The sequence below is a fragment of the Phenylobacterium sp. genome (assembly GCF_030651185.1).
Lineage (GTDB): Bacteria > Pseudomonadota > Alphaproteobacteria > Caulobacterales > Caulobacteraceae > Phenylobacterium.
Genome location: NZ_JAUSCJ010000018.1, coordinates 1 through 111003, shown reverse-complemented (window position 1 = coordinate 111003; position 111003 = coordinate 1). Strand labels below are relative to the sequence as shown.

At 69.1% G+C, this 111003-nt stretch carries 106 protein-coding genes, 2 tRNA genes, 1 pseudogene and 1 riboswitch (1 of these 110 only partly in view); of the genes and pseudogenes, 64 read left to right on the top strand and 45 right to left on the bottom strand.

Features of this window, described 5'->3' with window-relative positions; all coding sequences use genetic code 11:
• The 5 genes and pseudogenes from hemH to Q7J39_RS08015 all read left to right on the top strand — a co-directional run.
• Positions 1–629: the 3' portion of a ferrochelatase gene (gene hemH / locus Q7J39_RS08035; RefSeq protein WP_304822562.1), read on the top strand. Its footprint begins 406 nt before the window's first position; the window shows 629 of its 1035 coding nt (coding positions 407–1035); its start codon lies beyond the left edge, outside the window; it ends in the stop codon at positions 627–629.
• A 2-nt stretch (positions 630–631) separates the two neighbouring features.
• Positions 632–1084: a CopD family protein gene (locus tag Q7J39_RS08030; protein WP_304822559.1), complete on the top strand. Its 453-nt coding sequence runs from the start codon at positions 632–634 to the stop codon at positions 1082–1084.
• 10 nt (positions 1085–1094) lie between these two features.
• Positions 1095–1172, top strand: a pseudogene (locus tag Q7J39_RS08025) (hypothetical protein); the annotation flags it as partial.
• A gap of 278 nt (positions 1173–1450) precedes the next feature.
• Complete coding sequence (gene rho, locus Q7J39_RS08020; RefSeq protein WP_370690016.1) at positions 1451–2860, top strand: transcription termination factor Rho; 1410 nt, start codon at positions 1451–1453, stop codon at positions 2858–2860.
• A gap of 37 nt (positions 2861–2897) precedes the next feature.
• Positions 2898–3683, top strand: a complete 786-nt coding sequence (locus tag Q7J39_RS08015; protein WP_304822556.1) for a class I SAM-dependent methyltransferase — start codon at positions 2898–2900, stop codon at positions 3681–3683.
• Between the two features lie 177 nt (positions 3684–3860).
• On the opposite strand, the gene Q7J39_RS08010 is transcribed toward Q7J39_RS08015, so the two are convergent.
• Positions 3861–4832, bottom strand: a complete 972-nt coding sequence (locus Q7J39_RS08010; protein ID WP_304822812.1) for a quinone oxidoreductase — start codon at positions 4830–4832, stop codon at positions 3861–3863.
• 72 nt (positions 4833–4904) lie between these two features.
• The gene (locus Q7J39_RS08005; protein WP_304822553.1) at positions 4905–5603 is read right to left on the bottom strand and encodes a dienelactone hydrolase family protein; all 699 of its coding nucleotides are present in this window, start codon (positions 5601–5603) and stop codon (positions 4905–4907) included.
• Between the two features lie 91 nt (positions 5604–5694).
• Between Q7J39_RS08005 and Q7J39_RS08000 the strand changes: the two genes are divergently transcribed.
• The 6 genes from Q7J39_RS08000 (at position 5695) to Q7J39_RS07975 (ending at position 11761) form a co-directional block, all read left to right on the top strand.
• Complete coding sequence (locus Q7J39_RS08000) at positions 5695–5949, top strand: DUF6489 family protein (RefSeq protein WP_215337490.1); 255 nt, start codon at positions 5695–5697, stop codon at positions 5947–5949.
• Positions 5946–7280, top strand: a complete 1335-nt coding sequence (gene mnmE, locus Q7J39_RS07995) for a tRNA uridine-5-carboxymethylaminomethyl(34) synthesis GTPase MnmE (protein ID WP_304822546.1) — start codon at positions 5946–5948, stop codon at positions 7278–7280. Before Q7J39_RS08000 ends, mnmE begins: the two co-directional genes overlap by 4 nt.
• Before the next feature lie 285 nt (positions 7281–7565).
• A complete protein-coding gene (mnmG, locus tag Q7J39_RS07990) occupies positions 7566–9416 on the top strand; it encodes a tRNA uridine-5-carboxymethylaminomethyl(34) synthesis enzyme MnmG (protein WP_304822543.1) in 1851 nt (616 codons plus the stop codon).
• Complete coding sequence (rsmG, locus tag Q7J39_RS07985; protein WP_370690015.1) at positions 9416–10072, top strand: 16S rRNA (guanine(527)-N(7))-methyltransferase RsmG; 657 nt, start codon at positions 9416–9418, stop codon at positions 10070–10072. Before mnmG ends, rsmG begins: the two co-directional genes overlap by 1 nt.
• On the top strand, positions 10062–10880 hold the full coding sequence (locus tag Q7J39_RS07980; RefSeq protein ID WP_304822540.1) for a ParA family protein: 819 nt from the start codon (positions 10062–10064) through the stop codon (positions 10878–10880). Before rsmG ends, Q7J39_RS07980 begins: the two co-directional genes overlap by 11 nt.
• A gap of 8 nt (positions 10881–10888) precedes the next feature.
• A complete protein-coding gene (locus tag Q7J39_RS07975; RefSeq protein WP_304822538.1) occupies positions 10889–11761 on the top strand; it encodes a ParB/RepB/Spo0J family partition protein in 873 nt (290 codons plus the stop codon).
• A 139-nt stretch (positions 11762–11900) separates the two neighbouring features.
• On the opposite strand, the gene Q7J39_RS07970 is transcribed toward Q7J39_RS07975, so the two are convergent.
• From Q7J39_RS07970 to Q7J39_RS07950, 5 genes are all read right to left on the bottom strand, one after another.
• Positions 11901–12941, bottom strand: coding sequence for an alpha/beta fold hydrolase (locus Q7J39_RS07970; RefSeq protein ID WP_304822535.1), 1041 nt, complete (start codon positions 12939–12941; stop codon positions 11901–11903).
• On the bottom strand, positions 12941–13993 hold the full coding sequence (holA, locus tag Q7J39_RS07965; protein ID WP_304822532.1) for a DNA polymerase III subunit delta: 1053 nt from the start codon (positions 13991–13993) through the stop codon (positions 12941–12943). Before holA ends, Q7J39_RS07970 begins: the two co-directional genes overlap by 1 nt.
• A gap of 10 nt (positions 13994–14003) precedes the next feature.
• The gene (lptE, locus tag Q7J39_RS07960) at positions 14004–14495 is read right to left on the bottom strand and encodes an LPS assembly lipoprotein LptE (RefSeq protein ID WP_304822529.1); all 492 of its coding nucleotides are present in this window, start codon (positions 14493–14495) and stop codon (positions 14004–14006) included.
• 5 nt (positions 14496–14500) lie between these two features.
• On the bottom strand, positions 14501–17086 hold the full coding sequence (gene leuS / locus Q7J39_RS07955) for a leucine--tRNA ligase (RefSeq protein WP_304822526.1): 2586 nt from the start codon (positions 17084–17086) through the stop codon (positions 14501–14503).
• A 119-nt stretch (positions 17087–17205) separates the two neighbouring features.
• Positions 17206–17688, bottom strand: coding sequence for a DUF3576 domain-containing protein (locus tag Q7J39_RS07950; protein ID WP_370690014.1), 483 nt, complete (start codon positions 17686–17688; stop codon positions 17206–17208).
• A gap of 298 nt (positions 17689–17986) precedes the next feature.
• Between Q7J39_RS07950 and Q7J39_RS07945 the strand changes: the two genes are divergently transcribed.
• On the top strand, positions 17987–18352 hold the full coding sequence (locus Q7J39_RS07945; protein WP_304822521.1) for an NtrZ family periplasmic regulatory protein: 366 nt from the start codon (positions 17987–17989) through the stop codon (positions 18350–18352).
• Here the strand turns inward: Q7J39_RS07945 and Q7J39_RS07940 are convergent.
• Positions 18342–19016, bottom strand: coding sequence for a thiamine phosphate synthase (locus tag Q7J39_RS07940; protein WP_304822519.1), 675 nt, complete (start codon positions 19014–19016; stop codon positions 18342–18344). The genes Q7J39_RS07945 and Q7J39_RS07940 overlap by 11 nt on opposite strands.
• A gap of 16 nt (positions 19017–19032) precedes the next feature.
• On the opposite strand from Q7J39_RS07940, the gene Q7J39_RS07935 reads away from it, so the two are divergent.
• Positions 19033–19698 (top strand): YggS family pyridoxal phosphate-dependent enzyme, encoded by a 666-nt coding sequence (locus tag Q7J39_RS07935; RefSeq protein WP_304822516.1) that lies wholly within the window; start codon positions 19033–19035, stop codon positions 19696–19698.
• Here Q7J39_RS07935 and Q7J39_RS07930 read toward each other — a convergent pair.
• Positions 19678–20277 (bottom strand): L,D-transpeptidase, encoded by a 600-nt coding sequence (locus tag Q7J39_RS07930; RefSeq protein ID WP_370690013.1) that lies wholly within the window; start codon positions 20275–20277, stop codon positions 19678–19680. The two genes, Q7J39_RS07935 and Q7J39_RS07930, sit on opposite strands and share 21 nt — an antisense overlap.
• A 57-nt stretch (positions 20278–20334) precedes the next feature.
• Between Q7J39_RS07930 and Q7J39_RS07925 the strand changes: the two genes are divergently transcribed.
• The 4 genes from Q7J39_RS07925 to Q7J39_RS07910 all read left to right on the top strand — a co-directional run bounded on the left by Q7J39_RS07925 (position 20335) and on the right by Q7J39_RS07910 (position 22165).
• Positions 20335–21021, top strand: coding sequence for a response regulator transcription factor (locus Q7J39_RS07925; protein WP_304822806.1), 687 nt, complete (start codon positions 20335–20337; stop codon positions 21019–21021).
• A gap of 95 nt (positions 21022–21116) precedes the next feature.
• On the top strand, positions 21117–21302 hold the full coding sequence (locus Q7J39_RS07920) for a hypothetical protein (protein WP_304822513.1): 186 nt from the start codon (positions 21117–21119) through the stop codon (positions 21300–21302).
• Between the two features lie 66 nt (positions 21303–21368).
• A complete protein-coding gene (locus Q7J39_RS07915; RefSeq protein WP_304822510.1) occupies positions 21369–21752 on the top strand; it encodes a hypothetical protein in 384 nt (127 codons plus the stop codon).
• Complete coding sequence (locus Q7J39_RS07910) at positions 21731–22165, top strand: type II toxin-antitoxin system VapC family toxin (RefSeq protein WP_304822506.1); 435 nt, start codon at positions 21731–21733, stop codon at positions 22163–22165. The genes Q7J39_RS07915 and Q7J39_RS07910 overlap by 22 nt, the downstream gene beginning before the upstream one ends.
• On the opposite strand, the gene xth is transcribed toward Q7J39_RS07910, so the two are convergent.
• From xth to Q7J39_RS07895, 3 genes are all read right to left on the bottom strand, one after another.
• Positions 22162–22968 carry an exodeoxyribonuclease III gene (xth, locus tag Q7J39_RS07905; RefSeq protein WP_304822503.1) on the bottom strand — a complete coding sequence of 269 codons (807 nt, stop codon included), beginning with the start codon at positions 22966–22968 and terminating at the stop codon, positions 22162–22164. The genes Q7J39_RS07910 and xth overlap by 4 nt on opposite strands.
• Positions 22969–23179: 211 nt before the next feature.
• Positions 23180–23824 (bottom strand): outer-membrane lipoprotein carrier protein LolA, encoded by a 645-nt coding sequence (locus Q7J39_RS07900; protein WP_304822500.1) that lies wholly within the window; start codon positions 23822–23824, stop codon positions 23180–23182.
• 241 nt (positions 23825–24065) lie between these two features.
• Positions 24066–26180, bottom strand: a complete 2115-nt coding sequence (locus Q7J39_RS07895) for a PAS domain-containing hybrid sensor histidine kinase/response regulator (RefSeq protein ID WP_304822497.1) — start codon at positions 26178–26180, stop codon at positions 24066–24068.
• A gap of 117 nt (positions 26181–26297) precedes the next feature.
• Between Q7J39_RS07895 and lpxA the strand changes: the two genes are divergently transcribed.
• Entirely contained in the window at positions 26298–27089 is a 792-nt protein-coding gene (gene lpxA / locus Q7J39_RS07890) for an acyl-ACP--UDP-N-acetylglucosamine O-acyltransferase (protein ID WP_304822494.1), read from the top strand.
• A 128-nt stretch (positions 27090–27217) separates the two neighbouring features.
• Here lpxA and fabV read toward each other — a convergent pair whose 3' ends face one another.
• A complete protein-coding gene (gene fabV, locus Q7J39_RS07885; RefSeq protein ID WP_304822491.1) occupies positions 27218–28396 on the bottom strand; it encodes an enoyl-ACP reductase FabV in 1179 nt (392 codons plus the stop codon).
• Between the two features lie 125 nt (positions 28397–28521).
• Between fabV and Q7J39_RS07880 the strand changes: the two genes are divergently transcribed.
• On the top strand, positions 28522–29187 hold the full coding sequence (locus Q7J39_RS07880) for a TonB family protein (RefSeq protein WP_304822803.1): 666 nt from the start codon (positions 28522–28524) through the stop codon (positions 29185–29187).
• Here the strand turns inward: Q7J39_RS07880 and Q7J39_RS07875 are convergent.
• Positions 29184–31571, bottom strand: coding sequence for a DNA translocase FtsK 4TM domain-containing protein (locus Q7J39_RS07875; RefSeq protein WP_304822488.1), 2388 nt, complete (start codon positions 31569–31571; stop codon positions 29184–29186). The two genes, Q7J39_RS07880 and Q7J39_RS07875, sit on opposite strands and share 4 nt — an antisense overlap.
• A 150-nt stretch (positions 31572–31721) precedes the next feature.
• Between Q7J39_RS07875 and Q7J39_RS07870 the strand changes: the two genes are divergently transcribed.
• Positions 31722–32144 (top strand): hypothetical protein, encoded by a 423-nt coding sequence (locus Q7J39_RS07870; protein ID WP_304822485.1) that lies wholly within the window; start codon positions 31722–31724, stop codon positions 32142–32144.
• 33 nt (positions 32145–32177) lie between these two features.
• Here the strand turns inward: Q7J39_RS07870 and Q7J39_RS07865 are convergent, their stop codons facing one another.
• Positions 32178–33086, bottom strand: coding sequence for a dienelactone hydrolase family protein (locus Q7J39_RS07865; protein WP_304822482.1), 909 nt, complete (start codon positions 33084–33086; stop codon positions 32178–32180).
• A 346-nt stretch (positions 33087–33432) separates the two neighbouring features.
• On the opposite strand from Q7J39_RS07865, the gene Q7J39_RS07860 reads away from it, so the two are divergent.
• Positions 33433–33966, top strand: coding sequence for a HAMP domain-containing protein (locus tag Q7J39_RS07860; RefSeq protein ID WP_304822479.1), 534 nt, complete (start codon positions 33433–33435; stop codon positions 33964–33966).
• Here the strand turns inward: Q7J39_RS07860 and Q7J39_RS07855 are convergent.
• Positions 33963–34568 (bottom strand): alpha-ketoglutarate-dependent dioxygenase AlkB, encoded by a 606-nt coding sequence (locus tag Q7J39_RS07855; protein ID WP_304822476.1) that lies wholly within the window; start codon positions 34566–34568, stop codon positions 33963–33965. The genes Q7J39_RS07860 and Q7J39_RS07855 overlap by 4 nt on opposite strands.
• Between Q7J39_RS07855 and Q7J39_RS07850 the strand changes: the two genes are divergently transcribed.
• The 4 genes from Q7J39_RS07850 (at position 34549) to Q7J39_RS07835 (ending at position 40507) form a co-directional block, all read left to right on the top strand.
• The gene (locus Q7J39_RS07850) at positions 34549–35088 is read left to right on the top strand and encodes a hypothetical protein (RefSeq protein ID WP_304822474.1); all 540 of its coding nucleotides are present in this window, start codon (positions 34549–34551) and stop codon (positions 35086–35088) included. The genes Q7J39_RS07855 and Q7J39_RS07850 overlap by 20 nt on opposite strands.
• A 182-nt stretch (positions 35089–35270) precedes the next feature.
• Positions 35271–37178, top strand: coding sequence for a molecular chaperone DnaK (gene dnaK, locus Q7J39_RS07845; RefSeq protein WP_304822471.1), 1908 nt, complete (start codon positions 35271–35273; stop codon positions 37176–37178).
• Positions 37179–37347: 169 nt separating this feature from the next.
• On the top strand, positions 37348–38499 hold the full coding sequence (gene dnaJ, locus Q7J39_RS07840) for a molecular chaperone DnaJ (protein WP_304822468.1): 1152 nt from the start codon (positions 37348–37350) through the stop codon (positions 38497–38499).
• 106 nt (positions 38500–38605) lie between these two features.
• Positions 38606–40507, top strand: a complete 1902-nt coding sequence (locus Q7J39_RS07835) for an alpha/beta fold hydrolase (protein WP_304822465.1) — start codon at positions 38606–38608, stop codon at positions 40505–40507.
• 16 nt (positions 40508–40523) lie between these two features.
• Here the strand turns inward: Q7J39_RS07835 and Q7J39_RS07830 are convergent, their stop codons facing one another.
• Entirely contained in the window at positions 40524–41045 is a 522-nt protein-coding gene (locus Q7J39_RS07830) for a GNAT family N-acetyltransferase (RefSeq protein WP_304822462.1), read from the bottom strand.
• Positions 41046–41150: 105 nt separating this feature from the next.
• Between Q7J39_RS07830 and mutS the strand changes: the two genes are divergently transcribed.
• From mutS to Q7J39_RS07795, 7 genes are all read left to right on the top strand, one after another.
• Positions 41151–43841, top strand: coding sequence for a DNA mismatch repair protein MutS (mutS, locus tag Q7J39_RS07825; RefSeq protein WP_304822459.1), 2691 nt, complete (start codon positions 41151–41153; stop codon positions 43839–43841).
• Between the two features lie 154 nt (positions 43842–43995).
• A complete protein-coding gene (locus Q7J39_RS07820) occupies positions 43996–44235 on the top strand; it encodes a hypothetical protein (RefSeq protein ID WP_304822456.1) in 240 nt (79 codons plus the stop codon).
• A gap of 139 nt (positions 44236–44374) precedes the next feature.
• A complete protein-coding gene (locus Q7J39_RS07815) occupies positions 44375–47203 on the top strand; it encodes a [protein-PII] uridylyltransferase (protein WP_304822453.1) in 2829 nt (942 codons plus the stop codon).
• A 39-nt stretch (positions 47204–47242) separates the two neighbouring features.
• Positions 47243–48874: a murein biosynthesis integral membrane protein MurJ gene (gene murJ, locus Q7J39_RS07810; RefSeq protein ID WP_370690012.1), complete on the top strand. Its 1632-nt coding sequence runs from the start codon at positions 47243–47245 to the stop codon at positions 48872–48874.
• A gap of 147 nt (positions 48875–49021) precedes the next feature.
• On the top strand, positions 49022–50059 hold the full coding sequence (trpS, locus tag Q7J39_RS07805) for a tryptophan--tRNA ligase (RefSeq protein ID WP_304822451.1): 1038 nt from the start codon (positions 49022–49024) through the stop codon (positions 50057–50059).
• 176 nt (positions 50060–50235) lie between these two features.
• Positions 50236–50709 carry a universal stress protein gene (locus Q7J39_RS07800; protein WP_304822448.1) on the top strand — a complete coding sequence of 158 codons (474 nt, stop codon included), beginning with the start codon at positions 50236–50238 and terminating at the stop codon, positions 50707–50709.
• A gap of 30 nt (positions 50710–50739) precedes the next feature.
• Positions 50740–51540, top strand: a complete 801-nt coding sequence (locus tag Q7J39_RS07795; RefSeq protein WP_304822445.1) for an SDR family oxidoreductase — start codon at positions 50740–50742, stop codon at positions 51538–51540.
• Here Q7J39_RS07795 and Q7J39_RS07790 read toward each other — a convergent pair.
• Positions 51537–52223: a MarC family protein gene (locus Q7J39_RS07790; protein ID WP_304822442.1), complete on the bottom strand. Its 687-nt coding sequence runs from the start codon at positions 52221–52223 to the stop codon at positions 51537–51539. The genes Q7J39_RS07795 and Q7J39_RS07790 overlap by 4 nt on opposite strands.
• A 75-nt stretch (positions 52224–52298) precedes the next feature.
• Between Q7J39_RS07790 and pyrF the strand changes: the two genes are divergently transcribed.
• Positions 52299–53009 carry an orotidine-5'-phosphate decarboxylase gene (gene pyrF / locus Q7J39_RS07785; protein WP_304822439.1) on the top strand — a complete coding sequence of 237 codons (711 nt, stop codon included), beginning with the start codon at positions 52299–52301 and terminating at the stop codon, positions 53007–53009.
• 49 nt (positions 53010–53058) lie between these two features.
• Here pyrF and Q7J39_RS07780 read toward each other — a convergent pair whose 3' ends face one another.
• Together Q7J39_RS07780 and Q7J39_RS07775 are read right to left on the bottom strand one after the other, a co-directional pair.
• Entirely contained in the window at positions 53059–53634 is a 576-nt protein-coding gene (locus Q7J39_RS07780) for a hypothetical protein (RefSeq protein ID WP_304822435.1), read from the bottom strand.
• Between the two features lie 127 nt (positions 53635–53761).
• Entirely contained in the window at positions 53762–53959 is a 198-nt protein-coding gene (locus tag Q7J39_RS07775; protein ID WP_304822432.1) for a DUF1674 domain-containing protein, read from the bottom strand.
• Between the two features lie 139 nt (positions 53960–54098).
• Between Q7J39_RS07775 and Q7J39_RS07770 the strand changes: the two genes are divergently transcribed.
• From Q7J39_RS07770 to arsB, 8 genes are all read left to right on the top strand, one after another.
• Entirely contained in the window at positions 54099–54485 is a 387-nt protein-coding gene (locus Q7J39_RS07770) for a hypothetical protein (RefSeq protein ID WP_304822429.1), read from the top strand.
• Positions 54486–54542: 57 nt separating this feature from the next.
• Complete coding sequence (locus tag Q7J39_RS07765) at positions 54543–55829, top strand: RsmB/NOP family class I SAM-dependent RNA methyltransferase (RefSeq protein WP_304822426.1); 1287 nt, start codon at positions 54543–54545, stop codon at positions 55827–55829.
• A gap of 43 nt (positions 55830–55872) precedes the next feature.
• On the top strand, positions 55873–56538 hold the full coding sequence (gene rpe, locus Q7J39_RS07760) for a ribulose-phosphate 3-epimerase (protein WP_304822423.1): 666 nt from the start codon (positions 55873–55875) through the stop codon (positions 56536–56538).
• Positions 56539–56545: 7 nt separating this feature from the next.
• Entirely contained in the window at positions 56546–58273 is a 1728-nt protein-coding gene (locus tag Q7J39_RS07755; RefSeq protein ID WP_304822420.1) for a heparinase II/III family protein, read from the top strand.
• Positions 58274–58301: 28 nt separating this feature from the next.
• Positions 58302–58384: riboswitch (ZMP/ZTP riboswitch) on the top strand.
• Between the two features lie 22 nt (positions 58385–58406).
• On the top strand, positions 58407–59999 hold the full coding sequence (gene purH / locus Q7J39_RS07750) for a bifunctional phosphoribosylaminoimidazolecarboxamide formyltransferase/IMP cyclohydrolase (RefSeq protein WP_304822417.1): 1593 nt from the start codon (positions 58407–58409) through the stop codon (positions 59997–59999).
• A 90-nt stretch (positions 60000–60089) separates the two neighbouring features.
• The gene (locus Q7J39_RS07745; protein WP_304822413.1) at positions 60090–60449 is read left to right on the top strand and encodes a helix-turn-helix transcriptional regulator; all 360 of its coding nucleotides are present in this window, start codon (positions 60090–60092) and stop codon (positions 60447–60449) included.
• 12 nt (positions 60450–60461) lie between these two features.
• The gene (locus Q7J39_RS07740) at positions 60462–60983 is read left to right on the top strand and encodes an arsenate reductase ArsC (protein ID WP_304822407.1); all 522 of its coding nucleotides are present in this window, start codon (positions 60462–60464) and stop codon (positions 60981–60983) included.
• A gap of 38 nt (positions 60984–61021) precedes the next feature.
• Positions 61022–62083, top strand: a complete 1062-nt coding sequence (gene arsB, locus Q7J39_RS07735) for an ACR3 family arsenite efflux transporter (RefSeq protein ID WP_304822797.1) — start codon at positions 61022–61024, stop codon at positions 62081–62083.
• A gap of 11 nt (positions 62084–62094) precedes the next feature.
• On the opposite strand, the gene Q7J39_RS07730 is transcribed toward arsB, so the two are convergent.
• The 6 genes from Q7J39_RS07730 to Q7J39_RS07705 form a co-directional block, all read right to left on the bottom strand.
• Positions 62095–62334, bottom strand: coding sequence for a hypothetical protein (locus tag Q7J39_RS07730; RefSeq protein WP_304822401.1), 240 nt, complete (start codon positions 62332–62334; stop codon positions 62095–62097).
• Entirely contained in the window at positions 62334–65156 is a 2823-nt protein-coding gene (locus Q7J39_RS07725; protein ID WP_304822395.1) for a pitrilysin family protein, read from the bottom strand. The genes Q7J39_RS07730 and Q7J39_RS07725 overlap by 1 nt, the downstream gene beginning before the upstream one ends.
• A gap of 124 nt (positions 65157–65280) precedes the next feature.
• On the bottom strand, positions 65281–66264 hold the full coding sequence (locus tag Q7J39_RS07720) for an NADP-dependent oxidoreductase (RefSeq protein WP_304822389.1): 984 nt from the start codon (positions 66262–66264) through the stop codon (positions 65281–65283).
• A 98-nt stretch (positions 66265–66362) separates the two neighbouring features.
• Entirely contained in the window at positions 66363–67343 is a 981-nt protein-coding gene (locus Q7J39_RS07715; protein ID WP_304822386.1) for a small ribosomal subunit Rsm22 family protein, read from the bottom strand.
• 10 nt (positions 67344–67353) lie between these two features.
• Positions 67354–69240: an acetate--CoA ligase gene (gene acs / locus Q7J39_RS07710; RefSeq protein WP_370690019.1), complete on the bottom strand. Its 1887-nt coding sequence runs from the start codon at positions 69238–69240 to the stop codon at positions 67354–67356.
• Between the two features lie 131 nt (positions 69241–69371).
• Positions 69372–70046 (bottom strand): TetR/AcrR family transcriptional regulator, encoded by a 675-nt coding sequence (locus tag Q7J39_RS07705; protein WP_304822378.1) that lies wholly within the window; start codon positions 70044–70046, stop codon positions 69372–69374.
• A gap of 74 nt (positions 70047–70120) precedes the next feature.
• Here Q7J39_RS07705 and Q7J39_RS07700 point away from each other — a divergent pair, with 74 nt between their 5' ends.
• Together Q7J39_RS07700 and Q7J39_RS07695 are read left to right on the top strand one after the other, a co-directional pair.
• Positions 70121–71497 carry a cytochrome P450 gene (locus tag Q7J39_RS07700; protein WP_304822375.1) on the top strand — a complete coding sequence of 459 codons (1377 nt, stop codon included), beginning with the start codon at positions 70121–70123 and terminating at the stop codon, positions 71495–71497.
• Positions 71498–71572: 75 nt separating this feature from the next.
• Entirely contained in the window at positions 71573–72322 is a 750-nt protein-coding gene (locus Q7J39_RS07695) for a creatininase family protein (protein WP_304822372.1), read from the top strand.
• 24 nt (positions 72323–72346) lie between these two features.
• Here Q7J39_RS07695 and Q7J39_RS07690 read toward each other — a convergent pair whose 3' ends face one another.
• The 6 genes from Q7J39_RS07690 to tsaD form a co-directional block, all read right to left on the bottom strand.
• Positions 72347–73567, bottom strand: a complete 1221-nt coding sequence (locus Q7J39_RS07690) for a cell wall hydrolase (protein WP_304822368.1) — start codon at positions 73565–73567, stop codon at positions 72347–72349.
• A gap of 196 nt (positions 73568–73763) precedes the next feature.
• The gene (locus Q7J39_RS07685) at positions 73764–74480 is read right to left on the bottom strand and encodes a class I SAM-dependent methyltransferase (protein WP_304822365.1); all 717 of its coding nucleotides are present in this window, start codon (positions 74478–74480) and stop codon (positions 73764–73766) included.
• 59 nt (positions 74481–74539) lie between these two features.
• The gene (locus tag Q7J39_RS07680; RefSeq protein WP_304822362.1) at positions 74540–74908 is read right to left on the bottom strand and encodes a Rieske (2Fe-2S) protein; all 369 of its coding nucleotides are present in this window, start codon (positions 74906–74908) and stop codon (positions 74540–74542) included.
• A complete protein-coding gene (locus tag Q7J39_RS07675; RefSeq protein WP_304822360.1) occupies positions 74905–75189 on the bottom strand; it encodes a YciI family protein in 285 nt (94 codons plus the stop codon). Before Q7J39_RS07675 ends, Q7J39_RS07680 begins: the two co-directional genes overlap by 4 nt.
• An 11-nt stretch (positions 75190–75200) precedes the next feature.
• Positions 75201–76199 carry an NAD(P)H-dependent glycerol-3-phosphate dehydrogenase gene (locus Q7J39_RS07670; protein ID WP_304822356.1) on the bottom strand — a complete coding sequence of 333 codons (999 nt, stop codon included), beginning with the start codon at positions 76197–76199 and terminating at the stop codon, positions 75201–75203.
• On the bottom strand, positions 76196–77284 hold the full coding sequence (gene tsaD, locus Q7J39_RS07665; protein WP_304822353.1) for a tRNA (adenosine(37)-N6)-threonylcarbamoyltransferase complex transferase subunit TsaD: 1089 nt from the start codon (positions 77282–77284) through the stop codon (positions 76196–76198). Before tsaD ends, Q7J39_RS07670 begins: the two co-directional genes overlap by 4 nt.
• 69 nt (positions 77285–77353) lie before the next feature.
• Between tsaD and hemC the strand changes: the two genes are divergently transcribed.
• From hemC to Q7J39_RS07630, 7 genes are all read left to right on the top strand, one after another.
• The gene (gene hemC / locus Q7J39_RS07660; protein ID WP_304822351.1) at positions 77354–78307 is read left to right on the top strand and encodes a hydroxymethylbilane synthase; all 954 of its coding nucleotides are present in this window, start codon (positions 77354–77356) and stop codon (positions 78305–78307) included.
• Positions 78308–78359: 52 nt separating this feature from the next.
• On the top strand, positions 78360–79052 hold the full coding sequence (locus tag Q7J39_RS07655; protein WP_304822347.1) for a uroporphyrinogen-III synthase: 693 nt from the start codon (positions 78360–78362) through the stop codon (positions 79050–79052).
• A gap of 3 nt (positions 79053–79055) precedes the next feature.
• Positions 79056–79913 (top strand): COG4223 family protein, encoded by an 858-nt coding sequence (locus Q7J39_RS07650; RefSeq protein WP_304822344.1) that lies wholly within the window; start codon positions 79056–79058, stop codon positions 79911–79913.
• On the top strand, positions 79910–81436 hold the full coding sequence (locus Q7J39_RS07645) for a heme biosynthesis protein HemY (RefSeq protein ID WP_304822341.1): 1527 nt from the start codon (positions 79910–79912) through the stop codon (positions 81434–81436). The genes Q7J39_RS07650 and Q7J39_RS07645 overlap by 4 nt, the downstream gene beginning before the upstream one ends.
• Positions 81437–81475: 39 nt before the next feature.
• Positions 81476–81551 (top strand) — tRNA-Thr (locus Q7J39_RS07640).
• 87 nt (positions 81552–81638) lie between these two features.
• Entirely contained in the window at positions 81639–82085 is a 447-nt protein-coding gene (locus Q7J39_RS07635; protein WP_304822334.1) for a hypothetical protein, read from the top strand.
• A 247-nt stretch (positions 82086–82332) separates the two neighbouring features.
• Positions 82333–82860, top strand: a complete 528-nt coding sequence (locus tag Q7J39_RS07630) for an AAA family ATPase (protein ID WP_304822331.1) — start codon at positions 82333–82335, stop codon at positions 82858–82860.
• On the opposite strand, the gene Q7J39_RS07625 is transcribed toward Q7J39_RS07630, so the two are convergent.
• Positions 82830–83621 (bottom strand): SDR family oxidoreductase, encoded by a 792-nt coding sequence (locus Q7J39_RS07625; RefSeq protein WP_304822328.1) that lies wholly within the window; start codon positions 83619–83621, stop codon positions 82830–82832. The genes Q7J39_RS07630 and Q7J39_RS07625 overlap by 31 nt on opposite strands.
• A gap of 56 nt (positions 83622–83677) precedes the next feature.
• The gene (locus tag Q7J39_RS07620; RefSeq protein WP_304822325.1) at positions 83678–83905 is read right to left on the bottom strand and encodes a helix-turn-helix domain-containing protein; all 228 of its coding nucleotides are present in this window, start codon (positions 83903–83905) and stop codon (positions 83678–83680) included.
• Positions 83906–84069: 164 nt separating this feature from the next.
• Here Q7J39_RS07620 and Q7J39_RS07615 point away from each other — a divergent pair, with 164 nt between their 5' ends.
• A complete protein-coding gene (locus Q7J39_RS07615) occupies positions 84070–84369 on the top strand; it encodes a hypothetical protein (protein WP_304822321.1) in 300 nt (99 codons plus the stop codon).
• Here the strand turns inward: Q7J39_RS07615 and Q7J39_RS07610 are convergent.
• Positions 84359–85111, bottom strand: a complete 753-nt coding sequence (locus Q7J39_RS07610) for a Sir2 family NAD-dependent protein deacetylase (protein ID WP_304822318.1) — start codon at positions 85109–85111, stop codon at positions 84359–84361. The two genes, Q7J39_RS07615 and Q7J39_RS07610, sit on opposite strands and share 11 nt — an antisense overlap.
• A gap of 5 nt (positions 85112–85116) precedes the next feature.
• Positions 85117–85614, bottom strand: coding sequence for a YbjN domain-containing protein (locus Q7J39_RS07605; protein WP_304822315.1), 498 nt, complete (start codon positions 85612–85614; stop codon positions 85117–85119).
• 162 nt (positions 85615–85776) lie between these two features.
• Between Q7J39_RS07605 and Q7J39_RS07600 the strand changes: the two genes are divergently transcribed.
• Positions 85777–86241, top strand: coding sequence for a chemotaxis protein CheW (locus Q7J39_RS07600; protein ID WP_304822312.1), 465 nt, complete (start codon positions 85777–85779; stop codon positions 86239–86241).
• 101 nt (positions 86242–86342) lie between these two features.
• Positions 86343–87641: an ammonium transporter gene (locus tag Q7J39_RS07595; RefSeq protein WP_304822309.1), complete on the top strand. Its 1299-nt coding sequence runs from the start codon at positions 86343–86345 to the stop codon at positions 87639–87641.
• A gap of 110 nt (positions 87642–87751) precedes the next feature.
• On the opposite strand, the gene Q7J39_RS07590 is transcribed toward Q7J39_RS07595, so the two are convergent.
• Both Q7J39_RS07590 and Q7J39_RS07585 read right to left on the bottom strand, forming a co-directional pair.
• Positions 87752–88030 carry a DUF167 family protein gene (locus tag Q7J39_RS07590; protein ID WP_304822306.1) on the bottom strand — a complete coding sequence of 93 codons (279 nt, stop codon included), beginning with the start codon at positions 88028–88030 and terminating at the stop codon, positions 87752–87754.
• Complete coding sequence (locus tag Q7J39_RS07585) at positions 88030–88335, bottom strand: YggT family protein (RefSeq protein ID WP_304822303.1); 306 nt, start codon at positions 88333–88335, stop codon at positions 88030–88032. The genes Q7J39_RS07590 and Q7J39_RS07585 overlap by 1 nt, the downstream gene beginning before the upstream one ends.
• Positions 88336–88443: 108 nt before the next feature.
• Here Q7J39_RS07585 and Q7J39_RS07580 point away from each other — a divergent pair.
• The 4 genes from Q7J39_RS07580 (at position 88444) to Q7J39_RS07565 (ending at position 92596) form a co-directional block, all read left to right on the top strand.
• A tRNA-Ala gene (locus Q7J39_RS07580) sits at positions 88444–88519 on the top strand.
• An 86-nt stretch (positions 88520–88605) separates the two neighbouring features.
• Entirely contained in the window at positions 88606–90048 is a 1443-nt protein-coding gene (locus tag Q7J39_RS07575; protein ID WP_304822300.1) for an MBOAT family protein, read from the top strand.
• 7 nt (positions 90049–90055) lie between these two features.
• Complete coding sequence (locus tag Q7J39_RS07570; protein WP_304822297.1) at positions 90056–91648, top strand: hypothetical protein; 1593 nt, start codon at positions 90056–90058, stop codon at positions 91646–91648.
• A gap of 165 nt (positions 91649–91813) precedes the next feature.
• Positions 91814–92596 (top strand): metallophosphoesterase family protein, encoded by a 783-nt coding sequence (locus Q7J39_RS07565; protein ID WP_304822294.1) that lies wholly within the window; start codon positions 91814–91816, stop codon positions 92594–92596.
• Here the strand turns inward: Q7J39_RS07565 and Q7J39_RS07560 are convergent.
• The 3 genes from Q7J39_RS07560 to polA form a co-directional block, all read right to left on the bottom strand.
• Positions 92585–93463: a DUF1206 domain-containing protein gene (locus Q7J39_RS07560; RefSeq protein ID WP_304822291.1), complete on the bottom strand. Its 879-nt coding sequence runs from the start codon at positions 93461–93463 to the stop codon at positions 92585–92587. The two genes, Q7J39_RS07565 and Q7J39_RS07560, sit on opposite strands and share 12 nt — an antisense overlap.
• 61 nt (positions 93464–93524) lie before the next feature.
• Positions 93525–95198: a CocE/NonD family hydrolase gene (locus Q7J39_RS07555; protein WP_304822287.1), complete on the bottom strand. Its 1674-nt coding sequence runs from the start codon at positions 95196–95198 to the stop codon at positions 93525–93527.
• A 217-nt stretch (positions 95199–95415) separates the two neighbouring features.
• The gene (gene polA, locus Q7J39_RS07550; RefSeq protein ID WP_304822284.1) at positions 95416–98280 is read right to left on the bottom strand and encodes a DNA polymerase I; all 2865 of its coding nucleotides are present in this window, start codon (positions 98278–98280) and stop codon (positions 95416–95418) included.
• 204 nt (positions 98281–98484) lie between these two features.
• Here polA and dnaN point away from each other — a divergent pair, with 204 nt between their 5' ends.
• From dnaN to Q7J39_RS07530, 4 genes are all read left to right on the top strand, one after another.
• Positions 98485–99603, top strand: coding sequence for a DNA polymerase III subunit beta (gene dnaN / locus Q7J39_RS07545; RefSeq protein ID WP_304822281.1), 1119 nt, complete (start codon positions 98485–98487; stop codon positions 99601–99603).
• A gap of 52 nt (positions 99604–99655) precedes the next feature.
• Positions 99656–100801 carry a DNA replication/repair protein RecF gene (recF, locus tag Q7J39_RS07540; protein WP_304822278.1) on the top strand — a complete coding sequence of 382 codons (1146 nt, stop codon included), beginning with the start codon at positions 99656–99658 and terminating at the stop codon, positions 100799–100801.
• The gene (gene gyrB, locus Q7J39_RS07535) at positions 100798–103236 is read left to right on the top strand and encodes a DNA topoisomerase (ATP-hydrolyzing) subunit B (protein ID WP_304822275.1); all 2439 of its coding nucleotides are present in this window, start codon (positions 100798–100800) and stop codon (positions 103234–103236) included. Before recF ends, gyrB begins: the two co-directional genes overlap by 4 nt.
• A 243-nt stretch (positions 103237–103479) precedes the next feature.
• Positions 103480–104349 (top strand): class I SAM-dependent methyltransferase, encoded by an 870-nt coding sequence (locus Q7J39_RS07530; RefSeq protein ID WP_304822272.1) that lies wholly within the window; start codon positions 103480–103482, stop codon positions 104347–104349.
• A gap of 54 nt (positions 104350–104403) precedes the next feature.
• On the opposite strand, the gene recQ is transcribed toward Q7J39_RS07530, so the two are convergent.
• Genes recQ through Q7J39_RS07515 form a run of 3 tightly spaced genes read right to left on the bottom strand, consistent with a single transcriptional unit; the run spans position 104404 to position 108529 of the window.
• Complete coding sequence (gene recQ / locus Q7J39_RS07525; protein WP_304822269.1) at positions 104404–106236, bottom strand: DNA helicase RecQ; 1833 nt, start codon at positions 106234–106236, stop codon at positions 104404–104406.
• Between the two features lie 31 nt (positions 106237–106267).
• On the bottom strand, positions 106268–106732 hold the full coding sequence (locus tag Q7J39_RS07520) for a BLUF domain-containing protein (RefSeq protein WP_304822265.1): 465 nt from the start codon (positions 106730–106732) through the stop codon (positions 106268–106270).
• A 57-nt stretch (positions 106733–106789) separates the two neighbouring features.
• Entirely contained in the window at positions 106790–108529 is a 1740-nt protein-coding gene (locus Q7J39_RS07515; protein WP_304822262.1) for an amidohydrolase family protein, read from the bottom strand.
• Positions 108530–108722: 193 nt separating this feature from the next.
• Between Q7J39_RS07515 and Q7J39_RS07510 the strand changes: the two genes are divergently transcribed.
• The gene (locus tag Q7J39_RS07510) at positions 108723–108854 is read left to right on the top strand and encodes a hypothetical protein (RefSeq protein ID WP_304822258.1); all 132 of its coding nucleotides are present in this window, start codon (positions 108723–108725) and stop codon (positions 108852–108854) included.
• Here the strand turns inward: Q7J39_RS07510 and Q7J39_RS07505 are convergent.
• Positions 108851–109303, bottom strand: a complete 453-nt coding sequence (locus Q7J39_RS07505; RefSeq protein ID WP_304822256.1) for a COG3650 family protein — start codon at positions 109301–109303, stop codon at positions 108851–108853. The genes Q7J39_RS07510 and Q7J39_RS07505 overlap by 4 nt on opposite strands.
• Before the next feature lie 47 nt (positions 109304–109350).
• Between Q7J39_RS07505 and Q7J39_RS07500 the strand changes: the two genes are divergently transcribed.
• Both Q7J39_RS07500 and Q7J39_RS07495 read left to right on the top strand, forming a co-directional pair.
• A complete protein-coding gene (locus tag Q7J39_RS07500; RefSeq protein WP_304822253.1) occupies positions 109351–110481 on the top strand; it encodes a DNA cytosine methyltransferase in 1131 nt (376 codons plus the stop codon).
• Between the two features lie 279 nt (positions 110482–110760).
• Positions 110761–111003, top strand: a 243-nt coding sequence (locus Q7J39_RS07495; RefSeq protein WP_304822250.1) for a pyridoxal-phosphate dependent enzyme, incomplete at its 3' end; no start/stop codon positions are given.

Here is a 111003-nt window from a genome sequence, read left to right as displayed (position 1 = left end):
CCTCGTCCCTGGCCGACTGGGCCAAGGCCTATAAGGGCCCAGGCCGCACCCGCACCGTCTGCTGCTATCCCACCGCCCAGGGCTTGATCGCGGCCCACGCCGAGAAGATCCGCGAGACCTGGATCGCCGCCGGCCGGCCGGCCAAGGTCCGGCTGCTGTTCTCCGCCCATGGCCTGCCGGAAAAGGTGATCTCCGGCGGCGACCCCTACCAGGCCCAGATCGAGGCCACGGCGGCGGCGGTGGCCGCCCTGGTGCCTGAGCTCACCGACTGGCGCGTCTGCTACCAGAGCCGGGTCGGCCCGATGAAGTGGATCGGCCCCTCGACGGTCGATGAGATCCACGTGGCCGGCGAACAGGGGGTCGGCCTGCTGATCACCCCCATCGCCTTCGTCTCCGAGCACATCGAGACCCTGGTGGAGCTGGACCACGAATATGCCGAGTTGGCGGTGCAGCAGGGGGTCGCCCCCTATCTGCGGGCCCCGGCTCTGGGGGTCGAGCAGGGCTTCATCGACACCTTGGCCGCCACGGTCATCAGTTCGCTGGCCCGCGACAGCGGCGCGGCGCCGGAGGGGGCATGGCTTTGCCCGTCCGGCTATGGCAAATGCGGCCGCAGCACCAAAGGAGCTTGAGCGTGGACTACAACCTGCTGCGCGCCCTGCACATCATCTCGATGATCGCCTGGATGGCCGGGATCATGTACCTGCCCCGGCTGTTCGCCTACCACGCCGACGCCGTGCCTGGCGGGGAGATGGACAAGCTCTTCCAGACCATGGAGCTCAAGCTCTACCGGATCATCATGGGTCCGGCGATGGTGGCGACCTGGGTGTTCGGCCTGGCCCTGATCTATGTGAACGCCACGGTGATCCGCGGCGGCTGGGAGTACCTGCACCAGCCCTGGATGATCACCAAGCTGGCGGGGATTGTCTTCCTGACCGGCTGGCACCATTTCCTGGGCGCCGCCCGCAAGAAGTACGTGGCCGGGACCAACACCCGCACCGCCCGCTTCTGGAAGATGACCAACGAACTGCCCTTCATCGCCGCCATCATCATGGTCATCGCGGTGACGACGGAATTCGGCAGCTGATCCAGACCGTCATCCCGGGCGGAGCGTAGCGGAGACCCGGGACCCAGGGGCGACCGCACTGAACCGGCCACTGGGTCCCGGCTCTGCGGCCCTCACGGGCCTTGGCCGGGATGACGGTGAAAAAGCACAATCCTTGACCCGAACCGCGCGATGTGGTTCCGCTGACCCCACATGGCGTCGCGCAACGCGAAGTCATGCCCCGCCCTACCTCCGGCGACGCGCGCTCCCCAAGATCCAGAGCTGCGGCGTCCCGGCCCCTGAACACCCCGGCGAGTCCTTGAGGCCCGCCCTAGACGTTTCAAGTTTGCTCGACGCCCGAGGACCCACCGTCCGAAGGCGCGCCGAGCCGTATCAAGGCGATACCCCATGTCCGAAGACAACATCTCCGACACCCTCGACGCCGAAGACTCCGCCCTCGACCAGGCTATGGACGCCCAGGTCGAAGCCCCGCAGGAAGCCGGCGACGACGATGACGACAACGAACTCTCCGCGGCCATCGCCGCCCTGGGCATCACCCGGATGTCCCTCCAGGAGCTGAAGGACAAGTCGCCCGTCGACCTGCTGGCCTTCGCCGAGAAGCTGGAGATCGAGAACGCCAACTCCATGCGCAAGCAGGACATGATGTTCGCGATCCTCAAGACCCTGGCCGAGGAAGGCATCGAGATCTCCGGCTCCGGCACCCTGGAAGTGGTGTCCGACGGCTTCGGCTTCCTGCGCAGCCCCGAGGCCAACTACCTTCCCGGCCCCGACGACATCTATGTCAGCCCCTCGCAGATCCGGAAGTTCGGCCTGCGCACCGGCGACACCGTCGACGGCGCCATCCGCGCCCCCCGCGAGGGCGAGCGCTACTTCGCCCTCATCAAGGTGGATCTCACCAACTTCGAGAACCCCGAGAACGTCCGCCACAAGGTGCTGTTCGACAACCTGACCCCGCTCTATCCCGACGAGCGGCTGAAGATGGAGATCGAGGACCCCACCCTGAAGGACCGCTCAGGCCGGCTGATCGATATCGTCGCCCCGCTCGGCAAGGGCCAGCGCTGCCTGATCGTCGCCCCGCCGCGGGTGGGTAAGACGGTCATGCTGCAGAACATCGCCAAGTCGATCGCGGTGAACCACCCCGAGTGCTACCTGATCGTGCTGCTGATCGATGAGCGGCCCGAAGAAGTCACCGACATGCAGCGCACCGTGGTGGGTGAGGTGATCTCCTCGACCTTCGACGAACCCGCCACCCGCCACGTCCAGGTCGCCGAGATGGTGATCGAGAAGGCCAAGCGCCTGGTGGAGCACAAGCGCGACGTCATCATCCTGCTGGACTCGGTCACCCGCCTGGGCCGCGCCTACAACACCGTGGTGCCATCCTCCGGCAAGGTGCTGACCGGCGGTGTGGACGCCAACGCCCTGCAGCGCCCCAAGCGCTTCTTCGGCGCGGCGCGGAACATCGAGGAAGGCGGCTCGCTGACCATCATCTCCACGGCCCTGATCGATACGGGCAGCCGGATGGACGAAGTCATCTTCGAAGAGTTCAAGGGCACCGGTAACTCGGAAATCATCCTGGACCGCAAGGTCGCCGACAAGCGTATCTTCCCGGCCATCGACGTGCTGAAGTCCGGCACCCGCAAGGAAGAGCTGATCACCCCGAAGGACCAGCTGCAGAAGACCTACGTCCTGCGCCGCATCCTCAACCCCATGGGGGCCCAGGACGCCATCGAGTTCCTGTTGGACAAGCTGCGCCAGAACAAGAACAACGACGAGTTCTTCCAGTCGATGAACACCTGATCCAGCGCATCCGCGCGACGAAGAAGGAGGCGGTGCTGTGGGCGAGAGCTACATCATCGCCGGCGGAACGGCCGGGGCCGCGAGGCTCTCGGTGCTTTCCGAGGCCATGGCCGAGGCGACGGGGAGCCTGCTCGATCGGGTGGGCATCCCGCAGGCCGCCCGCATTCTCGACGTCGGCTGCGGCGCCGGCGATGTGACCCGGGACCTGGCGCGGCGCACCTCGGGCCAGGTCATCGGCCTCGATCTCGACGACATCAAGGTCTCCATGGCCAGCCAGGACGCGCCGGTCAACGCCACGTTCCACGTGGGCGGCTATCAGCGCGCCAAAGAGCTCGGCCCCTTCGACGTCATCTATGCCCGCTTCCTGCTCTCCCACCTGACCGACCCGGCTGACGCCGTGGCGGTGTTCGAGGCCGCCCTGGTCCCCGACGGTCTGCTGGTGGTGGAGGACGTGGAATTCTCCGCCCACCTCTGCGAGCCCACCCGGACCAGTTTCCGCCACTTCGTGCAGTGGTATGTGGCCTGCGCCCACAAGCGCGGCGCCGACGCCGAGATTGGCCCCAAGCTGCCGGCCATCCTCGGCCGCGCCGGCTTCATCGGCATCGAGGCCCGGGTCGTGCAGCCGGCGGGCTTGACCGGCCCCGCCAAGGCCATGGCGGCCCTGACCTTGGCCGGAATCTCCGAAGCCGTTGAATCCATGGGTGTTTCACGTGAAACCCTGGTGGACTACATTTCCGACCTGGTGAAGGCGCGGGATGATCCGTCGGTGTTCATGAGCCTACCACGGGTCACCCAGGCCTGGGGCTGGAAGCGGGAGGTCTGACGGAGAGGGCCGAGCCCCCTCCGTCTCGGCTTCGCCGATCCACCTCCCCCGAACCGCGCTTCGCGCTGGGGGAGGAACTGGGGAATTCCTCCCCCAGGCCGCAGGCCGTTTCGGGGGAGGTGGCGCGCACCGCAGATGCGTGACGGAGGGGGCTCGGACCTCTCCGCCCCCACGGCCTCACGGAATCAGCAAACTCGCCCCGACCGTGTTGCGAGCCTCCATCGCCTCGTGCGCCTTGCGGGCGTCCTCCAGCTTAAACGTCTGGCCGATGTCGATCTTCACCTGACCGGACCTGATGACCGCGAACAGCGCCGCGGCGCTCGCGTCCAGCTCGGCAGTGGTGAGCAGGTAGTCGCCCATGGTGGGCCGGGTGAGGAAGACCGAGCCGGCCAGCATCAGGCGGGCGGGCGCCAGGGGCGGCGGCGGGCCGGACGCATTGCCGAAGCTGACGAACAGGCCGCGCTTGGCCAGGCTGGCGAGCGTCCCCTCGAAGGTGGCGGCGCCGACCGAGTCATAGGCCACCGGCACGCCCTTGCCGCCGGTGATGCGGCGCACCTCGGCGGCGACGTCGGCGTCGCGGTACAGGATGACATGGTCGGCCCCCAGGGACCGTGCGCGCGCCGCCTTCTCCTCAGACCCGGCGGTGGCGATCACCACGGCGCCCAGCGCCTTGCCCCACTGCACCAAAATGGAGCCCACACCGCCAGCGGCGGCATGAACGAGGATGTGGTCGCCAGCCTGAACCGGATAGCAGCGGCGCAGCAGGAACTCCGCGGTCATCCCCTTCAGCAGGGCGCCGGCCGCCACCGCCGCCTCGATTCCGGCCGGCGGCTTGACGGCCCGCTCGGCATTGACCGCGTGCAGCTCGGCATAGGCGCCGATGGGTCCCGAAGCATAGGCGGCCAGATCCCCGACGGAGAAGCGGGTGACCCCCTCCCCCACCGCCTCGACGATCCCGGCGCCCTCCATGCCCAACCCCGAGGGCAGCTTCAGGGGGTAGAGGCCGGACCGGTGATAGGTGTCGATGAAGTTCAGCCCGATAGCCTGGTTGCGGATCAGGATCTGGCCAGGCCCCGCCACCGGGGCGGGGATCTCCACCAGCTGCAGGACGTCGGGACCGCCGGTAGCGTCGATCTGGATGGCGCGCATGTCGTTGGAGCTTTCTTTCTTTGTCGCGGGACGGGCGCCGAAACCGGCGGCCACTTTCGGCTGTCCCGCTTCCTAGGCGAGATGTTGCTGGAAGAAGGCCAGGCTGCGGCCGTTGGCGAGCTTGGCGGCGGCCTCGTCATAGTGCTCGCCGCCATGGCGGGCGAAGGCGTGGTCGCAGCCCGCATAGCTATGGACGGTGACGTGCTGATGGTTCTTCAGGGTCTGGAGGATGATCGCCTGGGCCTCCTTGGGGACGAACTGGTCCTCCTCGGCGATGTGCAGCATCAAGGGCCGCTCCAGCTTCTCGGCCTCCCCCAGCCGGTTCTCGATGCCAACCCCGTAATAGCCGACGCTGGCGTCCGCATCGGTGTTGGTGGCGGTGAGGAAGGCCAGCAGGCCGCCGAGGCAGTAGCCGACGGCGCCGACCTTGCCCGAGCAGCCCGGATCGGCGCGGATGTGATCGATCACCGCGGCGATGTCCTTCACCCCGGCGTCAGGGTCGAAGGCGTTGAACAGTTCGAAGGCCTTCTTCCAATCGGCTTCGGACTTGTCGGTGATGTCCACGCCGGGCTCAATCCGCCAGAACAGGTCCGGACAGATGGCGATATAGCCCTGATCGGCTAGGCCGTCGGCGATCTCGCGCATGACGGCGTTGACCCCGAAGATCTCCTGGATGACCACGACGGCGGGCGCCTTGGGCTTGGAGGGGCGGGCCACATAGGCGGTGAAGTCGCCGTCCTGCGTCGTGATCGTGATGGTTTCGCCGGCCATGCGGAAGCTCCGTTTGTCTTGCTAAGTGTTCGCTACTAGCGCGCAGTGGCCGCAACCGGCCATAACTATTGCTTGAAGGAAGGGCCACGCCATGAAGATGACCATCGAGATCGACTGCACCCCCGTCGAAGCCCGCAGCTTCATGGGCCTGCCCGACGTCACCGCCTTGAACGACAAGCTGGTGGAAGAGATGCAGAAGCGCATGGAGAGCAACATCAACATGCTCTCCCCCGATGAGCTGATGAAGAACTGGACCGCCTTCGGGGTGGGCGCCCAGGAACAGTTCCGCAAGCTGATGTCCACCGCTGTCGACATGGGCATGGGCGGCGCTAACCGCCCGAAATGACCGACACCATCTATGCCGCCGCCACCGCCGCCGGCCGCGCGGCCGTGGCGGTCGTCCGTGTGTCCGGGCCCCAGGCGCGCGCCGCCGTGGCCGGCGTGGCCGGCAAGGTCCCCCGCCCCCGCCTGGCGGCCCTGCGCACCCTGAGGTCCGACAGCGGCCCCATCGACCAGGCCCTGGTGCTGTGGTTCCCCGGCCCGGCCAGCTATACCGGCGAGGACAGCGCCGAGTTTCACGTGCACGGCGGCCCCGCCGTGGTCTCCGCCCTGCTCGAGGCGCTGGCTGTCCAGGGCCTCCGCCTGGCCGAGCCGGGCGAGTTCACCCGCCGCGCCTTCGAGAACGGCAAGCTGGACCTGGCCCAGGCCGAGGGGGTCGCCGACCTGATCGAGGCCGAGACCGAGGCGCAACGCCGGCAGGCCCTGGCCCAGGTGGAGGGCGCGCTTGGCCGCGCCCACCAGCGCTGGCGCGGCGACCTCATCGAGGCCCTGGCCAATTTTGAGGCCGCCGTCGACTTTCCCGACGAAGAGGTCCCCGCCGAGGTGGCCGACCGGGCCCGGCCGCACCTGGAGCGACTGATCGCCGACCTGCGCCTGGCCGTGGCCGATGTGGATCGCGGCGAGCGGATCCGCGAGGGCTTCCGCATCGCCCTGGTGGGCGCCCCCAACGCCGGCAAGTCTACCCTGCTGAATGCGCTGGCCGGTCGGGAGGCGGCCATCGTAACGGCCACGCCGGGGACGACCCGGGACGTTATCGAGGTCCCGATGCGGCTGGCCGGCTACAAGGTGCTGCTGGCCGACACCGCGGGCCTGCGCGACACTCCCGACGAGATCGAGGCCGAGGGCGTGCGCCGGGCCCGGGCCTGGGCGGCGTCCGCCGACCTGCGGATCTGGGTGGTGGACGGAGCCTCCTCCGCCATCGACCCGCCGCCGGAGGAGCTGACCGCGGGCGATCTCTGCGTGATCAACAAATCCGATCAGCCCCCCGGCGACGACACCAGCCGCGCCTTGGTGGAGTCCCGCGCCCTTGAGCTGGAGATGCACCGGATCAGCGCGCGCGAGCCCACCCACGTGGGTGCGATCCTTGCGGCCCTGACGGACCAGGTGCTGCAACGGCTCTCGGGCCACGAGCTCCCCACCGCCACCCGCCTGCGTCACAAAGACTTGCTCGCCGAGGCCCTGGTGCGACTGGAGCACGCCCTGGCCGTGGACGGCGCCCCCGAACTGGCCGCCGAGGATGTGCGCCTGGCCGGCCGCGCCCTGGACCGCATCACAGGGCGCATCGACCCCGAGGACGTGCTGGACCGCGTGTTCGCCACCTTCTGCATTGGAAAATAAGGTGTTTCACGTGGAACAGGCGGCGAGGTCCTAGCCCCCTCCGTCTCCTCGCTGCGCTCGGATCCACCTCCCCCGACTCGCGCTCCGCGCTTGGGGGAGGAACTGGCGCTTCTAATTCCTCCCCCAGGCCGCAGGCATATCGGGGGAGGTGGCGCGCGCAATATGCCCGTGACCGAAGGGGCTGGGGCCTCTCCCCCTTCCCAGTAAGACTCTTTCACGTGAAACCCCCCCGGCCTTCCGCTATAGGAACCCCCCGCCCATGTGGGGTGGAAGCGGAGCCTGCGCGTGACCTCCTGGGACGTGATCATCATCGGCGGCGGCCATGCGGGCTGTGAGGCCGCGGCGGCGTCTGCGCGGTTCGGCGCCCGGACCCTGCTGCTGACTCACAAGCTTGAGACCATCGGCGAAATGTCCTGCAATCCGGCCATCGGCGGCCTGGGCAAGGGCCACTTGGTGCGCGAGATCGACGCCCTGGATGGGGTGATGGGTCGGCTGGCCGACGTGGCCGGCATCCAGTTCCGGCTGCTGAACCGCTCCAAGGGCGCCGCAGTGCGTGGCCCCCGGGCCCAGATCGACCGCCGGCTCTATCGCGAGGCCATGCAGGCCGAGATGGCCGCCACGCCGAACCTCACCGTCAAGGCCGAGGCCGTCGAGGACCTGCTGGTAGTGGACGGCCAAGTGACCGGCGTCGTCGGCGCAAGCGGTGAAATCTATTCCGCCGGCCGTGTGGTCCTGACCACCGGCACCTTCCTGAAGGGCGTGATCCACCAGGGCGAACAGCGCATTCCTGCCGGCCGGGTCGGCGAGGCGCCGGCCATCGGGCTGTCGGACCGGCTCTACGCGCTGGGCCTCGACATGGGGCGCCTCAAGACCGGCACCCCGGCGCGGCTGGTGGCCTCCACCATCGCCTGGGACAGGCTGGAGATGCAGGGCGCCGACGAGGTCGCCTCCCCCTTCTCGTTCCTGACCGACAAGATCACCACGCCGCAGATCGCCTGCGGGGTCACCTACACCAATGCCCAGACCCACCAGATCATCGCCGAGCGACTGAGCGAGTCGGCGGTCTATGGCGGGCGGATCAACGGCCGCGGCCCCCGCTACTGCCCCTCCATCGAGGACAAGGTGGTCCGCTTCGCCGACAAGACCGCCCATCAGATCTTCCTGGAGCCCGAGGGCCTGGACGACGACACCGTCTATCCCAACGGCATCTCCACCTCGGTGTCGCCGGACACTCAGGACCTGTTCCTGCGCACGATCGTCGGGCTGGAAAACGTCCAGGTCCGCCGCCACGGCTATGCGATCGAGTACGACTATGTCGATCCGCGCGAACTGTCGGCGACCCTGGAGGTCAAGCGCCTGCCGGGGCTTTACCTGGCCGGCCAGATCAACGGCACCACGGGCTATGAGGAGGCCGCGGCCCAAGGCCTGGTGGCCGGGCTGAACGCCGCCCGCGCCGCCTCGGGCGCCGAGCCCGCCATCTTCGGCCGCGACGAGGCCTATATCGGGGTGATGATCGACGACCTGGTGACCCGGGGCGTCACCGAGCCCTATCGGATGTTCACCAGCCGCGCCGAGTTCCGCCTGACCCTGCGCTCCGACAACGCCGACCAGCGGCTGACGGCAAAGGGCATGGCCCTAGGTTGCGTTGGTGTTTCACGTGAAACGGCTTTCAATTCAAAGTCCGCCGCCCTGGCCGCCGCCCGCGGCCGCGCCGCCGAGCTGACCCTGACCCCCGACAAGGCCGCCAAGGCGGGCCTGCCGGTGAAGGCCGACGGCCAGCGTCGCGACCTGACCCAGCTGCTGGCCTACCCCACGATCTCCTTCGAGGACCTGACGACCATCTGGCCCGAGATCGCCGCCTGGGACCCCCAGGTGCGCGAGCAGGTGGAGATCGACGCCGCCTATTCCGGCTATCTGGGCCGCCAGGAGGCTGACGTCGCCGCCTTCCGCCGCGACGAAAACCTGCGGCTGCCGGCCGAGCTGGACTATTCCAGGGTCGGCGGGCTGTCCAACGAGGTCCGCGACAAGCTCACCGCCATCCGGCCCCTGACATTGGGCCAGGCCGCGCGGATCGAGGGCGTGACCCCCGGAGCGCTCACCGCCCTGCTGGCCCATGTCCGCCGGCGGGCCGCCTGATGTCCGACGCCCTTCCGACCGAGGTCGTGCCCATCGAGGTCGAGACCGCCGCCGATTTCGCCATGGCCACCGGCGCCGACGAAAGCGTCATCGCCGACCTCCAGCAATACCGGTCATACCTGGAGGACTGGAACCAGAAGATGAACCTGGTGGGCCCCTCCACCCTCGACATCTTCTGGTCGCGGCACGCCTGGGATTCGGCCCAGATCCTGCCCCTGGAGCCGCAGGCCCTGACCTGGGCGGATCTCGGCGCGGGCGCAGGTTTGCCGGGTATTGTGCTGGCGATCCTTCAGAAAAACCGCCCCGGCTTCCACATCCATCTCGTGGAAAGTATGGCCAAGCGCTGCCGCTTCCTGACCGAGGTGGTGACCGCCCTGAACCTTCCGGCGACGATTCACAATTCACGTGCGGAGGACTTGTCCCTGACTGTGGATATCGTCACCGCCCGGGCTTGCGCGCCGATGACCCGGTTGCTTGGGTATGCCCAGCCCTACCTGAAGCGCGGCGCCACCGCCCTGTTCCTCAAGGGGCAAGATGTGGCGGCTGAGATGGAAGAGGCCTCTAAATCCTGGACCTTCGAGGCCGAAGTGCTCCCCAGTTTCAGTGATGCGCGCGGGCGCATCGTACGGGTTAGGAAGTTGCGCCGTGGCCGCTGATCAGACACCGCATCGGGCGCTCCGCGTCCTGGTGGTCGCCAACCAGAAGGGGGGCGTGGGCAAGACCACGACCGCCATCAACCTGGGCACAGCGCTGGCCGCGGTCGGCGAGCGGGTGCTGCTGATCGATTCCGATCCGCAGGGCAACGCCTCGACCGGCCTCGGCATTCCGCACGCCAAGCGCAAGGTCACCCTCTATGACGTGCTGATGGGGGACGCCCCCATCACCGACGCCATCGTCGCCACCGCCCTGCCCGGCCTGGACATCGTCCCGGCCCACGCTGACCTCTCCGGCGTCGAGCTGGAGCTGGGCCAGCAGGCCCGCCGCTCGTTCAAGCTGCGCGACGCCATCGATCCGATCCGCCAGGCGGGCTCTTACACCTATGTGCTGATCGACTGCCCGCCGTCCCTGAACCTGCTGACCGTCAACGCCATGGCGGCGTCGGATGCGGTGCTGGTGCCCCTGCAGTGCGAGTTCTTCGCGCTGGAAGGCCTCAGCCAGCTGATGCGCACCGTCGAGCTGGTGCGGGGCAGCCTCAATCCGAACCTGGAGATCCAGGGGGTGGTGCTGACCATGTATGACCGGCGCAACAGCCTGTCGGAACAGGTGGCCAAGGACGTGCGCCACCACTTCGGCGGCACGGTCTACGCCACGGTGATCCCCAGGAACGTCCGGGTGTCCGAGGCGCCCAGCTTCGGCAAGCCGGTGCTGGTCTATGACCTGAAATGCGCCGGCAGCCAGGCCTATCTGAAGCTGGCCCGCGAAGTGGTGCTGCGTGAGCGCGATCGCCGCGCCAAGGCCGCCTGAGGAAAACGATGATGGTCGAGAAACGCGGACTGGGCCGGGGGCTGTCGGCCCTGCTGGGCGAGGTTGAGGAAACCCCGGTGGATGCGGGGGCCGCTGGCGGCCTGCGCGACATTCCCATCGAGCTGATCCATCGCAACGAGAAGCAGCCCCGTTGGGTGTTCTCGGAGGACGAGATCGAGGAACTGGCCGCCTCGATCCGTGAGAAGGGCGTGCTGCAGCCGATCCTGGTGCGGCCCGCGCCGGACATGGACGGCCACTATGAGATCGTCGCCGGCGAGCGCCGCTGGCGCGCCAGCCAGAAGGCGGGCCTGCACGTCCTGCCGGCCCTGGTCCGTGAGCTGGGCGACGCCCAGGTCCTGGAGATCGGGGTCATCGAGAACGTCCAGCGTTCGGCCCTCAACCCCATCGAAGAGGCCAGCGCCTATCAGCAGCTGGTGGAGATCCACGGCCGCAGCGCCGCCGAGGTGGCCGACGCGGTCGGCAAGAGCCGCAGCCACGTCGCCAACCTGGTCCGCCTGCTGGCCCTACCTGATCCGGTCCGGCACTACCTGATGGGGGGCCAGATCACCGCGGGTCACGCGCGCGCCCTGCTCGGCGCCGATGACCCCCTGGCCCTGGCCGACCTGGTGATCGCCAGGGGTCTGTCGGTGCGCGACACCGAATCACTGGTCCGCAAGTCGGCGAACGGTGGCGCGGCGCCCAAGGTCTCGGCGCCGAAGCCCCCCAAGGATACCGACACCCAGGCCCTGGAAGTCGACCTGTCGGAAGCGCTCGGCCTGACCGTCGAGGTGATCGACAAGGGCGGGGTCGGTGAGCTGCGGGTGAAGTATGCCAGCCTCGAACAGCTCGACGAGGTCTGCAGGCGCCTGACCCGCGCCTAGGTCCGAAAACCGCCAAACAAAAATCGGCTCTGTGGCGCACAGCGGGCGGCGATGCGTATGCCAGCACGGGCCTTGCGCGAAGGCCTGTGGATAGATCGGCCACGTGAAGGCGTAACTAGCTGATTTACCAGCGATAATCCTAGTTATTCAGGAGGGGCGCAATCGGCGGTTTTTCGCCCGTTTTCGGCAAGGCCTTGGACCGAGCCTTCACGATCACCTCGGAGATCGCCCCGATGACCACGTCGGGCTTCTCGCTGTGAATATTGTGGCCGCTGCCCAGCACCAGGCGATTAGATCCGCCGGCCGACAGGGCGGCGGCCTCGTCATGCATCCATGACCATAGCCGGGCCACGGCGGCCTGGTCGGCGACCGGGATCGAGGGATCCTTGGACGTGCCCTCGGCGGTCAGCACGATGAGGGGGATATCCCCCAGGCTGGTCTTGGCGGACTCGACCTGGGTGGAGTCCGGTTCGGCCACGCTCTCGATCTCCGAGAGACGCTGTTCCGCCGCGGCGGGATCGGCGCGCTGGGCGATGACGCGGGCGCGCAGGTCGTCGGGCCACTCGGCGGGGGGATCGCCGCCGCAGGCCGCCCACCCCGCCCCGCCCGGCTTCAGGGTTCCCGCCTTGGCGAGGTCGGCGCAGCGGCGGGTGGTGGTGATTTCGCCCTGGGTGACGGCGGCCACGGTCGGAGACACCGCGGCGAACCGCTTGTCCTGATGCGGATTGGCCGGGTCCACCAGCACCATGCCCGCCACCTGCTCGGGATAGCGCGACGCGTAGAGCCGCATGTCCATCCCGCCCAGGGAATGGCCCACCAGGATGTAGGGACCGGGGAAGTCCGGCGTCTGCAACGCGGCGCGCAGGTCATCGACGATGGAGGCGGTGTCGCGCGGCAGGGGGCCTGGGCTGCTGAAGCCCATCCCCGCCCGGTCCATGGCGCAGACCCGGGTCATGGTGGCCACCTGAGGCTGCACGCTGCGCCAGCTGAGCGCCGAGGCGCCCCAGCCGCCGTCGAGGATCACCAGCGGGCCGCCGAGGCCGGAGCAGTGGAAGTGCAGCTTCCGGCCGTCCGGCAGGGTGACCAGGGTCTGGGGGGTGGCATAGGCGGCCAGCAGGTCGGTCTGCGCGACCGCCGGGGTGGCCAGCAGGACGGCGGCGGCGAAGAGAAGGCGTCGCATCAGAGGCCCAGCCGCTTGGCCCGTCCGGCGATCTGCAGGGCCAGCCGCTCGGCGATCAGGGCGTCGGGTGAGCCCGCCGTCTTGCACGCCTTGTCGGCGGCCAGCACCTCGGGCTGGATGCGGTCGAGTTCCGGCAGGGTCCAGGTGCGGGCCTGGCGCAGGAATTCCCGCTCGCTCTTCCAGAACACGCCAGAGGCCTTGGCGGCCTCCTGCAGGCCCGCGCCGGACTTGGCCAGGGTAAGGGTGCGGCGCATGCGGCCCAGATACATGCCGAGCGCCCGGACGGCGGCGGGACCGCCCTCCCCTTCGGCGGCGGCGCGGCGCAGGCCGGCCTGGGCTTCGGCCAGGCGACCGCCGAAGGCGTCGGCGGCGGCGTCGGAGAGCGAGGCCTCCGGCTCGACGCCGAGGAAGTCCTCGAGGTCCTTGGGCGTGGCGGTCATGCCGCTGCCGGGGCCGAGGAACAGGGCCAGGCGCTCGATCTCCTGGCGGGCCACGCCGCGCTCCTTGGGCATGCGGCCGACGAAGACCTGCAGGGCCTCGCTGGTCAGGCCCACCCCGTCCTTGGCCAGGTTCTCGCGCACCAGGCGCGCGACATCGCCGGGCTCGTCCTCATAGCAGGGGATGGTCGCCGCGCCGGCGGCCTTCTCGGCGGCCTTGCGCAGGGCCGAGTTGCGGTCGAGATTCCCGGCCTCGATCAGCAGGAAGGCGTCGGGGTTGAGTTCGCCGGCGGCGTGACGGGTCAGGGCCTCGGCGGTCATCTTGTCCAGCGCCGCCTTCTCGGTGGCGAACTTCAGCCGCACTAGGCGTCGGCCGCCCATCAGCGATTGGGCCGCCAGCTCGCCTTCCAGCCGCGCCCCGTCGCTGTCGAGGTCGCCGTCGGTGAGCAGGGCCACATCGAAGGGGTCGTCAGGCCGGTCGCAGACCTTTTTCGACAGCTGGTTGGCGCGGTCGCGCACCACCCCCATGTCGCGGCCATAGATCAGAGCCGCGCGGATGGTCTTATCCGGCGACCCCAGGAAACGCTCGATGTCCGGCCGCTTGGCGAGGATCATCGGGCGATTCCTAAGACTTGCCGGCCAGCCAGGTGGCGAGCTCGAGCTCGATCTTGCGGGCGGCCTCGCCGGCGGCGCGGTCCTGGGCGTCCTGCTGGGCGGCGATCGAGGCATAGGGCTGGTCGGCGGAGTCGTAGGTCACCTCGACCCGCACGCGGCCCACCTTGGCCGTGCCCCCGGTGGCGGTGGAGACCAGGGTATAGGCGGCGGTCAGCACGTATTCGTAGCGGGTGGCGACGTTGTCGACCCGGATCCCGCGGGGATAGCGCTGCTCGGAGATCTGCAGGTCCATCCGGTATTGCGGCTTGAGGTTGGAGTCGCGGGAGAGCGCGTCGTCCAGGTGCTCGCGCATCAACTGGCCGGCCCTGCCCGTGGGGGCCGAGACCTGCACCGAGGAAAGGGCCGCGCCGACCCCGGGGCGTCCGTACAGCGGCGTGAAGCCGCAACCCGCCAGGGCGAGGGCGGCGAGCGCCAGGGCGCCGATGCTTGCGATGCGAGCCATGTGCCTCAGCTTGCCACGATGTTGACGATGCGATCCTTGACCACGATCACCTTGCGGATCGTGAGGCCCTCAAGGCGCCGTGCGATCTCGGGATCGTCAAGCACCATCTTCTCGACATCGGCCGGTTCGGCCCCGGCCGGCGCGGAAATCTCGCCCCGGCGCTTGCCGTTGACCTGAACCGGCAGGATGCGGATGGCGTCCTGCGTCAGGGCCGGATCGAAGTCGGGCCACGGCGCGGAGACCACCATGCCTTCGCCGCCGATGCGGGCCCAGGCCTCCTCGGCCAGGTGGGGGGTGAAGGGCGACACCAGGCGGGCGAAGGCCGACAGGGCCTCGGACCGCGCCGCCAGCAGGGCGGGGCTCGCGCCCTCGGCCGGAGCGGCCTTCAGGGCGTTCAGGAACTCGTACAGGCGGGCGATGCCAGAATTGAACCGGAAGCCCTCCACGGCCTCGGTGACCGCCTTGACGGTGCGATGGGTGGCGACCCGCAGGGCCATGGCCTTGGGGTCGGACGCGATATCAGCGGCGGCGACGGCCTCCGGCTGGGCGTCGAACTCGGCCCAGACCCGGTTGACGAAGCGCCAGGCCCCTTCAACCCCAGAGGTCGACCAGATGGAATCCCGCTCGGGCGGTGAGTCCGACAGCACGAACAGTCGCGCGGCATCGACGCCGTAGACCTCGAAAATGTCGCCCGGCGCCACGGTGTTGCGCTTGGACTTCGACATCTTCTCGATGTCGCCGATGATCACTGGCTGGCCGTCGGAGACGCGGACGGCGCGGCGGGTATTGCCCTCCGCCGTGATCTCCAGCTCCTTGGGCTCGACCCAGTCGCCGTTCTGCAGGCGGTAGGTCTCGTGGGTGACCATCCCTTGGGTGAACAGGCCGGCGAAGGGCTCGCGGGCCTCCAGCATCCCGGCGTCGGCCAGGGCGCGGTTTACGAAGCGGGCATAGAGCAGGTGCAGGACCGCGTGCTCGATACCCCCCACATATTGGTCCACCGGCATCCAGTAGTCGGCGGCGGCCTTGTCGATCGGGTCGGCGGCGGTGGGGTCGGTGAAGCGGGCGAAGTACCAGGACGAGTCCACGAAGGTGTCCAGGGTGTCGGTCTCACGCGTCGCCGGGCCACCGCAGTCGGGGCAGGTGGTTTCTTTCCAGGTGGGGTGGCGGGCCAGGGCGTTGCCGGGCTTGGAGAAGTCCAGATCCTGCGGCAGGGCGACGGGCAGCTGGCTCTTCGGCACGGCGACCACGCCGCATTTTTCGCAATGGACCACCGGCACCGGGCAGCCCCAGCCGCGCTGGCGGGCCACGCCCCAGTCGCGCAGGCGGAACACCGTCGCGCCCTGGCCCAGGCCCAGGGCTTCGATGCGGGCGATGGCGGCGGCCTTGGCGGGCTCGATCTCCAGGCCGTCCAGGTCGGCGGAGCGGAAGATGGTTCCGGGACCGGTATAGGCCTCAGCGCCCACGTCATAGGTGGCGGGGTCCTCGCCGGGGGGCAGGACCACCGGCTTGACCGGGAGTGCGTACTTGCGGGCAAAGTCCAGGTCGCGCTGGTCGTGGGCCGGGCAGGCGAAGATGGCGCCCGTGCCGTAGTCCATCAGGATGAAGTTGGCGATCCAGACCGGCAGCCGCCAGGTCGGGTCGAAGGGGTGGGCCACGGTCAGGCCGGTGTCGAAGCCGATCTTCTCGGCGGTTTCGATCTCGGCCTCCGAGGCGCCGCCCTTGCGGCAGGCCTCGATGAAGGCCTGGGCCTTGGGATCCTTGGCGGCGATCTGCTGGGCCAGGGGGTGATCGGGGGCCACGCCGACAAAGCTCGCGCCGTACAGGGTGTCGGGACGGGTGGTGTAGACCTCCAGGCCGGACTCAAAGCCTTCCGGGGCGGCGTCGGCCCACTTGAAGCTGAACTTCAGGCCCTTGGAGCGGCCAATCCAGTTCTCCTGCATCAGCCGGACCTTGTCGGGCCAGCGGTCCAGGGTCTTCAGGCCCTCCAGCAGGGCGTCGGCATAGTCGGTGATGCGCATGAACCACTGGTTCAGCTTGCGCTTCTCCACCACCGCGCCGGATCGCCAGCCGCGGCCGTCCACCACCTGTTCGTTGGCCAGGACGGTCTGGTCGACGGGGTCCCAGTTCACCACGCCCTCGCGGCGATAGACCATGCCGCGGGCCATCAGATCGATGAACCAGGCCTGCTGCTGGCCATAGTAGGCCGGATCGCAGGTGGCGAATTCGCGGGACCAGTCGATGGACAGGCCCAGCTGCTTCAGCTCGGCCCGCATCTTGTCGATATTGGCGTAGGTCCAGGCGCGCGGATCGACGCCGCGCTCCATGGCGGCGTTCTCTGCGGGCAGGCCGAAGCCGTCCCAGCCCATGGGGTGCAGGACGTTGAAGCCGCGGGCGCGCTTGAACCGGGCGTTGGCGTCGCCGAGCGTGTAGTTGCGCACATGGCCCATGTGCAGGCTCCCCGACGGATAAGGGAACATCTCCAGGGCATAGTATTTCGGGCGCGCGTGATCGATCTGCGCGCGGAACACGTCGGCGTCGGCCCAGGCCTTACGCCACTTGGGTTCGACTTCTTTGGGATTGTACCGGGCCATGGCGGGGGCTTAGCGCGCTTTCACTGAGGAAGGGAAGCGGCCGGACACGCCGAGAGCGCGCCGACCTGATGAGTTCGGCGCGCCCGGTATTTGTCAGATCCCCGAACGCGTCGGAGGCGTTAGCCCCGGATGTTCGAGAGCTTAAGCTGACGCGCCTTGGTCAGGATGGCGTTTTCGATGTCGGTCTCGGTTTGGCTGGCCGAAGGCGCGTCCACCCAGGTCCCCGCTGCGTCGCGGGTCTGCTTGAAGACCGCCACGTTCAGGCCATCGGCGCGAAGGCGCGCATCCAGGATATAGACCGTGCACTTGAAGCGCTCGTCGGCCTTTTCCGGATTGATGTACCAGTCGGTGATCACCACCCCGCCATAGGGGTCGGCAGATGCGAGCGGCATGAAGGCCAGGGTGTCGAGGGTCGCCCGCCACAGATAGCCATTGACGCCGATGGTCGGCTGCTCGCTGGCCGGGGCGGACTTGCCGCGCCCGCCGAGGCCGAATCGGAAACCGCCCTCTTCCTGGCTCTGGAAGGTCTTGGGGCCGCCACTTGAGCAGGCCGCGAGCGCCGAAAGGCTGAGGGCCAAGACCCCCGTCGCCACGCCACGCATCCAAACTCCACGCACAAACGGCATATATCCGCTCCCAGTCGCTGTTTCGCGTCGGTATCTCGCCGCGTCGCCGCCCCCGCGCCGGATGCCTCTATAGCAACGCCCAAAGCGGCGCCAAACAGGAATCGCGTGGCTCCGCCGCCACAGGCGCCAACCATCTGCCTACAGAGGCAGCCTGCGGCGCCTTGGCGTGTTGACCTCACCGGCGGCGCGACTTTAATCGCATCAACGGTCTCGCTCCTCATGGCGGGGCCGGGGCTTAGGGGCCATATAGGTGGTTATGTTCAATCGGACGGTCATGGCGCTGGTCGGCGCGGCTCTCATCTCGAGCGCCGGATCGATGGCTCATGCCCAAACGACGAAGAAGACCACCGACTTTTCCGTGCGTAGCGAGACCTCGGCTCTGGCGCCGCCTCAGGCGGCCAAGGCGCTGAAGTTCGATGCGCGCAAGGGGCGCTGGGGGGTAACGCTCAACCTGCAGGAACCGGACGGCCGGGACAGGCAGTGGAACGACGTGCAGGCGGGCGCCTATTTCCGCGTGACGCCGTCGCTCCGGGTCGGCGGCGCTGTCGCCCTCGGGGAGAAGGAAACGCCCATGTACAAGAAGACCGAGCCGCAGGAAGGCGCCCCGCGCGTCCGCCTCGAGACCGCCTTCAAGTTCTAAGGGTCAAGATGGACCGATCAAACGAGCCGCCTTTGGGCGGCTTTTTTGATTCTATTTCCTCCCCCGTTCGCTTCTCGACAGGGGAGGCAAGGAACACCTCCACCCCGGCGATGCCGACCACCCCTGTGGCTAACAGCCGTGCAGCGGTGGTCTGGCTGACGCCCCCCAACGCGTAGACGGGACACCCGCTGATCCGGACGATCTGGGCCAGGCGCATGGGCCCCAGCGGCTTGCCGGCCGACGGGCTGTTCGACGGAAAGATCGCCGAGACCACCACGGCGTCGACCTGCGCCCGCGCGGCGCGAGGGGTGTGGGCCGCGGCCGTGATCAGCCACCCGGGGTGTCGCGCCCTCATCCGCGCTGCGTGGGAGGCCAGGCGCTCGGGCAGGTGGACGCCGTCCGCGCCGACCCGCGCGGCGAGGCTTTCGTCGGCGCCGATCAGCAGTGTCAGGCCGCGCCGGCGGGCTATCGCCTTCAGCCTCAGGGCCACGATGTCGGCGTCCGGCGACCCGAAGGCCCGGTAGACGATGGCTGAACCCTTCGGCAGGCGCGCCGCGATCGCCTCCGGATCGGGGGTCCGGACGGGATCGGTGAAATAGAGCAGATGGGGCAGGGGCTTTCGCGTAAGCGCGCGCCGCCGTAAGCAGGCCCCCGTCCGCGCCACTGTCCAGAACCCAGCTATGACCCGCTCCTTCGATCCCACCGCCGCCCGCGCCGACATCCTGGCCCGTATCGCCGTTGCGGCGAAGGCCTCCGGGCGCGAACCGGGGGATGTGACCCTGGTGGCGGTCTCCAAGCAACAGCCCTGGGAGCGGGTGGCGACGATCCAGGAGACCGGCCAGGCGGTGTTCGGCGAGAACCGGGTGCAGGACGCCATGGCGGCCTGGGAAAACCACCGCGACGGCGTCGAACTGCGCTTGATCGGGCCGTTGCAGACCAACAAGGTCAAGGAGGCGGTGGCCTTCTTCGACGTCATCGAGACCCTGGACCGCGAAAAGCTGGCGGTGGCGCTCGCCGCCGAGATGCAGAAGCAGGGCAAGGCGCCCAGGCTCTATGTGCAGGTCAATACCGGCGAGGAAGAGCAGAAGGCCGGGGTGATCCCCGCCGAGGCCGACGCCTTCATCGCCGCCTGCCGCGACACCCATGCCCTGACGATCGAGGGTCTGATGTGCATTCCGCCCGCGCAGGAGCCGCCGGGGCCGCACTTCGCCCTGCTTTCCAAGATCGCCGCCCGCAACGGGATCGAAAAGCTCTCCATGGGGATGAGCGACGACTTCGAGACCGCCGTGCGGTTCGGCGCCACCAGCGTGCGGGTGGGCTCGGCCCTATTTGGTCCGCGGGGGTAGGACGTTCAAGGTCGGCCGATGCGGCTTCCGCGCCTCGTCCATATGCTCCATGGCGTCCAGGAACGGGTGCGGGTTGACGTCGACGATGGAGATCGCCGAGCCTGGCTCGGCCTTGCCGATCAGTTCCAGAACGTCCCAGGCCTGCAGGGCCACGCAGCCCTCGGTGGGCTCCCAGTTGGGCCGCGCCACGTGCAGGAATATGGCCGAGCCCATCAGCGGCACGACCGGATCGTCGTTGTGGGCCAGGACCAGGACGAAATCGTAGACCTTGTCCTCTCGCCACATCTGCTCGGCGCTGGCCGGGTAGGGCAGGCTGACCGGCCGGTTGTAGTTGGGATCGCCTGGCGCATCGCACCAGCCGTCATTGGGGGCGAGGGCCTTCACCGGCAGGCGGCTCTGCGGCGCCGGGGTGCGGTCGGGGCGGTACAGGACATGACGGATCGGCCATACCCCAAGGGGCGAACAGCCGTCCCCCTCGCGCTTGTCGGCCGCCGGGATCACCCCGCCCTTGCCGAGCGCGCAACGGGTTTCGCGGCCCGCGAGATCGAACCGGCCGTCTGACATCGCCGTGAACAGCACGTCTCAATCCCCCTGAGCGGTTGGCGCAGGACGCCAACACGGTGCATGTTCGCGCCCATGGCCCAACGCAAGACTCTACTCGTCGTCGATGACAATGATGATCTGCGCGGCGAACTCGCCGAGCAACTGGAACTGCACGAAGAATTCGCCGCCATCCAGGCGGCTACCGCAGGAGACGGGGTGCGGCAGGCGGTTGAAGCCCGCCCCGACCTGATCCTGCTGGACGTCGACCTGCCCGACATGGACGGCCGGGAGGCGTGCAAGCTGATGCGCGCCAAGGGGGTGACCTCCCCGGTGATCATGCTGACCGCCGCCGATACCGACGACGACGCTATCCGCGGTCTCGATTCCGGGGCCAACGACTACGTCACCAAGCCCTTCAAGTTCGCCGTCCTGCTGGCCCGTATCCGTTCGCAGCTGCGCAGCCATGAGCAGTCGGAGGGGGCGGTGTTCCACCTGGGCGCCTATGAGTTCCGGCCCTCGGCCAAGATGCTGGTGGACGCCAATCAGAAGAAGATCCGGCTGACGGAAAAAGAGACCAACATCCTGAAGTACCTCTACCGGGCCGGCGAAAAGCCGGTGAGCCGCGAGGAGCTGCTGGCCGAGGTGTGGGGCTACAATGCCGGGGTCACCACCCACACCCTGGAAACCCACGTCTACCGCCTGCGCCAGAAGATCGAGCCCGATCCCGGCAATGCGCGCCTGCTGCTGACCGAGGCCGGCGGCTACCGCCTGGCGCCTTGAGCCCCGCGCCCGGATTGGGCGCCTGACCGGGTTCGTTTGAGATCGCCGGCGCCTATCCTGGGCTCCTGACACGGAGCGCGGCGATGGAACGGCTGGTGACCAAGGGACCCTGGCGCGAAGCCTGGGGCGCGGCCTTCCCCAGGCGCCGCCCGCGATCGCAACAGCAACTGGCCCTGCTCCACGGCTTCGGCGCGGGCCTGACGGCCGGCGGCGCGATGATGCTGATGGCGTTCAGCTTCGGCATCGCGGTGGGGATATTGCTGGACGGGACGCCGGTGTGAGGCATCTAAAAGGTATTTACAGCTTTAAAGTTGCTTCTACGGTGAGCCTGAAGAGGAGGCTTCGCCATGGGCAAGTACGATCCGCTTGAGACATTCCTGCAAGGCCAACACGGGGACCGTGTCTCTGTGAAGTTCTCTGAGGTCGAGCGAGTTCTTGGCTTCAAGCTGCCGGCGTCCAAGCAGTATCCGGCTTGGTGGAGCAACAATCCCTCCAACAATCCGATGACCAAGACATGGCTCCGCGCAGGCTACATGACCGAGCAGGTCGACACGGCTGCGGAACGGTTGGTCTTCCGCCGCACCCAGCCGCTGAAAGGGGGCTCTGCCGGCGCTACGCCGCGATCCGGCGGCTTTCCGGGCTACGGCGCCATGAAGGGGACGGTTCGCCTGACCAGGGGCGTCGACCTCTCCGCACCGGCCGATCCGGAATGGGCTTCGGTGTTCGAGTGACGGCAGCTCTCCTGCTGGATACCTGCGCGCTCATATGGATCTCCCAAGCCGAGCCCATCGAAGATAGAGCCAGGGTTGCGCTCGACGATCTGTGGAGGGCGGGGGCCGCGCCCCAGGTTTCGCCGATCAGCGCGTGGGAAATCGGCCTCCTTGTCGCTCGGGGACGGCTGTCTTTGACGATGTCACCGGCGCGTTGGTGGGATTTATCGGTGGAGCGGATCGGCTTGGAGGTCGCGACCATGCCGCCCAGCCTGTTGATCGCCTCGACCCAGCTTCCGGGCTTGCCACCGAACGATCCGGCCGATCGAATTATCGCTGCGACGGCTCGCGAAGCGGGTCTCCGGGTCATGACCCGGGACGGCAAGCTCCTGGCCTACGGGGAAGCCGGCAACCTCGACACGATCGTCTGCTAAAGCCCGAAGTCGGCGCTCACCGGGGCGTGGTCGCTGGGGCGTTCCCATTCACGGACGTCGTCGTGGACCCGGGCCGCGGCGGCCCCTTGCCGGAACGCGGCTTCGCGCAAGCCGGGCGAGATCAGCACATGGTCCAGGCGCAGGCCGCGGTTCGAGGCCCGGAAATCGGCGGCGCGGTAGCTCCACCAGGAGAACAGCTTCTGCGGATCGGGGATGGCCTCGCGCACCAGGTCGGTGAACTGGCCGGCGGCCATCAGCTTGGCGAAGGCCTCCAGCTCGATAGGCGTGTGGCTGACGATCTTCGACATCTGCTTGTGGCTCCAGACGTCAAACTCGCCGGGCGCGACGTTCAGATCGCCGACGATGGCCAGGGGCGCCTTGGGATCGCGGCGCGCCATCTCGACGGTGAGCTTCTCGTAGAAGTCCAGCTTGTGGTCGAACTTGGCGTTGACCGTGCGGTCGGGAACGTCGCCGCCGGCCGGGATGTAGAAGTTCTGAATCTCCACCCCGGCCACCTTGGCCGAGACGCAGCGGGCGTGGCCCTCGCGGCAGACATCCAGGGGCGCGACCTCCTCGAAGGGCAGGCGCGAGGCGATGGCGACGCCGTGCCAGCCCTTCTGGCCGGCGATCTTGATGTGGGGCAGGCCCATGTCGATGAAGGCCTGGCGGGGGAACTCCCCCTCCTGGCACTTGATTTCCTGCAGGGCCAGGACATCGGGCGCCTGCTCGTCGACGAAGCGGGCGACCTGCTCGGCGCGCAGGCGGACGGAGTTCACATTCCAGGTGCAGAGACGGAGGCGCATGCGCTGGCTTTAACCGGGCTTTGCGGGAAAAGAAAACGCCCGGGCACTGGAGAAAGCCCGGGCGTAGTGATGTCTCTCATGCCGCCGCCGGGAGGGGATAGGTTCCGGCACGGAACACGCCCGCTCGCACAGGCGCCATGCGTGTCATTAATGCAACGAAGAATAGAAATGTCAACCAGATTCATAAGCGAGGTTGCCTGTTGTCTGATTGTCACATTTTGGCGCGGCCCACTGATTTGGGGCGGGGGTCGTTGAGCACGAACAGGGTCGGCGCAAGGCCGGAGGCGCGCTGCAGGCCGCTAAGGCGGATGCGGGTCGCCTGGCCCTGGGCGTCGCTCACAGTCCAGCCGATCAGGGCCATGGGGCTGTTTGAGAAGGTCAGGGTGATCTGGCCCTCCGCCTGCTTCTTGCCGTCGCGGGCGGTGATCGTGAAGCCGTCGGCCAGGCGGGTGACGTCGCTGATCACCACGCCCCGGTCCAGCTTGATCTGACGGGCGAGGAAGATGGAGAGCGGCGTCGCCATCAGCGGATAGCGATCGAAGGTCTTCAGGCGCGAATCGGCCACCGAGACATTGGCCCCGTCGGCCACCACCAGCAGGCCCGAGGGCGCCTCATAGGCGAAGCGGGCCTTGCCGGGGCGCTTCAGATAGACGGTCCCCTGGGTGCTCACCCCCCGGGCGTCGGTCTGGACGAAGCGGCCCTTGGCCTCGGTCAGGCCCTGCAGATAGGCCGCGGCCTTGTCCACCAGGACGCGGTCGTCGGCCGTCAGCGGGGCGATCGCCGGGCGGGCGGCGAGCGCCGGCAGCGGCAGGGCGGCCAGGCCCAGAGCCAGGGCGCGGCGGGTCAGTCGGGTCATCAACCAGGCTCCATTTCGCGCAGAAACCTATAGAGGCGGCGCGGCGTCAATAGGGCGGGAGAACGGGTCAGGGCGCGTGGCGTTCCAAATTCCGCCCCCATCGGGGGAGGGGGACCGCCGTAGGCGGTGGAGGGGGCTAGGGCCTTGCCGCGTCCACGGGCCTAACCCCCTCCGCCTCGCGGCCCTTGGCCACGATCCACCTCCCCCGGAGCGCGCTACGCGCTGGGGGAGGAATTGGGAGCTAAGCCACCTCGTGCGCCCGGCCCGGCCATTCCGACAGCACGGCCAGCAGGCGGGCGGGCTCGATGGGCTTGCCCAGGTGGTCGTCCATGCCGGCGTCGAGGCACTTCTGGACCTGGTCGGGCAGGACATTGGCGGTCATGGCGATGATCGGCAGCCCCTTCAGGCGGGGCAGATTCAGGGCGCGGATGGCGCGGGTGGCGGTCAGGCCGTCCATCACCGGCATCTGCACGTCCATCAGCACCAGGTCAAAGGCCTGGTCCTGGACCTTGGCCAGGGCCTGTTCGCCATTCTCCGCGGTCTCGATGACGACATCGAAGGGGCGCAGCAGGGCGGCGATCAGCTCGCGATTCACCGCAACGTCCTCCACCACCAGCAGGCGCAGAGGTTCCTCCAGGTCGAGGGTCTCCGGCTCGGCTTCGGTCTCGTCCTCCAGGGCGTCGGTGCGCGGCAGGACAAGCTCGAACCAGAAGGTGGAGCCCTGGCCCGGGACCGAGGTGGCCCCGATGGTCCCGCCCATCAGCTCGACCGTGCGCTTGCAGATGGCCAGTCCAAGGCCGGTGCCGCCGTACTGGCGAGAGACCGAGGCGTCGGCCTGGGTGAAGCGCTCGAAAAGCAGTTCGATCTGCTGTGGCGTGACGCCAATCCCGGTGTCAGCCACCTCCACCCGCATCCGGCCGCAGTCGTTGTCGACCTCCTGCTGGATCAGGGTCAGGGTGACGCCGCCCTCCGACGTGAACTTGATGGCGTTGGAGACGAAGTTCAGCAGCACCTGGCGGATGCGCGAGGCGTCCCCCAGCAGGGGGGCGATCTCGCCGCGGGTCTCCACGGTCAGGGTCAGGCCCCTGGCCCGCGCCTGCTCGGTCATCAACTCGGCGATGGCCCTGACCGGGGTGTGGGGATCGAAGGGCCGGGCCTCCACCTCCACCGCGCCGGCCTCGAGGCGGGAGAAGTCGAGCACGCTGTTGACCAGTTCCAGCAGGGTGGTGCTGGCGTCGTGGATCAGGGCCGCGTGATGGGCGTCCTGCGCCTCCAGGCGCGGGGAGCGGCGCAGGATCCCGGAGAAACCGACGATGGCGTTGAGCGGCGTGCGCAGCTCATGGGTCATGTTGGCCAGGAAGTCGGACTTGGCCGCGGCGGCGTCCTCCGCCCGCTGACGGGCCTCCACCAGCTCGGTCTCCAGGGCCTTGCGGGCGTCGATCTGGCGCGACACCGAGATGATCTGAGTTGCGTCACCGGCCTGGACCAGTCCGAAATTGGTCTCCACCCACACCGGGCGCCCGGTCTTGTGGACGATCCGGTACTGCAGGGTCATCTCGCCGCCGCGTTCCACCATGGCGGCCAGTTCGCGGGGCACCCAGGTGGCGTCGTCAGGGTGCAGGTAGGTGTAGTTGTGGGTGGCGAACAACTCTTCCACCGAATAGCCCATGGCCCGTTCGATGGAGGGCGACAGGTAGCGTCGGACGCCGTCCAGGTCGTTCAGGGCGATGACGTCGGTAATGTTGTCGGCCAGCATCCGATACTGAAGCTCGGAGGTCCGCAGGCGGGCCTGGGCGTCCTCGAACTTGCGACGGGCCGCCAGGGTGCGGACCACCGCGTCACTGGCGAAGGCCAGGGACATGATCATCAGGCCGAACACGGGGAGCTTGGGCATGTTCAGGGGATTGGGGGCGAAGGCCAGGCACCAGATCAGGATGCCGGCGCCGGGCAGGGCGCCCCCCACCACGAAGCCCAGGGGCGACTGATAGGCGTGGGTCTGGGCGAAGAAGATCACCGACAGCCACAGCGTCATCCCGGTGACCGCGCCCGCCGCCGTGCCGCTGCTCCACAGCAGGGCGCCCAGGGTCATCCAGGAGATGCAGCCGAAGCCGACTGTGGAGAGTTGGATCAGCCGCCGACGGGGGCTGGCCTTGAAGCCCAGGAATTGCCGGCGCGAGGCCAGCAGGCAGATGCCCTCGGAAATCGATTGGGCCAGGAGGAAGAGCGCGCAGGACTGCCAGGGCAGCAGGTTTGAGGCCAGGGCCGCGACGATGGCGGTTGTGGCCATCCGCTGGGGAAACCCCTGGTAGGTCTTGGCGGCCAGTTCATCGAGGCCGTCATCGAGCAATGCGCGCATGTGAGCCTCGAATCCTCGCATATTCCTATACTTAGGTCCCTTTCAGCGGAATTACCGGTCGCAAACGGTCACGCAAGTTGAATTGTCGCGGGGCCTTCCCGGGGCCAAGGCTCGACCATGAGCCTAATCCATCCCACCGCCGTCATCGCCTCGGGCGCGCAGATCGCCGCTGATGTGGAGATCGGCGCCTATGCGGTGATCGGGCCGCAGGTGCGGCTGGCGCCCCGCAATGTGGTGGGGCCGCACGCGGTGATCGAGGGCCGCACCGAGATCGGCGAGGGCAATCGCTTCCTGCAGTTCTGCGCCATCGGGGCCGGTCCCCAGGTCGAGGGCTGGGCCGGTGAGGCCGGCGGTCTGGTGATCGGTTCGAACAACGTCTTCCGCGAATTCGTCACCGTCCACGCCTCGACAGGGCCGGAGCCCACGAAGATAGGGTCGCGCAACATGATCATGACGGGCGCTCACGTGGCGCATGACTGCGTGCTCGGCGACGACATCCGGCTGGCCAACGCCGCGACCCTGGGGGGCCACGTGGAGATCGCCGATTTCGCCCAGGTCAGCGGCCTGACCGCCATCCATCAGCACAGCCGCATCGGGACCCACGCCTTCGTCGCCGGCGGCGCCATCGTCACCCAGGACGTGCCGCCCTTCTGCCTGGTGCAGGGGGACCGCGCCCGGCTGGCGGGGCTGAACGCCGTGGGCCTGAAGCGGGCCGGGTTCAGCCCCGCCGAGATCGCCGAGCTGCGCCGGGCCTATCGGACGCTGTTCCTGGGGACCGGCCCCATGACCGATCGCCTGGCCACCGCGCGTCTGGGCGCCGGCGCCTGCACGACAGCCCTGGTGGCGTTCCTGGAACGCCCGGGGCGAGGCTGCATCTCCACCCAGAGAAGCCGCAGGCTCGCGGCCTAGAGCCTGATCCGTTGAGGAGGAACCGCTTTGCGGTTCCTCCTCAACGGATCAGGCTCCAGATATATGCGAGAGCATGATTCACGCTTCAACCGGGACCGCGACGCGGTTCCGTCTAAAACGACCACGCTCTAGCCGACCGCCGGGACCACCTGCGGATCCTGCTCGGCGGCGTAGTCGACGCCGGCCAGGCCGAAGCCGAAGATCTTCAGGAAATCGGCGCGGAAGCCCGCCAGATCGGCCAGGTCCGGCAGGGTCTCCGTCGAGATCTGCGCCCAACGGCGTTTGACCTCCGTCTGGACCGGTTCGGACAGCTCCCAGTCGTCCACCCGCACGCGACCGGCGTCGTCCAGATGTTCCGGGCCGGGCAGGACGGTGCGGAACATCCGGTCGATCTGTTCGATGCAGCCCTCGTGCAGGCCCATCTCCTTCATCACCTTGAACAGCACCACCCCGTAGAGCGGCACCACGGGGATGGCCGAGGAGGCCTGGGTCACCACCGCCTTGAGGGAGACGACGCGGGCGGCGTGGTCGCCGTGCTGGGTGCGAAGGGCGGCGGCGGCGCGGTCGAGGTCTTCCTTGGCCTTGCCGAGCGTCGCCTTCCAGTAGATGGGCCAGGTGAGTTCCGAGCCGATATAGGTGTAGCTCAGGGTCTTGAAGCCGGGGGCCAGGACGCCGGCCGCCGACAGCGCGGCGATCCACATCTCCCAGTCCTCGCCGCCCATGACGGCGACGGTGCCGGCGGTTTCCTCCGGCGTGGCGGGTTGCAGTTGCGTCTCGAACACCTCGCCCTTGTCGGTGTTCAGGGTCTTGACGGTGACCGGGGCGCCGAGCGGCTTGATGGCCGAGCGGAAGGTCTCGCCGGTCTTGGGGTGGGTCCGCACCGGGGCGGCCATGGAATAGATCACCAGGTCCACCTGGCCGAGATGCTCGGCGATGGCGGCGACGGTCTGGGCCTTCATCTCATCGGAGAAGGCGTCGCCGTCCAGGGTGACAGCCTTGCGGCCGGCCTTGGCGGCCTGCGCCTCGAAGGCGCGGTTGTTGTACCAGCCGGCCGAGGCGGTCTTGGTCTCGCTGGGCGCCTTTTCGAAGGAGACGCCGACGGTGTCGGCCCCGCCGCCGAAGGTGGCGACGATCCGCGAGGCCAGGCCGTAACCGGCCGAACAGCCCAGCACCAGCACTCGCTTGGCCAGGCCCGGGATCTCGCCCTTGCCGGCGACGTAGCCCACCTGCTGGTGGACGTTCATGGCGCAGCCCTCGGGATGGGCCGTGGTGCAGATGAAACCGCGGATACGGGGCTCGATGATCATGGGCGCCTCTTTTCGTGGAGGCGGAAGATATACGGGGTTCGCATCCTTGCGCCACCTCGCGCCGCGCGACCTTGGCGTGCGCGCAGGCTCACCCTAGACTTGCGGTGGGTTGGGGAGTGAGCGCGATGATCTTGAGCATGCTGGCCGCCGCATCGGTGGCGACTGCGCCTTTGCCCCTGTCGAGCGCCCTCTGGAAGAGCAAGCCGACGATCGTTCAGCTCATGCGCGCCTATCCCGAGGCGCCTCGTTTGCAGAGGATCGGTGGGCGGGTCGAATTCGAGTGCGAGGTAAAGGCGGATGGGGCCTTGGATGCCTGCCGTATGCTCAGCGAAACACCGACAGGCATGGGCTTCGGCGAGGCCGCGCTCGAGTTGAGCCGCACCATGGCGCTGCATCCCAAGGACCGTGATGGCGCTGACGTCGCGGGTCGGGTCATTCGCGTGCCCATCCGCTGGTCGCCGCCGCCAGCCCCGCCAGAAGGGCAGCTGGTTGACGCGAAGAATTTTACTTGGAGCCGACTGCCGACAGGCGTCGACATCGCCCGGGTCTATCCGGCCGAGGCGCAGGCCGAGAATGTCGAAGGTCGCGCCGTCGCCCACTGCAAGGTCGCCATGGATGGCCGTCTCACGGGTTGCGCTGTGGTGTCGGAAGAGCCCTACGGATATGGCTTCGGTGAGGCGGTTCTCATGCTGAGTACGGTGTTTCAGGTCGAGAGGAAGACCAAGGATGGCCCTTCGATCCCACCCGAAAGCGTGGTTCGGCTACCTATCCGCTTCGTCCTGCCCCATTAAGGCGGCGGACCCGCCAGGACTTCGCGTTTGCCGGCGTGGTTGGCGGGGCTGACGACGCCCTCGTTCTCCATCCGCTCGATCAGGGAGGCGGCGCGGTTGTAGCCGATCTGCAGCCGGCGCTGGACGTAGGAGGTCGAGGCCTTCTTGTCGCGGGTGACCACGGCCACGGCGCGGTCGTAGAGATCGTCGCCTGAACCGCCGCCCTCGTCGAAGCCGCTCTCGTCGCCATCCTCGTCATCGCCGCCGGCGGTGACCTCCTCGAGATATTGCGGTTGGCCCTGTTCTCGCAGGAACTTGGCCACCGCCTCCACCTCACCATCGGAGACGAAGGGTCCGTGCAGGCGGGTCACCCGGCCGCCGCCGGCCATGTAGAGCATGTCGCCCTGGCCCAGCAGCTGCTCGGCGCCCTGCTCACCCAGGATGGTGCGGCTGTCGATCTTGGAGGTGACCTGGAAGCTGATCCGGGTCGGGAAGTTGGCCTTGATGGTGCCGGTGATGACGTCCACCGACGGGCGCTGGGTTGCCATCACCAGGTGGATGCCGGCGGCCCGCGCCATCTGGGCCAGTCGCTGGACGGCGCCTTCCACGTCCTTGCCGGCCACCATCATCAGGTCGGCGACCTCGTCGATGATCACCACCAGATAGGGCATGGCCTCGGGGTTGATCTTCTCGCTCTCGTAAATCGGGCGGCCGGCGTCGTCGAAGCCGGTCTGCACGGTGCGCTCAAAGTGCTCGCCCTTGGCGGCGGCCTCGCGGGCGCGATCGTTGTAGGAGGCGACGTTGCGCACCCCGATCTTCGACATCCGCCGGTAGCGGTCCTCCATCTCGCGCACGGTCCACTTCAGCGCGACGATGGCCTTCTTGGGGTCGGTGACCACGGGCGCCAGCAGGTGCGGGATGCCGTCATAGACGCTGAGCTCCAGCATCTTGGGGTCGATCATGATGAACCGGCACTGCTCGGGGGGCAGGCGGTAGAGGATCGACAGGATCATCGCGTTGACGCCGACCGATTTGCCGGAGCCGGTGGTGCCGGCGATCAGCAGGTGGGGCATCTTCGACAGGTCGGCGATATAGGGCTCGCCGCCGATGGTCTCGCCCAGCGCCATGGGCAGGGTGGCGCTGGACTTCTCATATTCGCTGCTGCCCAGCAGGTCGCGCAGATAGACGGTCTCGCGCCGCGCATTGGGCAGCTCGATGCCGATGGCGTTGCGCCCCGGCACCACGCTGACGCGGCAGGCCGCGACCGACATCGAGCGGGCGATGTCGTCGGAGAGGGCCACGACCCGGGCCGACTTCACCCCGGCGGCGGGCACCAGCTCATAGAGGGTGACCACAGGGCCGGGACGGATCTGGTCGATGGCGCCCTTGACCCCGAATTCGGCCAGCACGCTCTCCAGCAGCTGGGCGTTCTGGCGCAGGGCGCCCTCGTCGAACTGGCTGGCCCGGGGCTTGGGCTTGGCCAGCATGGACAGCTCTGGCAAGGCGAAGCCGCCGGTCTTGACGAAGTCGAAGGCGCCCTGGGCCTCGCGCAGCTCGCGGCCGGACTCCTTGGGCCCGGCCTTGGGGATCTTCACCGCCACCGGGGCGGCGAAGGGTTCCGGGGTGGCGACCGGCATGGGCGCGGGGTCGGGCAGGGGGGCGACCTTCGGGGCGCCGGGCAGGGAAGCGGCGGGAATCCGCTCCTCCGGCGTCGCCTTGGCGTTGGCGCGGCGGGCCACGGAAGGGCGCACAGGCTTAGGCTCGGGCTGGGCCTTGGGCTGCAGGGCGGTGGCCAGCCAGTTGACGGTGGAGGTCAGGTCAAGGCGGCGCAGGCCCAGCGCGTAGCCGAGGCCCCCGACCGCGGCGGCGGCCAGCAGCAGGGCGGCGATCAGGGTCGCGGCGGGCAGACGGGCGAAGGCCAGGACCCCGGCGACGCCGTGCAGCAGACCGTCACCCCAGAACCCGCCGAGACCCTTGGCGAGGGGCCAGGCGGCCGGGGCTGGCGGGGCGGCCAGCAGGCCGGCCAGGGCGAGCAGGCCGAGGGTTCCGATGGCGGCGCGAAGTCGGACCTGTCCGCGGGTCTCGTCGGGACGGGCGGAGACGGCGCGATAGAGCCCGAACAGCACCATCAGCAGGGCGGCGACGCCGGCGGCCAGGCCCAGGGACTGGATGCCGATGTCGGCGGCGGTGGCGCCGGGGCCGCCGAGCGCATTGGCGGGGACGAAGGGGGAGGCGGCGTTGAGGCTGGGATCGGCGGCGTTATAGGTGGCCAGCGCCACGGCGAAGGCCGCGCCTGAGGCCGCGATCACGCCGCCTCGAAGGCGTGCGGTGGTCGGATGAGTCCAGGCGAGGCCCGCAATGTGCAGCCCCAGCTCCAAACCCGTCTTTCGCGCCACCCGCGCCATACACCACGCTCCCATTCTGGAAGTCTCAGTCTATGGGCGTCAGGTGGTTAAGAGGCGTTTACCTCGGCGGCCACTGATCGCGCTTTCTGTGGGCGACGCGCCTGCAATCGCAATTCCACTTTCGGGCGATCCGCATTAGGACTTTGCGGCATGTGGAGCATGCCGCGCAGCGTCTTGAGAGTTGTGGCCGTGATCATCGGCCTCTGCGCCGTCAGCGGCTTTGTGCTGGGCGTGCGCGGCGCGCCGGAAAAGGCGCGGCTGCCGGGCGAAGGGCCGCCGGGCGCGGCGGCCGGCGTGCAGCTGCAGGCCACCGATGCGAAGCCTCTGGGAAACGAGGCCCTGGCCCCGCCGCCCCCCGTCGTGGTGGAGAAGGCCGAGGACGAAAAGAAACCCGAGGAAAAGAAGCCGGCGGCCGATCCCCTCGACCTCGCCGCCGACCAGAGCCCGCCGGAGACCGTCGCCACCGTGACGCCGGCCAAGGCCGCACCGCCGAAGCCGACGACCCCGCCTGCCGAAGACCGCGTCGGCGACCTGCTGGACGGCATCACGCCCGCCGACGATCCGCCGCACTGAGCCTGCCCCTTCCCCGTAAACGGGGCAGGAAGACTAGGCCGTGGCTTTGAAGGCCTTCGGCTTGACCCCGTGGGCGGCGAAGTGGGCCAGCATGCGCGACCAGGCGTCGGCGGCGGCCTTGGGGTCATAGGAGGCGCGGTAGTCGGCGTGGAAGCCGTGCTGGCTGTCGGGATAGACGACGATCTCGCTGCCCTTCTTCCGCGCGGCCTGCAGCGCCGCGCGCATGGCCTCGACGTCGGCCAGGGGGATGCCCGCGTCCTTGCCGGCATAGAGGCCGATGACCGGGGCCTTCAGCTCGCCCGCCAGCTGGATCGGCCACTGGCGGCCGGGTTCGCCCAGGAAGTCGCCGGGCTTGGGCGCCGCGAGCCGGCCATACCAGGCCGCGCCGGCCTTGAAGTCCTTGCGTCGCTCACAGGCCAGCCAGGTGACCGCTCCCCCCCAGCAGAAGCCGGTGATGCCCATCTTGCCCTTGTCGGCGTACTTCTGGGCCTTGAGGAAGGCCACCGTGGCGTCGAGGTCGCCCATCACCTGTCCGTCGCTGGCGGCGGAGACGATGCGGCGGATCTCGGCGAAGTCGCTGATCGTCGAGGGGTCGCCCGCGCGGACGAAGAAGTCCGGGGCGATGGCCACGTAGCCCAGCCGAGCCAGCCGGCGGCAGGTGTCACGGATATACTCGTGCACCCCGAACACCTCGCAGACCACCACCACCACCGGGAAGCGGCCCTTGGCGGCGGGGCGGGCGACAAAGGCCGGGATGGCGCGGTCGCTGGCCGTCACCTGGACGGTCTCGGTGACCAGGCCCTCGGCCGGCGTGGTGATAGGCTCGGCGCTGGCCGAAAGCGCATAGACCGCATAGCCGCCGAACACGGCGCCGGCCAGGGCGCGGCGCGACAGGTTCAGGTCTTCGGGCTTGGTCCCCTCGGGACGGGTCAAGGTGATCATGGATGGTGCGTCTCCCAAGCCGCGGTTCGGCGTGATTAAGCGGGTCGCCGCGGATGGAGTCAAAGCGGCGGACTGTCCGGAAGAAAATCCATGCATCCCCCTGCATTGATTTAGATCAAATCGAGGTGTCGATATGCCACACTCAAATGGCCACGACACCTCCCTACTCGATTTGAGCATATAGGCTGCTCGATCCGAGTATAAGCGCTACTCGATTCGAGTATACAGGGTCTCCGAGCGCCAAAACGCCGTGGAAAATACGATAGATTAACCCGCGCCTCCGTATTCTGGCTCCACCGAGCGGGCCAACGGCTCGTGTGTCCAGCGCGCCGCCGAACAGAGTGTGGTGTTTAACCGGATCCTGTTGCTCAGTGTCGGCGGGTTGATCGGGGTCGCCGCCCTGCTGGCCCTGCGCATGCTGACCGGGCGGATCGTGACGCCGATCGAGGCGATCGCCGGCTATATGGAGAAGCTGGCGGCCGGCGAATATGAGGCCGAGGTTCCCTTCACCACGCGGCAGGATGAGATCGGCGACATGGCGCGCTCGGTGGAAATCTTCCGCCAGGCCGCTCTTGAACGCAGGACCCTACGCGAGGAGCAGGAGGCCAGCCGCCAGGCGTCGGAAACCGAACGCGGACGCAATGAGGACGAGCGCCGGCGCGCCGAGCAGCAGCGAGCCGAGGTCACCCAGCGCCTGGCCCACGCCATGCGCGGCAACGCCAGTGAGCTGACCGACCAGGTGCGCCGGTTCAGCACGAGCGTCTCGGTCGGCGCGACCCAGAGAGCCGCCGCAAAGCCGGTCCCCCAGCTACGCACGGTGGGCGGTCGCGGCGCGGCGACCGCCAAGTCCCCGACCCCGGAGGGCTGGGAGGAGTTCTAGGCGGCCCGCCTCAGAGTCAGGTTGATCCGCCCCCCGCCCGGGATCAACCGCGAGGAGCCGGCCAGGATACGGTCGACCCCGTGGTGGAAAAGCCGCGCCTCGCCCGCCAGGAGGCAGACGTCGCCGGAGGAGAGCCGCGTGGAGCTGGTGGGTTCGGTGCGCTTGAGGCCCCCCAGCCGGAAGACGGCGGTGTCGCCGAGCGAGACCGACAGCACCGGGAAGGAAAAGTCAGCCTCGTCCCTGTCCTGGTGCAGGCCCATGCGGGCGTCGCCCCGGTAGAGGTTGACCAGGCAGGCGTCGGGCGGCGTCCTGCGATCGGCCAGCTCCGCCCAAAGATCGAGCAGCACCTGGGGGATGGCGGGCCAGGGCTCGCCGGTCTGGGGATGGGTGGCCTGATAGCGATAGCCCGCCGCGTCGGTGAACCAGCCGAGCGGACCGAGATTGGTGGTCTGCACGCTCATGGCCTTACCGCCCGGCGTGATCGGTCTGTAGAAGGGCGCGGCCTGGCTGAGCTCCAGCACCTCGGCCACCAGGGCGGCCTGAGCCTCGGGGGCCAACCTGCCGGGCCAGAGCCGGAAGCCTGTGGTCGTCGAAACGGTCATGACCCGCCATATAGCGCTGATGGATGATCGCGCACCCATGGCGCCTGGCGCTTTCCGGACCTTGACCGCCGGCGAGCGAACCCTCGCTCGCGAGATGTTCGGCGAAACCCTGGATGCGGCCAGAGTCTGGATTTTCGCCATTCCCCTGTGGCCCCGCGCCTTCGTGCCCGGCGGACGGCTGATCGTCTGGCCCGCGGCGCAGGCCTGGCGCGATTTCAGCCTGGCCCCACTCGACCTCCAGAGCGTCTTCATCCACGAGCTGACCCACGTTTGGCAGGCCCAAAGCGGGGTCAATCTGGTGGCCGCCAAGCTGCGCGCCGGGGACGGGCCGAGGGCCTACGCCTACGATCTTTCAAAAACCTGCGATTTCTCAAGGTTCAATATCGAGCAGCAGGCCATGGTCGTGCAGCACGCATTCCTGACCGCGCGCGGCGGTTCCGCGCCCTATGACGGTGAAGCTTATGCAGAGATTTTAGGGACTTGGCTGACGGCAGGCGCCACAAGACCCCGCACACTTTAAGGGCATTCGCCCTTGCGGGCGCGCGCAGCCATCCCATATCGCGACTCGACGGCGGTTTCCTCACAGGTTAACCGCCCGAGACCCTGATCGAACCGGGGACGGTGACAAAAGAAGTCGGGCGCTTGGCAACGAGGCCCCTTAAGCACCGTCCGCCACTAGTGGAGCGAGCAAGAGACTCGAACATGAGCAAGATTATTGGCATCGACCTCGGCACGACGAATTCGTGCGTTGCGATCATGGACGGCAAGCTGCCGAAAGTAATCGAGAACGCCGAAGGCGCGCGGACCACGCCTTCCGTGGTGGCCTTCCTGGAAGACGGGGAGCGGCTTGTCGGCCAGCCCGCCAAGCGCCAGGCCGTCACCAACCCCACCAACACCGTCTTTGCGGTCAAGCGTCTGATCGGTCGTCACAACGACGATCCGCTGGTCGAAAAAGACAAGAAGATGGTGCCCTACGAGATCGTCAAGGGCCCCAATGGGGACGCCTGGATCCGGGCCCAGGACAAGGACTATTCGCCCCAGCAGATCTCCGCCTTCATCCTGGGCAAGATCAAGGAGGACGCCGAGCGTCACCTGGGCGAGAAGGTCGAAAAGGCGGTCATCACCGTCCCGGCCTATTTCAACGACGCCCAGCGCCAGGCCACCAAGGACGCCGGCCGCATCGCCGGCCTTGAAGTCCTGCGGATCATCAACGAACCCACCGCCGCGGCGCTCGCCTACGGGCTTGAGAAGAACGACGGCAAGAAGATCGTGGTCTACGACCTCGGCGGCGGCACCTTCGACGTGTCGATCCTCGAGATCGGCGACGGCGTCTTCGAGGTGAAGGCCACCAACGGGGACACCTTCCTCGGCGGTGAGGACTTCGACCTCCGGATCGTCGACTACCTGGCTGATGAGTTCAAGAAAGAGACCTCCGTCGACCTCCGCAAGGACAAGCTGGCCCTCCAGCGCCTGAAGGAAGAAGGCGAAAAGGCCAAGAAAGAGCTGTCGACCACCACGCAGTACGAGGTGAACCTGCCCTTCATCTCGATGAACGCCTCGGGTCCGCTGCACCTCAACATCAAGCTGTCGCGCGCCAAGCTTGAGGCCCTCGTCGAGGACCTGATCGCCAAGACGGTCGGCCCCTGCGAGATGGCCCTCAAGGACGCCGGCCTGAAGAAGTCCGACATCGACGAAGTGATCCTGGTGGGCGGCATGACCCGCATGCCCAAGGTCGTCGACACCGTGAAGGAGTTCTTCGGCCGTGAGCCCCACAAGGGCGTGAACCCCGACGAAGTCGTGGCGCTGGGCGCCGCGGTGCAGGCCGGGGTTCTGCAGGGCGACGTCAAGGATGTGCTGCTGCTGGACGTCACGCCCCTGACGCTGGGCATCGAGACCCTGGGCGGGGTGTTCACCCCGCTGATCGAGCGCAACACCACCATCCCCACCAAGCGCTCGCAGACCTTCTCGACCGCCGATGACAACCAGTCGGCCGTGACCATCCGGGTGTTCCAGGGCGAGCGGCCCATGGCGCACGACAACAAGATGCTGGGTCAGTTCGACCTGGTGGGGATCCCCCCGGCGCCGCGCGGCGTGCCGCAGGTCGAGGTGACCTTCGACATCGACGCCAACGGCATCGTCAACGTCTCGGCCCGCGACAAGGCGACCGCCAAGGAGCAGTCGATCCGCATCCAGGCCAATGGCGGTCTGTCGGACGCCGACATCGAAAAGATGGTCCGCGAGGCCGAGAGCAACAAGGCCGACGACGAGAAGCGCAAGGCCCTGGTGGAGTCCAAGAACCAGGCCGAGGCGGTGGTCCACTCCACCGAAAAGGCCATGGCCGAGCACGGCGACAAGATCACCGGGCCCGACAAGGACGCCATCGTGACGGCCCTGGCCGATCTGAAGTCCGCCCTGGAGGGTGACGACGCCGAAGGCATCGCCGCCAAGACCCAGACGCTGATCCAGGCGTCCATGAAGCTCGGCGAAGCCATGTACGCCGCCCAGCAGGGTGGTGAAGGTGATCAACCCGACGACGCCTCGGGCGGTGACGACGTTGTCGACGCCGAGTTCGAGGAAGTCAGCGACGACGACACCAAGAAGTCCGCTTGACGTCGCGCCCCATGGCGGTTTCTCGCAGCCTTTGCGAGGGATCGCCGTGGGGGTTTCGCACATCTGCGGGCGAACCCCCTCTCTGCCCGGCGCGACTGGCGCAAGCCTTGCAGCCGGGGCAGGGTGTTCCCACCTCAGTTTAAGATCAATTTGAACGCCTGATGATTTGATGCGGGACTATTACGAGATCCTGGGCGTGACGCGGGGCTGCGACGAAGCCGCGCTGAAATCGTCCTTCCGCAAGCTGGCCATGGAGCACCACCCCGACCGCAACGGCGGTTGCGAGGAGGCTGAGGGCCGCTTCAAGGAAATCAACGAAGCCTATTCGATCCTGTCGGATCCCCAGAAGCGCGCGCGCTACGACCAGTTCGGCCATGCCGGGGTCAATGGCGGTGGTGGCGGCGGACCCGGCGCCGGCCAGTTCCACGACGTGAACGACATCTTCAACGAGGTGTTCGGCGACGTCTTCGGCGACATGTTCGGCGGCCGACGCCAGCGCGGCGGCCCGGCCCGCGGCCAGGACCTGCGCTACGACCTCGAAATCAGCCTGGAGCAGGCCTATGCCGGCTCGGAGGTGGAGATCGTGGTCCCCGCCTCCATCCAGTGCGAGGCCTGCGACGGCTCGGGCGCCAAGCCCGGCACCAGCCCCACGGTCTGCGGGACCTGCGGCGGGGCCGGCCGGGTCCGCGCCAGCCAGGGCTTCTTCTCCGTCGAACGCGCTTGCCCCCGCTGCGGCGGCTCGGGCCAACTGATCCTCGACCCCTGCGTCGAATGCCGCGGTCACGGCCAGCTGCGCAAGGAACGCACCCTGCAGGTCCGTATTCCGGCGGGCGTCGACGATGGCGCCCGTATCCGGCTGGCCGGCGAAGGCGACGCCGGCGCCCGGGGCGGCCCGCGCGGCGACCTCTACATCTTCCTGTCGGTGAAGCCGCACGAGCTGTTCGACCGCGACGGCCTGGACCTGCTCTGCACCGTGCCGGTGCCGATGACGGTGGCGGCGCTGGGCGGCGACATCGAGGCGCCCTGCCTGATGGGCGGCGAGAACTGCGATGGGAATTGCAAGATCGAGGTCAAGGTGCCGGAAGGCTCCCAAACCGGCCGCACCGTGCGCCTCAAGGGCCGCGGCATGCCCTCCCTGCGCTCCCGCGAGCGCGGCGACCTGATCGTCGAACTGTTCGTCGAGACCCCCACCCGCCTCAGCGCCCGTCAAAAGGAGCTGATGCGCGAACTGTCGGATCTCTGCGGCGAGCAGCAGCACCCCAAGTCCGCCAGCTTCATCGGCAAGGCCAAACGCTTCTGGGAAGACGTGACTGGGGTCTAGGCTTGCGTCGTCATACCGAAGCGTTGAAAAATCCCGGACACAATCACCCGTCAAAAGGCTAAGCTCATAGCCAACCGCGCACCGGCGCGGACGACGGGAGGATACCATGAGCCTGAAGACCCTGATCCTGGGCGCGACCGCTATGGCCGCCCTGGCCCTGCCGGCCGCCGCGGCCGACAACGCCAAGAGCCTGGTCCCCGGCTATCCCGACGTGGTGGGCGAATATATCCAGATCCCGGGCTATCCGGCGGCGGGCACGCCCAAGGTCCTGAACACCGCCAGCTTCCTGCGCCTGCGCGCCGCCGCTGATGGGGAGAGCCCCCGGCCCGCCAATGCGGTGATCGTCGGCCTTCCGGGCTTCTCGTCGACTCCCGCCCACTGGCTCTACCTGGCCAGCCAACTGGTCCATAAGGCGCAGGGCCAGACCTGCGACGGGGCGCCCTGCCGGATCGAGGTCTGGGTTCTGCAGCGTCGGGGCGCCAACCTCGCCGACACCACCGGCCTGACCGCCGCGCGGGCCAAGAAGGACCCGAAGGTGGCGCTCGACTACTATCTGGGCGCGGCGGCCCTGCAGTCGTCGGACCTCCCCGGCGCGCCGCTGAAGGTGGACGTTCCCCCCTCGGGTTCGCCGCCCCCGGCGTGGAAGCCGCTCAGCCAGACCGACGTCGCCTTCATGGCCGACTGGGACTTCCAGGCCTATGCCGGGGACGTCGACGCCATGATCGGCCTGATCAAGCAGAAGACCGGGAACCGCAACATCTTCCTGGCGGGCCACAGCCAGGGCGGCGGCTTCGTCGCCAACTACGCCGCCCGCCTGCAGGCCGACGGCAAGCGCGGGGTCGACAAGCTGTCGGGCCTGATCTTCCTGGACGGCGGTCCTTCGGCCGGAACCGAGGCCGCCCCCACCGAGGCTCAGCTCATCGCCTATTTCGCCAAGGTCGCGGCCCTGCGCGCCGGCAAGGACCGGGTCTATACCGACGCCTCGGGCATGCTGGGCGCCATCGCCGGCCCTGAGGCCGCCGCCAGCCAGTCGGTGACGGGTATCTACTACGCCTTCGTCGATCCGAAGCAGGAGTCGATCTTCCCCCTGCGCACTGCGGCCATGACCGCCAATCCGGGCGACGCCTTCCTGCGGGCCATCCGCCTGACCTGGCTGGCTCGCGCCGGCGCCAGCTTCGACACCGATCCCGTCGCCGGCGGTGGGGTGCAGATGCCGGTGCTGCAGTTCCTGGGCGAGGGCCTGGGCTATCTGGACTTCAAGCCGCTGCCTGGGACCGAGGACCAGTGTGACAAGACCCCGGCTCCGCCGATGATGGGCCCACCGCGCCCGGGCATTGCGGCCGCCAAGTGCGTGCCGGCTCCGGCCCAGATCGATCCCGCCAAGGTCTATGGCTGGGTCGAGGGCGGCGGAAATGGCCAGGCGCCCCTGGACGCGGGCAAGGCCAGGCTCTGGATGGACAGCCAGGCCTATGCCCCGGCCCGCTCCAACATCAAGCCGGTCGCAGTGACCTTCGCCCAGGGCGGCGCGCGCACGATCGACGCCTCCGACATGATCGCCTCCAACTGGTATCCCTCAGAGCGTTGGGATTTCGATGCGGGCTTCGTAGGCCGCTACAAGACCCTCAAGCTCGATCGCGACGGGGTGAAGCTGGACATCGACAAGTCCGCCATCGCCGCCATCCCGGTCTATGTCGCCCGCCAGAGCCCGGCGGCGGCGGCCAACAATCCCTTCCCGGGGGTGACCGACTATACCGAGGTCAACAAGACGGGGACCTATCAGACCGAGGCCGCCAAGGCGGCGACCCCCTTCGACCCTGCGATCAACGCCAAGCTCTATTTCCACACCGACTTCGTCTCGGTGGACGACTCGACGCCGGACAAGGGCCGGCCGGGCGATCCGGGCAATTCGGCGGTGGCCAACACCCTGATTGATTGGGTGCTGAAGCGCTCCAAGGGCGCGGCTGCGACGCCCTCACCGAAGTCACTGGGTGTTGTCACTCGCTACTGACGCCGCTCGGGCCGGATCAGGCGATGAGCGTCCGGATATCGGCCCACCGGTAGCTGACTTCGTACATCAGGCCGCCGGGGCCGGGCTCCTTGCGGGGCGCCTCGGCCTCGCCGCCCAGGTGCTCGTAGAAGCCGCGCGCCGGGAGGTTGTCGCGCAGGACCGAGATCATCAGCGACTTGGCGCCCTGGTCGGCGAACACCCGCGCCGCCGCGGTCAGCAGGCGCCGGCCCAGGTCATAGCCCTGGTGCGGGCGCAGGACGTAGAGGGTGGTCACCTCCGCCTCGCCCGGCAGCCGGGTGCGCGACGGGCCCCCGGCGGCATAGCCGACGATGCCGGAGCGGTCGGCGGCGGCCAGCGTGATCTCGTGCTCGCCCGGGTCGATCAGCGACTTGGAAAAGCGCCGGGTGTTCACCGGCACGCTCATGCGATCGAGGAAATGGTCGGGCAGCAGGCCGCGATAGGTCTCGCGCCAGGAGGTCACATGGACCTCGGCCAGGGCGTGGGCATCCTGCGGACCGGCGGGAAAGATGACGTGCATGGGCAAACCTCCCGGACTTAACCACAGCTTGGGCGCCGCAGGGCTTTGTTCAAGAGGCGGCGGGGATGACGTGGCGTGCGGGCGCCGTTAACCTCCGCCCCAAGCATGAACGCCCAGACCCCCACCCCGCCTGATGCGGCCGCCGGCGCCACGCCGGTCATGGCCCAGTACTTCGAGGCCAAGGCCCGCCAGCCCGACGCGCTGGTGTTCTTCCGCATGGGCGACTTCTACGAGCTGTTCTTCGAGGACGCCGAGAAGGCCGCCGCGGCGCTCGGCATCACGCTGACGGCGCGGGGCAATCACGGCGGCGCGCCGATCCCCATGTGCGGGGTGCCGGTCCATGCCGCCGAGGCCTATCTCGCCAAGCTGATCCGCGCGGGGTTCAAGGTCGCCGTCTGCGAGCAGATGGAAGACCCCGCCGAGGCCCGCAAGCGCGGCTCGAAATCCATCGTCCGGCGCGACGTGGTCCGGGTGGTGACACCGGGCACCCTCACCGAAGACGGCCTGCTGGACGCCCGGGGCGCGAACCGCCTGGCCGCCGTGGCGGTGCGGGCCGGGGCCGCCGCCGTCGCCAGCGTGGAGCTCTCCACCGGCGAGGTGGAATGCTGGGCCGTGGCCCGTGAGAACCTGGCCTCGGCGCTCGCCGCCCTGGGTCCTTCCGAAATCCTGGTGCCTGACCGGCTGTTCGCCGACGAGGGGATGAACACCGCCCTGCGCAGCGCCGGCGGTGTGGTGCAGCCCATGCCCTCGGCCCTGGCCGAGCCGGCCGCCTCGGAGGCCCGGCTGAAGCGGCTATACGGGGTCGACACCCTGGACGGCTTCGGCACGCTCTCGGGCGCGGAAATCTCGGCCCTGGGCCTGATCGCCGCGCACCTGGAGACCACCCAGGCCGGTCGCCTGCCGGCCCTGACCGCGCCGCGAAGGGCCGGCGAGGCCGACGTCATGGCTATCGACCCGGCCACCCGAACCAGCCTGGAGATCGAGAAGAGCCTGTCGGGCTCCCGCGAAGGCTCGCTGCTTGGCGCCATCGACCGCACCATCACCGCGCCCGGCGCCCGGATGCTGGCCGCGCGGCTGGCCCGGCCGCTGCTGGACCCCGCCGCCATCGAACCCAGGCTCGACGCCGTCGGCTGGTTCGTCGAGCGCCGCCCCCTGCGCCAGAAGCTGCGCGAGGAGTTGAGGGGTCTGGGGGACATGGCGCGCGCCCTGTCGCGCTTGGCGCTCGGCCGGGGCGGGCCCCGTGACCTCGGCTGTCTGCGCGATGGTCTCAATCGTGGCGAGGCGATCACCGGCCTGTTCTCCGGGGCCCCCGCGCCGCTGGACCCGCCCCCGCCCGCCGAAGTGGAGAGCGCGCTGGCCGTGCTTCATGCCTTTGATCACTACGAGCTGGGCGCCTTCCGCCAGATGCTCGCCGAGGGTCTGGGGACCGAGCTTCCGGCCCAGGCCCGCGACGGCGGCTTCGTGGCCGCCGGGGTCCGTCCCGAACTGGACCAGGCCCGCGCCCTGCGCGACGACAGCCGCCGGGTGATCCTGCAGCTGGAGGCGCAGCTGCTGGCCGATAGCGGCGTGGCCCTGAAGATCCGCCACAACGCCGTGCTGGGCTATTTCGTCGAGACCACGGCCAAGGCCGCCGAGCCGCTGATGGCGCCGCCGCTGAACGCCACCTTCATCCACCGCCAGACCCTGGCCAACCAGGTCCGCTTCACCACCGTGGAGTTGGCTGAGCTGGACGCCAAGATCGCCCAGGCCGCCGAGCGGGCCCTGGCGATTGAAGTGGCCACCTTCGAAGCCTGGCGCGAGGCCGCCATCGGCGTGGCCGCCGCCATCCAGGCCGCCGCCGAGGGCGCCGCGCGCCTGGACGTGGCCGCAGGCCTGGCCGAATGGGCCGACGACGTGGGCGGGACCCGGCCGATCCTGGACCGCTCCACCGCCTTCGAGGCCGAGGCCGCCCGCCACCCGGTGGTGGAGGCCGCCGTCAAGCGGACCGGCCAGCCCTTCACCCCTAACGACTGCCGCCTGGACGGCGCCGGCGCCGTGGGGCCGCGCCTGGCCCTGGTGACCGGGCCGAACATGGCCGGCAAGTCCACCTTCCTGCGCCAGAACGCCCTGCTCGCCGTCCTGGCCCAGGCTGGATGTTATGTGCCCGCCAAGCGCCTGCGCCTGGGCGTCGTCGATCGGCTGTTCAGCCGGGTCGGGGCCGGCGACGACCTGGCTCGGGGCCGCTCGACCTTCATGGCCGAGATGGTGGAGACCGCCGCCATCTTGACCCAGGCGACGCCGCGCTCGCTGGTGATCCTCGACGAGATCGGCCGGGGCACGGCCACCTATGACGGCCTGGCCATCGCCTGGGCCTGCGCCGAGGCCCTGCACGAGACCAATCGCTGCCGGGGCCTGTTCGCCACCCACTATCACGAGCTCGCGGTGCTGGAGGGCCGGCTGGCCCACGTCGCCAACCTGTCGCTGAAGGCCAAGGAGTGGAACGGCGACCTGATCTTCCTGCACGAGGCCGGGCCCGGCCCTGCTGACCGATCCTATGGTGTGCAGGTGGCCAAGCTGGCCGGCGTGCCCGCCCCCGTGGTGATCCGCGCTCGCGAGGTGCTGGAGCGCCTGGAGCGCGAAACCGGTGCGCCGGCCCATCTCGACGACCTGCCGCTGTTCGCCGCCACGGCGCCGGGCGTGGCGGAGCGCTCCGGCCCTAGCGCGGTGGACGCCGCCGTCGCTGAGCTCGACCCCGACAGCATGAGCCCGCGCGAGGCCATGGCGGCGCTCTACAGGCTCAAGGGCCTTCTCGCCTAATCTGGACCTGCGGCGGCCTGCGGCAGACGAGAATGGTGCACTGCAAAATATAAACCATCGCGCTGCACAATATTTTAAGCTCGGGCGTACAAAAACAGCTCCGACGAGCGCGGACCTCTCCTCCCCATTTTCCCGCGCCGCTGGAGATTTGAACATGATCCGCATCGCCCTTATCGCCGCCATCGCCGCCTTCGCCGCTTCCTCGGCCAGCGCCACCGAAGTCCGCGTCTCGCTGGTGGGCAAGTCCGCCGACCAGATCAACGCCGACATCCTGGACGCCGCGCGCGCCGTCTGCGCCAAGGACGTCGCCGGCGAGACCATGATCCTCGGCGCCTACGGCCGTTGCGTGAAGGCCACCGTGCAGGTCACCCAGCAAAAGCTCGCCGCGCTCTAAGACGCGAGACGTTCGACCCCTCGACGAAAGGCCGGCGCCCCAGGCGCCGGCCTTTTTCTTTGCCCGCGCCAACCTGCGGGCTTCGCGCCCACGACGGCGCGGCCCTATATGGCGGGGACCGGTTTTCCTTAGGTTTCCCATGCCGCCACGTCTGCGCCCCACGCGCCTGGAATATGTCGTCGACGGCCTGCGGCTGCGCGCCCAGCTTTCGGCCGCGGCCCTGGATGCGGCGGGCGACGAGGCCGAGCAGCGCCGCCGGGCCCTGGATATCCTCAAACAGGCCCTGTTCCGTGGCCGGATGATCGCCAAGGAGCGGCTGGAGAACGGCGCCGGCGGCATCGAGACCGCGCGGCTCCTGTCTGGGGTGACCGACGAAGTCGTCACCGCGCTCTATGATTTCACCACCGTCCACGTGTTCCGCGCGCGCAACCCCACCGAGGGCGAGCGCCTGGCCCTGATGGCGGTCGGCGGCTATGGGCGCGGCACGCTCGCGCCCTTCTCCGATCTCGATCTGCTGTTCCTGCGGCCCTACAAGCAGACCGCCCACGCCGAGAGCGTCATCGAGTTCATGCTCTATGCCCTGTGGGACCTGGGCTTCAAGGTCGGCCACGCCTCGCGCACGATCGAGGAGTGCATCCGGCTCTCCAAGGAAGACTTCACCATCCGCACCTCGATCCTGGAGGCCAGGCGGCTGACGGGGGACGAGAAGCTGGCCGACGAGCTGACGCGGCGGTTCGCCGCCGAGGTGGTGAAGGGCTCGGGCGCCCAGTTCGTCGCCGCCAAGCTGAAGGAGCGCGACGAGCGCCACGCCCGGGCCGGCGCCAGCCGCTACCTGGTGGAGCCCAACGTCAAGGAGGGCAAGGGCGCCCTGCGCGACCTCAACACCCTGTTCTGGATCGCCCAGTACCTGAACCCCTCGGCCCAGGCGCGGACCGACGGCATCGTGCATCTGGAGATGTTCGAGCGGCAGGAGGTGGCGGCCTTCCTGCGCGCCTTCGACTTCCTGTGGGCGGTGCGCTGCCACCTGCATTTCGCCACCGGCCGCCCGGAAGAGCGCCTGACCTTCGATCTGCAGCCGGAGATCGCCCGGCGCATGGGTTATGGCGACCGCGGTGACGCGCCGGCCGTCGAGCGGTTCATGCGGCGCTACTTCCTGATCGCCAAGGAGGTTGGCGCGCTGACCCGTGTCTTCGCCGCCAAGCTGGAGTCCGAGCGGGTCAAGCAGCAGCCCAAGGGCATCTCCCGCCTGCTGCCGGGCCGGGGCAAGCCGCGCAAGACCATGCTCGAGGCCGGCTTCCACGAAGAGGGCGGGCGGCTCAACATCGACACGCCGGAAATCTTCCAGGCCGATCCGATCAACCTGCTGCGGCTGTTCCGTGCCGCCGACCGCCGCGATCTGGACCTGCACCCCGACGCCTTCACCGCGGCGACCCGTTCCCTGACCCTGATCACGTCGAAGACCCGGCGCGATCCGCGCGCCGCCAAGGTGTTCCTGGACATCCTGGCCCGTGGCCGCGACCCGCAGCGGACGCTGACCCTGATGAACGAGGCCGGGGTTCTGGGTCGCTTCCTGCCGGAGTTCGGCCGGGTCGTCGCCCAGATGCAGTTCAACATGTACCACTCGTACACGGTGGATGAGCACACCCTGCGGGCGGTGGGCGTGATCGCCGAGATCAAGGCCGGCCGCTTCGCCGAAGACCATCCGCTGTCGACGGCGATCATGCCGCTGATCGACGATCCAGAGGCCCTGTTCCTGGCCATGCTGCTGCATGACACCGGCAAGGGCGGAGCCGGCGGCCAGGAAAAGGCTGGCGCCCGGGCCGCGCGCCAGGCCTGCGAACGCCTGGGCCAGGATCGCAAGCGTATCGAATTGGTGGCTTGGCTGGTGGAGCATCACCTGGTGATGAGCGACTACGCCCAGAAGCGCGACGTGTCGGACCCGCGCACGGTGGTGGACTTCGCCCGCATCGTGGAGACGCCCGAACGCCTGCGCCTGCTGCTGGTGCTCACGGTCGCCGACATCCGCGCCGTGGGGCCTGGCGTCTGGAATGGCTGGAAGGGCCAGCTGCTGCGCGAGCTCTATGCCGCCACCGAGGCGGTGTTCCGCGGTGGCCGGGGCTCGGACGCGGCGGCCGCCGTGCGCCGTTACCACGAGAACGCCGCCTATGACGCCCGCATGCGGCTGGTGGCCGTCGACCCCGCGGCCACCGCCTGGGCCCAGGCCATGGAGGACGCCTACTTCACCTCCTTCGCCGAGAGCGAGGTCCACGGACACGCCGCCCTGGCCCGCCGCGCGGAAAAGAGCGGCGCCGCCGCCGAGGGGCACATTCGTCCCGGCCTCAACGCCTCGGAGGTTGTGGTCGCCGCCCCCGACCGCCCCCGCCTGTTCGTGGACCTGGCCCAGGCCGTGACCGCCGCCGGGGCCAATGTCATGGGCGCCCGGGTGTTCACCTCGCGCCAGGGCCAGGCGCTCGACGTCTTCTATGTGCAGGACGTCACCGGGGCGGCCTATGGCTCGGACAATCCCAAGGCCCTGACACGTCTGGCCGACGCCCTGGAGGCCGCCGCCCGCGGCGAGCCCCTGAAGACCGAAGCCAAGCGGTTGAGCGATCTCGGTCGCGCCGCGGCCTTCTCCATCATTCCCACGGTGATGCTGGACAACGACGCCTCGGAGGTCTCGACGGTGGTAGAGGCCTCGGGCCGCGACCGTCCGGGCCTGTTGGAGGCCCTGGCCCAATCCATCTCGGAAGCCGGTCTTTCCATCCTCTCGGCCCATATTGACGGCTATGGCGAGCGCGCCGTCGACGCCTTCTATGTGGTGGACGCCAAGGGCAAGAAGCTCACCGACCCCAAGGCCATGACAAGCCTGAAGGCGGACCTGATGCTGGCCCTGGACGAGGCCGAGGCTTCGGCCTCGTCGAAGTCGCGGTCCAACCTGCAACGGGCCCGCGCCAGCGTGGCGCGCTGATCGCTTGACGGCGCGCCTGGCCCTGCGCACAGAGCGGGCGTGAGCGAACCCACCCCGCCTTCGACGCCCGTCCCCGCCAAGTCCGGCGGGATGATCCGCTCGTCGATGATCTATTCGGCCCTGACCCTGGTCAGCCGGTTCATGGGCCTGGCCCGGGACCTGGTGATCACCGCGCGGCTGGGGGGCAGCAGCAACATCGCCGCCGACGCCTATTTCACGGCGCTGGCCTTCCCCAACCTGTTCCGCCGCATCTTCGCCGAGGGCGCCTTCGCCGCGGCCTTCGTGCCGGACTATTCACGGCGGCTGGCCAGCGACGGCAAGGAAGCCGCCGACGCCTTCGCCGCCGACAGCCTGGCCACCCTGGCCGCCGCCACCGTGGCGGTGACGGTGCTGTGCCAGCTGGCCATGCCCTGGCTGATGATGGCCTACAGTCCCGGCTATATGAGCGACCCGGCCAAGTTCAAACTTGCGGTGCTGCTGACCCAGATCACAATGCCCTACCTGGTGTGCATCTCGATCGCCTCGCTGTTCGCGGGCATCCTGACGGCGCGGGGGCGGTTCGTGATCTACGGGCTCTATCCCACCATCCTCAACCTGGTGATGCTGGTGGCGGTGCTGCCGCAGAAGGACCCGACCCAGGCGGCCTTCGCGGCTTCGGTGGCGGTGCTGGTGGCCGGGGTCGGCCAGGCCGCCATCTGCTGGTGGGGCGCGCATCGAACCGGCGCCCGGGTGCGCCTGCAAGCCCTGCGGTTCACGCCGGAGATCAAGGCGCTGGTCAAGCGCGCGGTGCCCGGCGTGATCGCGTCGAGCGCCGTGCAGATCAACCTCTTCATCTCCGCCATCCTGGCCTCCCAGGTGGCGGGCATGCGGGTCTGGCTCAACGTCGCCGAGCGGTTCTACCAGCTGCCGCTGAGCCTGGTGGGGGTCGCCATCGGGGTGGCCCTGCTGCCCCGGCTGTCCACCGCCTTCCAGCTGAAGGATCATGAGGACACGCAAGGGGCGATGGACCAGGCCATCGTCTTCGCCCTGGCGCTCAGCCTGCCGGCCGCCGCCGCCCTGATGGCCATGCCGGTCTATCTGACCGACGGCCTGTTCGCCCGGGGCGAGTTCACCTATGCCGACGCGGCCTCCTCAGCCGCGCTGCTGTTCCACTACGGCTGGGGGCTGCCGGCCTTCATCCTGATCAAGATCCTGCAGCCGGCCTTCTTCGCCCGCGGCGACACCAAGACCCCGATGCGGTTCTCGCTGATCTCGGTGGCCGTCAATATCGTGCTGGGCGTGGCGCTGTTCTACACCATCGGCTTCCCCGGGATCGCCATCTCCACGGCCATCGCCTCCTGGGGCACCGTGGCCCAGATGGCGATGTTGCTGTGGCGCGAGAAGATCTATCGCCCCTCGGCCCGGGCCACCGGCAAGATCCTCCGGGTGCTGGCCGCCAGCGCGGTGCTGGGCGTCATCCTGGCCTTCGCCACCCACTTCCGCGATGTGATCGAGGCGCCCCTGGCCGGCATCGGTGGGGCCAAGGAGATCGCCGTCCTGGCGATCTGCCTGCTGGGCGGCCTGCTCTACCCGGCCCTGCTGTTCGCCTTCGGCGGCGTCACGCCGTCGGAGGTGCGCGGAGCGTTCAAGCGGCGCAAGGGCGACGTGGCGGTCTCGGTCCCCGACCTCTGACGGACTTGCCCAATGACCCCGCGCGGACTATTCGCATCGGTCATGGCTTATCCGGACACAATCTCCTGGCGATGGCGCAGCGCCTGATCCCGCTCTCGCGGCGCGCCGATGTGCGCCACCACGTCCTCTGTTTCAAAGCCTGACCTCATGACCGAACAAGCTCCCGCCGCCTATGCCGGATCCAAACGCGTGCTCTCCGGCGTCCAGCCCTCCGGGGCCCTGCACCTGGGCAACTATCTCGGCGCCCTGGTGAAGTTCACCCGGCTGCAGAACGAGATGGAGACCTTCATCTTCGTGGCCGACATGCACGCCATCACGGTGTGGCAGGACCCGAAGCTCCTGACCTCCCAGGTCCGCGAGATCGCCGCGGCCTATCTGGCCTCGGGCCTGGACCCAGCCAAGGCCACCATCTTCCCGCAGTCGGCGGTGCCCGAGCACGCCCAGCTGGCCTGGGTGTTCAACTGCGTCGCCCGCCTCGGCTGGCTCGACCGGATGACCCAGTTCAAGGACAAGGCGGGCAAGCACAAAGAACGCGAGAGCGTCGGACTCTACACCTATCCGGTGCTCCAGGCCGCCGACATCCTGATCTACAAGGCCACCCACGTGCCCGTGGGGGAGGATCAGCGGCAGCACCTGGAACTGACCCGGGATATCGCGGCGAAGTTCAACCACGACTTCGACGCGCCGGGCTTCTTCCCGCTGCCGGAGGCCCTGACCGAGGGGCCGGGCGCGCGGATCATGTCCCTGCGCGACGGCTCGGCGAAGATGAGCAAGTCCGATCCGTCGGACAATTCCCGGCTCAACCTGATGGACGACGCCGACGCCATTTCGCAGAAGATCCGCAAGGCCCGCACCGATCCCGATCCCCTGCCCGAGACCCTGGAGGAGCTGAAGGATCGCCCCGAGGCCCTGAACCTGATTGGCATCTATGCGGCGCTCTCCGAACGCACCGCCGCCGATGTGTTGGCGGAGTTCACCGGCCAGGGCTTTGGCCAGTCCTTCAAGCCGATGCTGGCGGACCTGGCGGTGGCCAAGTTCGGCGCCATCAGCGGCGAGATGCGCCGCCTGATGAGCCAGCCCGATGAGATCGACCGCATCCTGGCGGCCGGCGCGGAGAAGGCCCGCGAGGCCGCGGCGCCCACCCTGGCCGAGGTGAAGAAGATCGTCGGCTTCTGGGGCAGCTGAACCTACTTCTTCCGTCATCCCGGACGGCCGCCAGGCCGATCTGGGACCCGTCCACCCCAACCGGGGCCCAGCGCACCGCCCCTGGCTCCCGGCTCTCCGCTTGGCTGCGGCCGGGATGACGTGATGGGTTGAGCGGGATGCTTGCGCTTCCCCTCGCCGCAAGCCACCGTCCGTCCATGAGCCAACGCAAGTTCCTGGTCATCGCCGACGACAGCCCGGAGTTCCACGCCGCGCTGAAGTTCGCCTGCCGCCGCGCGCGGTCCACCGGGGGCCATGTCGCCCTGCTGCGGGTGATCGAGCCGGCCGTCTTCGAGCACTGGTCAGGCGTCCGCGAGGAGATCGAGCGCCAGGCCCGCGAGGAGGCCGAGGCGGCCCTGCAGAAGATGGCCGAGTTCGTCATCGCCGAGACCGGCATGGCCCCGGAATTCATCATCGAGCATGCCGACAACACCCGGGTCGCCCTGCGCAAGGTGATCAGTGAGGATGCGGCGATCAAGATTCTGGTCCTCGCCGCCGCCGTGGAGGGGCGTGGCGCCGGACCCCTGGTCACCGCCATCGCCAAGGAGGGACTGAAGTGGGGCGATCGGAAGGTGCCGGTCACTATTGTCCCCGGCGACCTGACCGACGACGAGATCGCCGATCTGGCGTAAGGACGCCGCAGGACTCAGGACGGGGCACGCATGGACCGCAAACTGGCGCTGATCACCGGGGCGTCGGCCGGAATCGGGGCGGCCTTCGCCAAGATCTACGCCCGCCACGGCTATGACGTGGCGCTCACCGCCCGCCGCGCCGACCGCCTGGAGCGTCTTGCCGAGGACATCGGCCTGCGCCACGGGGTCGAGACCCTGACCTTCGCCGCCGACCTGGCCGATCCCGCCACCCCCGGCGCGATCCTCGATCACCTCACCGCCCACGGCCGGGTGGTGGACGCCCTGGTCAACAACGCCGGCTACGGCCAGCCCGGGACCTATGCCGACACCACCTGGGAGCAGCAGGCCGCCGCCCTGCAGGTGATGCTGACGGCGCCCAGCGAGCTGGCGCATCGGGTGTTGCCGGGCATGGTGGACCGCCGGTTCGGGCGCATCGTCAACGTCGCCTCACTGGCGGGCCTGATCCCCGGTTCGGCCGGTCATACCCTCTACGGCGCCACCAAGAGCTACCTGGTGAAGTTCTCCCAGAGCCTGCACCTGGAGAACCTGGCCACCGGGGTCCATGTCAGCGCGCTCTGCCCCGGCTTCACCTATTCCGAATTCCACGACGCCAACGGCACGCGGGAAAAGATCAGCGCCTCGACCCCGCCCTGGCTGTGGCTGGGCGCCGACGAGGTGGCCGCCGCGGGCTACGAGGCCGTGGAGGCCAACCGCGCCGTGGCGGTCCCGGGCGCGCCGAACAAGGCCATCGCGGGCCTGGTGAAATTGATCCCCGACGAATGGGCCCTGGCCCTGATGGCCGCCCAGGGGCCGCGCTTCCGCAAGATCTAGTGGGCGTAGGGCGCGGCCGCCTTCCGCAAGATCACGTCGTGGGTGCTATCGGCGATGCCGATCATCACGAACTGAACCGCCAGGGCGCAGAGGATCAGCCCCAGAACGCGGACCACGATGGTCAGGCCGATCTTGCCCAGCATCCGGGTGATCAGCGGGCTGGCCCAGAAGGCCAGCATGGTGGAGAGCGCGGTGGCCGCGATGACGCCGACCCCGACCGCGGCCCCCATCAACCCGAAGCGCTTGGCCTCGCTGGCATAGATGATCACGGTGGAGATGGCGCCGGGCCCGATCAGCAGGGGCATGGCGAAGGGGACGATCATCCGCTCGAAGCGCTTGCGGGCGTGGGCGCGGCCCTCGCCGGCCACGGCCTCTTCGTCGGCGTCGACGCTGCCGGCCATGTTGCCGCGCACCATGTCCAGGCCCAGCAGGAACAGGATAATGCCGCCGGCCATCCGGAAGGCCGGCAGGGAGATTCCGAAGAAGGCCAGCAGGGACAGGCCCGAGAAGTAGAAGAAGGTCAGGAAGAACAGGATGAAGAAGGCGATATAGACCGCGATCAGCCGCGAATCCTTGCTCTTCACCCCCACCGTGGCGGCGGCGAACAGCGGCACCGTGCCGATCGGGTCGATCAGGGCGAAAAGGGCGACGAAGAAGTTGACCGCGAAGTCTGCCGGGCTCATTGCAGCGTCTTAGCCCAATTCGTTTCCCGCGCCGACCTCTGTGAGAGGGTCTGAGCGCCTGCCCGGAGCTAAGCCATGTCCGAGACCCTGGTCAAAGCCGATCCCCGCCTGATCATCCCGCTGGACCTGCCCACCGTGGCCGAGGCCCGCGCCATCGTCGAGGCGCTCTCCGACACCGTCAGCTTCTACAAGGTGGGGCTGGAGCTGTTCGCCACCGGCGGCGGCATGACCCTGGCCGGCGAGTTGAAGGCCAAGGGCAAGCAGGTGTTCCTGGACTGGAAGCTGCACGACATCGGCACCACGGTGCAGCGCTCCACCGCGGTGCTGGCCGATAGCGGCTGCGATTTCCTCACCGTGCATGGCGAACCCCAGGTCATGGAGGCCGCCGTGCGCGGCAAGGGCCGGTCCAACCTCAAGATCCTGGCGGTGACCGTGCTCACCAGCCTGACCGACGCCGACCTGGTCGAGATGGGCTTCTCGGAGACCGCGCGCTCCCTGGTCGAGCGCCGCATCCACCAGGCGGTGGCCGCCGGCTGCGACGGGGTGGTGGCCAGCCCGCACGAGGCGGCCCTGGCGCGGTCCATCGGCGGCAAGGACTTCCTGGTGGTGACGCCGGGCGTGCGACCCGACTGGTCGGCCAAGAACGACCAGGCCCGCGCCGCCACCCCTGCCGACGCGCTCAAGGCCGGCGCCTCGCACCTGGTGGTGGGTCGCCCGATCACCGCCGCCAACGAACCCCGCGAAGCGGCGATCCGGGTCGCCGCGGAGATGGCGGGCGCCTACTGAATCTCGGAGATCATGGGTGGCCGGGACAAGCCCGGCCATGAGATCCAGATTACTTATGCCCGCCGTAGCCACCCTTGTGGCTGCCGCCGCAGGTGTTGCACCCGCCGCCGCCGCCCTTGTGGCCACCGCCACCCCGGCCGATATTGATGCTGACGTGGCTGCTGGAGCTGGCCGAGGCTGAGGCCCGCGCGCTGGCGCTGGCGCCAGCGCTGGAGCCCGAGCCCGCGCCGGCGAACCCGCCGCCGGCCACGTAACCACCGCCGCCACCGCCGTAGCCGCCCTCGGGATAGGGGCCGACGCCGCCGTCGTAGCTGAAGGCGTTGCTGAGGATCAGTTCGCCGCACTGGCGGCAGTCGCCGCAGCTCTCCGCCCGACAAGGCGGCGGGCCGCGATCCTCGTAGCGGTCTTCGTAGGCGCGCTCGTGCGCGAAGGCGGCGCATTGGCCGCAACTGGGGTAGCCGTAGTGCTGGGCCACGTCGCCATAGGTGCGCAGGCTGTAGCCGCCGCTGTAGCTGCTCTGGCCGCCACGATAGCTGTCGCCACGGCCGCTGCTGCAGGGGTTCGGGCATCCCGCCAGGGCGGCGCTCGCACTGAAGGCCAAGGCCAGACCCAACACGGTTCGCATTAACCAGGACATCACGCTCTCCGCCACACGTCTTCAGCGGAAACCTAGGCGGCATAAGCGGTTGCGGCGACTGTTCACGCCTCAGGCGCGAAAGCTCCGGCGCGAAGGGTTAACAGGCTGGGCCGTGTCAGAAGTCGACGGCGATGCCCTTGCGTTCCCAGTCGCCGAAGCGGGTGGGCTCGAGACCTGCGGGGCCGCCGTTCTCCGCCGCCAGCTGGGCGTCCTGTTCGGCGGCGTGACGGGCGGCGGCTTCTTCCAGCGCGCGGCGGGCGGCGGGGGTCAGCGGCTTGCCGGGGGCGGCGTTGGGGGGATCAGAGTCGGCCATGCGCTGAATTTACGCCCGCACGGCGTCCGGCGCCAGTTCGCGCCAAGCGTTGCCATGGCGAACAACCCATTTTAGGTAGTCAAACCGTGTTCGCCCAGGCCGCGCCTCGGCGACGACGCGCAACATTCGGGGGAGTGTCATGTCCAAGATTTCCGTCGCCTTCTTCGGCGCCGCCGTCCTCTACGCCCTGACCGGCATGTGCCTGGGCATCTTCATGGGCACGACCGGCGACCACAGCCTGTCGCCGGTCCACGCCCACATCAACCTGTTGGGCTGGGCGACGCTCGCCCTGATGGGGACCTTCTACGGCTTGGCTGGCGCCCAGACGCCCACCCGCCTGGCCTGGACCAATTTCGTGGTCTCCAACCTCGGCAACCTGATCAGCCTGCCGCTGCTGGCCCTGCTGCTGAAGGGCGACACCAGCGTGGCGCCGATCATGGGCGCGGGTGAGGTGCTTCTGGTCCTGGGCATGCTGATCTTTGGTGTGTCCATCCTCAGCGTCGCCCGCAAGCCGGCCTTGGCCTGAGGCGCTCCGGCGACGTCGGGGCTTGCCTAGGGGCCGATTTGCGGGCACGCCGCCCGCGTGACCGACCTTTCAGCCTCCGACGCCGCCGGCCTGCCCGCGCGCCGCGCCGCCCTCGACCTGCTCGCAGCGGCCCTCAACCGCCGTTCGGGCTTCGACGAGGCGGCCGCCACGCCCGCCTTCCGCAATCTTGAACCCCGTGACCGGGGGTTCGCCCGCGCCCTGGTGCTGGCGACCTTGCGCCATCTCGGCCCCATCGACCGGGCTCTCGACGGCCGCATCTCCCGAGAGCCGCCCGAGGTGGTGCGCAACATCCTGCGGCTGGGCGCCGCCCAGGCCTTCGTGCTGGGCACACCCGCCTTCGCCGCCGTCGGAACCAGCGTCGACCTGGTGGCCGAGCTGAAGGAGGGCCGGGCGTTCAAGGGCGTCGTCAACGCCATCCTGCGCGGCCTGACCCGCGAGCCGCCGGACATGACCGATCCGGAACTGCTGGCCCCGCCCTGGCTGTTCAGCCGCTGGGCCGCGGCCTTCGGCGAGGACGCCGCGCGCGCCATGGCCACCCTGATCGCCGCCGAGCCGGCCACCGATCTCAGCCTCAGGGCGCCGTCGCCGGACCTGGCGGCCGCCCTGGAAGCCGAGGAACTGCCCGGCGGCACGCTACGATCTGCCCTGCGCGGCGAGATCTCCACCTGGCCGGGCTTCGCCGACGGCGCCTGGTGGGTGCAGGACGCCAGCGCCGCCGTGCCCGCGCGGCTTCTGAACATGAAGCCCGGCGAGAGCGCCCTCGACCTCTGTGCGGCCCCCGGCGGCAAGACCCTGCAACTGGCCGCCGCCGGCGCCTCTGTCGTGGCCGTCGATCGTTCGGCCGCGCGCCTGGTCCGGGTGGCGGAGAATCTCGCCCGCATGGGCCTCACCGCCGAGACCGCCACCGACGACGCCGGAAGCTGGCCCGACACCCGCACCTTCGACGCGGTGCTGCTGGACGCGCCCTGCAGCGCCACGGGCACCTATCGCCGCAATCCCGACGTCCTCTGGGCCGCCAAGCCCGGCGATGTCGCCGCCCTGGCCGGGGTCCAGTCTCGACTGCTGGACTCGGCGGCCAGGCGCGTGAAGCCGGGCGGCCGCCTGGTCTATTGCGTCTGCTCCCTGGAGCCGGAGGAGGGCGAGGCCCAGACACCGGGCTTCCTGGCCCGCAATCCGGAGTTCGCCCTGGCGCCGATGACGCCCGGCGAAGGCGGGGCGCCGGAGGCCAGCCTGCGGTCGGACGGGACGCTTAGAATCCTGCCACATCATCGGGTGGGCGGGACCGACGGCTTCTTCGTCGCGCGCTATGTGCGAGCGAGCTGAGGTCGGCCTTGTCCCCGCCATCTGGCCCCGCTAAGTCGGGATCATGACCGCGCGCACCCCGATCATCGCCCCCTCCATCCTGGCGTCCGACTTCGCCAAGCTTGGGGAGGAATGCCGCGCGGTGGAAGCTGCCGGCGCCGACTGGCTGCATATCGACGTGATGGACGGCCACTTCGTGCCCAACATCACGCTCGGCCCCGACATTGTGAAGGCGCTGAAGCCCCACGTCTCGATCCCCTTCGACGTTCACCTGATGATCGCCCCGGTGGACAACTACCTGGAGGCCTTCGCCGAGGCCGGCGCCGACATCATCAGCGTCCATCCGGAGAGCGGCCCCCACCTGAACCGGACCCTCAAGCGCATCCGGGAACTGGGCTGCAAGGCGGGCGTGGTGTTCAACCCGTCCACCTCGCCCTCGGTGATCGAGTGGATGATGGACGAGATTGACCTGATCCTGGTGATGTCGATCAATCCCGGCTTCGGCGGCCAGAAGTTCATGCACTCCCAGCTCGCCAAGATCGCCAGGCTCCGCGAGATGATCGACGCCACCGGGCGAGACATCGATCTCGAGGTCGACGGCGGGGTCACGGTGGAAACCGCCCCGCTCTGCATGGCGGCCGGCGCGACGGCCCTGGTGGCGGGCACCGCGGTGTTCAAGGGCGGGCCCAGCGCCTACGCCGCCAACATCGCCGCCCTCAAGGGCGGGTAGGACGGGCATGGCGGGCGGCCTTCCGGCTTTGTCTCGCCTGCCCGGCCGAGTCTTCCTTCTTGCGCTGGCCCAGGGCCTGCAGCGCCAGGCGCGCCGGGAATGGGCGGGCAACCCCCTGCATCGCTGGCTGCTGGCCAGGCCGCGGCCTGAGGGTCTGGCCGCCAGTCCGCGCAACCCCCGTCCCGTCAATCCGGAGGCCGGCCGCCGCATCCTCGATGGTCGCTTCGTGTTCGGGGGCGCCACCCTGGAGACCGGGACGAGGGGCGACCCCTGGGATCGGCCCAGCCCGACGCGACGGTTCGCCGCGGTCCTGCATCGTTTCGACTGGATGCCCGACCTGCTCTCCACCGGGGAGGCCGGCGCGGCGGAGGGTCTGCGCCTGACCCTCGACTGGTCGCGGGTGTTCGGCCGCTGGAACGGGTTCTCCTGGGCGCCGGAGGTGCTTGAGCGGCGAACCTTCAACCTGGCCTGCGCCGCGACGACCCTGTGCGCCCGAGCCTCGGACGCCGAGGTCGCCCTGATCACCCTGGACCTCGCCCGCCAGGCCCGACATCTGCTCGACAGCATCGACGGTCCGGTCCGGGCCGCCGAACGCGCCGTGGCCGCGACCCTGGCCGGGACGGTCCTGTCCGGTGAAGCCGGCGAAAAAATCATCGATCGCGGGCTGCTACGCCTCGAACGCGCCCTGCCGGTGACCGTTCAGCCCGACGGCGGCCACGCCTCGCGCAGCCCGCGGGCGGCGCTGGAGCTGCTCCTGGACCTCCAGGCCCTGGACGAGGCCCTGGTCCAGCGCGGCATTGCGGCGCCCGATGAGATGATGCGGGCCATGGACCGGCTGACGGGCGCGGTGCGCTTCTTCACCCTGGCCGATGGCTGCCTGCCCGACCTGCAGGGGGGCGAGGCCGCCAGCCGGCACTATGTCGCCGCCGCCCGCGCCAGCGAGGAGCAGACCCAGCGCCCGCCCGTCGCCCGCAACGGTTATCAGCGGCTGGAGGCCCGCAGCCTGCAGATCCTGGCCGACTGCGCCCCGCCCGCCCAGGGGGCCTGGAGCGTCACGGCCTGCGCCCAGCCGCTCGCCATCGAGGTGCTGGCGGCGGGCCGCCGCATGATCGTGGCCTGCGCCTGGTCGCCGGAAGCCAACGGCCCCCAGGCCCTGCGCCTGGCCGACGCCAGCTCGACGGTGGGGGTGGGGGACGCGGCTTGTGGTGAACCTTTACGCGGCTTTCGGGCCAGCGCCCTGGGCCCGCGCCTGATCGACGCCTATGACGCCGTCGCCGCCCAGCGGCACGAGACGGGCCAGGCCCTGTGGCTGGAGATGTCGCACGAAGGCTGGGTCCCGCGCTTTGGCCTGCGCCACGAACGCCGCCTGTTCCTGGATATCGCCGCCGACGAACTGCGGGGCGAGGAGCGACTGACACCGGTGGCCGAGGCCTCCGGAGACCCGGAAGCCCGCCGCTTCGTGCCCTTCATGGTCCGCTTCCACGTCCACCCCGATGTCCGCGCCAGCCTGGCCCGCGATGGCAAGAGCGTGCTGCTGAGGGGCGAGGGGGACGAGACCGGCTGGTGGCTGCGCAACGACGCCCAGGAGGTGGCCGTGGAAACCTCGGTCTATTTCCAGGAGGGCCTGCCCAAGCGGACCCACCAGATCGTCCTGCGCGGCAACGTCCGCCTGGACGCCGGGGCCCGGGTGCGCTGGAAGCTCGCCGCGGCCGAGGCCTGGCCGCCGCCGCATTGACCCACGGCCCCGCTCGGCCTAAACGACCGGCGACCTGCGTGACTGGCGAAACTGAGGTGGGAGACCACCGGGGAGCGCGGGGTCCATATGCCGCTCGCCTGGGCAAAATTCCTTAAACGATGAAGGATTTGCCGTGCCCGCAGCCCCCGACTTCCCCAAGCCCGCCGACCGCGCCACAATCAAGCGCGCCCTGATCTCCGTCTCCGACAAGACCGGCCTGATCGACGCCGCCAAGGTCCTCGCCGAACTGGGCGTCGAGCTGGTCTCCACCGGCGGCACCCGGGCGGCCATCGCCGGCGCCGGCCTGGCGGTGAAGGATATCTCGGATCTCACCAACTTCCCCGAGATGATGGACGGCCGGGTCAAGACCCTGCACCCCATCGTCCACGGCGGCCTGCTGGCCGTGCGCGACGCCCCCGACCACGCCAAGGCCATGGCCGACCACGGCATCGGCGGCATCGACCTGGTCTATGTGAACCTCTACCCCTTCGAACAGACGGTGGCCGCGGGCGGTGACTTCGAGACCTGTGTCGAGAACATCGACATCGGCGGCCCGGCCATGATCCGCTCGGCGGCCAAGAACCACGGCTATGTCTGTGTCTGCACCGAGATCGCCGATCTGGAAGAGGTTCTGGCCGAGCTGAAGGCCACCGGGACCACCAGTCTGGCGCTGCGCAAATCGCTCGCCGCGCGGGCCTATGCCCGCACCGCCACCTATGATGCCGCCATCTCCACCTGGTTCGCGGCTGCGCTGGGAGAAACCGCGCCCAAGCGCCGGGCCATCGGCGGCGAGCTGGTCCAGACCATGCGCTATGGCGAGAACCCCCACCAGTCGGCCAGCTTCTACCGCTTCGCCGACCCGCGTCCGGGCGTCGCGACGGCCAAACAGCTGCAGGGCAAGGAACTCAGCTACAACAACATCAACGACACCGACGCGGCCTTCGAGCTGATCGCCGAGTTCGACCCCAAGGATGGTCCCGCCTGCGCCATCATCAAGCACGCCAACCCCTGCGGCCTGGCCACCGGCAAAACCATGGTGGAGGCCTATGAGCGGGCGCTGGCCTGCGACCCCACCAGTGCGTTTGGCGGCATCATCGCCCTGAACCAGAAGCTGGACGCCGCCACCGCCACCGAAATCCTCAAGCTGCTCACCGAGGTGGTGATCGCCCCCGACGCCGACGCCGACGCGGTCGCCCTGTTCGCCAAGAAGAAGAATGTGCGCCTGCTCACCACCGGTGGCCTGCCCGATCCCCTGGCGGCGGGGACCACCTTCAAGTCGGTCTCCGGCGGCTTCCTGGTGCAGAGCCGCGATGACGCCCGCCTGACGGCCGCCGATCTCACGGTGGTCACCAAGCGCGCGCCCACTGAGGCGGAGATCCGCGACATGCTGTTCGCCTTCACCGTCGCCAAGCACGTGAAGTCCAACGCCATCGTCTACGCCCGAGCTGGCCAGACCCTGGGAGTCGGCGCCGGCCAGATGAACCGCAAGGACAGCGCCCGCATCGCCGCCCTGCGGGCCGCCGACTTCGGCCTGGATCTCAAGGGCTCGGCCTGCGCTTCGGAGGCCTTCTTCCCGTTCCCGGACGGCCTGATCCAGGCCGCCGAGGCCGGCTGCACCGCCGTCATCCAACCGGGCGGCTCCATCGGCGATCAGAAGGTCATCGACGCCGCCGACGAGCGCGGCATCGCCATGGTCTTCACCGGCGTGCGGGTCTTCCGCCACTAGGGCATGTGGCGCCTGCGCCCGGTGGCTTAGGCCTGGGGTCACCGGACGCGGCGTCTTTCTATTGTCGTATATTTCCGCTACTTTTGAAGTATGGAAATAAAGGCCGCCATCGCCTGTCTGTCCGCCCTTGCGCACGAAAATCGCCTGGCGACCTTTCGCATGCTCGTTCAAGCCGGTCCGCAAGGCCTCGCGGCCGGCGAGATCGCCCGGCGGCTTGACGCGCCGCCCAACACCCTGAGCGCCAATCTCAAGGTTCTTACCCACGCGGGCCTGCTGGAATCGCGCCGGGACGGCCGATCGATCATCTACAGCGCGCGCTTCGATCAGATGAGCGAGCTGCTGGGCTACTTGATGGAGGACTGCTGCGCCGGTTCCCCGGAGATATGCGCGCCTCTGGTCGAGGTGCTCGCGCGAACCGCCTGCTGCGTTCCCGAACCGCTCCACGCCTAAGGATCCCCGACCATGGACACCTCAAAGCCGTTCAATGTCCTCTTTCTATGCACCGGCAACTCGGCGCGCTCGGTCATGGCCGAGGCCCTGATGAACAAGGAGGGGGCGGGACGCTTCAAGGCCTATTCGGCGGGTTCGATGCCGACGGGGCGGGTCAATCCCCATGTCCGCCCCATCGTCGAGATCTGCGGCTTCCAACTGACCGACTTCCGCTCGAAGTCCTGGGACGAGTTCGCCAAGCCCGAGGCCCCGCCGCTCGATTTCATCTTCACGGTCTGTGACAACGCCGCTGGCGAGGTCTGCCCGATCTGGCCCGGCCAGCCAATGACCGCCCATTGGGGCGTGCCCGATCCCGCCGCGGCGGAGGGTTCGGAAGCCCAGATCGGCGCCGCGTTTGCGCAGGCCGCGCGCCTGCTTGGCAACCGCATTCGGCTCTTCCTCAGCCTGCCGCTGGAGTCGCTCGACAGGATGTCGCTGCAGACCAAGCTGCGCGAGATCGGCGAGCGCGTCGATCAGGCCGGTTCCGTCCAATGACCATCCAACCGCTCGCCCCGGCCGAGGGCCCCAAGGCGATGTCCCGCTTCGAGCGCTTCCTCACCGTCTGGGTGGCGCTCTGCATTGTTGTTGGCGTGGCGCTCGGCCACCTCCTGCCGACCGTTTTCGAAGCCATCGGCTCTGCGGAGATCGCCAAGGTCAACCTGCCCGTTGCGGTGCTGATCTGGCTGATGATCATCCCCATGCTGATGAAGGTCGACTTCGGGGCCATGCGCCAGGTGGGCCGCCACTGGCGCGGCATCGGCGTCACCCTGTTCGTCAACTGGGCGGTGAAGCCGTTCTCGATGGCGGCGCTGGGCGCGCTGTTCATCGGCTACCTGTTTCGGCCCTACCTGCCGGCCGGAGAGATCAACAGCTACATCGCCGGCCTGATCATCCTCGCCGCCGCGCCCTGCACGGCGATGGTGTTTGTCTGGAGCAACCTGACCCGCGGCGAGCCGAACTTCACCCTGAGCCAGGTGGCGGTCAACGACGCCATCATGGTCGTGGCGTTCGCGCCGATCGTCGGGCTGCTGCTGGGGCTGTCGGCCATAACCGTGCCCTGGCAGACCCTGCTGCTCTCGGTGGGCCTCTACATCATCGTGCCGGTGATCGTGGCGCAGCTGCTCCGCGCCACTCTGATGAAGCGGGGTGGCGAGCCTCATCTGCAGAGGGTCCTGGACCGGATCGGGCCGGTCTCGCTCACGGCCCTGCTGGCCACCCTGGTCCTGCTGTTCGGCTTCCAGGGACAGCAGATCATTGCGCACCCCGCGATCATCGCCATGCTCGCCGTGCCGATCCTGATCCAGGTCTATTTCAACTCCGGCCTGGCCTACCTCCTCAACCGGATGACGGGAGAGGCCCACTGCGTGGCCGGTCCCTCCGCCCTGATCGGCGCCAGCAACTTCTTCGAGCTCGCTGTGGCCGCCGCCATCAGCCTGTTCGGCTTCACCTCTGGCGCGGCCCTCGCCACGGTGGTCGGCGTGCTGATCGAGGTGCCGGTCATGCTTTCCGTGGTCGCCATCGTGAACCGGTCCAAGGGCTGGTACGAGCGCGGCGGCGCGGTTCAACGCGTGGCGGCCCGGGCCGCCCCAAGCTAGGTCGACATGCTCTAGACGGGCGCGGGTCTCCGCGTCCCCAGCCATCGCCAGAGGGCCGCCGCGCCCCAGAAGATCTCGATGAGACCGAAGGGCCAGGCGCCCTGGGCGAAACCGTAGCCGGCGGCGGCCAGGTTGGCGAAGACGAAGCCCAGGGTCCACCAGGGGCTCCGCTTCTCCATCGTGTAGCAGATCAGGCTGGCGCTGACGGCGCTGAGGCCAAACAGCGACAGAGCGTCGAATTCAAATCCCATCAGGGGGCTTTAGCAGTTTTCCGCAGGGTGGGGCTGTCGAGATCCAGTTCCGCCGCCGGGATCACCTCCAGGTCAGGCCGGCGAGTCTTCAGGCCCTCGCTGAAGGCCTTGGCGTCGCCGGCGACGATGACGCTGACCCCGGCCGGATCCAGTCGGGTGGCCGCGAAGTCCTGCACCTGCCCGCCGGTGACCGCCTCGACCTTGCCGGTATAGGCGTTCATTTCCGACAGCGGCACGCCGTACAGGGCCAGATTGCCGAGAATGTCGGCCAGGCCGTCGGTGGTCTCCAGCTCACGGCCGAAGCCGCCAATCAGCACCGACTTGCGGGCCTTCAGCTCTTCTGCGCCCGGCGGGGTGGCGGTCAGGCCCTTCATCTCGGCCAGGATCAGGTCCAGCACCTGCGGCGCGGACTCGTTCTTGGTCTGGGCCGCGGCGCGGAACAGGCCGGTGGTCTGACGCGGCGTGAGGGAGGACGACGCGCCGTAGGACAGGCCGCGCTTGATGCGGATCTCCTGGTTCAGCCGGGCGGAGTAGCCGCCCCCCAGCACGGTGTTGGCGACGATCCCGGGATAGTAGGCCGGGTCGTTGCGGGCGATGCCGGGCTTCAGCACCGTAACCGCCGCCTGGCCGGTGCCGGGCAGGTCGATGGCGATGGCGCGCGGCTTGGCCGTGGGCGTGATGGTCGGCGCGACCGGTGTCGCTGTGGCGGGCTTCTTCCAGTCGCCGAAGGTCTTCTCGGCCAGGGCGAAGCCCTGGGCCGGGGTGATCTTGCCGGTCAGGACCAGGACGGCGTTGTCGGGGCGGTAATAGGCCGCGTGCAGCTTCACCAGGTCGCCGGTGGCGTACCTGGCCACCGAGGCCGGGGTCCCGCCGGCAACATGACCAAAGGCGGTGCCGGCGAACACTGTGGGGCCGGCCGCGAAGCCGGCCAGCTGGCCAGGCTCCTGATAGGCCACGGAAAGGCCGTCCAGGGCCTGGGCCCGCTGGCGTTCCAGTTCCTCGGCCGCGAAGGCGGGGTTCTTGGCCACGTCGGCCATGATCGCCATGGCGGCGTCCAGGTTGCTGGGCATGACGTTGAGGGTGACGGAACTGCTCTCCTGGCCACCCCCTGACGACAGGGTCGCCCCCAGGGCCTCGGTCTGCTGGGCGATCTCCGGGGCGCTGCGGGTCTTGGTGCCCTCGGTCAGCATGCCGGCGGTCATCCCCGCGACGCCGGCCAGACCGTCGGGATCGGCCCAGGCGCCGGTCTTCACGGTGAGGTCGGCGGTCACCAGGGGCAGGGTTGTGGACTGGGCGACGATCACCCGCAGGCCGTTGGCCAGGGTCTTCTCGGCGGGCTTGGGCAGGACCGGGCTCACCGGTTCGGCCAGGGGTGGCGGGGGCGTGCGCTGGCCCTCGGGGGCCAGTTCGCTGACCGGGCCGGCATACTTCACCGAGGCGACGGCGGGCGCGGCGGCGACCGTGACCGCCTCGCCCTTGGGCCGATCACTTTCAGGCAGATAGCGGATGGTCATGCGGCGGTCGTCGGCCAGGTACTTGGCGGCCACCCGCTGGACGTCGGCGGCGGTCACCGCCTGCAGTTCGGCCAGTTCCTTGTTGGCCTGGGCTGCGTCGCCCTCGGTGCGCAGGGCGTAGCCCAGGGCGAAGGCGCGGCCGTCGATGGTCTCGCGTTCGCGCAGCTTGCCGGCCACCAGTTCGTTCTTGGCCTCCGACAGCTCGGCGGCGGTGGGCGGGGCGTCGCGCAGGCGCTTCACCTGCGCCAGCAGGGCCTTCTCGCCCTCCTCGATGGTGTGGCCCGAGGCCATGATCGAGCCCACCGCGAACATGCCGGGCTGCTCGGGCAGGTCGGCGCTGGACAGCACCTGAGCGGAAATCTGCTGGTCGTAGACCAGGGCGTCATACAGGCGGGCCGACTTGCCTGACGAGAGGATGGCGTCCAGCACCTTCAGCGCCGAGGCGTCCGGATCAGCCGCCTTCGGACCCAGCCAGGTGATGGCCACGGCGGGCAGGGGCACATTGGGGCCATAGCCGGTGAAGACGCCCGGCCCGGTGCGGGGCGGTTCCACGGCGGTGACCCGCTTCAGCGGCTCGGCCGGCGCCTCCAGCGGGCCCATATACTTGTCGACCCAGGCGTCCAGCGCCTTCTGATCGAAGTTCCCCACCACGATCAGGGCGGCGTTGTCGGGGCGGTAATAGGCGGCGTGGAAGGCGCGCACGTCGTCGATGGTGGCGGCGTCCAGCTCCTCGATGGAGCCGATCCCCGGCCGCTTGTAGGGGTGGGTCGTGTAGCTGGCCTGGGGCAGGTAGAGGGCGAACAGCCGGCCATAGGGGCTGGCCAGGACCCGCTGGCGCAGCTCCTCCTTCACCACATCGCGTTCCGACTTGAAGGTGGCCTCATCGACGACGAGGGACCCCAGCCGTTGGCTCTCCACCCAGAGCAGCCGCTCCAGGTGATTGGCCGGCACCACCTCGTAGTAGTTGGTGAAGTCGTCATAGGTCGACGCGTTGTTCACCCCGCCGACATCCTCGGTGAAGCGGTCGATGCTCTCGGATGGCAGGTCCTTGGTGGCCTTGAACATCATGTGTTCGAACAGGTGGGCGAAGCCCGAACGGCCCTGGGGGTCGTCCTTCGACCCTACGCCGTACCAGACCTGCACCGTCACATTGGGGGTCGTCCGGTCGATGGACGAATAGACCTTCATCCCATTGGCCAGCACCCGCTCCTTGTAGACGATCGGCGGAACCTGGTCGGCGGCGAAGGCGGGGGCCGCGGTGGCGATCCCGAGGCTGAGGGCGGCGGCGCAGGCGAAGGTGCGGAACATGGGCGCGTCTCGAAGGGGCTGGGTTGCTGCGAACCTAGCATCCGCGACGCGCGAGGAAAGCTTACGGGATTGTCATGCGCCGTCGCTTTCCTCCCCCGCCGGGCAGGGGAGGAAAGTTGGGCGCCTAGTCGGCCAGCTTCACCAGCATCTTGCCGGCGTTGAGGCCATTCATCAGGCCGATGAGGGCCGCCGGCGCGTTGTTGATGCCGTCGAGGACGGTCTCCTGGTACTTCACCTGGCCGCTCTTCAACCAACCGGCCATGTCGCGCTGGAAGTCTGCGTACATGTGCATGAAGTCGGTGCCGACGAAGCCCCGCAGCATCACCCGCGAATAGATGATGTTGGACAGGTTCGAGACATTGGAGTGGCCGGAATTGTAGCCGGAGATGAAGCCGCAGACCGGGATGCGGCCCAGCGTGTTCATGCGGCGCAGGGCGGCCTCCAGGTGATCACCGCCGACATTGTCGAAATAGACGTCGATGCCCTTGGGCGTGGCGGCCTCGAGTTGGGTGCGGATCGGGGCGTCCTTGTAGTTGATCACCGCGTCGAGCCCGACCTCGTCCTTCAACCAGGCGGCCTTCTCGGCCGTGCCGGTGGAGCCGACCACGTAGCAGTTCTTGATCTTGGCGATCTGGGCGGCGATGGAGCCCACGGCCCCGCCGGCGGTGGAGACGAAGACCTGCTCGCCCTCCTTCAGCGCCCCGATATGGAGGATGCCGCCATAGGCGGTGAAGCCGGTCATGCCCATGGCGTGCATGTGGGTGGTGAGCGACAGGTCCGGGTCCGGCGTCAGCTTGGTGAGGCCCTTGCCGTCGGAGGTGAAGTACTCGCGGAAGCCCAGGCGGTTGGAGACCAGGTCGCCCACCGCGTAGTCGCTGTTCTTCGATTGGACGACGCGGCCGAGCGCCCCGCCCATCATCGCCACGCCCAGCTCCTGGCCGTTGGTCAGGCGCGGCCGCATGGCCGGGTCCACCGACATATAGAGGTTCTGCACCAGCACCTCGCCGTCGGCGGCGTCGGGCACGTTGGTTTCGACGACCACGAACTGATCGACGGTGGGCATCGCCTTGGGGCGCTCGATGAGGTGGACTTCGCGGCTGACGGGCATGGCGCCCTCCCATTTTGGAATTTGAAAAACAGAATTCTTTATCGCCGGCCCGGAAATGCGGTGGGCGGCGCGGGGTGTTCTCTCACATCGCGCTTGCCCTAGGGAAGGGCGTCGCCCCAGTCGAGGCGGCGAGCCCAGGCGTAGGCGGCCTTGTCACGGCGGGGAATATCGGTGAGCGCGGCGGCGCCGGCCGGGGTGCAGAGCTTGAAGGTGATGGCGGGCTTGGCGACACGCGGGGGAGCCAGGATACGGGCGGTGCGGGGCTGAGTCGCCACGCCGGGGCGCACCGCCACCAGGTAGCTGAACTTCTCGTCCTCGAAGGGCAGGTCGGCGCCCTTGGCCAGGCGGTGGTCTCGCGACCGGGGCAGCCGCTGGACGAAGTGGCACCAGTCGGGCGCGGTGAGCGGGCAAGCCAGCGCGTGGGGGCAGGGGGCCAGGATCTCCGCGCCGGCCGCGATCAGGGTCTCGCGGGCCGCCAGGATGCGGCGATAGCCGTCGGGCGTGCCGGGCTCGATCAGGGCCAGCATCCCGTCCGTGGCGGTCCACAGGGCCTGGACCGTCTGCGCCTGGCGGGCCGGGGCGATCTCGGCCAGGGCGTAGCTGGCGGTCACCAGGTCGGCCTGGGGCCAGTCCGTCGAGGGCGCGGTGAGGTCGCCGCGCAGGAAGTTGGCGTTTTGCAGGGCTTGCGGGCCTTCGCCGGCCAGCCTGGCGGCCATGTCCAGGAAGGGGCGGCTGGAATCCAGCAAGGTCGCGGCGTCGATGCCCGGCCAGGTCTCGAGGGCCGCCCAGCTCGCCCCGCCCGGCCCCGCCCCGGCGTCCAGCAGGCGTTTCGGCGCGAAGTCGGGAGCCATCCTCTGGGCCTCTGCGAAGACGAAGGCGTCGGCGGCGTAGGTAGCGGGCAGGCGCGACAGCACATAGGCCACGGCGTCGGCCTGGTCGGTGACCACCGCCCGCGAGGTCTCGCCGCCCCGATAGCCACTGGAGATCTTGGCCGACCGCTCGGCCAGACCCTTGCGAGCCACCCCCTCCAGCAGGCGGTCGGCGGCGAGGCGAAGGGCGGCGGGCAGATCGGGGCTCATGGCGGCCCGATCAGTTTCCGACGCGGTTCTTCACCAGGTCGTCCACCACCGACGGATCGGCCAGGGTGGAGGTGTCCCCGAGATTGGTGAGATCGTTTTCGGCGATCTTGCGCAGGATGCGGCGCATGATCTTGCCCGAGCGGGTCTTGGGCAGGCCCGGCGCGAACTGCACCACGTCCGGCGCCGCGAAGGGCCCGATCTCCCGGCGCACCCAGCCCTTGAGCTCAGCCTGCAGGATGTCGGTGGGGACCACGTCGGCCTTCAGGGTGACGAAGCAGTAGACGCCCTGGCCCTTGATGTCGTGCGGGAAGCCGACCACGGCGGCCTCGGCCACGTTCTCGTTGCTGACCAGGGCGCTCTCGATCTCGGCGGTGCCCAGGCGGTGGCCGGAGACGTTGATCACGTCGTCGACCCGGCCGGTGATCCAGTAATAGCCGTCCTCGTCGCGGCGGCAGCCGTCGCCGGTGAAATATTTCCCGGCATAGGTGGAGAAGTAGGTGTCGAAGAAGCGCTGGTGGTCGCCATAGACGGTGCGCATCTGGCCGGGCCAGCTATCGGTGATCACCAGGTTGCCGCTGACCGCCCCGTGCAGGGTCTTGCCCTCGGCGTCCACCAGCTCGAACTTGATCCCCGGCAGGGGCTTGGCGCAGGAACCGGGCTTCAGCGGGGTGGCGCCGGGCAGGGGGGAGGCCAGGCAGGCGCCGGTCTCGGTCTGCCAGTAGGTGTCAACGATGGGGCAGCGGCCGTCGCCCACCACCCGATGGTACCAGAGCCAGGCCTCGGGATTGATCGGCTCGCCCACCGTGCCCAGCAGACGCAGGGACTTGCGCGAGGTCTTCTTCACCGGTTCGTCGCCGTCGCGCATCAGGGCGCGGATGGCGGTGGGGGCGGTGTAGAAGGTGTTGACCTTGTGCTTGTCGATCACCTCCCAGAAGCGGGAATTGGTGGGATAGTTGGGCACGCCCTCGAACATCACCGAGGTCGCCGCATTGGCCAGGGGCCCGTACACCACGTAGCTGTGGCCGGTGACCCAGCCCACGTCGGCGGTGCACCAGAACACTTCGCCGGGCTGGTAGTCGAACACCAGCTCGTGGGTGTGGGCCGCCCAGACCAGGTAGCCGCCGGTGGTGTGCAGCACGCCCTTGGGCTTCCCCGTCGAGCCGGAGGTGTAGAGGATGAACAGCGGGTCCTCGGCGTTCATCGGCTCCGGCTCGCAGGTGTCCTCGACGCCCTGCTTCAAGTCCGAATAGAAGGCGTCGCGGCCGGCCTTCATGGGCACGTCGGCCCGGGTGCGGCGCACCACGATCACGTCGGTGACGCCGGGGCACTGCTCCAGGGCCTCGTCGACATTGCGCTTCAGGGGCACGATCTTGCCGCCGCGCAGGCCCTCGTCGGCGGTGATGACGATCCTGGAGTCGCAGTCCTGGATGCGGCCGGCGATCGAGTCCGGCGAGAAGCCGCCGAAGATCACGGAGTGGACGGCGCCGATCCGGGCGCAGGCCAGCATGGCCACGGCGGCCTGGGGGATCATCGGCAGGTAGATGGTGACCCGGTCGCCCTTCTGGACCCCGCGCGCCTTCAGCACATTGGCCATGCGGCAGGTTTCGGCGTGCAGCTGGCGGTAGGTGAGATTATCCCAGGGCTCGCCCTCGTCGCTCTCCCAGATGATGGCGACCTGGTCGCCGCGGGTGTCGAGGTGGCGGTCCAGGCAGTTGACCGAGACGTTCAGCACCCCGTCGGCATACCAGCGGATGTGGAAGGGGTGTTTGTGGAAGGAGGTGTCCTTCACCTGGGTGAAGGGGGTCATCCAGTCCAGGCGCTCGGCGACCTTGGTCCAGTAACCGTCGGGGTCGGTTTCGACCTGGGCGACTGCGGCATCATAGGTCTGCGCGTTCATCTTGGCCCGCTTGGCCCAGGCCGCGGGAACCGGGAAAACTTCGCCCTCGCTCACCGTTCATAACTCCCATCAAAACTTGGCTGCGAGTTATGCGGAGGGCGTCCGCCGGGCGCAACAGGCTGGGACAGAAATCAGCGTCGGGGGATCAGCTGTTCGAAGCCGGCGATCAGGCAGTTCAAGCCGAAGTCGAACTGGCCTTCGATATCCCCGCCCAGCTCGAAAGCCCCGATCGCCTGGGCGAAATAGGGATAGCGGCCGGTGGCCACCAGCCTATGGGCCAGCTCGTCATTGCCGTCGTGTCCGGTCAGCCGCCGTTGCAGGAGGTCGGCCTCCCCGATCACCCAGGTGATGATGTAGGTGACCCCCGTGCTCATGGCGTAGGCGGCGTTCTTGGGCGTCATCCCCGCCCGCATCAGGATGCCGAGGATGGTCTCGGCCTGTTCCATCATGTTGGGGCCGACGAAGAAGCCGTGCGGCAGCAGTCGGGCCGAGTCCCGCCGCGCCAGCAGGTGACTGCGCAGCTGATGGCACATGCGATGGATATCCTCGCGCCAGTCCCGCCCGTCGATCGCAAAGACCAGATCGGCCATCAGGTAGTCGAACAGCGCCACCTGCAGGGCGTCCTTGTTGGGGAAGTGCCAGTAGAGGGCCGGCGCCTGCACCTTTAGCTCGGCCGCCACCGCCCGCATGGTCAGGCCGTCGAACCCGTCGCGCTCCAGGACCCTGGCGGCGGCCTCGACCACCAGGTCGGGACTGAGTTGCGGACGAAGCTTGGACGCCGGGGGCATGGGCCGTTGGTCGATCATCGAAGCCGGCTTGTAAATCGAATTTAACGGCGTAAAGTCAGCTTAACGACGTTAAATGACCCTGGGAGGGCGCGATGAGCCTCGCCGAGCCGACGCCGAAACTGGCGGCCTCCGATCCGCCGCCCGCCCGCATGCCGCTGTTCGGCATGGAGAAGGCGGGGCGCAAGCACCCGTTCCCGAACATCCCGCCGCAGGCCTACGAGGTCCCGGTCCTGAAGGTGCCGACCATCACCGGGATCAGCTACTACGTGGTCAGCGATCCCGGCGGCGTGAAGCGGGTGCTGCTGGACAAGGTGGCGAACTATCCGAAGACCGAGCGGGAGCGGCGCTACTTCTCGGCCATGTTCGGTGACGGCTTGCTCTCCACCGACGGCGAGCTGTGGCGCACCCACCGCCGCACCATGGCGCCCTCCTTCTCGCCCCCCAGCGTCGCGTCCTATGCGCCGGCCATGGCCGCGAGCGCGCTGGCCTTCCGGTCGCGCTGGGACCAGCAGCCGGAGGGGGCGGAGATCGAGGTGGCCGAGGCCATGACCGACCTCACCCTGGAGATCATCGCGCGCACCATGTTCTCCACCGACGGCGCGACGGTCTCGGCCAATGTCCGGCACAGCATGGAACGCGCGATGGCCGAGCTGAACATGAACCTGCTGGATATCCTGCCGGTGATCGGCGACATCCGTTTCCGGGCCCGGGAAAAGCGCATCGCCGCGGTCTTCACCGAGATGGACGCCGACATCGCCCGGATGATCGAGGACCGGAAGACCAACCCCACCGACGGTCCCCAGGATCTGCTCAGCCGGCTCATCGAGGCCCGCGACAGCGAAGGCGGGGCGACGATGAGCGCCAAGGAAATCCGCGACCAGGTGGTGACCATCTTCCTGGCCGGGCACGAGACCACGGCGGCCAGCATGTGCTGGCTCTGGTACCTGCTCTCTCAGCATCCCGGCGTGGCCGCCCGCCTGCACGCGGAACTGGACACGGTGCTGGAGGGCCGGCCTCCGACCCATGAAGACCTGCCCAACCTGACCTATACGAAGATGGTGGTGGACGAGGCGATGCGGGTCTATCCGGCGGCGCCCGGCATCTCCACCCGGGTGGCTCTGGAGGCCGACGAGATCTGCGGCATGACCATTCCCAAGGGCGGCATGGTGGCCATCGCCCCCTGGATCCTGCATCGCCACAAGCTGCTGTGGGAGGATCCGGGCCGCTTTGATCCCGAGCGCTTCGCCAAGGATGCGCCGGAGCGTCCGCGTTTCGCCTACATGCCCTTCGGCGGGGGTCCGAAGGTGTGCATCGGGGCGACCCTGGCGACCACGGAGATCATGCTGATCCTGGCCACCCTGGCCCAGCGCTACAGCCTGGAGCTCAAGGCCGGCCATGAGGTGGAGGTCCAGCAACGGATCACCATGCGCCCGCGGGGCGGGCTGCCGATGCTGCTGCACCATCGGTAAGGCCGCTCCGCCTTACCGGCGCCGCTCGAACCGACTATGTGGGATGCACACCTGTTTCCCGCCTAGGACCGCTCCATGCTGCTGCACCTCTCCACCTGGCCCGAGATCGAAGCCTTCCTGGGCCGCTCCAAGACGGTGGTGATCCCGATCGGCTCCAACGAGCAGCATGGGCCGACCGGCCTGCTGGGCACCGACTGGCTGTGCCCGGAGATCATCGCCAACGAGGCCCAGAAGACCGGCGACATCCTGGTGGGGCCGACCTTCAACATCGGCATGGCGCAGCACCACCTGGGCTTCCCGGGCACGATCTCGCTGCGGCCGTCGACCTTCATCGCCGCCATCGGCGACTGGTGCCGCTCGCTCGGGCACCACGGCTTTGAGAAAATCTATTTCCTCAACGGCCACGGCGGCAATGTCGCCACCATCGAGGCGGCGTTCTCCGAGCTCTATGCTGAGGCGAGCTTCGCCGACCGGCCGCGCGGCTTCTCGATGAAGCTGAAGAACTGGTGGGAGCTGCGGGGGGTGCTGGCGCTCGCCAACCGCCAGTTCCCGGTGGGTCACGGCAGCCATGCGACGCCCTCGGAGATCGCGGTGACCCAGTGGGCCTATCCCGACGCCATCAAGACCGCCAACTACGCGCCGCAGATCGCGCCCACCGGCCCGATCCGCGAGGCGCTGGATTTCCGCGCCCGCTATCCCGACGGCCGCATGGGGTCCGACCCGGCCCTGGCCACGCCCGAAAAGGGCGGTGAGCTGGTGGCGACCGCCGCGACGGGCCTGATCGAGGACGTGAACGCCTTCTCGGCGGAGGTCGCGCCGGGCTGAGCTGGCAGGGGAGGGGGCTAGCCCTTAGAAGCTCGAGCCGGGCATCGCCAGGCGCGGCGGGCCCTTCTTCTTGGGTTGGCCGGTCCAGTCGAGGTCTTCGGCCTTCAGCAGGGCGCCGGCGTCGCGGGCGGCGTCGGCCACGGTGACCAGGGCTTCCTGTTTGACCGTTTCGGACTGGGGCCCGCCGGCCGGCGTGTGGCCATCGGCGCCCTTTGGCGCCTTGGTCAGGACGGCTTCCTCCACCGGCAGAGCCTCCTGGAGATTGTCCCGGGCCAGGGAGGCCTCGATCTTCGGGGCGGTGGCGTAGCGGTCCAGGGCGGCGATCTGCATCCCCTCCGCCTCGGTGCCGAGATACTTGCCGGAGAAGGCGGGGGGCAGGCCCGAGCCGCCGGTCCAGCGATAGAAGATGTGGGCGCCGATGGTGCCGACCTTGACCAGGCTGGGGCTCCAATAGGCCGCGACATAGTTGGCGTGATAATGGGTGGCGGTGCCAACCTTCTTCATCACGAAGCCGTTGAGGGCCGCCGAGGCGACGCTGCGGGCGCGCAGCCAGCCGGCTTCCTGCGGCTGACGGTTCATCGCCCCATCGCAGGTGAAGCTGAACTGGCAGCCGGTGGTGCGGTTGGAGCCCTGGAAGACCACACCGCAGACCGTCTTGGGGTAGGCCGGGTGGCGCATGCGGTTCAGCACGACCTGGGCCACGGCGCGCTGGCCGTCGACGCTTTCCCAGGCGGCTTCGTAATAGATGGCCGCCGTCAGGCAATCGATGGCCCGGGCCTCGTCCAGCATGCCGCCGGTCTTCAGCTTGAAGGGCCGGGACGCCGGGTTGGGCAGGACCGAGGTCGGGTTGGCCAGGTTCCAGGCGCGGGCCTGATCGGGATCGAGGTCCTGCAGGCGGATGACCGCGGCGTCGCCCGCCACACCTTCGGGCAGGGTCGCGGCGTCGGTTTTGATCGCGTCGCCCGAGGCGGTCATCAAACCCCCCATGCGGGGTTCGACGCGGCTGGCGAGGGAGAGCATCGACGGGTCCATGCCGGCCTTCAGGCGGGCGAAGGCCTCGGCCGAGACCTCGCCCTTGGTCAGAAGGGCCAGGCGTTCATTGCGGCCGTCCGGCGCCGCGGCGACGGCGATGCCGGCCGTCAGGACCGCCACCAGGGCAAGCTCCACACCCACGAGATGGATCGCATCGCGTCGCGGCAGCCGGCTGGTGGCAGTCTGCAAGATGTGACGGAAGCGGTTCAGCACGGCGGTGTTCTCTCCTGGGACAGTGCACTGCAGCAACAGCAATCCGCACGCCATAAACCCGAATTGGGGGCCGCGCTACCTGGATTCTTTTATTTTGCATTAACTATGCCGGGTTTGGCCCGCGAAACAGTCGGCCCGCGCCCGGGAGTCCCGGGGCGGGCCTGGAGAGCAAGCCGTCAGCAGAGCTCGACAGTAATCAGCGCGGGATCTCGCGGACCTTGGTCAGGGCCACTTGGCGGTAGACGGCGGTGATATCGAAATATCGCCGGAAGACTCCGTGGAAGTGATCGACCGCCTGCTTGACGCCCGGCCCCCCGATCTCGCTTTCATGGTGCCAGTAATCGTCCAGCACCATCATCCCGCCGACCTCCAGCAGGGCCGCGCAATAGGCCAGGTCCACGCCCACGGCCCAGGCGGTATGAGATCCATCGATGTAGATCAGGTCGTAGGTCTCGCCCCGCTCCAGCATCTTGGGCAGCTCGTAGGTCGAGAAGCCTTTGTGGGTGGTGAGTTTCGAGAAGCCGAGCTTGGCGGTGTTGCGGGCGAAGCGCGGCTCCACCGCGTGGTACTTCTCTTCCGGGTTCAGGTCCTGGTCGAACCAGGGATCGATCACCGTGACGTCAAGCTTGGCCGGCAGCAGCCAGTCCATGAAGGCCAGGTTGCGCCCCTCATAGGCGCCGATCTCCATGTAGCGGACCGATCCGCGCTTGGCCGCGAAGTCGCGCAGCAGGGGCGAGACGAAGGGAATGTTCTGGTCGGCCCACCCCTCGGTGAACTCGAAGTTCATCGCCTTGCAGTGGGCGGCGAAGGCCGCGGCGTCGTCATCGGCGCGCGGCGTGGCCAGCATGGTCTTGGCGAACTGCGGGGCGAACCGATGGTTCATGGTCGCCAGGGCGCGAAGGGCGTCAGCCATGACAGGCTCCTCTTAGGTCTCAAGGACAAGAGGCTTAGCCTTGGCGGGTTAAGGAAGAGTCAGGCCGTGAGGACTTCGCCGTCCACCACCGCCACCGGCCAGGGGCGCAGGTGATCGTCGGCGCAGGGGCCGGCCACGCAGAGCCCGTCGGAGGGGCGGAACATCGCCCCGTGCGCGGCGCAGATGATCCGGTCGCCCCCCCGGGTCAGATAGCGGTCGTCCATGACGGCCAGGGGCCAGCCATTGTGCGGGCATGAGTCGACATAGCCGGTGATGGCGTCGCCCTGGCGCACCAGGAAGCCCGCGAACAGGGCGCGCTCATTGCGGAATCGGAAGCCCTTGGCCCCGGGATCGGCCAGGTCGGTCACCGCGCAGAGGCGCTGGCCGGCGGGGGGCCTGGCCGGGTTGTCGGGCTCGTCGCGGTTCACAGGTTTCCGATGGTCGCGCGGAAGGGCAGGATCTGCACGCTCTGGAACAGGCCGGCCAGGGTGTAGGGATCGTCGCGGTTGAAGGACCGCGCCACCTCCTCGGTTTCGCCCTCCATCACCAGCAGGGAGCCGGCCATGTCGCCCTTGTCGTCCAGGATCGGGCCCCCCAGCTTCACGACGCTGGAAAAGGTCCCGGCATAGGCCAGGTGGGCCGGCCGGGTGGCCATTCGCAGGTCCAGCGAGTCCGGCTTGTCGAGGCAGATCATCACGAAGAGGGCCATGGGCGGTTCCTTCAGAATTCGGTCTTGAGCGGTCGCGACAGCAGACCAGCGATGGCGGCGTCGATATCGGCCTCGCCCGCCAGGATGGCGGCCACGGCGTCGCAGATGGGGATTTCGACGCCATGCTTGGCGGCCAGGCCGCGCACGGCCGGCGCCGAGGCGACACCCTCGGCCACCGCGCCGCCCAGGCTGGCCAGCGCCTCGTCCAGGGTCATCCCCTGGCCCAGGGCCAGGCCGATGCGGTTGTTGCGCGACTGGGTGCTGGAGCAGGTGAGCACCAGGTCGCCCAGGCCGCAGAGCCCGGCCACCGTCTCGGCCTCGCCCCCCAGGGCCTGCGCCAGCCGGGTGAGTTCGGCGAAGCCCCGGGTGATCAGGGCCGCGTGGGCGCTGCGGCCCAGGCCTCGGCCTTCGACGATCCCGCAGGCGATGGCCAGCACGTTCTTCACCGAGCCGCCGATCTCGGCGCCGATCATGTCGGTGGCCAGGTAGGGCCGGAACAGCGGGCTGGCGATGGCCTCGGCCAGGTCGCGCCCCAGGTCCTCGTCGGGGCAGGCCAGGGTCACGGCGGTGGGCAGGCCTCGGGCCACCTCGCCGGCGAAGCTCGGTCCCGACAGCACGGCGGGGCAGGCGTCGGGCAGGGTCTCGGCCAGGACCTCGGTCATTAGCTTCAGCGACCCCTGCTCCACCCCCTTGGCGCAGAGCAGGATCGGCACGCCCTTCCGCGCATGGGGCGCGAAGGCCGCGAGACTGGACCGCAGATGCTGGGCGGGGGTGACGTTGAGGATCAGGTCGCAGGACGCCAGCTCGGCCATGTCGCCCGTGGCGGCGACGGGGCTGTCGAAGGCGATCCCCGGCAGGAAGACGCTGTTCTCGTTTCGGGTGCGGATGGCGTCCACCACCTCGGCCTCGCGGGCCCAGAGGGTGGTGGTCAGCCCGGCGCGGGCGCAGACCAGGGCCAGAGCGGTGCCCCAGGCGCCGCCGCCGATCACGCCTGCTGTCGTCATGCTCATGCCTTGGCGCCCTTGCGTCCGAATGCGTGGGTAGGATTGGACAACGCCGCAGCGGCGTCCAAGGGCCAACGCGGCCGCGCGGGCGCGTCCAGGGGGTCTGTCATGCCCAGGGCCAGCCGCTCGGCGCCGGCCAAGGCGATCATGGCGGCGTTGTCGGTGCAGTAGGCGAGCGGCGGGGCGTTGAAGGAAAAGCCGCGGGCCTTGGCGGTCTCCATCAGCTTGGCCCGAACCGCCCCGTTGGCCGCCACCCCGCCGGCCACCACGAAGCGCAGGTCGTGGTTCCCCCTGGCGATGGCGTAGGCGGCCATGGCCCGGTCGGTGCGGTCTGACAGCTGGCGGGCGATGGCGGTCTGGACGCAGGCGGCCAGGTTCTTGCGTTCGACCTCGGTGGTGACCGTCTCAGCCAGCCGCGCGGCGGCGGTCTTCAGGCCGGAGAAGGAAAAGTCGCAGCCGTCGCGGCCCAGCAGGGCGCGGGGCAGGGTGAAGGCGGTGGGATCGCCGCCGACCGCCAGCTTTTCCAGGGCCGGCCCGCCGGGATAGGGCAGGCCCAGGCTCTTGGCGATCTTGTCGAAGGCCTCGCCGGCCGCGTCGTCGATGGTGGAGCCCAGGCGCTTGCAGGCGCCAATGCCCTCCACGGCCAGGAGCTGGCAATGCCCGCCGGAAACCAGCAGCAGCAGGAAGGGATAGGGAATGTCGGCGGCCAGGCGCGCGGAGACCGCGTGGCCCTCCAGGTGGTTCACCGCGATCAGCGGCAGGCCGCGCGCCAGGGCCACCGCCTTGCCGAAGGACAGCCCCACCATCACCCCGCCCACCAGGCCGGGGCCGGCGGTGGCCGCCACGCCGGAGAGGTCGCCATAGGTCACGCCCGCCTCGCTCATGGCCTGGCCCGCTATGGCGTCGATGGACTCCACATGGGCCCGGGCGGCGATCTCGGGCACCACGCCGCCATAGGGGGCGTGGGCGGCGATCTGGCTGGCGATGACGCTCGACAGAATCTCCACGCGCCCGTCGGCGCGGCGGCGCAGCACCGAGGCGGCGGTTTCGTCGCAGCTGGTTTCGAGGCCCAGGAGGATAAGGTCGGTCATCTGCGTTGCGGCTTGGGGTTCCGTCCTGTAGCCAACGGCTCAGTCCCCCGCCGAGGTAGCCCTCCCGCCGTGTCCACGCAACCTGTCCGGATCGGAGCCCGCGGCTCCAAGCTTTCGCTGGCCCAGGCCGGCATGATGCAACGCCGTATCGCCGCCGCCCTCGGCGCAGCCCCCGAGGACGCCGAGCGCGTCGCTCCGCTGATCATCATCACCACCACCGGCGACCGGGTGCAGGACCGCCGCCTGCTGGAGATCGGCGGCAAGGGGCTGTTCACCAAGGAAATCGAGGAGGCGATGCTGGAGGGGCGTATCGACTGCGCCATCCACTCGCTGAAGGACATGCCGGCGGTCTGCCCCGACGGCCTGACCATCGCCGCCATCCCCGAGCGGGAAGACCCCCGCGACGCCTTCCTGTCCTTCAAGGCCGACCGTCTGGAGGATTTGCCCCAGGGCGCCGTGCTGGGCACCGCCTCGCTCCGCCGACAAGCGCAGTCCCTGCACCGCCGCCGCGATCTCGACGTCCAGATGCTGCGGGGCAATGTCGACACCCGGCTGGCCAAGCTGCAGGCCGGGGACGCCGACGCCATCCTGCTGGCCATGTCGGGCCTCAACCGCCTGGGCCTGGGCCACCTGCCCCGGAGCCTGATCGATCCCATCGAGGTTCCCCCGGCCCCCGGCCAGGGCGCCCTGGCCATCGAGACCCGGACCGCCGATATCGACCTGCCCTGGCTCGAGGCGGTGCGTCACGCCGGGACCACCATCGCCGTCGCCGCCGAGCGCGGCGCGCTGATGGCCCTGGAAGGCTCCTGCAAGACCGCCATCGGCGCCCATGCCCGCCTGCTGGGGGACCGCATCCACCTGATCGTCGAGGCCCTGTCGCCCGACGGCGTCCACCGATTCCGCCGCGAGGGCGACGCCCTGCTGGCCGGCGACCATGAGGCCGTGGCGCGGGAACTCGGCCTGGCGCTCGGCGCCCAGGTGCTCGAGGAAGGCGGCGACCTGCTCGCCCTTCATGAGGCATGAAGACCGCTCAGGGTTGCGTTATGGCTGAGCTTGGCTCAACCGTGTCGGGACGATGAGCACCCGCAAGATCTGGATCACCCGCGCCCAGCCCGCCGCCGAGACCACGGCCGCCCGCGTCCGCGCCTTGGGCCATGAACCGTTCATCGCGCCCTTGCTCAGGGTCGAGCCGGTGGAGGGCGTGGAGGTGGATCTGCGCGGGGTCTGCGCGCTGGCCTTCACCAGCGCCAATGGCGTGCGGGCCTTTATCGAGGCGACGCCCGAGCGGTCGCTGCGGGTCTTCGCCGTCGGCGCCGCCACCGCCCAGGCGGTTCGCGCCGCGGGCTTCAAGAACGTGCTGTCGGCCGATGGCGACGTCGAGGCCCTGGCCGAGGGCATCGCCGCCCGCAAGCGCGACCTGAAGGGCTGCGTCCTGCATCCGGGCGCCGCCGAACCGGCCGGCGACCTGGTGGGCGCGCTGCAGGCCCACGGCATCGAGGCCCGGCGGCTGGTCCTCTACGACACCGGCCCGGCCGAACTGACGGCGGAAGAGCTGGCCAGCCTGCCCGAGATCGACGCCGTCCTGCTGCACTCCCCCAAGGCCGCCCAGGCCCTGGCCGCCATGCTGAAGGCCTCGCCCCAGCCGCGGATGCGGGCCCTGTGCCTTTCCAAGGCGGTGATGAAGCCCCTGGCCCGCACCAAGATGGCGGCCAAGATGTTCGCACCCTTTCCTCTCGAAGCGGCGCTGCTGAATCTGATAGATCGGTAGATCATGAGCGTCACGCCGGACCCGACAGAGCCTTCGCCGCCCCATGGCGGCCCTGCGCGGCTGCCGACGCTCTGGATAGTGGCCGCGTTCGGCCTGGTCTGCCTGGTGGCCGGCTACGCCCTGTCGCGGTTCGGCCCGCACGTCTTCCCGATCAAGCCTCGGCCCAGCGTCAGTTCCGATCTCGCCAATCTCCGGCCCCTGGCCCCGGTCCAGACCTATCCCGCCGATGAGCCGCCCCCGCTGGAGGTCGCGCTCGCGGCCCCGAACGCCGAGGCGATGCAGCAGCTCGCCCGGCGGATCGACGCCCTGGAGGCCGAGCAGTCGCGCACCGCCGAGGCCGCCGCCTCGGCCCTGGCCGCCGCGGCCCTGATGGAGGCGGCCCAGACCTCGCGGCCCTTCGCCGAGGAACTCGCGGCCCTGGACGCGGTCTCGCCGCCCTCGGCTGAACTGCGCGCCCTGCGCCGCGTGGCCGAGCGCGGCGCCCCCAGCCGCGCGGCCCTGGCCGCCAGCTTTCCCGAATATGCCGCCCGCGCCGCCGGCGCCGCCCGCGCGCCCGGTGACAGCGCCGGCCTGATGGCCCGACTGGGCGCCGCGCTCCGCCGCGTGGTCACCCTGCGGCAGGTGGGAGACGTGCCGGGTAAGGGCGTCGACGCCCTGCTGGCCCGCGCCGAACGCCAGGTGGAAGAGGGCGACCTCGACCATGCCCTGCGGACCCTCGACGGTCTGCCTCCGGGCGGCCGTGAGGCGCTGGCGCCCTGGCGCGCCGCCGCCGAGACGCGGGCCGACATTGATCGCCGCATCTCGGCGGTCCGCGTCCAGGCCCTGGAGGATCTCGCCCGGCTGGCCCGGAGCGGCGCATGATCCGCACGGCCCTGGTCATCTTCCTAGTGGTGGCCGTGGCCACCGCGATCCTGGCCATCACCGGCGAGCCCGGCCACGCCAGCATCATCTGGCTGGGGTGGCGGGCCGATATGACCGCCGCGGCCATGGTCCTGATCACCCTGGTGGGCGCGCTCGCCACCATGATCGGCTGGCGCCTGTTGCTGTGGATCATGGAGGCGCCGCGCCGGGCCGAGCGGGCGCGGGCCGAAGACCGCCGCCGCCAGGCCAATGAGGCCCTGACCCGCGGCTTCCTGGCCGCCGCCGCCGGAGATGGTTCGGAGGCGCGCCGCCTGGCCCTGAAGGCCGCCGATCTCGCCGACGAGGCGCCCGGCCTGGTCCGGATACTGGCCGCCCAGGCGGCCGAGGCCGCGGGGGACGCCGTCGCGGTCCAGGCCGCCTATTCCGCCATGCTGGGCTTCCCCGAGATGCGCCTGGCCGGCCACAGGGGGCTGATGGCCCAGGCCCTGGCCCAGGGCGACAAGGCCACCGCCGTGGGGCACGCCGAGCAGGCCTATGGGTTGGGCCGCACCGCCCGCTGGGCCTGGCGCGCCGTGCTGGAGGCCCGCCTGGAGGCCGGCGACTGGGACGGGGCGCTGGAACTGGTCAAGAGCGCGCTGGACCGCAAGATCGTCTCTCCCATCGTCGCCGACCGGGCCCGCGCCGCCCTGCTGGCCGCGTCGGCCGCCCAGCTGGAAAACTCGGCCGAGCCCAGGGCGCGGTCCCAGGCCACGGACTATGCGGTCGAGGCCGCCAAGCTGCAGCCGGGCTTCGCGCCGGGGGTGGTGATGGCCGCCCGCCTGCTGGCCGCCGACGGCAAGGCGGGCCGCGCCGCCCAGGTCCTGGAGACGGCCTGGAAGGCCGCGCCCCATCCGGCCTTGTGGCTGGCCTATCGTGACCTGAAGACCAACGAGACGCCGCGCCAGCGGGCCGAACGGCTCGGCGACCTGGCGCAGCTGAATCCCGGCGCCCGCGAGAGCCGCATCCTCTTCGTCGAGCAGGCCCTGATCAACGGCGTCCCGATCCGCGCCCGCGAGGCCGCCAAGGCCCTGGAGGACGAACCGCTCACCCGGCGCGTCGCCGGCCTGTTCGCCCGCGTCGCCTTCGCCGCCGGCAAGCCCGACGAGGCCAGGGTCTGGATGGCGCGCGCGGTGGGGGCGCCGCAGGAGCCGGACTGGACCGATCTCGACCCCGAGGGCCAGGCCTTCGCCTACCTGCCCGCCGACTGGGCGCGGCTGACGGCGGTCTATGCCGAGACCGGCGAACTGATCCACCCGCGCCACGAGCGGGCCGAGAAGACCATGACCGAGCTGCCGGAGCTCCCGATCTCCTATGCGGATTCAGCCCCGTTCCTGGCCGGCCAGGAGGCCACGCCGCCGCCCTATGAGGTGGACGAGGGCCTCTATGACGACGACGAGCCGGAACCCCCGCCACCCCCGCCGATAAGCCAAAGACGCTCCCCTGCGAGGCGCCGCTTGGCGAGCGCGCCGAGAGCAGCTAAATAGGCGCTCCCGCGCGGGCCGGTTCGCCGCTCCGCGCGTCAGGCCGCTTTAGCTCAGCTGGTAGAGCACATCATTCGTAATGATGGGGTCAGGTGTTCGAGTCACCTAAGCGGCACCACTTCTTCCCTCCGATCCTGAAATCCAGGCGCCCCGTCGCCGGCGAATCACGTCAGGGATTCGCCACCCCCCGCGACGGACCCGGCCCATGGATGACCCCAGGCACATCCGGCTGATCTCCCGGCTGTCGATGGACTATGTGATCTCGATCTACAGCGCGGTGCTGCGCGGCGGGGCGCATGATCCCCTCGACGCCCTGATCCTCTCGACCGTCGCGGTGGCCAATGTGGCCCACCTCGGCTCCGACCCGGCCCTGTCCCTGCGCTATGGGGCGATCGACCAGCCCGAGCCCTTCGAGATCAAGCGGCCCATCAGCCGTAACGCCGTGGCGCTGTCGCTCGGCCTCTCCTACGAGACCGCGCGGCGACGCATCCAGAAGCTGATCGACGCCGGGTCCTTGATCGACACCGAGGACGGGCTGGTGGGGGCCAACGAGGTCCTCAATCCGGAGATGGTCCTGGCCATGGCCAAGCAGAACGCCACCCTGCTCAGGCGCATGGTGCGGCTGATGCGGGAGGCCGGGGTCGAGATCTAACCCCGGACATCATGATCTCGCCAGATCGGGCGGTCAGGGCTCTTTGTCCCGGCGGCGCCGGATTCGAGATCCTGTTCGCTCTATGCTCTTGTAATTCATCGCAAATTTACAAGAACTGAAGCGTTCGAAGTGATGGGGTCAGGTGTTCGAGCCACCTAAGCGGCGCCACTTCTTCCTGTAAAGTCAAAGAGTTCAACGCCTGAAGCGGCCCCCTGGCGCGGCCGTTCGGGCTTGGCGGGGGCGTATCATGGCGCGATACATACTGACTGGCGCGCCCGGGGCGGGGAAGACCGCCCTGCTGCGGTTGCTGGAACGGCGCGGCTGCGCGGTGGTCGAGGAGGCGGCCACCGACGTCATCGCCCTGGAACAGGCGCTCGGGCGGCCCGAACCCTGGACCGATCCCGGCTTCATCGACCGGATCGTGGCCTTGCAGGTGCAGCGGCAGAGGTTGGTGGGAGACGGCGTCTTCGACCGCTCGCCGATCTGCACCTGGGCGCTCGGCGAATTCTTGGGGTTTCCGCCCTCGCCCGCCCTGCGGGCGGAGATCGAGCGCATCGAGGCCGAGCAGATCTATGAGGCCCAAGTGTTCTTCATCCAGAACCTGGGCTTCGTGACCCCCACGGCGGCCCGCCGGATCAGCTATCCGGACGCGCTGCGGTTCGAGGCGGTCCACCTCGAGGCCTACCGCCGTTTCGGCTACGAGCTGATGATGATCCCGCCGGGCGACCTTGCCGCCCGCGCCGATCAGGTCTTGGCGAACACGCCCTTCCAATAGGCGCGCATGGCCTCGATGGCCGGGCGCAGACCCACCGTCTGGGCCTCGGCGTGGGCGCCGACCCCGTGGTGCAGGTGGGGGCTGGAGATCGACTCCCAGATCACCTTGGTGACGTCTTCCACTGAGCCGGGCACCGACTGGGCCTCCTCGATGGCGCTGCGGAACACCTGACCCTCGGCGTTGGCGGTGGAGTCCAGCAGGGGGGTGTCGATATAGCCCGGCATGATGCAGACCACCCGGACGCCGAAGCGGGAATATTCCAGGTCCAGCGCCTCCGACAGGCCGCGCACCGCGAACTTGGTGGCGCCGTAGACCGCCAGGCGCGGCGGGCCCGACAGGCCCGAACTGGAGGCGATATTGACCAGCACCGAGTCCTTGGTCGCCTTCAGCAGCGGCAGGGCGGCGTAGCTGCCATAGATGACGCCGCGCAGATTGACGTCGATCTGCAGGTCCCAGTCGGCGGAGGTCTGGGTCTCGAACCAGCCGTAGCGGGCCAGGCCCGCATTGTTGATCATCACGTCCAGTCGGCCGCCGCTGGCCTTGGCGAAGCGGGCCAGGGCCAGGCCCCAGGCGGCTTCGTTGCGCACGTCCAGGCGGATGGCGACGACCTGGCCGGGATCGAACTCGGCGGCGGCCTTGGCCAGGGCATCCTCATCCACATCGGATAACCCGACGAAATAGCCCTCGGCGGCGAAACGCTTGGCGGTGGCCAGGCCGATGCCGCTGGCGGCGCCGGTGATGAAGCAGGCTTTCGTGGCCATTCGTCGCAAGTCCCCGTGGTCAGGCGGGGAGCATGTCGGCCCTGGCGGTCAGGCCGTCAAGCGCGACGCAGCAGCACCGCACCCGTCCAGCCGGCCTCGGCCAGCAGCTTCACGCCGTTGGTTTCCAGGGCCCTGGTCAGGCGCTTCTGGGTGGTTCCGTGGGCGGGGCGGCCGTTCTCGAACTGCGAGATGGTGGTGAAGGCGACGCCGGACTTCTCGGCCAGATCCTTCAGACTCCAGTCGAGGAGGGCGCGGCCGGCGCGGCAGCATTCGGGGGTCAGCATGGCGGGAGCTCCCTGGGACTCAGCGTGAATCCTCGCCCCCGAGCGTTAAAAATTCATCGCCAGCGGCGTTTGCCGTGCGGCGGCCGGTCGCCTACGCCTTGCCCCGCCGGAGCAAGAGGCCTAGTTCCGGGGGCGGCGCCTGTCGCCCAAGATCTAAAAGCGCCATGACCGACGAACCTCGCCCCCGCAAGATCCTCAGCCTGAAGAACCCGCCGACGCGGCCGCTGGGTCCCGAGCCGATCCGCAAGGCCGCGCCGCCCCCGCCTCCACCGCCGCCGCCCGCCCAGGTCTTCGCCTGGAAGTGCAAGCCCTGCGGGGCTGGCTTCAATGTCAGCGACGAGCTGGATGGTGACGTCGTGATCCGCTGCCCGTCCTGCAACGCCAAGATCGGCGTGGTGGCCGATTTCCGCGCCGATCCGATCCCTACCAAGCTGCGCGCCCGGCCGGTCGCGCCTAGAGCTTAGAGGCCACTTCGCTCATCACCGGGCCGATCTCGTCGTTCAGCACCAGGTCGGCCATGCCGTCGATATCGGTGGGCTCGCGGTTGAGGATGGCCAGGGCCGCGCCATTGCGCTTGGCGATCTGCGGCAGGGCCGCGGCCGGATAGACCACCAGGGACGATCCCAGCACCAGGAACAGGTCGCTGTTCAACGCCTCCAGCTCGGCCTTGCGCAGCACCTGCGGCTTCAGCTGCTGGCCAAAGGAGATGGTGGCGGTCTTCACGATGCCGCCGCAGGCCTGGCAGACCGGCAGGTCTGAGGTCGCCTCAAAACGCGCCCTCAGGTCGGCCAGTTCGTGCCGCGTCCCGCAGTCGAGGCAGGTCGCATAGCTGGCGTTGCCGTGCAGCTCGATCACCCGCGAGGCGGGGAGGCCGCTATCCTGGTGCAGGTTGTCGACGTTCTGGGTGATGACGCTGGAGAGCTTGCCGGCCTCCATCAGACGGACCAGGGCGTAGTGGCCCTCATTGGGCGCGGCGCCCACCCAGCCGGCGCGGCCGGAAAAGGCCCGGCCCCAGGCCTCGCGGCGCTTCTGAGGATCGGCCACGAAGTCCTGGAACAGGATGGGGCTCATCTTGCTCCACACCCCGCCCGGCGAGCGGAAGTCCGGAATGCCCGATTCCGTGGAGATGCCCGCCCCCGTGAAGGCGACGATCCGGCGCGCCTCGCCGATCATCCGCGCCAGGTCCTGCCGTGCCTCCAGGGCCATACGCCTCACCGAGCCTTGAAATAGGTGTCCGGCGCGCTGGTGAAATCGTCGAAGTCAGCGACGCAGGTCAGCCATTCCTTCTGCTGGGCCACGACGTCCTCGCGGCGGTCGTTGACCGAGGCGCGCAGGGCGTACCAGGCGTAGGGGTGGTTGTCCTTGTTGAGGTAGGCGGGGCACAGATAGGCGTTGCGGTTCCAGAGATTGATCTGCTCGGCGTTCACCAGGTCGTCGTCGTCCCAGCCGAGCTGGTAGACCACCAGGCCGCAGGCGGTCTTGGCCGTGTCGCATTTCAGGAAGTTGACCTCGAAGATCAGCTTGCCCACCAGGCCCTTGATCCAGGGTTCGCCCTTGTCGTCGACCTTCAGTTCGCCGCTCGCGCCATTGGTCTGCAGCACCGCCAGGATGTCGGCGGGCTTACGGGCGTCAAAGGCCCAGGCGGGCGTGGTGGAGGCCAGCAGAGCGGCTGTGAGCGCCGCGGCCCCGGCGATGCTGTGGAATATCATGTCGTGTCCCCCTTGCCGCCAGCCTAGTCGCGCGAGGACCGGACCCGCAACCCCTTGGATCGACTCCGAAAAACCCGCGGCGCCGTTAATGAAATCGAGCAGGTTCATAGGGATACTGGTGAAAATCGACCCCGAACAGAACGATTGGGAAGAGTTCTAAGCATGGACAACTCCAGGATCCCGCAGCCGGGCGCCGAACTGATCTCGGTCCGCATCGGCGATCAGTCCTACGCCATCGACATCATGGCGGTGCGTGAGATCCGCGGCTGGACCGCGGCCACGCCCCTGCCCCATGCGCCGCCCCACGTGCTGGGGATGATGAACCTGCGCGGCGCCATTCTGCCGGTGATCGACCTTGGCGGCCGCCTGGGCCTTGGCCCGGCCGAACCCAACTCCTCCTCCGTGGTGGTGGTGGCCCAGATCGGCGAGGCCCAGGTGGGTCTGGTGGTGGACGCGGTCTCCGACATCCTCACGGTGACCCCGGGCCTGATCCAGTCGCCCCCCGATATCGGCGGGGAAATCCTCAACTACGTCAACGGCGTCATGACCACCGACACCGGCATCGTCAGCCTGCTGTCGCTGGACAATGTCCTGCCCCCCGAGCCCATCGTTCTCGCCGCGGCCTGAGGAGGCTGCCCGCTTTTTGCGCGCACCCCGAAAAATTGTGCCTGCACAACAGGCAAAGACTCCTGTAGCCAAGGCCTCCTGACCAGTTGGGGGGACGGGGCATGACGGTTCGGACGCTGACGCGCTTGGGCGCGCTGATCGCAGGCTTGGCGCTGGCGTCTCCCGCCCTGGCGCAGGGGGCGGCTCCGGCCATCGATCACGGCGACACCGCCTGGATCCTCAGCGCCACGGCGCTGGTCCTGTTCATGACCCTGCCCGGACTGGCGCTCTTCTACGCCGGGCTGGTGCGGTCCAAGAACGTGCTGTCGGTGATGACCCACTGCGTGGCCATCGCCTGCCTGGCCTCGGTGCTTTGGCTGCTGGGGGTCTACAGCCTGGCCTTCTCCGGGACCGGACCGCTGATCGGCGACCTGGCCAAGTTCGGGCTGATCTCCGTGGGCCGCGACGCGGTGACCGGCGTCCTGCCGGAGAGCGTCTTCTTCGCCTTCCAGATGACCTTCGCCATCATCACCCCGGCCCTGATCGTCGGCGCCTTCGTCGAGCGCATCAAGTTCTCCGCCGTGCTGCTGTTTTCCGCCCTGTGGCTGATCGTGGTCTATGCGCCGGTCTGTCACTGGGTCTGGGGCGGGGGCTGGCTCGCCCAGATGCACGTCATGGACTATGCGGGCGGCCTGGTGGTCCACGCCACGGCCGGGGTCTCGGCCCTGCTGATCGCCTGGCGGCTTGGCCCGCGCGACGGGTTCCCGCGGGATCTCTCGCCGCCGCACAATCCGGGCATGACCATGATGGGCGCCGGCATGCTGTGGGTCGGCTGGTACGGCTTCAACGCCGGCAGCGCCCTGGCCGCCGACGGTAATGCGGGCGCGGCTCTGATCGCCACCCACCTCTCGGCGGCCACGGCGGGCCTGGTCTGGGCCGCGATCGAGTGGAAGCGCTTCGGGCGGCCCAGCATGGTGGGCCTGGTCACCGGCGTGGTGGCCGGCCTGGCAACCGTCACCCCGGCGTCCGGCTTTGTCGGCCCCCTGGGCGGCGTGATCCTGGGCGCCGCGGGCTCGCTGATCTGCTATCAGGCCGTGGACCTGGTGAAGCACCGGATGAAGATCGACGACAGCCTCGACGTCTTCGCCGTCCATGGCGTGGGCGGCATCCTGGGGACCCTGCTGGTGGCGGTGCTGGCCGCGACCAACCTCGGCGGCGCGGGCTATGCCGAAGGGGTCACCATGGGCTCCCAGGCGGTGACCCAGGTGCTGGGCGTGCTGGCGGTCTGCGCCTGGTCGGGGATCGCCACCCTGGTCCTGGTCTTCCTGGTCCGCCGCACCGTGGGCCTGCGGGCCGGCGACGACGCGGTGGACGAGGGGCTGGACATGTCGGCCCACGGTGAGCGGGCCTACAATCCCTAGAGCATGTCAGGCGTAAGTGGGAACCGGTTCGCCGCCCGGACATGCTCTAGATTCAAGAAGCTAGACCCTTTTTATCCGATCAGGTTGTTTCAACCTGATCCGGAAAGGGTCTAGGGCCTAGGCCCAAAGGCCAAGGCGAGGTCGGCCTCCGTGGCGTCGTCGACCTCGATCATCTTGACCCGCGCCGTCTCGCCTGAGGCGATGCGCAGGGACGACTTGGGCCGCTTGAGCGATTTGGCGAGGAAGGCCAGCAGGGCGGCGTTGGCCGCGCCCTCGGCGGCCACGGCGCTGACCCGCACCTTCAGATAGGGGCGGCCCTCGGCGTCGAGGGCCCAGCCGTCCGCCCTGTCCCGGCCGCCCTTGGGCGTCACCCGGACGGGCAGGCGCATCAGCCCATCAGGGCGACGAGCGGCCCGAACGCCATGGGCAGCAGGTAGGCCTTGATGCCCTGCAGGATCAGCAGGACGATGATCGGGCTGATATCCACGCCTCCCAGCGGCGGAATGATCCGCTGGAACGGCGCCAGGATCGGCCGGGTCACGGCGTCCAGGAACTTGGCGATATTGTAGACCACCTGATTGCGCAGGTTGATCACATCGAAGGCCACCAGCCACGAGATGATGGCGTTGGCGAAGATCGCGAAGATCAGCAGGCTCAGAAGCGAACTGACGATGAAATAGAGGAAACTGCCCATGGCGTGGGTTTAAAGGGGCCCGCGGGGGGCTGGCAAGCCGCTGCGTCGCCATCGCGCATTTCTGCCGCTTGACAGGAGGGGTCGTAAAACGCTTATTCCGCGCCTCCTGGGGCCGTAGCTCAGATGGTAGAGCGCCTCGTTCGCAATGAGGAGGTCAGCGGTTCGATTCCGCTCGGCTCCACCAGGAACCTTCCCTGAATCCGGGCCGGGGCGCCTTGCCGCCTGGGCCGGCGCCTGCCACAAACCGCGTCGGTCGGCCTTGGGGGGCGGATGGTCTTCTCGTCCATCATCTTCATCTTCTATTTTCTGCCCGTCTTCCTGCTTGGCTATTATGTCAGCGGCTGGCGGACCGGCGCCCTGCTGGTCGGCAGCGTGGCCTTCTATGTCTGGGGGGAGGGCGCCTATGTCTTCCTGCTGCTCGGGCTGATCGGCGCCAACTATGCCGGCGCGCGCGCCATGGACGGCGCGGCGACCGGGGGCCGCCGCCGGCTGATCCTCAGCCTGATGATCGTGCTCGATCTGGCCGTCCTGGCCTGGTTCAAGTACGCCGCCTTCCTGGCCCAGACCCTTAACGACGTCCTGCCCGGAACCCCGCTGCCGGAACTGACCCACCGCCTGCCCCTGGGCATCTCCTTCTTCACCTTCCAGCTGATCAGCTACGCCATCGACATCTACCGCCGCGCCGTGCCGGTGGAGCGGTCCCTGGCGCGGTTTTCGGCCTATATCCTGATGTTCCCGCACCTGATCGCCGGGCCGATCGTGCGCTATGCCGACATCCGCGAGGAGCTGCAGAGCGACCGCAAGGGGTCGGGCCGCATCGGCCTGGGGTTCCAGTACTTCATCATCGGGCTGTGCCAGAAGGTGCTGATCGCCAACACCGTGGCGCCGGTGGCCGACCACGCCTTCGGCCTGGCGCCGGGAACCCTCACCGCGACGGCCGCCTGGCTGGGCGCCCTGGCCTACGCGCTGCAGATCTATTTCGACTTCTGCGGCTATTCGAACATGGCCATCGGCCTGGCCTTCATGCTGGGCTTCACCTTCCCGAAGAACTTCAACCACCCCTATGCGGCGACGTCCCTGACCGACTTCTGGCGGCGCTGGCACATGTCGCTGTCCTCCTGGTTCCGGGACTATGTGTACATTCCGCTGGGGGGAAACCGGGGCGGGCAGGCCCGGACCATCCGCAACCTGCTGATCGTCTTCTTCCTCACCGGCCTGTGGCACGGGGCGGCGTGGAGCTTCATCGTCTGGGGCCTCTATCACGGGGCGTTCCTAATGCTGGAGAGGTTCGGGTTCGACCGGGTTCTGGCCGCCGCGCCGAGGCTCCTGCGGCACGCCTACGCCCTGGTGGTGGTGGTGATCGGCTGGGTCTTCTTCCGCGCCGCCGATCTCCCGGCCGCCCTCGACTACCTTGCGGTGATGCTGGACCCCCGCGCCTTCAAGCCGCTGGGTCTGACCCTGCAGTACCTGCTGGACACCGAGATGCTGCTGGCCTTCGCGGCCGGCGCCGTCTTCGCCTTCCCGACCCTGCAGGCGGTGATGACCCGGCTGAAGGCGCCGCGTTCCGACGCGCCGTCGCCAAACCTGCCGGCCCACCTGGACACCCGGGGCGCCCACGTACTGCCGACCCCGGTCCTGGCGGCGGGGTTCGTGATCAGCATCGCGGTGCTGGTCAATTCGACCCTCAACCCCTTCCTCTATTTCAGGTTCTGAGGGGGCCATGGAAAAGCCCGTCCCCCGTCCCGGCCTGATCGCCACGGTTCTGTTGCTGATGGCCGCGGCCTTCCTGCTGCGCCCGCTGATCAAGCCCCCGCAGCTGCAGGAGGGCCGGGTGCTGGCCGGGCCGCCGGCCTGGGCGGGGATCGCCAGGCTGGACGACCTGCGCCACCAGACCGACGCCTGGGTGGCCGACCGCTTCCCCGCGCGCCCCTATCTGATCGGCTGGCTGAACGCCGCCCGGCTGGCGATCGGCGACAGCGGCTCGGACAGGGTGCTGGCCGGCCGCAAGGGCTGGCTGTTCTATAATGACGGCACGCGCCTGGGGCCGGCCCGGGCCAAGCCGCCGCTGACCGACGCCGAGGCCGCCGAGTGGCTGCGGGGCCTGTCAGCCCGGGTCGAGACCCTGCAGGCCCAGGGCGCGGCCTATCTTGTGGTGGTCCCCCCGGCCAAGGAGACCATCTATCCGCAGTTCGGCCCGGCCTGGTATCCGGGGCCGAGCCCGCGGCGGACCAGCCTGACGCTGGCGAGCCTTGCCGCCCGCACAGAGCCCGGCCACGTGGTTCACCTGCGCGACCCGGTCCTGGCGGTCGCCGTCTCGGGGACGCAGGCCTTCAGCCGTCACGACACCCACTGGACCGGCGATGCCGCCTACGCCGCCTACGCCGCGATCCTGCAGAGGCTGCGCGCCCAGGGCGTGGCCCAGGCCACCCGGCCGCTCAGCGACTTCCAACCGGTGGTCAACGGGGTCAATCCGCCCCGCGACCTGGCCCTCATGCTGGGGGTGGCGAGCTTCGTGCCGATCCACTATCGCGGCTATGTCGATCCCGCCGCCGACGCCTACAGGACCACCTGGCTCTCCGAGCGCCGGGGCTGGACCGCGCCCCAGGTGGTGGACACCGGTGAGACGGGCAAGCCGACCCTGCTGCTGACCCGCGACTCGTTTTCCAACGCCTTGACACCCTTCCTGCTGGGTCACTTCAGCCGCGTGGTCCTGACCCACATCGACGACGGCTTCTGGCGCCAGGACCTGATCGACCGCTTCCATCCCGATGTGGTGATGCTGGAGGTGCAGGAGCACGGCCTGGGCTTCGCCATGCGCGGCTCGCCCCCGGTTTCGGAGGCCGCCGAGACGCGGATCGAGCGGGCCCTGCCCGGCGCCCCGACCCACGGACCGCTGGCCCCGTCGGCCCCCTCGCGCGGGCGTTTCGTCCCGCTGAGCGCCGCGCCGGCGGCCCTGGCCGGCCTCGACGCCTCGGTTCCCATCCCGACCTGCGCGGTGGACCAGGCCCTGATGCATGCTCGCGGCCTGGTGGTCGCCGGCTGGATCTCCGATCTCTCGGCCGAGCCGCGTCCCACCCAGGGGGCGGCGCGGCTCAGCGGCCCGGCCGGCGATTTCGTTCAGCCCCTGGAGATGAACCAGGTCCGCCCCGACGTCGGGATCTATTTCAAGCGTCCCGTGGTGGAGCCCAGCGGCTTTTCCAGCACGCTCAATCTCCAGGACGTGCCCCCGGGGGCCTATGATCTGAGGGTCTATCGCCGCAGCCCCACCGGCTGGATCGGCTGCGCCGGTCCCAAGGGCCTTGTCCGGCCCTGACGACTTGTTCACGGCTCGCCGCTAGGGTGCGCCTCGCGGCCAAAAAACCGCCCGAACCTGGCGCCAGCTTGACCGGGATTGCGGCGGGGCGTCTTTCCGGGCTCGCGCGCGTTGAACACCCCGGGCGGTCTTCCTAAACTAGGGCGCTCAATCAGAGGTCCGCCCTTGTTCTCCCGTCTGTTCGGCCGCAAGACCCCGGAAGCACCGCCCACCACCCAGGGGCGGCTGGCCTATGCCGTGGGCGACATCCACGGCCGCCTCGACGCCTTCGACGCCCTGCTGCACGTCATCGCCCAGGACGTCCTGGTCTCCCAGCCGAGCCAGCAGCCGATGCTGATCCTGCTGGGCGACTATGTGGACCGAGGCCCGGCCTCGGCCCAGGTGATTGACGCCATCCTGCGCCTGCAGACCGAGCCGGCCTTCGAGGTCCGCGCCCTGAAGGGCAATCACGAGGAAGCCCTGCTGCAGTTCCGCGACGAGCCGGGCTTCGGCCAGACCTGGGTGGAGCACGGCGGTTCGGCGACGCTCGCCTCCTACGGGGTCCAGCCCCCGGCCACCCGCACCGATCCCGAGGCCTGGGAGACCGCGCGCCGGGCCTTCCGGGAGGCGCTGCCGGAGGCTCACAAGGCCTTCTTCGAGGACCTGGAGATCATGATCACCCTGGGGGACTACGCCTTTGTCCATGCCGGCGTCCGTCCCGGCGTGCCGCTGGAGCGCCAGGTGGAGCGCGACCTGCTCTGGATCCGGGCGGAGTTCCTGCAGTCGACCGCGAAGTTCGAGAAGATCATCGTCCACGGCCACACGCCGATGGAGGAGCCGCAGATCATCCCAGGCCGGCGCATCGGGGTCGACACCGGGGCCTACGCCACCGGCCTGCTCACCGCCGTGCGACTGGATGACAGCGGCGCCCGCATCCTGCAGGCTCGCGCGGTCCGTTCAGCGGCCTAGCACGTCGTCCACGGCGATCCGACGATAGCGGGCCTCGATGAAGGCGAAGACGCCGAAGGCGATCAGGCCCAGGGCCACGGTGGTCATCAGGGCGTCCCCATAGGGCTGGCCCTCCATCATCTGCAGGGCGCCGCCCATGCCGGTCGCCTCCTGGCTGCGCGCCTTCAGCCCCGCCATCAGCATCAGGCCGCCTACCGGCAGGAAGGCGATCCCCCGTCCCAGATAGCCGGCGCGCCCGACCCAGGACGCCCATCGTCCGATCACCGCGTCGCAGGCGAGCGGCTTGCAGAAGTCGCGGCCGAAGACCTGGATGATGTTGCCGAGGCCGGCCCCCAGGATGAAGAGGCCTGCCGCGGCGATCAGCAGCTCGCCCCCCGGCAGGCTGAGGACCGCGGCTACCGCCTGGCGCGTCTGGGCCTGGTCGTCGGTCTCGGTGAGGTCTTCCAGGGTGTCGATCAGGCCGAAGACCGAGATGCCCAGAGCGCCATAGACGACCCCGCTGATCGCCTGGCCGACACGTGAGCCGATGGCCCTCAGGCTGTCGCCCTGCCGGTCGGCGTCGAACACCGATTGCAGCAGCCGCCAGCCGGCGAAGGCGTAGAGGCCAAGCCCCGCCAGCCACAGCAGCACGACGCCGAAGGGCCAGTGGGCCCAGGCCTCCAGCACCCCGCGCGAGCCCTGCGCCTTCGGTGTCAGTTCCAGGGCCGCGGCCACCGCCATGATCCCGATGCTGAGATAGATGAAGCCCCGCGCCAGGTAGCCGGCCCGGCAGGCGAGTTCGGCCAGGGCGCTCCAGGGCGCGACCCGCAGCCAGGCGCGGACCTGGGCCAAGGCGCTGGCGGCGGGTTCGGTGGCGGAGGTCGGCACGGACGGGGCCCCGGCGCCCAAGCGGCGCTGGGGCGGGAACGTCAGCCTGGGCGCCCGGTTCCTAGTTCGTCTCCGGATAGATCACCGGCAGCACCAGGGCCGAGGGGTGGCTGGCGTCCATATAGACGCTGTTGACCGCCACGCGGGGCTTCTGGGTCTGTTTGCCTGGCGCCTCGCCAGTATTGGGGTTCACCTCAAAACGCGGCGCGTTCGAGGAGGTGATGTGGACGGCGATCCGGTGGCCCTTCTCGAAGGTGATGGCGGTGGACCACAGGTCGATCACCAGCTCTTCCGGCGCGCCCGGCGTCATCATCCTGACGTCGTCGGGCATGCGGCCGTGGCGGTAGCGGGCGCGGATGGGCGCGTCCAGCACCAGGGCCTCGTAGCCGTCGGGATAGACGTCCACCAGCTTGGCCATGAAGTCGGTGTCGAGGCCGTCGGTGGCGCCGTAGAGCTCGACCTTCACGGGGCCGGCGATGGCCACGTCCTTGTCGAGAACCGGGGTCTGGAAGCGCAGGTAGTCCTGGCGGTCCGGGACCTGGCGCTGATCCTCCGGACCGCGGTCGAAGGTCAGGTTGGCGCCGCCGAAGGTCGTCACCGGGTTGGCCGGATCGAACCTGTAGCTGAGCTTGGCGTCCCGGGCTGCCGGCGCCTTGGTCGTCAAGGCCCTGTCTGGCGTCAGATAGTACCTGACCTCGCGGTTGGCCGGCGGCCAGTTGGCCGAGGTCAGCATGCGGTTCTTCGGCGAGGCCGCACCCTTCCGGGCCCCGGCCATCATGAAATAGCTGACCGGCGGCTCGTCCATGATCCCGCTGTCGATCCCCTTCAGCCAGTAGTCGAACCAGCGAAGTTCGTTCCCGAAGGCGCCCTGCAGCTGGTCCTGGCCGGGATAGGCGAGGTCGCCCGACAAGGGGCCGTGGCCGAAGGGGCCCATCAGCAGCTTCTGATTGCCGCGCGCGCCCTTCGAGCCCTGGTTCTGCAGCCAGGTGAAGTTGGACGTATTGCCCTGGTTGAAGATGTCGTACCAGCCGCCGACATTGTAGATCGGCACGGTGATGTACTTGCGGTTCGGGCTCATGGCGAACCGGTTCCAGAAGATGTCGTCGGCGGCGCGCGACCGCACCTCGTCGATCTCCGCGTCCGACACGCTCTGGCCCTTCAGCCAGCCCACCGTGTCCTTCTCCTTGATCACCCCGCCCATGAAGCTGGAATGCAGGCGGTCATAGGGCGCCACCACCACATAGGCCGCCTTCAGGTGGGGCGGATTGGCCATGGCCGCGGCGTTGGAGGTGACGCCCAGGGCCGAGGCGCCGGTGACCCCCACCTTGCCATTGGACCAGGGCTGTTTCGCCGCCCATTCGACGCTGTCGTAGCCGTCCTCGATGTCGGTGACATAGGCCTGGTAGAAGCCCTCTGAGTGGCCCTTGCCGCGCACGTCCTGCAGCACGAAGACGTAGCCGGCGTCGGTGTACTTCTTGCCCGCCGCGGCCAGTTGGGCCGGCGATCCGCGCCCGTCCTTCAGATAGGGCGTCCGGCTCAGCACAACCGGCCAGGGGCCTGTCCCCTGCGGCTTGAACACATTGGCCGCCAGCTTCACCCCGTCCCGCAGGGTGGCGAATTCCTCGGTGGCGCCGGGCGGCGGGGCGTAGGCGGCGGGCGGGGCCGTCTGAGCCAGCGCGCTCATCGGCGCAATGCAAAGGGTCGCGGCCAGCAGGGCCGACTTCAACGTCATCATGGGCTTCCCCCCCGCGCCGACAGGGCGCGAAATTTTCTGTCTTTGAAATCGCGGCGCGGACGCCACGGGGGAGATTAGAGGACCGATCCCCAAAGCTGTCATCCCGGAAAGCGCGCAGCGCTTGTCCGGGACCCAGACGCGCGGGGCGTGCCGGAGAGATCGGTGTCTATGGGTCCCGGTCTTCCGCTGGCGCGGAAACCGGGATGACACATAAGGTTTAGTGCGCGTCGTCCCAGTTGCTGGCGGCGCGGGCTTCCACCACGAGCGGCACCGAGAGCGCCACCACCGGTTCTGCGGCGTGTTCCATGACGCGCTTGGCGACCTTGATCAGCTCATCGGCCTCGGCTTCGGGGGCCTCGAAGACCAGTTCGTCGTGCACCTGCAGCAGCATGCGGGCCTTGAGGCCCGACGTCTTCAAGGCCGCCGGCATGCGGATCATCGCCCGGCGGATGATGTCGGCCGCGGCGCCCTGCAGCGGAGCGTTGATGGCCGCGCGGTCGCCGAAGGCGCGCTCGGCCTGGGACTTGGAATAGACCGCCGGGATATTGACCTTGCGGCCGAAGATGGTGCTGACGAAGCCCTGGCTGCGGGCCTCCTGCTTGGCGCGGTCCATATAGGTGCGGATTCCAGGGAAGCGCTCGAAGTAGGTCTTGATATAGGCCCCGGCCTCGTCCTGCGGGATGGAGAGCTGGTTGGCGAGACCGAAGGCCGAGATGCCGTAGACGATGCCGAAATTGATCGCCTTGGCGCGGCGTCGGGTCTCGGCGGGCATCCCCTCCACCGCCACCCCGAACATCTCCGAAGCCGTGGCCGCGTGGATGTCCAGGCCGTCGAGGAAGGCCTTCTTCAGCTGCGGGATGTCGCCGACATGGGCCAGCAGGCGCAGTTCGATCTGGCTGTAGTCGGCGCTGATCAGCACATGGCCCGGCTCGGCGATGAAGGCCTTGCGGATCTTGCGGCCCTCCTCGGTGCGGACCGGGATGTTCTGCAGGTTGGGGTCGGAGGACGAGAGCCGGCCGGTGGTGGTGGCCCCCAGGGCATAGCTGGTGTGGACGCGGTTGGTGCGCGGCGAGATCGCGGCGGCCAGGTTGTCGGTATAGGTGCCCTTCAGCTTCGACAGCTGCCGCCAGTCCAGGAGAACCCGGGGCAGTTCGTGGCCGGCGGCGGCGAGGTCCTCGAGGATCGAGGCGTCGGTGCCCTGGGCGCCCGTCGCCGTGGTCTTCTTCGAGGCCAGCCCCATCTCCTGATAGAGCACCTCGCCGATCTGCTTGGGGCTACCGAGGTTGAAGGGCCGGCCGGCCAGGGTATGGGCCTGGGCCTCCAGCTCGGTCATCCGCACCGAGAAGTCGTGGCTCAGCCGGGCCAGCTGGTCGGGATCGATGCGGATGCCCTCGATCTCCATCTGCGCCAGGACGGCGGGCATGGGGCGTTCCAGGGTCTCATAGACGGTGAGCAGGCCCTCGGTGTTCAGCCGCGGCCGCAGCATCAGATAGAGCCGCAGGGTGACGTCGGCGTCCTCGGCGGCGTAGCAGGTCGCCGGCTCCAGCGGCACGTGCTTGAAGCTCTTCTGCGCCTTGCCGGTCCCGGCCACCTGTTTGAACGCGATGGGCTCGTGCTCCAGCCAGCGCTTGGAGAGTTCGTCCATGCCGTGGCTCTTGTGCAGGCCCGCCTCCAGCACATAGCTGATCAGCATGGTGTCCTCGATGGGGGACACGTTGATGCCTTGGCGCGACAGGACGGCGATGTCGTACTTGGCGTTCTGCGCCACCTTCAGGACCGTCGGGTCCTCCAGCAGCGGCTTCAGCCGGGCGATCACCTCGTCGTGGCTGATCTGGGTCAGGTCGGCCGGCGCGTCGAATTCCAGACCGCCCTCGTGCTCATGGCCCACCGGGATGTAGCAGGCCTCGCCCGGCGCGATGGCCAGCGACACCCCGCACAGCCCGGCATTGGCCGAGGATAGCGAGTCGGTTTCGGTGTCGAAGGCGATGACACCGGCGCCATGGGCCTTGGCGATCCAGGCGTCGAGGGTCTCCAGGTCCCGCACGCAGACATATTTCGTCGTGTCGATGGGGCCGTGGTCGGTGACGGTCGTCGGACGGGGCGCGGGCGTCGAGGGCGCGGCCGGCGCGCGGGTCCCGCCGCCACCGCTGGCCACGCGGCGGCCCAGGGTATGCAGCCCCATCTCCTCCAGGAAGGCGGCCAGGATCTCCGCGGTCGGCTCGGCCACCCTGAGGTCGTCGATGGGGGAGGGCAGGGGGGTGTCGCAGTCCAGCTGCACCAACTGGCGCGACAGCCGGATCTGGTCGGCGAAGTCGATCAGGGTCTGGCGGCGCTTGTCCTGCTTGATCTCTCCGGCCCGGGCCAGGAGGGTGTCGAGGTCGCCATATTCGTTGATCAGCAGGGCGGCGGTCTTGACGCCGATGCCGGGCGCGCCGGGCACGTTGTCGACGCTGTCGCCGCACAGGGACTGGACGTCCACCACCTTCTCCGGCGGCACCCCGAACTTCTCGATCACCTGCTCGCGGCCGATCAGCAGGTTCTTCATGGTGTCCATCATGAACACCCGATCCCCCACCAGCTGCATCAGGTCCTTGTCCGAGGAGATAATGCGCACCTCGCCCCCCATGTCGCGCACCTTGCAGGCATAGGCGGCGATGATGTCGTCGGCCTCGTAGCCCGGCAGCTCCAGGCTGGGGACGCCGAAGGCCCGCGTGGCCTCCCGCACCAGGGGGAACTGCGGGATCAGGTCTTCCGGTGGCGGCGGGCGGTGGGCCTTGTACTGGTCGTAGAGCTTGTTTCGGAAGGTCTTCTCCGAGTGGTCGAAGATCACCGCCAGATGGGTCGGCGCATCGGTCTGCGCCTTCATGTCCACCAGCAGCTTCCACAGCATGTTGCAGAAGCCCGACACCGCGCCGATCGGCAGGCCGTCGCTCTTGCGGGTCAGGGGCGGCAGGGCGTGGAAGGCCCGGAAGATGAAGCCCGACCCGTCCACCAGATAGAGTCGGACCGCCGGCCCGTCCTGGGTGTTGTCGCGGGGCAGGTCGGGCAGGGGCGGGGGGTCGGTGATCGGCGTGTCGGTCATGGGATCAAGATAGGCGCGCGGAGCCGGCGGGTCACCACCGGACCCGGACTCCGAGCCGCCAACCGCGACATATCTTCGTCTTCCCCAGAAGAGCGGCCCGGAGGCCCTTTCGTCCCGCGCGGTTTTGGCTAAAGTCGCAAGTCCTTTATTCTCGGGGGGTGACGGCGCGCACGCGCGCCGCTGCGCCACAGGTTCGGACTGACCATGAAATTGACGATCGAACGGGCGGCGCTTCTGAAGGCGCTCGGGCATGTGCAAAGCGCGGTGGAACGCCGCAACACCATTCCGATCCTCTCCAATGTGCTGCTCTCGGCCGAGGGCGAGCGCCTGACCTTCTCGGCCACCGATCTCGACATGGAGATCATCGACGAGGCCTTCGCCCAGGTGGAGCAGCCCGGCCAGATCACCGCGCCGGCCCATACCCTCTACGAGATCGTCCGAAAGCTGCCGGACGGCGCCGACGTTTCGCTGTCCTTCACCGGCGAGGATCCGCGCCTGACCGTGGCCGCCGGCCGCTCGCGCTTCAACCTGCCGGTGCTGCCGGCCGGCGACTTTCCGGTGATGTCCGCCGACGGCCTGTCGGGCCGCATCGGCGTCGATGTCGGCGACCTGATCCGCCTGATCGACAAGACCAAGTTCGCGATCTCCACCGAGGAGACCCGCTACTACCTCAACGGCCTCTACCTGCACTCGGTGGTCGAGGGCGGCGTGGCCAAGCTGCGCGCCGTGGCCACCGACGGCCACCGCCTGGCGCTCGCCGAGATGATCGCGCCCGAGGGCTCGGCCGGAACCCCCGGCGTCATCGTGCCCCGCAAGACCGTCAACGAGGCGCGGCGCCTGCTGGAGGACGCCGGCGAGACCGTCGACCTGGCGCTCAGCCCCCAGAAGGTGCGCTTCGAGTTCGGCGGCGCGGCCCTGACCTCGAAGGTCATCGACGGCAACTTCCCCGACTATGTCCGGGTCATCCCCCGCGACAACGACCGGGTGATGATGGTCGACAACAAGCTGTTCGCCAAAGCCGTGGACCGCGTGGCCACCATCTCGGCCGAGAAGAGCCGCTCGGTGCGCATGGCCATCGAGCCGGGCCGGGTGATCCTGACGGTCCGCAACATGGAAGCCGGTCAGGCCGTCGAGGAAATCGAGGTCGACTACGACGGCGAGAGCTTCGAACTGTCGTTTAACGCCCGCTACCTGCTGGACGTCACCGACCAGATCGGCGCCGAGATGGCCGAGTTCCGCTTCGGCGGCCCCAACGACCCGGCCCTGGTCCTCGACCCCACCGACCCCGACGTCCGCTACGTCCTGATGCCGCTGCGGGTCTAGGGCTGCGATCACGGCTGTGGGGTGAGGTGGAAAAACCGGCTATGACCCGCCGGTGACCCGCACGGCCCTTACCCGCCTGACCCTGACCGACTTCCGCTCCTACGGCCGCGCCGAGCTGCCGCTGGACGGGCGGCCGGTGTACCTGATCGGGCCCAATGGGGCGGGGAAGACCAATCTGCTGGAGGCCGTGAGCCTGCTCACGCCTGGACGCGGCCTGCGCGGGGCGAGCCTGGCCGAGGTGGGGCGCCGCATGCCCGGCGAGACCCAGGGCCGCGCCTGGGCCGTCGCCGCCACCCTCGAGATCGACGGCGAGCCTGTCCGCCTGGGCACCGGGACCGAGGTCGCCGGCGCCGCGCGGCGCACCGTGCGGCTGGAGGGCGAGCCGGTCCCGCCCGGCCGCCTGGCCGACCATCAGCGCCAGGTCTGGCTGACGCCGGCCCAGGACCGCCTGTTCCTGGAGGGCGCTGGCGACCGCCGCCGGTTCTTTGATCGCCTGGTGTTCGCCGCCGAGCCGGCCCACGCGGCCCACGCCAGCGCCTACGAGAAATCCCAGCGCGAGCGGATGCGCCTGCTCACCGACGGCCCCGCTGACGCCGACTGGCTGAGCGCGCTTGAGGCCCGGTTGGCCGAGGCCGGCGCCCTGATGGCGGCGGCGCGGGCAAGGACGCTGTCGGCTCTTCAGTCCGAGATCGACGAGCGGGGCGACCGGCCCTTTCCCCAGGCCCGGCTGCGCCTGTCGGGGCCCTGGGAGCAAATGGCCCGCGAGGGCGTCGAGACCGGGGAAATCGAGGCCCGTCTGGTGACCGCCCTGGCCGGCGCCCGCGAGCGGGACGCCGCCGCCGGCCGCATGCTGACCGGGCCCCATCGGGGGGATCTGGAGGTCATTCACGCCGAAAAGGACCGCCCCGCGGCGGAATGCTCGACCGGGGAGCAAAAAGCCCTGATTCTGAACCTTGTTTTGGGCCAGGCGGCGCGACTTTCACGTGCAGAATCAGGACCAAACCCTATATTGTTGCTAGACGAAGTCGCAGCGCATCTGGACCGCCGCCGGCGGGCCGCATTGTTCGACGAAATCACGGCGCTCAAGCTGCAGGCCTTCCTCACCGGCACCGATGAGCACCTGTTCGAAGATTTGAAGGGCCGGGCCCAGGGCGTCCATGTGGACGGCTCCAGCCTGACCTATCTGGATACCGAATGACCGACGAAACGCAGATCCCCGACAACACCCCCGAGAACAACGGCCAAGCCGAGTACGGCGCGGAGTCCATCAAGGTCCTCAAGGGCCTCGACGCCGTGCGCAAGCGCCCCGGCATGTACATCGGCGACACCGATGACGGGTCGGGCCTGCACCACATGGTCTATGAGGTGGTGGACAACGCCATCGACGAGACCCTGGCCGGCTGGGCGACGCGGGTCGAGGTGATCCTCAACGCTGATGGCTCGGTCACCGTCACCGACGACGGCCGCGGCATCCCCACCGACATCCACGAGGGTGAAGGTGTCTCGGCGGCCGAGGTCATCATGACCCAGCTGCACGCCGGCGGCAAATTCGACCAGAACTCCTACAAGGTCTCCGGCGGCCTGCACGGCGTCGGCGTCTCGGTGGTCAATGCGCTATCGGACTGGCTGCGCCTGAAGATCTATCGCGGCGGCAAGGCCTACGAGATGGAGTTCCGCCGCGGCGACGCGGTCTCGCCGCTGATCGTCACCGGCGATGCGCCCTTGCGCGAAAACGGCGAGTTCCTGTCGGGGACCGAGGTCACCTTCATGGCCTCCACCGAGACCTTCGCCTTCGTCGAGTTTGACCGGAAGACCCTGGAGCACCGCCTGCGCGAGCTGGCCTTCCTCAATTCCGGGGTGACCATCTGGCTGAAGGACCATCGCGAGGCCGAACCCTTCGAGGAGGTCCTGCACTATGAGGGCGGCATCGAGGCTTTCGTCCGCCACCTGGACAAGGCCAAGACCCCGGTCCTGAAGACCCCCATCGTGGTGCGCGGCAAGCGTGAGAACGTCGAGCTGGACCTGGCCTTGTGGTGGAACGACGGCTACCACGAGAACGTCCTCTGCTTCACCAACAACATCCCGCAGAAGGACGGCGGCACCCACCTGGCCGCCTTCCGTTCGGCCCTGACCCGCATCATCACCAGCTATGCCGAGAGCTCCGGCGCCACCAAGCGCGAGAAGGTCTCGCTGTCGGGCGAGGACAGCCGCGAGGGCCTGACCTGCGTGCTGTCGGTCAAGGTGCCGGACCCCAAGTTCTCCAGCCAGACCAAGGACAAGCTGGTGTCCTCGGAGGTGCGTCCCGCCGTCGAGGGTCTGGTCTCCGACGGCATCGGCCAGTGGTTCGAGGAGCATCCGGTCGAGGCCAAGCTGATCATCCAGAAGATCGCCGAGGCCGCCGCCGCCCGTGAAGCCGCTCGCAAGGCCCGCGACCTGACGCGCCGCAAGACCGCGCTGGATATCTCATCCCTGCCCGGCAAGCTGGCCGACTGCCAGGAACGCGATCCCGCCAAGTCCGAAATCTTCCTGGTGGAGGGTGACTCCGCCGGCGGGTCGGCCAAGCAGGCCCGCAACCGCGAGAACCAGGCCGTCCTGCCCCTGCGCGGCAAGATCCTGAACGTGGAGCGCGCGCGCTTCGACCGCATGCTGGGGTCCGACCAGATCGGCACCCTGATCACGGCGCTGGGGGCCGGCATCGGCCGCGACGACTTCGATATCGAGAAGGTCCGCTACCACAAGATCGTCATCATGACGGACGCCGACGTCGACGGCGCCCACATCCGCACCCTGCTGCTCACCTTCTTCTACCGGCAGATGCCGCAGGTGATTGAGCGCGGTTACCTCTATATCGCCCAGCCGCCGCTCTATAAGGCGGCCAAGGGCAAGTCGATCACCTACCTGAAGGACGATCCGGCCCTGGAGACCTACCTGGTCAACGAGGGCCTCGAGGGCGCGACCCTGGACCTGGCCAGCGGCGAACGCCTGGTGGGCCCCGACCTGCTGGCGCTCATCCAGACCTCCAGGTCGGCCAAGGCCAATATCGAGCGCCTGTCCTCCCGGGCCCCGGCCTTCGCCATCGAACAGGCGGCCCTGGGCGGCCTGCTGGCCGAGGGGACCAATATCGAGGCCGCCGCCAGGCGGCTGGATCTCTATGCCGAGGAAAGCGACGGCGCCTGGACCGGCGAGCCGGGGCCGGCCGGCGGCTTCGTCTTCAGCCGCGTCAAGCGGGGGGTCTCCGAGCGCGTGGTGCTGGACGACCTGCTGCTCAACGCCGCCGACGCGCGGCGTCTGGCCGAGCGCGCCGCCACCATGGCCGACACCTTCTCGGGCCCGGCGTCCTTCACCCGCAAGGACAAGGTCACCACGGTTCGCGGTCCGCTGGACCTGGTGGGCGCGATCATGGACGCCGGCCGCCGCGGCCTGGCCATCCAACGCTACAAGGGCCTCGGCGAGATGAACCCCGAGCAGCTCTGGGAAACCACCCTGGACACCGACGCCCGCACCCTGCTGCAGGTCCGGGTCAACCACGCCGACGACGCCGACGACATGTTCACCCGCCTCATGGGCGACCTGGTGGAGCCGCGCCGCGAGTTCATCCAGGAGAACGCCCTCGACGCCGAGGTCGACGTCTAGAAGCGCCTTCAGGCGAAGTGTTTGCGGTTCGCCGTCCGAAAGCGTGACCGCTAGAGCCCCGGTTCGAGTGAATCGAAACGGGGCTCTAGAGTCCTAACTTGGTCGCTCTTCCTGATCGCCTGACCTGATCCAAGTCAGGCGGGAAACGCTCTCGGCATCTTGCCGGACTTGTAACGGCCGCGCGGTTTGGGCAAACGAAGCCCTCTGCGCGGCGTTGGCCGCGAACCTGACCGAAGGTTGCCCGTGCTCCTGAGTGACGAAACCAAGTCCGTGGCGGAAGCCGATGCGATGGCCGCGCGCGGCGCGACGATCAATGAGGTCTTCGCCTACCTGCGGACGCGTCTGTCCCTGGACGCCTTCGGCCTGCTGATGATCAGCCTGCCGCGGGCGGACTTCCCGGCGCTGTCGAAGCTCCTGCCCCGCATGGCCAGCGACGAGACACAGCGCAACTTCACCGGAAACTGCGGCGAGGTCCTGCTGGGCCAGACGGTGAGCTTCGTCCGGGCGCTGGCCTACAACTACGCCGCCCTGCGCAACCGGTCCCTGAGCGGCGCAAGGATCATGGACTATGGCTGCGGCTATGGCCGCATCAGCCGTATGCTCTATTACTACACCGATCCCGAGGCGATCTGGGCGGTGGACCCCTGGGACCTGGCGGTGAGCCTCTGCCGTGAGGCGGGCATGGTGGGCAATATCGCCCAGTCGGACTATCTGCCCGTCAGCCTGCCCGCGCCCGAAGGCGCCTTCGACGTGATGTTCGCCTTCTCGGTCTTCACCCACACCTCGCGCAACGCCACCGACGCCGCGCTCAGCGCCCTGCGCAAGCACATCGCCCCGAACGGCCTGCTGGTCATCACCATCCGTCCTCCCGAGTACTGGGTGGTGAACCCCGAATACGCGCCCCAGGCCGCCGCCTATCAGGCCCGGCATGACGCCGAGGGCTTCGCCTTCGCGCCGCATGGCCGCGACACGGTGGAGGGAGAGGCCACCTATGGCGACACCTCCATGACCCTCGACTTTCTCGCCCAAAACTACCCGGACTGGCGCATCGAGGGGACGGACTGGGCGCTGGCCGACCCCTATCAACGCTACGTCTTCCTGACGCCGGCGTAGATTTCAGGGGCTTTCTGAGACCGGTCGGAGCCAGGCTGGCACGGCGCGATCATCCTAAGCCTCGAAGCCCTTCACCACCTCGATCACCGCCTCGCCGTAGCGCGCGAGCTTGCTTTCGCCGACGCCGGAGACGGCGGCCAGGCGGGGCAGGCTGCCGGGCTTGGTCTGGGCGACCTCGATCAGGGTGCGGTCGGGGAAGATCACATAGGGCGGCACGTGCTGGCGCTTGGCCTCGCCGGCCCGCCAGGAGCGCAGGGCTTCAAACAGGGCGGCGTCGCCGGGATCGATGTCGGCGGCCTCGCGGCGCTTGCGGGGCTTGCCCGAGCGGGTGGTGGGATCGTTCTCCTCCGGCGCCTTGCGCAGGCCCACCCGGCGCTCGCCGCGATAGACCGCCTTCACGCCCTCGGGGTCGCCCAGGCCGATCAGCGGGCGGCCGTCATTTGGATCCTCCTTCAGCAGGCCGTCGAACAGCAGCTGGTCCAGCAGGTCGCGCCAGCCATTGACGCTGAACTCCTTGCCGATGCCGAAGGTGGTCAGGCCCGCCTCGAAGCTGGAGGGCTCCTTGGTCTTGCCCAGCAGATGCTCCACCAGCCGCCCGCGCCCGAACCGGCCCCCCAGGCGGTGGACGGCCGACAGGGCCTTCTGCGCCGCCTCCGTGGCGTCGATGCTTTCCGGCGGCGAGAGGCACAGGTCGCACTGGCCGCAGGGCTCCACCCCCTCCTCGCCGAAATAGCGGCGCACGGCGGCGGCCCGGCAATTGGCCCCGTCCATCATGGCGTAGAACTGGCCGACCTTGCGCCGCTGCACGGCCTTGACGGTGTCGTCCATCTCCCGGCCGTCGATGCGGCGGTAGGCCCAGGCCATGTCGGCGGCGCCATAGAGGGTGATGCCCTCGGCCGGATCGCCGTCGCGTCCGGCCCGGCCGATCTCCTGCCAGTAGGCCTCGATGGAGGCGGGCGGATCGGCATGGATCACGAAGCGGACATCGGGTTTGTCGACCCCCATGCCGAAGGCGATGGTGGCCACCATCACCGCGCTCTCGGCCTCCAGGAAGGTCTCCAGCCGCTCGGCCCGGACCGCCTTGTCGAGGCCGGCGTGGTAGGCGAGCGCATGGGTTCCCGCCGCGCGCAAGGATTCCGCCAGCTTGTCGACCCCGTCGCGGGAGCCGGCATAGACGACGCCGGACCGGTTGGGCCGGGCCTCGATCAGCTCCAGCACCCGCTTGTGGCCGGCGCCGCGTTTGCGCTCCGCCGACAGGGCCAGCTCGGGCCGGGCGAAGCTGGCCACGAACTCCAGAGCGTTCTCCAACCGCAGTTCGGCGCGGATGTCGTCGCGGGTCCGGGCGTCGGCGGTGGCGGTGACCGCCAGGCGTGGGACGTCGGGGAAGATTTCGGCCAGCCGTCCCAGCATCCGGTACTCGGGCCGGAAGTCGTGGCCCCATTGGCTGACGCAGTGGGCTTCGTCGATGGCGATCAGGGCCAGGGGCGTGCGGCGCAGTCGGTCCATGACCGACGACGTCATCAGGCCTTCCGGGGAGATATAGAGCAGGTCCAGCTCGCCCTGTTCGATCCGCTCCCAGGTCTGGGCCTTCTCCCAGGGCTCGATGTTGGAATCCAGCCGCGCGGCGGCGACGCCCGACTGCACCAGGCCGGCCACCTGGTCGGTCATCAGGGCGATCAGGGGCGAGACCACCAGGCCGAGGCCTGGGCGCATCAGGCTGGGGATCTGGTAGCAGAGGCTCTTGCCGCCGCCGGTGGGCAGCACGGCCATGGCGCTGCGCCCGGCCAGGACCTCTTCGATCACCTCGGCCTGACGGCCCCGGAACTCGGCATGGCCGAAGGTGCGGCGCAGGATCTCCCGCGCCTCGTCGAGGGAGGCGGATGGCATGGCCGCCTTATGCCGTGCGTCGGGCCCGGTGTCAGGCCGAAAGGGCGGTGCGGTCCTGGATGCCGCGCACGGCCTTGAGCAGGCGCAGGGCCGACTTGTCGGTCAGGGCGGAGGGATCAAAGGCGCTTCTCTGCGACAGGGCGTCGAGGATGGCGTCGTCGGCGGGGCTGAAGCGGCGGGCGCACATGTTCCAGTCGCCGAACTCGCGGGCCCCGCCGGGGCCGGCCGACACCACCCGACTGTCGGTATGGCGGGGGTCGTTGAGGATCCGCTGATAGGTCGTCATGACCGCCGCGGCGGGCCCCTCAAGGGCCTGGACGAACCAACCATCATGCACCAACAGCAGGCCGGTGATGGCCGACGCCCGGTTGTTGCGGATCGAGGCGCGGATCAGGGCCTCGATCTCCTGGTCGTGGCCCAAGCCCGCGGCGAAGGCCTGGCGGCTGGTATAGATCAGGCGGTGCAGCGTGCGACTGCTGGAAATCTCGTTCGGCATGCCTGCTCAGCTAACAGGTTCGATTTAAAGCTCCCTGAATTCGCTATGTCGGCTCGCCTACTCGGCGGCCATGGCGGCCGGCGCCACCTGACCGCCACGCAGCAGGCGGCCGGGCAGGGCGCCGGTGGGCTCGCCGTCCCGATAGGTGACCTGGCCCGCCACGATCGTCGCGACGTAGCCGTCGGCCCGCTGGATCAGCCGACGCCCGCCGGCCGGCAGGTCGTAGGCCACGGTGGGCGATCTCAGGGTCAGGTTCTCATAGTCGATGATGTTGAGATCGGCCCGGTAGCCCGGCGCGATCAGGCCGCGGTCGAACAGGCCCACCGCCTGCGCGGTGTCGCGAGTCTGCATCCTGATCATGGCGGCCAGCGACAGCTTGGGTCCCCGCGTGCGGTCCCGCGTCCAGTGGGTGAGGTTGGAGGTGGGGAAGCTGCCGTCGCAGATCATGCCGACATGGGCCCCGCCGTCCGAGAGGCCCGGCACGGTGTCGGGATGGATCAGCATCTCGAAACTGGGGTCGAGCGACCCGTCGGCATAGTTGAGGAAGGGAAGGTAGAGCATGCCCCGCCCATCGTTGCCCAGCATGTGGTCCAGGGCCAGTTCCTCCGGCGTCACACCCTGTTCGGCGGCGAGCGCCGCTATGGTGCGGTCCGGGGTCTGCTCGTAGTCGGGCTCCTCCCCCATCAGGAACATGATCCCCCAATTGCGGGTCATGTTGGCGGCGAAGGCGGGGTCTACGGCGGCGCCCTGCGCGAACAGCTGGGCGCGGAAGGTGGGGTCGCGGAGTTTGGCCACCCGCTCGGCCAGCGGCGCCTTGGCGATGGCCTGATAGCTCGGCCGGCTGGTGAAGGGGTTCAGGGTCAGCTCCAGCCCGAACAGGATGCCCACCGGACGTCCCGCCACCTGGGCCTTCATCTGCAGGCCCGCCTCGTTGGCCTCGTGCAGTTGCTCCAGCAGGAACTCGTACTGCCGGGGCTGGCGCGGGTTCTGCACGAGCGAGAAGGACAGCGGCCGGCCCGAGGCTTCGACGATCCGCCGCAGCATGGCGAATTCCTCGGCGGGGTCGTTGAAGTCGGAGACGAACTGCAGGGCGCCCTTGCCCGCCGCCGCCAGGCCCAGGGCGATGCCAGTGAGCTCGGCCTCCGAGGCCGTGAGCGTCGGGGTCGGCTGGCCGTCGCTGGTGCGGTGGTTGAGGGTGCGCGAGGTGGAGAAGCCCAGGGCGCCGGCCTCCATCGCCTTCTGGGCCAGGGCCGCCATGGCCGCGATATCAGCCTCGGTGGCGTCCTCGCGGTTGGCGCCGCGCTCGCCCATGACATAGACCCGCAGGGCCGCATGGGGCAGCTGGCTGCCGATATCGACGTCGAAGCGGCGGCCGGCCAGGCTGTCGAGATAGTCGGGATAGCTCTCCCAGCTCCAGGGCAGGCCTTCGGTGAGCACCGGGAAGGGGATGTCCTCCACGCCTTCCATCAGCCGGATCAGCCGGTCGTGGTCTTCGCGCTTGCACGGCGCGAAGCCGACCCCGCAATTGCCCATCACCACGGTGGTGACGCCATGCCAGGCCGACGGCTGCATGTGGCTGTCCCAGGTGGCCTGGCCGTCATAGTGGGTGTGGATGTCGACAAACCCCGGCGTGACCAGCTTGCCGCCGGCGTCGATCTCCTCGGCGCCCCGGCCGCGGACCTCGCCCACCTGGACGATCCGCCCGTCCTTGATCGCCACATCGGCGGCATAGGGCTCGCCGCCCGAGCCATCGACCACCCGGCCGTTGCGGATCACCAGGTCCCAGGCGCGTTCCATGACGGCCTCCCTATCGTTCTTGTCGGTGCGCGAATTGGGCGCCTTGCGGGGCCGCCCGGTCAAGGGCGCCGCAAGGGCAGGTCACGATCTGTTAAGGGAACCGGCGAAATTGCGGCGGGTTTTCTCGATGCATTAACCGCCACCAAGCTAGGCTGTCGGCAAGAGATCAACGGGGGTTCGGGAGGACCCTGCCATGGCGCTAAAAGCCTTCTTCGCCGCCGCCACCCTCGCCGCCGCCCTGATCGGCATGGCCCTGCCCACCGGGCATAAGCCCGCCCAGGCCGGCGAATCCCAGATCGCCACCATGTCGCTCGGAGAGGGTTAGGCCCCCTCCTTGGGCATGGCGTCGGCCTTGCCCGCGCAGCCCTTCAGTGTCTCGCCGCCCAGCACGACCTCGGCCGCATAGGCGTACTTCAGGTCCGACATGCCGTCGGAGCAGGCCGCAAGACTGAGCGTCACCACCAGCCGGTTCGTACCGGCCTGGGTTTCCCAGACGGCCTTTCCATCCTTCATCACCAGCCCTGGATTGGGTCCCACCACCACCGGGTGGTCGGGGCGCTGCAGGGTGATCTGGGTGTCGCGGATCTGCAGGCCCCAGAAGGGCTCGGTCCCGCGCGCATCCATGTCGCCCGAGAACTCCTCCGGGATCGGGGCAGCGGCGGGCGGCGTCGCGGGCGCATCGGCCGGGGGCGGGGCAGCGGCGCCATCCGGGGCCTGGGGCGAGCAGGCGGCCAGCATCAGCAGGGACGCGGCGGCGAAGACGATTGAACGCATGGCGGCGATCCTTTCCCAGGGGCGGAAGCAGGCTAGACTCATCGGCGATGAGTCGGAACGCCCAACGCAGCTTCTATGAGTTCTTCGCCGGCGGCGGCATGGCCCGTCTCGGCCTGGGGGACGGTTGGTCCTGCGCCTTCGCCAACGACTTCGACCCGGTGAAGGCGGCCACCTACCGTGCCAACCACGAGGGCGCCCACTTCCATCAGGGCGACGTCTGGAAGCTGGAGGCCGCTGACCTGCCCGGCCGCGCCGACCTGGCCTGGGCCTCCTCGCCCTGTCAGGATTTCAGCCTGGCCGGCGCGCGGGCGGGCCTGACCGGGGGGCGCTCCTCGGCCTTCTTCGGCTTCTGGCGGCTGATGGAGGCCCTGGCCGCGCAGGGTCGAGCCCCGCGCGCCATCGTCGTCGAGAATGTGTCGGGCCTGCTGACCTCCGGCGCCGACTTCACCGCCCTGTGCGCGGCGCTGGCGGCCCAGGGCTACCGCTTCGGCGCCCTGGAGATCGACGCCGCCCGCTTCCTGCCGCAGTCGCGGCCCCGGGTGTTCGTGGTGGCGACCCTGGCGCCGGTCCCCTCGGACCTGATCGGCGATAGCCCCTTCCACACCCGGCTGGTGCGCGAGGCCCACGCCCGCCTGCCCGCAACCCTCGCCGACCGCTGGATCTGGTGGTGTGGCGCGGCGCCCGCCGCCCGCAACAGCGACCTCGCCAGCCTGCTGGAGCCGGACGAGGCCGTCACTTGGCACACGCCCGCTCGCACCCAGGCCCTCGTCGACCTGATGGCCCCCCTGCACCGCGCCCGCCTCGACGCCCTCAGGGCCTCGGGCCAGCGCGCGGTCGGCGGCCTGTTCCGGCGGATGCGGGTGGAGAATGGGGCCCGCGTGCAGCGCGCCGAGGCCCGCTTCGACGGCCTCGCCGGCTGCCTGCGCACCCCGCGCGGCGGCTCCTCGCGCCAGACCCTGGTGGTGGTGGAGGGCGGCCAGGTCCGTACCCGCCTGCTCAGCCCCCGCGAGGGCGCCCGGCTGATGGGCCTGCCGGAAACCTACCAGCTGCCCCGCGCGGCGACCTCGGCCCTGCACGTGATCGGCGACGGGGTGGCGGTCCCGGCGGTGCGCTGGCTGGCGGCGAACATTCTGGAGCCGTTGCTGGACGGGACGCCGGCGGTGCTGGCGGCGGAGTAGGGTGAGCCCTTCTCCCCTTGCGGGAGAAGGTGGCCGGTCGGAGACCGGTCGGATGAGGGGTCGCACTTCGCGCTCCGCACCCCTCGGAAACGCCCCAATCCGATAGGCTCATCGACCCCTCATCCGACCCTGCTCCGCAGGGCCACCTTCTCCCGCAAGGGGAGAAGGACCTGAGGGTCTTTAGAAAACCTGGCCCATCGGGCTTGAGAAGCTCCCTTCCAAATCCCCGCCACGGGGGTAGGGTCTGGCCTCAAAGAGACACCTCCAGAGACCAGACCCATGGCCAACGCCGCCGACACCTCCGCCTATGACGCCGCCCGCTACAAGCGCGCCGGGCGAGGCAAGATCTACGACTCCATCATCGACACCATCGGCGACACGCCGCTGGTGGCCCTGCCCAACCTCACCAAGGCGCTGAAGCCCAAGGGGCGCGTGCTGGCCAAGCTGGAGTTCTTCAATCCGATCGGCTCGGTGAAGGACCGCATCGGGGTGGCGATGATCGAGAGCCTGGAGGCCCGCGGC

Excerpts from the sequence above, each read along its gene's own strand:
- rho (WP_370690016.1), top strand. The coding sequence starts at position 1,451 with ATGTCCGAAGACAACATCTCCGACACCCTCGACGCCGAAGACTCCGCC.
- Q7J39_RS08010 (WP_304822812.1), bottom strand. The coding sequence starts at position 4,832 with ATGCGCGCCATCCAGATCGACGCTACCGGCGGTCCCGACGTCCTGCAG.
- Q7J39_RS08005 (WP_304822553.1), bottom strand. The coding sequence starts at position 5,603 with ATGGCCGGCGAAACCATCACGATCACGACGCAGGACGGCGACTTCACC.
- Q7J39_RS08000 (WP_215337490.1), top strand. The coding sequence starts at position 5,695 with ATGAAGATGACCATCGAGATCGACTGCACCCCCGTCGAAGCCCGCAGC.
- mnmE (WP_304822546.1), top strand. The coding sequence starts at position 5,946 with ATGACCGACACCATCTATGCCGCCGCCACCGCCGCCGGCCGCGCGGCC.
- rsmG (WP_370690015.1), top strand. The coding sequence starts at position 9,416 with ATGTCCGACGCCCTTCCGACCGAGGTCGTGCCCATCGAGGTCGAGACC.
- Q7J39_RS07975 (WP_304822538.1), top strand. The coding sequence starts at position 10,889 with ATGATGGTCGAGAAACGCGGACTGGGCCGGGGGCTGTCGGCCCTGCTG.
- Q7J39_RS07970 (WP_304822535.1), bottom strand. The coding sequence starts at position 12,941 with ATGCGACGCCTTCTCTTCGCCGCCGCCGTCCTGCTGGCCACCCCGGCG.
- holA (WP_304822532.1), bottom strand. The coding sequence starts at position 13,993 with ATGATCCTCGCCAAGCGGCCGGACATCGAGCGTTTCCTGGGGTCGCCG.
- lptE (WP_304822529.1), bottom strand. The coding sequence starts at position 14,495 with ATGGCTCGCATCGCAAGCATCGGCGCCCTGGCGCTCGCCGCCCTCGCC.
- leuS (WP_304822526.1), bottom strand. The coding sequence starts at position 17,086 with ATGGCCCGGTACAATCCCAAAGAAGTCGAACCCAAGTGGCGTAAGGCC.
- Q7J39_RS07950 (WP_370690014.1), bottom strand. The coding sequence starts at position 17,688 with ATGCGTGGCGTGGCGACGGGGGTCTTGGCCCTCAGCCTTTCGGCGCTC.
- Q7J39_RS07945 (WP_304822521.1), top strand. The coding sequence starts at position 17,987 with ATGGCGCTGGTCGGCGCGGCTCTCATCTCGAGCGCCGGATCGATGGCT.
- Q7J39_RS07935 (WP_304822516.1), top strand. The coding sequence starts at position 19,033 with ATGACCCGCTCCTTCGATCCCACCGCCGCCCGCGCCGACATCCTGGCC.
- Q7J39_RS07925 (WP_304822806.1), top strand. The coding sequence starts at position 20,335 with ATGGCCCAACGCAAGACTCTACTCGTCGTCGATGACAATGATGATCTG.
- Q7J39_RS07915 (WP_304822510.1), top strand. The coding sequence starts at position 21,369 with ATGGGCAAGTACGATCCGCTTGAGACATTCCTGCAAGGCCAACACGGG.
- Q7J39_RS07910 (WP_304822506.1), top strand. The coding sequence starts at position 21,731 with ATGGGCTTCGGTGTTCGAGTGACGGCAGCTCTCCTGCTGGATACCTGC.
- xth (WP_304822503.1), bottom strand. The coding sequence starts at position 22,968 with ATGCGCCTCCGTCTCTGCACCTGGAATGTGAACTCCGTCCGCCTGCGC.
- Q7J39_RS07900 (WP_304822500.1), bottom strand. The coding sequence starts at position 23,824 with ATGACCCGACTGACCCGCCGCGCCCTGGCTCTGGGCCTGGCCGCCCTG.
- Q7J39_RS07895 (WP_304822497.1), bottom strand. The coding sequence starts at position 26,180 with ATGCGCGCATTGCTCGATGACGGCCTCGATGAACTGGCCGCCAAGACC.
- lpxA (WP_304822494.1), top strand. The coding sequence starts at position 26,298 with ATGAGCCTAATCCATCCCACCGCCGTCATCGCCTCGGGCGCGCAGATC.
- fabV (WP_304822491.1), bottom strand. The coding sequence starts at position 28,396 with ATGATCATCGAGCCCCGTATCCGCGGTTTCATCTGCACCACGGCCCAT.
- Q7J39_RS07880 (WP_304822803.1), top strand. The coding sequence starts at position 28,522 with ATGATCTTGAGCATGCTGGCCGCCGCATCGGTGGCGACTGCGCCTTTG.
- Q7J39_RS07875 (WP_304822488.1), bottom strand. The coding sequence starts at position 31,571 with ATGGCGCGGGTGGCGCGAAAGACGGGTTTGGAGCTGGGGCTGCACATT.
- Q7J39_RS07870 (WP_304822485.1), top strand. The coding sequence starts at position 31,722 with ATGTGGAGCATGCCGCGCAGCGTCTTGAGAGTTGTGGCCGTGATCATC.
- Q7J39_RS07865 (WP_304822482.1), bottom strand. The coding sequence starts at position 33,086 with ATGATCACCTTGACCCGTCCCGAGGGGACCAAGCCCGAAGACCTGAAC.
- Q7J39_RS07855 (WP_304822476.1), bottom strand. The coding sequence starts at position 34,568 with ATGACCGTTTCGACGACCACAGGCTTCCGGCTCTGGCCCGGCAGGTTG.
- dnaK (WP_304822471.1), top strand. The coding sequence starts at position 35,271 with ATGAGCAAGATTATTGGCATCGACCTCGGCACGACGAATTCGTGCGTT.
- dnaJ (WP_304822468.1), top strand. The coding sequence starts at position 37,348 with ATGCGGGACTATTACGAGATCCTGGGCGTGACGCGGGGCTGCGACGAA.
- Q7J39_RS07835 (WP_304822465.1), top strand. The coding sequence starts at position 38,606 with ATGAGCCTGAAGACCCTGATCCTGGGCGCGACCGCTATGGCCGCCCTG.
- Q7J39_RS07830 (WP_304822462.1), bottom strand. The coding sequence starts at position 41,045 with ATGCACGTCATCTTTCCCGCCGGTCCGCAGGATGCCCACGCCCTGGCC.
- mutS (WP_304822459.1), top strand. The coding sequence starts at position 41,151 with ATGAACGCCCAGACCCCCACCCCGCCTGATGCGGCCGCCGGCGCCACG.
- Q7J39_RS07820 (WP_304822456.1), top strand. The coding sequence starts at position 43,996 with ATGATCCGCATCGCCCTTATCGCCGCCATCGCCGCCTTCGCCGCTTCC.
- Q7J39_RS07815 (WP_304822453.1), top strand. The coding sequence starts at position 44,375 with ATGCCGCCACGTCTGCGCCCCACGCGCCTGGAATATGTCGTCGACGGC.
- trpS (WP_304822451.1), top strand. The coding sequence starts at position 49,022 with ATGACCGAACAAGCTCCCGCCGCCTATGCCGGATCCAAACGCGTGCTC.
- Q7J39_RS07800 (WP_304822448.1), top strand. The coding sequence starts at position 50,236 with ATGAGCCAACGCAAGTTCCTGGTCATCGCCGACGACAGCCCGGAGTTC.
- Q7J39_RS07795 (WP_304822445.1), top strand. The coding sequence starts at position 50,740 with ATGGACCGCAAACTGGCGCTGATCACCGGGGCGTCGGCCGGAATCGGG.
- Q7J39_RS07790 (WP_304822442.1), bottom strand. The coding sequence starts at position 52,223 with ATGAGCCCGGCAGACTTCGCGGTCAACTTCTTCGTCGCCCTTTTCGCC.
- pyrF (WP_304822439.1), top strand. The coding sequence starts at position 52,299 with ATGTCCGAGACCCTGGTCAAAGCCGATCCCCGCCTGATCATCCCGCTG.
- Q7J39_RS07780 (WP_304822435.1), bottom strand. The coding sequence starts at position 53,634 with ATGCGAACCGTGTTGGGTCTGGCCTTGGCCTTCAGTGCGAGCGCCGCC.
- Q7J39_RS07775 (WP_304822432.1), bottom strand. The coding sequence starts at position 53,959 with ATGGCCGACTCTGATCCCCCCAACGCCGCCCCCGGCAAGCCGCTGACC.
- Q7J39_RS07770 (WP_304822429.1), top strand. The coding sequence starts at position 54,099 with ATGTCCAAGATTTCCGTCGCCTTCTTCGGCGCCGCCGTCCTCTACGCC.
- rpe (WP_304822423.1), top strand. The coding sequence starts at position 55,873 with ATGACCGCGCGCACCCCGATCATCGCCCCCTCCATCCTGGCGTCCGAC.
- Q7J39_RS07755 (WP_304822420.1), top strand. The coding sequence starts at position 56,546 with ATGGCGGGCGGCCTTCCGGCTTTGTCTCGCCTGCCCGGCCGAGTCTTC.
- Q7J39_RS07745 (WP_304822413.1), top strand. The coding sequence starts at position 60,090 with ATGGAAATAAAGGCCGCCATCGCCTGTCTGTCCGCCCTTGCGCACGAA.
- Q7J39_RS07740 (WP_304822407.1), top strand. The coding sequence starts at position 60,462 with ATGGACACCTCAAAGCCGTTCAATGTCCTCTTTCTATGCACCGGCAAC.
- arsB (WP_304822797.1), top strand. The coding sequence starts at position 61,022 with ATGTCCCGCTTCGAGCGCTTCCTCACCGTCTGGGTGGCGCTCTGCATT.
- Q7J39_RS07730 (WP_304822401.1), bottom strand. The coding sequence starts at position 62,334 with ATGGGATTTGAATTCGACGCTCTGTCGCTGTTTGGCCTCAGCGCCGTC.
- Q7J39_RS07725 (WP_304822395.1), bottom strand. The coding sequence starts at position 65,156 with ATGTTCCGCACCTTCGCCTGCGCCGCCGCCCTCAGCCTCGGGATCGCC.
- Q7J39_RS07720 (WP_304822389.1), bottom strand. The coding sequence starts at position 66,264 with ATGCCCGTCAGCCGCGAAGTCCACCTCATCGAGCGCCCCAAGGCGATG.
- Q7J39_RS07715 (WP_304822386.1), bottom strand. The coding sequence starts at position 67,343 with ATGAGCCCCGATCTGCCCGCCGCCCTTCGCCTCGCCGCCGACCGCCTG.
- acs (WP_370690019.1), bottom strand. The coding sequence starts at position 69,240 with ATGAACGCGCAGACCTATGATGCCGCAGTCGCCCAGGTCGAAACCGAC.
- Q7J39_RS07705 (WP_304822378.1), bottom strand. The coding sequence starts at position 70,046 with ATGATCGACCAACGGCCCATGCCCCCGGCGTCCAAGCTTCGTCCGCAA.
- Q7J39_RS07700 (WP_304822375.1), top strand. The coding sequence starts at position 70,121 with ATGAGCCTCGCCGAGCCGACGCCGAAACTGGCGGCCTCCGATCCGCCG.
- Q7J39_RS07695 (WP_304822372.1), top strand. The coding sequence starts at position 71,573 with ATGCTGCTGCACCTCTCCACCTGGCCCGAGATCGAAGCCTTCCTGGGC.
- Q7J39_RS07685 (WP_304822365.1), bottom strand. The coding sequence starts at position 74,480 with ATGGCTGACGCCCTTCGCGCCCTGGCGACCATGAACCATCGGTTCGCC.
- Q7J39_RS07675 (WP_304822360.1), bottom strand. The coding sequence starts at position 75,189 with ATGGCCCTCTTCGTGATGATCTGCCTCGACAAGCCGGACTCGCTGGAC.
- Q7J39_RS07670 (WP_304822356.1), bottom strand. The coding sequence starts at position 76,199 with ATGAGCATGACGACAGCAGGCGTGATCGGCGGCGGCGCCTGGGGCACC.
- tsaD (WP_304822353.1), bottom strand. The coding sequence starts at position 77,284 with ATGACCGACCTTATCCTCCTGGGCCTCGAAACCAGCTGCGACGAAACC.
- Q7J39_RS07655 (WP_304822347.1), top strand. The coding sequence starts at position 78,360 with ATGAGCACCCGCAAGATCTGGATCACCCGCGCCCAGCCCGCCGCCGAG.
- Q7J39_RS07650 (WP_304822344.1), top strand. The coding sequence starts at position 79,056 with ATGAGCGTCACGCCGGACCCGACAGAGCCTTCGCCGCCCCATGGCGGC.
- Q7J39_RS07645 (WP_304822341.1), top strand. The coding sequence starts at position 79,910 with ATGATCCGCACGGCCCTGGTCATCTTCCTAGTGGTGGCCGTGGCCACC.
- Q7J39_RS07635 (WP_304822334.1), top strand. The coding sequence starts at position 81,639 with ATGGATGACCCCAGGCACATCCGGCTGATCTCCCGGCTGTCGATGGAC.
- Q7J39_RS07630 (WP_304822331.1), top strand. The coding sequence starts at position 82,333 with ATGGCGCGATACATACTGACTGGCGCGCCCGGGGCGGGGAAGACCGCC.
- Q7J39_RS07625 (WP_304822328.1), bottom strand. The coding sequence starts at position 83,621 with ATGGCCACGAAAGCCTGCTTCATCACCGGCGCCGCCAGCGGCATCGGC.
- Q7J39_RS07620 (WP_304822325.1), bottom strand. The coding sequence starts at position 83,905 with ATGCTGACCCCCGAATGCTGCCGCGCCGGCCGCGCCCTCCTCGACTGG.
- Q7J39_RS07615 (WP_304822321.1), top strand. The coding sequence starts at position 84,070 with ATGACCGACGAACCTCGCCCCCGCAAGATCCTCAGCCTGAAGAACCCG.
- Q7J39_RS07610 (WP_304822318.1), bottom strand. The coding sequence starts at position 85,111 with ATGGCCCTGGAGGCACGGCAGGACCTGGCGCGGATGATCGGCGAGGCG.
- Q7J39_RS07605 (WP_304822315.1), bottom strand. The coding sequence starts at position 85,614 with ATGATATTCCACAGCATCGCCGGGGCCGCGGCGCTCACAGCCGCTCTG.
- Q7J39_RS07600 (WP_304822312.1), top strand. The coding sequence starts at position 85,777 with ATGGACAACTCCAGGATCCCGCAGCCGGGCGCCGAACTGATCTCGGTC.
- Q7J39_RS07595 (WP_304822309.1), top strand. The coding sequence starts at position 86,343 with ATGACGGTTCGGACGCTGACGCGCTTGGGCGCGCTGATCGCAGGCTTG.
- Q7J39_RS07590 (WP_304822306.1), bottom strand. The coding sequence starts at position 88,030 with ATGCGCCTGCCCGTCCGGGTGACGCCCAAGGGCGGCCGGGACAGGGCG.
- Q7J39_RS07585 (WP_304822303.1), bottom strand. The coding sequence starts at position 88,335 with ATGGGCAGTTTCCTCTATTTCATCGTCAGTTCGCTTCTGAGCCTGCTG.
- Q7J39_RS07575 (WP_304822300.1), top strand. The coding sequence starts at position 88,606 with ATGGTCTTCTCGTCCATCATCTTCATCTTCTATTTTCTGCCCGTCTTC.
- Q7J39_RS07570 (WP_304822297.1), top strand. The coding sequence starts at position 90,056 with ATGGAAAAGCCCGTCCCCCGTCCCGGCCTGATCGCCACGGTTCTGTTG.
- Q7J39_RS07555 (WP_304822287.1), bottom strand. The coding sequence starts at position 95,198 with ATGATGACGTTGAAGTCGGCCCTGCTGGCCGCGACCCTTTGCATTGCG.
- polA (WP_304822284.1), bottom strand. The coding sequence starts at position 98,280 with ATGACCGACACGCCGATCACCGACCCCCCGCCCCTGCCCGACCTGCCC.
- dnaN (WP_304822281.1), top strand. The coding sequence starts at position 98,485 with ATGAAATTGACGATCGAACGGGCGGCGCTTCTGAAGGCGCTCGGGCAT.
- gyrB (WP_304822275.1), top strand. The coding sequence starts at position 100,798 with ATGACCGACGAAACGCAGATCCCCGACAACACCCCCGAGAACAACGGC.
- recQ (WP_304822269.1), bottom strand. The coding sequence starts at position 106,236 with ATGCCATCCGCCTCCCTCGACGAGGCGCGGGAGATCCTGCGCCGCACC.
- Q7J39_RS07520 (WP_304822265.1), bottom strand. The coding sequence starts at position 106,732 with ATGCCGAACGAGATTTCCAGCAGTCGCACGCTGCACCGCCTGATCTAT.
- Q7J39_RS07515 (WP_304822262.1), bottom strand. The coding sequence starts at position 108,529 with ATGGAACGCGCCTGGGACCTGGTGATCCGCAACGGCCGGGTGGTCGAT.
- Q7J39_RS07510 (WP_304822258.1), top strand. The coding sequence starts at position 108,723 with ATGGCGCTAAAAGCCTTCTTCGCCGCCGCCACCCTCGCCGCCGCCCTG.
- Q7J39_RS07505 (WP_304822256.1), bottom strand. The coding sequence starts at position 109,303 with ATGCGTTCAATCGTCTTCGCCGCCGCGTCCCTGCTGATGCTGGCCGCC.
- Q7J39_RS07500 (WP_304822253.1), top strand. The coding sequence starts at position 109,351 with ATGAGTCGGAACGCCCAACGCAGCTTCTATGAGTTCTTCGCCGGCGGC.